This is a genomic window from Rhizobium sp. SJZ105, from assembly GCF_007828365.1.
Lineage (GTDB): Bacteria > Pseudomonadota > Alphaproteobacteria > Rhizobiales > Rhizobiaceae > Agrobacterium > Agrobacterium tumefaciens.
In genome coordinates, this window is sequence record NZ_VIUP01000006.1 from 1 (window position 1) to 115,343 (window position 115,343).

The 115,343-nt window shown below is 58.9% G+C and carries 104 protein-coding genes and 1 tRNA gene (1 of these 105 running past the window's edge); 48 read left to right on the forward strand and 57 right to left on the reverse strand.

Translation table 11 applies throughout. The features are described from left to right. A partial coding sequence (locus tag FB593_RS27715) for a hypothetical protein (RefSeq protein ID WP_210246040.1) occupies positions 1-185 on the forward strand: 185 nt, incomplete at its 5' end. Positions 186-554: 369 nt separating this feature from the next. Further along, complete coding sequence (locus FB593_RS18070) at positions 555-2,501, forward strand: M23 family metallopeptidase (RefSeq protein WP_145166832.1); 1,947 nt, start codon at positions 555-557, stop codon at positions 2,499-2,501. Between the two features lie 68 nt (positions 2,502-2,569). On the opposite strand, the gene clpB is transcribed toward FB593_RS18070, so the two are convergent. The 6 genes from clpB to FB593_RS18105 all read right to left on the reverse strand — a co-directional run bounded on the left by clpB (position 2,570) and on the right by FB593_RS18105 (position 12,466). After that, a complete protein-coding gene (gene clpB, locus FB593_RS18075; protein WP_065702986.1) occupies positions 2,570-5,194 on the reverse strand; it encodes an ATP-dependent chaperone ClpB in 2,625 nt (874 codons plus the stop codon). A 371-nt stretch (positions 5,195-5,565) separates the two neighbouring features. Beyond that, on the reverse strand, positions 5,566-6,372 hold the full coding sequence (locus FB593_RS18085) for a DUF4167 domain-containing protein (protein WP_004432110.1): 807 nt from the start codon (positions 6,370-6,372) through the stop codon (positions 5,566-5,568). Positions 6,373-6,767: 395 nt separating this feature from the next. Continuing rightward, positions 6,768-7,637 (reverse strand): peptide chain release factor N(5)-glutamine methyltransferase, encoded by an 870-nt coding sequence (gene prmC, locus FB593_RS18090; protein ID WP_111802419.1) that lies wholly within the window; start codon positions 7,635-7,637, stop codon positions 6,768-6,770. Next, positions 7,634-8,716 (reverse strand): peptide chain release factor 1, encoded by a 1,083-nt coding sequence (prfA, locus tag FB593_RS18095; protein WP_013762139.1) that lies wholly within the window; start codon positions 8,714-8,716, stop codon positions 7,634-7,636. The genes prmC and prfA overlap by 4 nt, the downstream gene beginning before the upstream one ends. Before the next feature lie 28 nt (positions 8,717-8,744). After that, positions 8,745-11,012: a phosphoenolpyruvate--protein phosphotransferase gene (ptsP, locus tag FB593_RS18100; protein ID WP_004432101.1), complete on the reverse strand. Its 2,268-nt coding sequence runs from the start codon at positions 11,010-11,012 to the stop codon at positions 8,745-8,747. A gap of 176 nt (positions 11,013-11,188) precedes the next feature. Then, on the reverse strand, positions 11,189-12,466 hold the full coding sequence (locus FB593_RS18105; protein ID WP_145166848.1) for an aspartate kinase: 1,278 nt from the start codon (positions 12,464-12,466) through the stop codon (positions 11,189-11,191). Positions 12,467-12,856: 390 nt separating this feature from the next. Between FB593_RS18105 and FB593_RS18115 the strand changes: the two genes are divergently transcribed. Continuing rightward, a complete protein-coding gene (locus FB593_RS18115; protein WP_004432087.1) occupies positions 12,857-14,704 on the forward strand; it encodes a DEAD/DEAH box helicase in 1,848 nt (615 codons plus the stop codon). Between the two features lie 121 nt (positions 14,705-14,825). On the opposite strand, the gene FB593_RS18120 is transcribed toward FB593_RS18115, so the two are convergent. Both FB593_RS18120 and nspC read right to left on the reverse strand, forming a co-directional pair. Next, entirely contained in the window at positions 14,826-16,064 is a 1,239-nt protein-coding gene (locus FB593_RS18120) for a saccharopine dehydrogenase family protein (protein WP_004432085.1), read from the reverse strand. A gap of 59 nt (positions 16,065-16,123) precedes the next feature. Further along, positions 16,124-17,221, reverse strand: coding sequence for a carboxynorspermidine decarboxylase (nspC, locus tag FB593_RS18125; RefSeq protein WP_004432082.1), 1,098 nt, complete (start codon positions 17,219-17,221; stop codon positions 16,124-16,126). Between nspC and FB593_RS18130 the strand changes: the two genes are divergently transcribed. The 4 genes from FB593_RS18130 (at position 17,220) to galE (ending at position 19,494) form a co-directional block, all read left to right on the forward strand. Next, a complete protein-coding gene (locus FB593_RS18130; protein ID WP_004432079.1) occupies positions 17,220-17,453 on the forward strand; it encodes a hypothetical protein in 234 nt (77 codons plus the stop codon). The genes nspC and FB593_RS18130 overlap by 2 nt on opposite strands. Before the next feature lie 67 nt (positions 17,454-17,520). Next, positions 17,521-17,865 carry a DUF883 family protein gene (locus tag FB593_RS18135; protein WP_186447940.1) on the forward strand — a complete coding sequence of 115 codons (345 nt, stop codon included), beginning with the start codon at positions 17,521-17,523 and terminating at the stop codon, positions 17,863-17,865. Positions 17,866-17,874: 9 nt separating this feature from the next. After that, positions 17,875-18,312 carry a hypothetical protein gene (locus FB593_RS18140; protein WP_004432075.1) on the forward strand — a complete coding sequence of 146 codons (438 nt, stop codon included), beginning with the start codon at positions 17,875-17,877 and terminating at the stop codon, positions 18,310-18,312. A gap of 198 nt (positions 18,313-18,510) precedes the next feature. Next, complete coding sequence (gene galE, locus FB593_RS18145) at positions 18,511-19,494, forward strand: UDP-glucose 4-epimerase GalE (protein WP_004432073.1); 984 nt, start codon at positions 18,511-18,513, stop codon at positions 19,492-19,494. Between the two features lie 100 nt (positions 19,495-19,594). On the opposite strand, the gene FB593_RS18150 is transcribed toward galE, so the two are convergent. Then, positions 19,595-20,170 carry a PRC-barrel domain-containing protein gene (locus FB593_RS18150; protein WP_004432071.1) on the reverse strand — a complete coding sequence of 192 codons (576 nt, stop codon included), beginning with the start codon at positions 20,168-20,170 and terminating at the stop codon, positions 19,595-19,597. Between the two features lie 238 nt (positions 20,171-20,408). Between FB593_RS18150 and FB593_RS18155 the strand changes: the two genes are divergently transcribed. After that, positions 20,409-22,133 (forward strand): sensor histidine kinase, encoded by a 1,725-nt coding sequence (locus FB593_RS18155; RefSeq protein WP_004432069.1) that lies wholly within the window; start codon positions 20,409-20,411, stop codon positions 22,131-22,133. A gap of 299 nt (positions 22,134-22,432) precedes the next feature. Here the strand turns inward: FB593_RS18155 and FB593_RS18160 are convergent, their stop codons facing one another. Both FB593_RS18160 and FB593_RS18165 read right to left on the reverse strand, forming a co-directional pair. Beyond that, positions 22,433-23,422, reverse strand: coding sequence for a sensor histidine kinase (locus FB593_RS18160; RefSeq protein ID WP_035252645.1), 990 nt, complete (start codon positions 23,420-23,422; stop codon positions 22,433-22,435). A gap of 95 nt (positions 23,423-23,517) precedes the next feature. Next, positions 23,518-24,312: a response regulator gene (locus FB593_RS18165; protein WP_004432063.1), complete on the reverse strand. Its 795-nt coding sequence runs from the start codon at positions 24,310-24,312 to the stop codon at positions 23,518-23,520. Between the two features lie 137 nt (positions 24,313-24,449). Between FB593_RS18165 and FB593_RS18170 the strand changes: the two genes are divergently transcribed. Together FB593_RS18170 and FB593_RS18175 are read left to right on the forward strand one after the other, a co-directional pair. Next, complete coding sequence (locus tag FB593_RS18170; protein ID WP_004432062.1) at positions 24,450-24,656, forward strand: NepR family anti-sigma factor; 207 nt, start codon at positions 24,450-24,452, stop codon at positions 24,654-24,656. Further along, positions 24,656-25,222: an RNA polymerase sigma factor gene (locus FB593_RS18175; RefSeq protein ID WP_004432061.1), complete on the forward strand. Its 567-nt coding sequence runs from the start codon at positions 24,656-24,658 to the stop codon at positions 25,220-25,222. The genes FB593_RS18170 and FB593_RS18175 overlap by 1 nt, the downstream gene beginning before the upstream one ends. A 66-nt stretch (positions 25,223-25,288) precedes the next feature. On the opposite strand, the gene FB593_RS18180 is transcribed toward FB593_RS18175, so the two are convergent. After that, a complete protein-coding gene (locus FB593_RS18180; protein ID WP_004432060.1) occupies positions 25,289-25,759 on the reverse strand; it encodes an Lrp/AsnC ligand binding domain-containing protein in 471 nt (156 codons plus the stop codon). Between the two features lie 175 nt (positions 25,760-25,934). On the opposite strand from FB593_RS18180, the gene putA reads away from it, so the two are divergent. Further along, complete coding sequence (putA, locus tag FB593_RS18190) at positions 25,935-29,621, forward strand: trifunctional transcriptional regulator/proline dehydrogenase/L-glutamate gamma-semialdehyde dehydrogenase (protein WP_004432057.1); 3,687 nt, start codon at positions 25,935-25,937, stop codon at positions 29,619-29,621. 43 nt (positions 29,622-29,664) lie between these two features. Here the strand turns inward: putA and FB593_RS18195 are convergent, their stop codons facing one another. The 4 genes from FB593_RS18195 to FB593_RS18210 form a co-directional block, all read right to left on the reverse strand. After that, the gene (locus tag FB593_RS18195; RefSeq protein WP_111802421.1) at positions 29,665-30,492 is read right to left on the reverse strand and encodes an ABC transporter ATP-binding protein; all 828 of its coding nucleotides are present in this window, start codon (positions 30,490-30,492) and stop codon (positions 29,665-29,667) included. Positions 30,493-30,500: 8 nt separating this feature from the next. Beyond that, a complete protein-coding gene (locus FB593_RS18200; protein WP_004432039.1) occupies positions 30,501-31,280 on the reverse strand; it encodes an ABC transporter permease subunit in 780 nt (259 codons plus the stop codon). Between the two features lie 23 nt (positions 31,281-31,303). Continuing rightward, on the reverse strand, positions 31,304-32,257 hold the full coding sequence (locus tag FB593_RS18205; RefSeq protein ID WP_004432036.1) for an aliphatic sulfonate ABC transporter substrate-binding protein: 954 nt from the start codon (positions 32,255-32,257) through the stop codon (positions 31,304-31,306). Positions 32,258-32,515: 258 nt separating this feature from the next. Further along, the gene (locus tag FB593_RS18210) at positions 32,516-34,045 is read right to left on the reverse strand and encodes an aldehyde dehydrogenase family protein (protein WP_013762124.1); all 1,530 of its coding nucleotides are present in this window, start codon (positions 34,043-34,045) and stop codon (positions 32,516-32,518) included. A 215-nt stretch (positions 34,046-34,260) separates the two neighbouring features. Between FB593_RS18210 and FB593_RS18215 the strand changes: the two genes are divergently transcribed. After that, positions 34,261-35,163 carry a LysR family transcriptional regulator gene (locus FB593_RS18215; RefSeq protein WP_004432029.1) on the forward strand — a complete coding sequence of 301 codons (903 nt, stop codon included), beginning with the start codon at positions 34,261-34,263 and terminating at the stop codon, positions 35,161-35,163. Between the two features lie 4 nt (positions 35,164-35,167). Here the strand turns inward: FB593_RS18215 and FB593_RS18220 are convergent, their stop codons facing one another. Both FB593_RS18220 and FB593_RS18225 read right to left on the reverse strand, forming a co-directional pair. Then, the gene (locus FB593_RS18220) at positions 35,168-36,148 is read right to left on the reverse strand and encodes a glutathione S-transferase family protein (RefSeq protein WP_111802422.1); all 981 of its coding nucleotides are present in this window, start codon (positions 36,146-36,148) and stop codon (positions 35,168-35,170) included. A 105-nt stretch (positions 36,149-36,253) separates the two neighbouring features. Continuing rightward, a complete protein-coding gene (locus FB593_RS18225) occupies positions 36,254-37,141 on the reverse strand; it encodes a DMT family transporter (RefSeq protein ID WP_004432025.1) in 888 nt (295 codons plus the stop codon). A gap of 376 nt (positions 37,142-37,517) precedes the next feature. Here FB593_RS18225 and FB593_RS18230 point away from each other — a divergent pair, with 376 nt between their 5' ends. Both FB593_RS18230 and FB593_RS18235 read left to right on the forward strand, forming a co-directional pair. Next, a complete protein-coding gene (locus tag FB593_RS18230) occupies positions 37,518-38,849 on the forward strand; it encodes a UDP-glucose dehydrogenase family protein (protein WP_035252640.1) in 1,332 nt (443 codons plus the stop codon). Between the two features lie 86 nt (positions 38,850-38,935). Further along, the gene (locus FB593_RS18235; protein WP_145166834.1) at positions 38,936-39,958 is read left to right on the forward strand and encodes an NAD-dependent epimerase; all 1,023 of its coding nucleotides are present in this window, start codon (positions 38,936-38,938) and stop codon (positions 39,956-39,958) included. Position 39,959: 1 nt separating this feature from the next. On the opposite strand, the gene FB593_RS18240 is transcribed toward FB593_RS18235, so the two are convergent. The 4 genes from FB593_RS18240 to FB593_RS18255 are packed head-to-tail and all read right to left on the reverse strand — an operon-like array spanning position 39,960 to position 43,972. Then, positions 39,960-41,006 carry a glutathione synthase gene (locus tag FB593_RS18240; protein WP_004432010.1) on the reverse strand — a complete coding sequence of 349 codons (1,047 nt, stop codon included), beginning with the start codon at positions 41,004-41,006 and terminating at the stop codon, positions 39,960-39,962. A 17-nt stretch (positions 41,007-41,023) separates the two neighbouring features. After that, positions 41,024-42,901: a flavohemoglobin expression-modulating QEGLA motif protein gene (locus tag FB593_RS18245; protein WP_111802021.1), complete on the reverse strand. Its 1,878-nt coding sequence runs from the start codon at positions 42,899-42,901 to the stop codon at positions 41,024-41,026. Continuing rightward, positions 42,898-43,728 (reverse strand): N-formylglutamate amidohydrolase, encoded by an 831-nt coding sequence (locus tag FB593_RS18250; RefSeq protein ID WP_004432005.1) that lies wholly within the window; start codon positions 43,726-43,728, stop codon positions 42,898-42,900. The genes FB593_RS18245 and FB593_RS18250 overlap by 4 nt, the downstream gene beginning before the upstream one ends. Next, the gene (locus tag FB593_RS18255) at positions 43,709-43,972 is read right to left on the reverse strand and encodes a hypothetical protein (protein ID WP_075807788.1); all 264 of its coding nucleotides are present in this window, start codon (positions 43,970-43,972) and stop codon (positions 43,709-43,711) included. The genes FB593_RS18250 and FB593_RS18255 overlap by 20 nt, the downstream gene beginning before the upstream one ends. Positions 43,973-44,016: 44 nt before the next feature. Between FB593_RS18255 and FB593_RS18260 the strand changes: the two genes are divergently transcribed. From FB593_RS18260 to FB593_RS18275, 4 genes are all read left to right on the forward strand, one after another. After that, positions 44,017-44,244 carry a hypothetical protein gene (locus FB593_RS18260; protein WP_004431991.1) on the forward strand — a complete coding sequence of 76 codons (228 nt, stop codon included), beginning with the start codon at positions 44,017-44,019 and terminating at the stop codon, positions 44,242-44,244. A gap of 17 nt (positions 44,245-44,261) precedes the next feature. After that, positions 44,262-44,822 carry a type 1 glutamine amidotransferase domain-containing protein gene (locus FB593_RS18265; protein ID WP_004431989.1) on the forward strand — a complete coding sequence of 187 codons (561 nt, stop codon included), beginning with the start codon at positions 44,262-44,264 and terminating at the stop codon, positions 44,820-44,822. A 146-nt stretch (positions 44,823-44,968) separates the two neighbouring features. Continuing rightward, a complete protein-coding gene (locus tag FB593_RS18270; RefSeq protein ID WP_004431988.1) occupies positions 44,969-46,195 on the forward strand; it encodes an NAD(P)/FAD-dependent oxidoreductase in 1,227 nt (408 codons plus the stop codon). Between the two features lie 150 nt (positions 46,196-46,345). Next, a complete protein-coding gene (locus tag FB593_RS18275) occupies positions 46,346-46,846 on the forward strand; it encodes a ferritin-like domain-containing protein (RefSeq protein WP_004431986.1) in 501 nt (166 codons plus the stop codon). Between the two features lie 79 nt (positions 46,847-46,925). On the opposite strand, the gene FB593_RS18280 is transcribed toward FB593_RS18275, so the two are convergent. The 13 genes from FB593_RS18280 to FB593_RS18340 all read right to left on the reverse strand — a co-directional run bounded on the left by FB593_RS18280 (position 46,926) and on the right by FB593_RS18340 (position 61,189). Next, on the reverse strand, positions 46,926-49,262 hold the full coding sequence (locus FB593_RS18280) for a glucose/quinate/shikimate family membrane-bound PQQ-dependent dehydrogenase (RefSeq protein WP_111802023.1): 2,337 nt from the start codon (positions 49,260-49,262) through the stop codon (positions 46,926-46,928). Positions 49,263-49,366: 104 nt separating this feature from the next. Then, positions 49,367-49,597 (reverse strand): hypothetical protein, encoded by a 231-nt coding sequence (locus tag FB593_RS18285; RefSeq protein ID WP_004431981.1) that lies wholly within the window; start codon positions 49,595-49,597, stop codon positions 49,367-49,369. Positions 49,598-49,668: 71 nt separating this feature from the next. Beyond that, the gene (locus FB593_RS18290) at positions 49,669-49,956 is read right to left on the reverse strand and encodes a hypothetical protein (RefSeq protein WP_233283685.1); all 288 of its coding nucleotides are present in this window, start codon (positions 49,954-49,956) and stop codon (positions 49,669-49,671) included. A gap of 152 nt (positions 49,957-50,108) precedes the next feature. Then, positions 50,109-51,152, reverse strand: coding sequence for a helix-turn-helix domain-containing protein (locus FB593_RS18295; RefSeq protein ID WP_111802070.1), 1,044 nt, complete (start codon positions 51,150-51,152; stop codon positions 50,109-50,111). A 117-nt stretch (positions 51,153-51,269) separates the two neighbouring features. Then, a complete protein-coding gene (locus FB593_RS18300) occupies positions 51,270-52,055 on the reverse strand; it encodes a 3-hydroxybutyrate dehydrogenase (protein WP_111802071.1) in 786 nt (261 codons plus the stop codon). A 4-nt stretch (positions 52,056-52,059) separates the two neighbouring features. Further along, positions 52,060-54,015 carry an acetoacetate--CoA ligase gene (locus tag FB593_RS18305; RefSeq protein ID WP_111802024.1) on the reverse strand — a complete coding sequence of 652 codons (1,956 nt, stop codon included), beginning with the start codon at positions 54,013-54,015 and terminating at the stop codon, positions 52,060-52,062. Continuing rightward, positions 54,012-54,896, reverse strand: a complete 885-nt coding sequence (gene mmsB / locus FB593_RS18310; RefSeq protein WP_111802025.1) for a 3-hydroxyisobutyrate dehydrogenase — start codon at positions 54,894-54,896, stop codon at positions 54,012-54,014. The genes FB593_RS18305 and mmsB overlap by 4 nt, the downstream gene beginning before the upstream one ends. A gap of 13 nt (positions 54,897-54,909) precedes the next feature. Further along, positions 54,910-56,505, reverse strand: a complete 1,596-nt coding sequence (locus FB593_RS18315; protein WP_004431964.1) for a GMC family oxidoreductase — start codon at positions 56,503-56,505, stop codon at positions 54,910-54,912. 73 nt (positions 56,506-56,578) lie between these two features. Then, complete coding sequence (locus FB593_RS18320; protein WP_004431962.1) at positions 56,579-57,586, reverse strand: branched-chain amino acid ABC transporter permease; 1,008 nt, start codon at positions 57,584-57,586, stop codon at positions 56,579-56,581. A gap of 1 nt (position 57,587) precedes the next feature. Next, the gene (locus FB593_RS18325) at positions 57,588-58,475 is read right to left on the reverse strand and encodes a branched-chain amino acid ABC transporter permease (protein WP_004431959.1); all 888 of its coding nucleotides are present in this window, start codon (positions 58,473-58,475) and stop codon (positions 57,588-57,590) included. Positions 58,476-58,477: 2 nt separating this feature from the next. Beyond that, positions 58,478-59,179 carry an ABC transporter ATP-binding protein gene (locus FB593_RS18330; protein ID WP_004431956.1) on the reverse strand — a complete coding sequence of 234 codons (702 nt, stop codon included), beginning with the start codon at positions 59,177-59,179 and terminating at the stop codon, positions 58,478-58,480. Position 59,180: 1 nt separating this feature from the next. After that, positions 59,181-59,966, reverse strand: a complete 786-nt coding sequence (locus FB593_RS18335) for an ABC transporter ATP-binding protein (protein WP_025595206.1) — start codon at positions 59,964-59,966, stop codon at positions 59,181-59,183. A gap of 14 nt (positions 59,967-59,980) precedes the next feature. Beyond that, positions 59,981-61,189 carry an ABC transporter substrate-binding protein gene (locus tag FB593_RS18340; protein ID WP_004431951.1) on the reverse strand — a complete coding sequence of 403 codons (1,209 nt, stop codon included), beginning with the start codon at positions 61,187-61,189 and terminating at the stop codon, positions 59,981-59,983. A 220-nt stretch (positions 61,190-61,409) separates the two neighbouring features. Here FB593_RS18340 and FB593_RS18345 point away from each other — a divergent pair, with 220 nt between their 5' ends. After that, positions 61,410-62,339, forward strand: coding sequence for a LysR family transcriptional regulator (locus FB593_RS18345; RefSeq protein WP_004431950.1), 930 nt, complete (start codon positions 61,410-61,412; stop codon positions 62,337-62,339). 134 nt (positions 62,340-62,473) lie between these two features. Continuing rightward, positions 62,474-63,496, forward strand: a complete 1,023-nt coding sequence (locus FB593_RS18350) for an LLM class flavin-dependent oxidoreductase (RefSeq protein ID WP_004431948.1) — start codon at positions 62,474-62,476, stop codon at positions 63,494-63,496. Between the two features lie 145 nt (positions 63,497-63,641). Here FB593_RS18350 and FB593_RS18355 read toward each other — a convergent pair whose 3' ends face one another. Continuing rightward, positions 63,642-64,760: a mandelate racemase/muconate lactonizing enzyme family protein gene (locus FB593_RS18355; RefSeq protein ID WP_004431946.1), complete on the reverse strand. Its 1,119-nt coding sequence runs from the start codon at positions 64,758-64,760 to the stop codon at positions 63,642-63,644. 283 nt (positions 64,761-65,043) lie between these two features. Between FB593_RS18355 and FB593_RS18360 the strand changes: the two genes are divergently transcribed. After that, positions 65,044-65,718 (forward strand): GntR family transcriptional regulator, encoded by a 675-nt coding sequence (locus FB593_RS18360; RefSeq protein WP_004431944.1) that lies wholly within the window; start codon positions 65,044-65,046, stop codon positions 65,716-65,718. An 88-nt stretch (positions 65,719-65,806) separates the two neighbouring features. Here FB593_RS18360 and FB593_RS18365 read toward each other — a convergent pair whose 3' ends face one another. From FB593_RS18365 to FB593_RS18405, 8 genes are all read right to left on the reverse strand, one after another. After that, a complete protein-coding gene (locus FB593_RS18365) occupies positions 65,807-66,652 on the reverse strand; it encodes an ATP-binding cassette domain-containing protein (protein WP_004431943.1) in 846 nt (281 codons plus the stop codon). After that, positions 66,649-67,488, reverse strand: a complete 840-nt coding sequence (locus tag FB593_RS18370) for an ABC transporter ATP-binding protein (protein WP_004431942.1) — start codon at positions 67,486-67,488, stop codon at positions 66,649-66,651. Before FB593_RS18370 ends, FB593_RS18365 begins: the two co-directional genes overlap by 4 nt. Positions 67,489-67,491: 3 nt before the next feature. After that, on the reverse strand, positions 67,492-68,406 hold the full coding sequence (locus FB593_RS18375) for an ABC transporter permease subunit (RefSeq protein ID WP_004431940.1): 915 nt from the start codon (positions 68,404-68,406) through the stop codon (positions 67,492-67,494). Continuing rightward, positions 68,403-69,410, reverse strand: a complete 1,008-nt coding sequence (locus tag FB593_RS18380) for an ABC transporter permease subunit (protein WP_004431937.1) — start codon at positions 69,408-69,410, stop codon at positions 68,403-68,405. The genes FB593_RS18375 and FB593_RS18380 overlap by 4 nt, the downstream gene beginning before the upstream one ends. 63 nt (positions 69,411-69,473) lie before the next feature. Then, positions 69,474-71,078: an ABC transporter substrate-binding protein gene (locus tag FB593_RS18385; RefSeq protein WP_004431933.1), complete on the reverse strand. Its 1,605-nt coding sequence runs from the start codon at positions 71,076-71,078 to the stop codon at positions 69,474-69,476. A 120-nt stretch (positions 71,079-71,198) separates the two neighbouring features. Next, positions 71,199-72,386 carry a M24 family metallopeptidase gene (locus FB593_RS18390; protein WP_038494675.1) on the reverse strand — a complete coding sequence of 396 codons (1,188 nt, stop codon included), beginning with the start codon at positions 72,384-72,386 and terminating at the stop codon, positions 71,199-71,201. Between the two features lie 555 nt (positions 72,387-72,941). After that, entirely contained in the window at positions 72,942-73,691 is a 750-nt protein-coding gene (locus FB593_RS18400) for an SDR family oxidoreductase (RefSeq protein ID WP_004431929.1), read from the reverse strand. After that, positions 73,688-74,302, reverse strand: coding sequence for a nucleoside 2-deoxyribosyltransferase (locus tag FB593_RS18405; RefSeq protein WP_025595211.1), 615 nt, complete (start codon positions 74,300-74,302; stop codon positions 73,688-73,690). Before FB593_RS18405 ends, FB593_RS18400 begins: the two co-directional genes overlap by 4 nt. Before the next feature lie 182 nt (positions 74,303-74,484). On the opposite strand from FB593_RS18405, the gene FB593_RS18410 reads away from it, so the two are divergent. The 4 genes from FB593_RS18410 to FB593_RS18425 all read left to right on the forward strand — a co-directional run bounded on the left by FB593_RS18410 (position 74,485) and on the right by FB593_RS18425 (position 78,601). Then, entirely contained in the window at positions 74,485-75,111 is a 627-nt protein-coding gene (locus tag FB593_RS18410; protein WP_004431923.1) for a ribonuclease D, read from the forward strand. A gap of 82 nt (positions 75,112-75,193) precedes the next feature. Beyond that, positions 75,194-76,426, forward strand: a complete 1,233-nt coding sequence (locus tag FB593_RS18415; RefSeq protein ID WP_004431915.1) for a hypothetical protein — start codon at positions 75,194-75,196, stop codon at positions 76,424-76,426. Positions 76,427-76,476: 50 nt separating this feature from the next. Beyond that, positions 76,477-76,785, forward strand: coding sequence for a hypothetical protein (locus FB593_RS18420; RefSeq protein WP_004431913.1), 309 nt, complete (start codon positions 76,477-76,479; stop codon positions 76,783-76,785). Positions 76,786-77,044: 259 nt separating this feature from the next. Then, positions 77,045-78,601 (forward strand): hypothetical protein, encoded by a 1,557-nt coding sequence (locus FB593_RS18425; protein WP_035199937.1) that lies wholly within the window; start codon positions 77,045-77,047, stop codon positions 78,599-78,601. Between the two features lie 100 nt (positions 78,602-78,701). Here the strand turns inward: FB593_RS18425 and rpsA are convergent, their stop codons facing one another. Together rpsA and cmk are read right to left on the reverse strand one after the other, a co-directional pair. Continuing rightward, a complete protein-coding gene (gene rpsA, locus FB593_RS18430) occupies positions 78,702-80,402 on the reverse strand; it encodes a 30S ribosomal protein S1 (protein ID WP_004431908.1) in 1,701 nt (566 codons plus the stop codon). Positions 80,403-80,551: 149 nt separating this feature from the next. After that, complete coding sequence (gene cmk / locus FB593_RS18435) at positions 80,552-81,232, reverse strand: (d)CMP kinase (RefSeq protein WP_004431904.1); 681 nt, start codon at positions 81,230-81,232, stop codon at positions 80,552-80,554. 198 nt (positions 81,233-81,430) lie between these two features. Here cmk and FB593_RS18440 point away from each other — a divergent pair, with 198 nt between their 5' ends. Together FB593_RS18440 and FB593_RS18445 are read left to right on the forward strand one after the other, a co-directional pair. Beyond that, the gene (locus FB593_RS18440; RefSeq protein WP_004431900.1) at positions 81,431-81,820 is read left to right on the forward strand and encodes a TIGR02300 family protein; all 390 of its coding nucleotides are present in this window, start codon (positions 81,431-81,433) and stop codon (positions 81,818-81,820) included. 152 nt (positions 81,821-81,972) lie between these two features. After that, positions 81,973-82,048: transfer RNA gene (locus tag FB593_RS18445), tRNA-Ala, on the forward strand. Between the two features lie 71 nt (positions 82,049-82,119). Here the strand turns inward: FB593_RS18445 and FB593_RS18450 are convergent. The 3 genes from FB593_RS18450 to FB593_RS27860 form a co-directional block, all read right to left on the reverse strand. After that, the gene (locus FB593_RS18450; protein ID WP_025595216.1) at positions 82,120-82,620 is read right to left on the reverse strand and encodes a hypothetical protein; all 501 of its coding nucleotides are present in this window, start codon (positions 82,618-82,620) and stop codon (positions 82,120-82,122) included. A 71-nt stretch (positions 82,621-82,691) separates the two neighbouring features. Continuing rightward, a complete protein-coding gene (locus tag FB593_RS27855) occupies positions 82,692-82,847 on the reverse strand; it encodes a PAS domain-containing protein (protein ID WP_321186290.1) in 156 nt (51 codons plus the stop codon). Beyond that, entirely contained in the window at positions 82,837-83,064 is a 228-nt protein-coding gene (locus tag FB593_RS27860) for a hypothetical protein (protein WP_321186291.1), read from the reverse strand. The genes FB593_RS27855 and FB593_RS27860 overlap by 11 nt, the downstream gene beginning before the upstream one ends. Positions 83,065-83,272: 208 nt before the next feature. Between FB593_RS27860 and FB593_RS18460 the strand changes: the two genes are divergently transcribed. The 7 genes from FB593_RS18460 to FB593_RS18490 all read left to right on the forward strand — a co-directional run bounded on the left by FB593_RS18460 (position 83,273) and on the right by FB593_RS18490 (position 88,667). Next, positions 83,273-84,175, forward strand: a complete 903-nt coding sequence (locus FB593_RS18460; RefSeq protein WP_004431893.1) for an NUDIX hydrolase — start codon at positions 83,273-83,275, stop codon at positions 84,173-84,175. 69 nt (positions 84,176-84,244) lie between these two features. After that, positions 84,245-85,216, forward strand: a complete 972-nt coding sequence (gene nadA / locus FB593_RS18465; protein WP_013762087.1) for a quinolinate synthase NadA — start codon at positions 84,245-84,247, stop codon at positions 85,214-85,216. Continuing rightward, on the forward strand, positions 85,213-86,778 hold the full coding sequence (locus FB593_RS18470; protein ID WP_145166835.1) for an L-aspartate oxidase: 1,566 nt from the start codon (positions 85,213-85,215) through the stop codon (positions 86,776-86,778). The genes nadA and FB593_RS18470 overlap by 4 nt, the downstream gene beginning before the upstream one ends. A gap of 1 nt (position 86,779) precedes the next feature. Beyond that, positions 86,780-87,637: a carboxylating nicotinate-nucleotide diphosphorylase gene (nadC, locus tag FB593_RS18475; protein ID WP_111802027.1), complete on the forward strand. Its 858-nt coding sequence runs from the start codon at positions 86,780-86,782 to the stop codon at positions 87,635-87,637. Between the two features lie 135 nt (positions 87,638-87,772). Then, complete coding sequence (locus tag FB593_RS18480; protein ID WP_004431872.1) at positions 87,773-88,024, forward strand: GlsB/YeaQ/YmgE family stress response membrane protein; 252 nt, start codon at positions 87,773-87,775, stop codon at positions 88,022-88,024. A 12-nt stretch (positions 88,025-88,036) separates the two neighbouring features. Next, the gene (locus FB593_RS18485; protein WP_004431862.1) at positions 88,037-88,456 is read left to right on the forward strand and encodes a DUF3597 domain-containing protein; all 420 of its coding nucleotides are present in this window, start codon (positions 88,037-88,039) and stop codon (positions 88,454-88,456) included. 22 nt (positions 88,457-88,478) lie between these two features. Continuing rightward, a complete protein-coding gene (locus FB593_RS18490; RefSeq protein WP_038494645.1) occupies positions 88,479-88,667 on the forward strand; it encodes a hypothetical protein in 189 nt (62 codons plus the stop codon). A gap of 88 nt (positions 88,668-88,755) precedes the next feature. On the opposite strand, the gene cydX is transcribed toward FB593_RS18490, so the two are convergent. The 7 genes from cydX to FB593_RS18525 form a co-directional block, all read right to left on the reverse strand. Continuing rightward, positions 88,756-88,878 (reverse strand): cytochrome bd-I oxidase subunit CydX, encoded by a 123-nt coding sequence (cydX, locus tag FB593_RS18495; RefSeq protein WP_003498405.1) that lies wholly within the window; start codon positions 88,876-88,878, stop codon positions 88,756-88,758. 27 nt (positions 88,879-88,905) lie between these two features. Further along, positions 88,906-90,063 carry a cytochrome d ubiquinol oxidase subunit II gene (cydB, locus tag FB593_RS18500; RefSeq protein WP_111802028.1) on the reverse strand — a complete coding sequence of 386 codons (1,158 nt, stop codon included), beginning with the start codon at positions 90,061-90,063 and terminating at the stop codon, positions 88,906-88,908. Positions 90,064-90,069: 6 nt separating this feature from the next. Further along, positions 90,070-91,647: a cytochrome ubiquinol oxidase subunit I gene (locus FB593_RS18505; RefSeq protein WP_013762083.1), complete on the reverse strand. Its 1,578-nt coding sequence runs from the start codon at positions 91,645-91,647 to the stop codon at positions 90,070-90,072. 69 nt (positions 91,648-91,716) lie between these two features. Next, a complete protein-coding gene (gene cydC / locus FB593_RS18510; RefSeq protein WP_111802029.1) occupies positions 91,717-93,408 on the reverse strand; it encodes a thiol reductant ABC exporter subunit CydC in 1,692 nt (563 codons plus the stop codon). Continuing rightward, a complete protein-coding gene (cydD, locus tag FB593_RS18515) occupies positions 93,405-95,189 on the reverse strand; it encodes a thiol reductant ABC exporter subunit CydD (RefSeq protein WP_111802030.1) in 1,785 nt (594 codons plus the stop codon). Before cydD ends, cydC begins: the two co-directional genes overlap by 4 nt. Before the next feature lie 17 nt (positions 95,190-95,206). Next, the gene (locus tag FB593_RS18520; protein ID WP_111802072.1) at positions 95,207-95,782 is read right to left on the reverse strand and encodes a GbsR/MarR family transcriptional regulator; all 576 of its coding nucleotides are present in this window, start codon (positions 95,780-95,782) and stop codon (positions 95,207-95,209) included. Between the two features lie 290 nt (positions 95,783-96,072). Continuing rightward, positions 96,073-97,104: an L-idonate 5-dehydrogenase gene (locus tag FB593_RS18525; protein ID WP_004431840.1), complete on the reverse strand. Its 1,032-nt coding sequence runs from the start codon at positions 97,102-97,104 to the stop codon at positions 96,073-96,075. 220 nt (positions 97,105-97,324) lie between these two features. On the opposite strand from FB593_RS18525, the gene FB593_RS18530 reads away from it, so the two are divergent. The 3 genes from FB593_RS18530 to FB593_RS18540 all read left to right on the forward strand — a co-directional run bounded on the left by FB593_RS18530 (position 97,325) and on the right by FB593_RS18540 (position 100,173). Further along, complete coding sequence (locus FB593_RS18530) at positions 97,325-98,080, forward strand: SDR family oxidoreductase (protein ID WP_025595224.1); 756 nt, start codon at positions 97,325-97,327, stop codon at positions 98,078-98,080. 43 nt (positions 98,081-98,123) lie between these two features. Continuing rightward, positions 98,124-99,017 (forward strand): NAD(P)-dependent oxidoreductase, encoded by an 894-nt coding sequence (locus FB593_RS18535; RefSeq protein ID WP_013762078.1) that lies wholly within the window; start codon positions 98,124-98,126, stop codon positions 99,015-99,017. A gap of 172 nt (positions 99,018-99,189) precedes the next feature. Beyond that, positions 99,190-100,173: an aldose 1-epimerase gene (locus FB593_RS18540; protein WP_013762077.1), complete on the forward strand. Its 984-nt coding sequence runs from the start codon at positions 99,190-99,192 to the stop codon at positions 100,171-100,173. A 20-nt stretch (positions 100,174-100,193) separates the two neighbouring features. Here FB593_RS18540 and FB593_RS18545 read toward each other — a convergent pair whose 3' ends face one another. Continuing rightward, positions 100,194-100,655 (reverse strand): Lrp/AsnC family transcriptional regulator, encoded by a 462-nt coding sequence (locus FB593_RS18545; RefSeq protein ID WP_003498392.1) that lies wholly within the window; start codon positions 100,653-100,655, stop codon positions 100,194-100,196. Between the two features lie 168 nt (positions 100,656-100,823). Between FB593_RS18545 and FB593_RS18550 the strand changes: the two genes are divergently transcribed. The 11 genes from FB593_RS18550 to FB593_RS18605 all read left to right on the forward strand — a co-directional run. Beyond that, a complete protein-coding gene (locus tag FB593_RS18550) occupies positions 100,824-101,537 on the forward strand; it encodes an aspartate/glutamate racemase family protein (protein ID WP_065663244.1) in 714 nt (237 codons plus the stop codon). Continuing rightward, a complete protein-coding gene (locus tag FB593_RS18555) occupies positions 101,538-102,308 on the forward strand; it encodes a class II glutamine amidotransferase (RefSeq protein ID WP_111802031.1) in 771 nt (256 codons plus the stop codon). It begins immediately after the preceding gene. Positions 102,309-102,750: 442 nt separating this feature from the next. Continuing rightward, complete coding sequence (locus FB593_RS18565) at positions 102,751-105,213, forward strand: glycogen/starch/alpha-glucan phosphorylase (protein WP_004431815.1); 2,463 nt, start codon at positions 102,751-102,753, stop codon at positions 105,211-105,213. Beyond that, positions 105,213-107,420 carry a 1,4-alpha-glucan branching protein GlgB gene (glgB, locus tag FB593_RS18570; RefSeq protein ID WP_019566535.1) on the forward strand — a complete coding sequence of 736 codons (2,208 nt, stop codon included), beginning with the start codon at positions 105,213-105,215 and terminating at the stop codon, positions 107,418-107,420. The genes FB593_RS18565 and glgB overlap by 1 nt, the downstream gene beginning before the upstream one ends. A 22-nt stretch (positions 107,421-107,442) precedes the next feature. Continuing rightward, a complete protein-coding gene (gene glgC / locus FB593_RS18575; RefSeq protein WP_004431809.1) occupies positions 107,443-108,705 on the forward strand; it encodes a glucose-1-phosphate adenylyltransferase in 1,263 nt (420 codons plus the stop codon). Between the two features lie 5 nt (positions 108,706-108,710). After that, the gene (glgA, locus tag FB593_RS18580; protein WP_065663242.1) at positions 108,711-110,153 is read left to right on the forward strand and encodes a glycogen synthase GlgA; all 1,443 of its coding nucleotides are present in this window, start codon (positions 108,711-108,713) and stop codon (positions 110,151-110,153) included. Positions 110,154-110,157: 4 nt separating this feature from the next. Beyond that, positions 110,158-111,786 (forward strand): alpha-D-glucose phosphate-specific phosphoglucomutase, encoded by a 1,629-nt coding sequence (locus FB593_RS18585; protein ID WP_004431805.1) that lies wholly within the window; start codon positions 110,158-110,160, stop codon positions 111,784-111,786. 133 nt (positions 111,787-111,919) lie between these two features. Continuing rightward, a complete protein-coding gene (gene glgX / locus FB593_RS18590; protein ID WP_065658715.1) occupies positions 111,920-113,875 on the forward strand; it encodes a glycogen debranching protein GlgX in 1,956 nt (651 codons plus the stop codon). 54 nt (positions 113,876-113,929) lie between these two features. Continuing rightward, positions 113,930-114,418, forward strand: a complete 489-nt coding sequence (locus tag FB593_RS18595) for a MaoC family dehydratase (RefSeq protein ID WP_004431798.1) — start codon at positions 113,930-113,932, stop codon at positions 114,416-114,418. Between the two features lie 36 nt (positions 114,419-114,454). Then, a complete protein-coding gene (locus FB593_RS18600) occupies positions 114,455-115,177 on the forward strand; it encodes a transporter substrate-binding domain-containing protein (protein ID WP_081308790.1) in 723 nt (240 codons plus the stop codon). 28 nt (positions 115,178-115,205) lie between these two features. After that, on the forward strand, positions 115,206-115,343 hold the beginning of the coding sequence (locus FB593_RS18605) for a DUF2332 domain-containing protein (RefSeq protein ID WP_111802032.1). Its footprint extends 903 nt past the window's final position; only the first 138 of its 1,041 coding nucleotides appear in the window; its start codon is at positions 115,206-115,208; its stop codon lies beyond the right edge, outside the window.

Consider the following 115,343-nt stretch of genomic DNA (forward strand, 5'->3'; position numbering starts at 1 on the left):
TTCGCCGCCCACGTTTCTCTTTCTTCTCATATTCAATTGTCAAAAAACAGACCGCTCATTGCAGTCACAAAATCAAACCCCAAAAGCAAAAGCCCTTGGAAAACAACAAGCAGTCAGCTCATCAACTTGATTTCTTTAGAACGAAAGACTTCGTCGCCAGCAGCGCCGCCGCCCTCGTTCAGTGAGCGGACTTATAAGAGAACACCCTCAAACAAGTCAACACACCAAAATACAAATTCTAAAAAAAACATTCAAAGCATTGATTTTAAAGGAGAGTTTTGATTTTTCGGGATTCTGCCTCCCATTGGCCTCCACCAACGGACCGATTTTCAGCAAGGGAATGCAGCCTGAACCCATATGAATGGTGCTGCGCCTTGTTTTGGCCCGACTCCTCGCTAATTGCTTTGCCAACAAAACGTTAATGCGGGCACGCGCGCGAGCCTGTTGCCGGCAGATCTATTGAGGGTGCCGATCAATTTGACTCACGGCTTTGAAAGTTGCACACCTTCGCCTGAAGTTTCTGGAGAGCGCATGACCCACGGGGCACAGCTAGTATGACTGCGGATCGCAACGTGATCCGGTCGCTAGGCACGGAACCGCCAATTCTGGCGGAAGGGCGCCGTGCACCCGATCGCCGTGAGATTTCGCTCAGATGGCTTTCCGGCACGTTCCTTACCGGCATTACCTCTTCCATATTGATGGGTGTTGCGCTGTTTGCAGCTCTCGATGGCCGCCAGCAGCTTGCTATTCCGGCCGAGGCCTTCGCCAAGGCGGATATGGGCAACAATACCGCGGAAGCGGCACGCCGCGGCACACGCCTCGTTGCGCCCAATATTGCGGCCCGGCCCTCGGACCGGTCGATCATGGAAGTCTCCACCGTTATCAACGAGGGCGACAAGGAAGTGGTCCGCAAGGTTCCCTTCTCTCACGTCAAAATTCCGCTGGCGTCCAACTACGCCAAACAGGACGATTATCCCGCCTTCGATCCCCTGAACATTTTCGCAAGCGGTGACGACAAGGACGCCCCGGCGCCGGCGCCGAGCCGCACGGGCACAATCTACGGCTCCGAGGTCGAATCCGAAGTCAGCCTGAAAACGGTCGCCTTTCCTATCCAGCACTCCAAGTATCCCTTCGCCGGCTCCCTGAGCTTCGACGAGGTGGAGGAGGCAGTGCGCTCGAACGGCTCGATCCTGACAGATGGTAACGAGCAGCTTGCAGCGCTCTATTACATCGACCCCCGTCGTTTCGATAATGATGAGGGTGATGTCGTTATCACCGCCGGTCTTGCCGCCCGTGTCGTCGAACAGAATATGTCGGTTTCGACCCCTCAATCGCCCTCGGTTCCGGTCAAGGAATATGCCGACGACGTTATCCCTGCCCGCCAGACCGAAACCATCGAAGCCGCTTTATTCGGCGCGGGTTATTCGAAGGCGCAATCCTCCGAAATCGCTGGCCTGTTGTCACCGCAACTCCAGTCGAACAATGTCGAAAGCGGCGATGTGCTCCGCGTCGGCATTATTCAGGAAGACGACAAAAGCGACATCGTACGCGTAAGCCTTTACCGCAAGGGTCGCCACATGGTCACCATGGCCGTAGACGATCGCAAGAATTTCATCAAGGCCAGCGAACCGCCGAAGCTCGACGCGGTGGCGACGGCCTTTGACAGCACCCCGGCACCGGCCGCCGGCCGCGATCTGCCCAGCGTCTACGATGGCGTTTACCGGGCGGCTCTGGCCTATGGCATGAATCAGGGCATGGTCTCCCAGCTCATCAAGCTTTTGGCCAGCAGCGTCGATTTTCAGGCGCAGTTGAAACCGGCAGATACGCTGGAGGCCTTCTTCTCCGTGGAAGATGCGGATGGCAAGGCGACGGACAAGTCCGAACTGCTCTACGTCAACGCCAAGTTCGGCGATAACGAGACGCGGTTTTACCGGTTCCAGAACCCGGACGATAACAGCATCGACTATTTCGACGAGAACGGTAAGAGCATCCGGCAGTTCCTGTTGCGCAACCCGGTTCCGAACGGTCGTATGACATCAGGTTTCGGCATGCGCCGCCATCCGGTTTTGAAATTCAGCCGCATGCATACCGGCACCGACTGGGCGGCAGCCCGCGGCACGCCGATAATCGCGACAGGCAACGGCACTGTCGAAAAGGCCGGCTGGGCCTCCGGTTACGGCAACCAGACCCTGATCCGCCACGCCAATGGCTACGTCTCCTCCTATAACCACCAGAGCGCCATCGCCAAGGGTGTCACCGAGGGTTCAAAGGTCCGGCAGGGCCAGGTAATCGGTTATGTCGGTTCGACCGGCCTTTCGACCGGCGCGCATCTGCATTACGAGCTGATCGTTAACGGCACGAAAGTGGACGCGATGAAAGTGCGTCTGCCTGGCGGCAAATCGCTTTCCGGCGTAGCGCTCGCGCGGTTCTCCGACGAGAGAAAGCGGATCGACAATCTACTCAACATCGAAGAAAAACCCAATCAGGTGGCGAGCCGTTAGTCCGCCGGGCCTCGTGACCAGAGGGACCGCTATACGAAAAAGGGCTCCGTTACCGGAGCCCTTTCGTTTTATGCCGCATCAGCGGTTTCAGTCTCGGCCTCACCCTTTGGGGGCTTGACCTTGAAAAGCAGCCGGTCGGTGCCAGAGGTCACCTTGACCCGCGACCCGTCCGGGATCTCGCCGCCGAGGATCATTTCGGCAAGCCTGTCCTGAACCGTCTTCTGGATCACCCGCTTCAGCGGACGTGCGCCATAGGCCGGATCGTAACCCTTATTGGCAAGCCAGTTGCGGGCATCCTCATCCAGTTCGAGCGTGATCTTGCGATCACCCAGAAGCGAGACGAGGCGCTTGAGCTGGATCTCCACGATCGCACCCATCTCGTCGCGCCGCAGGCGATGGAAGAGAATGATATCGTCGATACGGTTGAGGAATTCCGGCCGGAAATGCGACCGGACCCGTTCCATCACCAGGTCGCGAACCGAATCCACATCGTCATTGTCGCCCATCTGCGTCATGAATTCCGAACCGAGGTTCGAAGTCATGATGATGATGGTGTTCTTGAAATCGACGGTGCGGCCCTGACCATCCGTCAGGCGGCCATCATCCAGCACCTGCAACAGGACGTTGAACACGTCCGGATGCGCTTTCTCGATCTCGTCAAACAGCACGACCTGATAGGGCCGGCGGCGAACCGCTTCCGTTAACGCACCGCCCTCTTCGTAACCGACATAGCCGGGAGGCGCACCGATAAGCCGGGCAACGGAGTGTTTCTCCATGAATTCCGACATGTCGAGGCGAACCATCGCGGTCTCGTCGTCGAACAGGAACCGGGCGAGCGACTTGGTCAGCTCGGTCTTGCCCACGCCCGTCGGGCCGAGGAAGATGAACGAGCCGATCGGCCGGTTCGGATCCTGAAGACCGGCGCGCGAACGGCGAACCGCCTTGGAAACGGCCTGAACGGCCTCGCCCTGCCCGACCACGGACTTGGCAAGATCGTCTTCCATGCGCAGCAGCTTCTCGCGCTGGCCTTCCAGCATCTTGTCGACAGGAATGCCGGTCCAGCGGGAAACGATGTGGGCGATGTTGTCCGCCGTCACCACTTCCTGAACCATCGAGCCAGCACCGGTGCTGTCACGCGCTTCCGCTGCAGCCAGTTCCTTTTCGAGGCCAGGAATGATGCCATAGGTCAATTCACCGGCGCGCTGGAACTGGCCGTTACGCTGGGCACTTGCCAGTTCGTTGCGGGCATCGTCCAGCCGCTTCTTGAGGTCTGCGGCATGGCCCAGCTTCTGCTTTTCCGCCTGCCAGCGGGCCGTCAGGGCATCGGCCTTTTCTTCGGTGTCGGCCAGTTCGTCCTCGAGCTTCTTCAGGCGGTCGACGGATGACTGATCCGTCTCCTGCTTCAAGGCTTCGCGTTCGATCTTGAGCTGAATGATCCGGCGATCCAGTTCGTCCAGTTCTTCCGGCTTGGAATCCACCTGCATGCGAAGGCGCGAAGCGGCTTCGTCCATCAGGTCGATTGCCTTGTCGGGCAGGAACCGGTCGGTAATGTAACGGTTGGAAAGCGTTGCAGCTGCAACCAGGGCCGAATCCGAAATGCGGACCTTGTGGTGCTGTTCGTATTTTTCCTTCAGGCCGCGAAGGATCGAGATCGTGTCCTCAACGGTCGGCTCATCTACGAGAACCGGCTGGAAACGACGGGCAAGGGCAGGATCCTTTTCCACGTGCTTGCGATATTCATCCAGCGTGGTGGCGCCAACGCAGTGCAGTTCACCTCGGGCAAGAGCGGGCTTCAGCAGATTGGACGCATCCATGGCGCCATCGGCCTTGCCGGCACCGACCAGCGTGTGCATCTCGTCGATGAACAGGATAATGCCGCCATTTTCCGCCTGCACTTCGTTCAGTACCGCCTTCAGACGCTCCTCGAACTCGCCGCGATACTTCGCGCCAGCGATCAGCGCACCCATATCCAGCGCCATAAGCTTCTTGTCTTTAAGGCTTTCGGGCACATCGCCATTGACGATGCGCAGCGCAAGACCTTCGGCAATCGCCGTTTTACCGACGCCGGGTTCACCGATCAGCACGGGATTGTTCTTGGTGCGGCGTGAAAGCACCTGAATTGTCCGGCGGATTTCGTCATCACGGCCAATCACCGGGTCGAGCCTGCCTTCGCGGGCTTCCTCCGTCAGGTCGCGCGCGAACTTCTTCAGCGCGTCGAAGCCCTGTTCGGCATTGGCGCTGTCAGCCGTGCGGCCCTTGCGGATTTCATTGATGACCTGATTGAGCGCCTGCGCCGTCACGCCGCCCTTTTTCAGGGACGCCGAGGTGGAAGCAGAGTTTTCGATCGCCAGCGCCTGCAAAAGACGCTCGACGGTGACGAAACTGTCACCAGCCTTCTTCGCGAGTTCTTCCGCAGTCGAGAACACTTTCGCAAGTGGAGCCGTGAGGGAAAGGCCGCCATTGCCGCCGGAAACCTTGGGCAATTTCGCCAGTGCCGCATCGTTGGCCAGACGCACTTCCTTGGAGTCGCCGCCAGCCCGCTCGATCAGCGATGCCGCCATGCCCTGCTCGTCATCAAGCAGAACTTTCAGCACATGTTCGGCAGAAAACTGCTGGTGATTTTCCGCAAGCGCAAACGTCTGCGCCGATTGCAGAAAACCGCGAACGCGCTCGGAGTATTTTTCAATATTCATAGTCGAACCTCCATATACCGGCCCGCCCGCTTTCGGCACGGATCCGGGTGTTTGGGTTGAGGCTCCCTCAAAGGCAAGCCCCGCTACGGCAGTCGCGTTTTACAGATTTCACGATTGCCGCCTCTTGATGGGCGGTTACCGCTGCATGCGGCATCCGTCCTTACCGCACGAATATGGGAGGCATTTTCATCGGTTTAAAGGGGAGGAAAACGACTGCCGGGGAAATTTTAGCCGGACTTGATAAACGTCACGACTGTTTGCCGCGATTGCCCCCTTCGAAAAGCGCCCAAGCTTTTACACCCGACCCCAAAAACAAAAAAACTCCGGCAAGCCGGAGTTTTTTCAATCGCGTGGTATTTTGAAAACCCTGCTTATTCAGCAGCGTTTTCGAGCGTGGCAGGTGTTGCCTCATCACCGGCTGGCGTATCTCCGCCTTCGGCACCCTCAGCACCTTCCGCGGTTGCGGCGCGGCGCGGGCGACGCGGGCGTGGGCCAGTGGCGCGGCGTGCCTTTGGTGCGCGTTCAGTCGCTGGCGCTTCCGTCTGTTGCTGCTGTTCCTCGACGGCCACTTCCATAGGCGTGCCTTCGATGACGGGCTGAGGCGCCTGGCTGGCGTCGTATACCGGCTGCTGCCGTTCGTCCGAAGCCTGCGGCTGGCGCGGCTGGCGCTCCTGCCGTTCACGGCGGTCCGGGCGCTCACGACGTTCCTGACGCGGCTCGGAACGCTCGGTGCGCTCCTGCCGTTCCTGGCGCTCCGGCTGCTGAACCCGTTCCGGCTGTTCGAACTGCTGCTGCGGTGCACCATCGTCACCGTCGTTCATATCCATATCGTCGGCATCCGAAGCATTGTATTCGCCACGGTCGTCGCGCTGGAAACGCTCCTGCATCTGGGCCTGAGCGGTGGCGATGATACGATTGTAGTGTTCAGCGTGCTGCAGATAGTTTTCAGCGATCACACGGTCGCCAGCACTCTGCGCGTCCCGCGCAAGGGTGGCGTATTTTTCCGCTATGTGCTGGGCTGTGCCACGAATTTTAACATCGGGACCGGAGCTGTCATAAGTCCTGGTGAGCGGGTTACCGCCCTTGCGGTTGAAGTTGTTGTTGTTACCGCCACCATTGTTATTGTTGTTGTTGCTTCCACGCCCCCGGCCGCGCTTGTTTTGCTGTCCTGGCCTCATCAATTGCTCACCTGAATTCTGTTTTGCTGACAATCTGGTTATTTTCATGCAATTCCGGGCGGAAAACCGCTGGAAACTTTTCCTGAAATTGCTCCATTACGCGCCCTGCTGGAGATAACCCCAGACAAGACCCCGCGTATGACGACCGGTCGCGCAAAATGCTGCAACGAGCCACCTGCGAACAAAGTTTACTGATTCACATGCCGGAAACGCCCAGCCTTCAGGGTTCTCAAAAGAACCCGCTTCGGGACTGACCCATACCCTGACGAATCTAAATTCGTCCTCAGCCACCCGGCATGTGGCGGCAAACTATCCCGCTTCATGCGGAAATCCAAGCCTTTTCTTTTGCTGTGCAAAATATCCTTGCAAATAATCCGCAGACGTATCGCGAACAACTATCTCCGGAAGGTCAAAACTCTGTCGTTGCCGCCATAATCCTTCACGGCGTCGAGAAGAGAGAAGCCGTGGGAAGCAAATAAAGCGGAAACATCAAGCCTTTGATCGAAACCGATCTCCACACCGACAATCCCGTTTTCCACAAGAAAGCGGCCTGCGTCGGCAGCGATGAGGCGGTACGGTGCAAGGCCGTCCTGACCTCCGTCCAGCGCCGCCATCGGATCGTGATGGCGAACCTCTCGGTCTAGCGTTGTGACGATGTCACTTCTTATATAAGGCGGATTCGACACAATTATGTCAAACCTGCCAGAGATTTTTTTGAACCAGTCGCTACGCACGGTTTCAAAACGCGAGGCGAGACCATTTCGGGCAGCGTTTTTCGCTGCGGTTTCCAGCGCATCGGCGGAGATATCGCTGCCGACGCCAGTTGCTTCCGGACATTCCTTGAGAAGCGCCAGACAGATCGCACCCGTGCCCGTACCCAGATCCAGAATGCGCGCACTGCCCTTGTCGGCAACAATTTTTTTCAACGCAGGCAACAGCGTATCGACGAGAACTTCCGTATCCGGGCGGGGTTCGAGCGTCTCCGTCGATAAAAGAAGATCGAGCCCGTGAAATTCGCGGTGGCCGAGAATACGATGAACTGGCTCTCCGCCTGCGCGCCTTTCGACCATGGCGGCAATGCGGGCGCTTTCTTCCCGGGTGACGGGATGGTCCGGTTTCATCACGAAATCGGTCAGTGAAAAACCGGTAACGTCGGCGACCAGCAGGCGCGCATCAAGCAGCGGATCGGCGATGCCCGCCGCCTGCAGCCGTTTGCGGGCTGCGGCAAGCTCGGTCGAAACGGTCCCGTCAGCGCCGCCACTCAAAGCTGTTGTTCGCCAAGCTGGGCAAGCTGGCCGGCCTGATAATCAGCAATCAGCGCGTCGACAAGCTCGTCGATCTCGCCTTCGATCATCCGGTCGAGCTTGTAGAGGGTCAGGTTGATGCGGTGATCGGTGACCCGCCCCTGCGGAAAATTGTAAGTGCGGATACGCTCGGAACGGTCGCCGGAACCGACCTGGCTCTTGCGGTCGGCTGAACGCTCGCTTTCCACCTTCTGGCGCTCGATGTCGTAAAGACGCGAACGCAGAACCTGCATGGCCTTGGCGCGGTTCTGGTGCTGCGACTTTTCAGAACTGGTAACGATCAAACCCGTCGGAAGATGGGTGATGCGAACGGCGGAGTCAGTGGTATTGACGTGCTGGCCGCCTGCGCCCGAAGCGCGCATCGTGTCGATACGAATGTCTTCCGGGCGAATTTCGACATCGATATCCTCCGCCTCCGGCAGCACGGCAACAGTGGCTGCCGAGGTGTGGATGCGGCCGCTCGCTTCTGTTTCCGGCACGCGCTGCACGCGGTGCACGCCGGATTCGAATTTAAGCTTGGAAAACACCCCACGCCCGCTGATCGTGGCGATGATTTCCTTGTAACCGCCCGCCTCGCCTTCGCTTGCGGAAAGAACTTCAACTTTCCAGCCCTTGGCTGAAGCGAAGCGCTCATACATGCGAAACAGATCGCCGGCGAAAAGTGCCGCTTCGGATCCGCCCGTGCCGGCGCGGATTTCGAGGATGGCGCTTTTTTCGTCCGCCGCATCCTTGGGAAGCAGCAGGACCTGCATTTCCTTCTCAAGCTCGCCGATTCGGGCCTCGACCTCCGGCAGCTCCATTTCCGCCAGATCGCGCATGTCCTTGTCGGTCGTCTTGTCGGCAAGCAGCGCCTGCAGATCGGCGGCCTCGGAGACCGCCTTTTCGTATTCGCGGACTTTTTTCACCACCGGCTCAAGTTCGGAATATTCCGAAGCCAGCTTCACATAGACATCCGCTGCCGGACCAGCCGACATCCGCGCTTCGATCTCTCCGAAACGCCTTTCCAACTCGCGCATTTTTTCGACGGGAAGCTTCGCCACCAGTCACTCCGATTATGAAACAGGTCTTTTAAATGGGAATGGAATGCGTCGCGGCAAAGCGTAACAACACCTCGCGCGCGCTTTCCAGCGAATTATGATCGTCGAGCGCAGCGTTCAGCTCATCGGCAAGGCTCGCGGCATCAAGCCCGAGAAGCATGGCCTTGACGGGACCAATCGCCGTCGGCGACATGGAAACCGAACGGAAACCAAGGCCGATCAAAGCCATGGCCGAAAGTGGCTTGCTTGCCATTTCGCCGCAAAGCGTGACCGAGGTGTGGTGCTTTTCGCCAGCGCGCACGATATCGCGCAGAATGCGCAGGAACGGCTTGCCAAGATTGTCGAAACGATCCGAAACCCTTGCATTGCCGCGATCGACCGCCATCGAAAACTGGAACAGGTCGTTCGAACCGACGGAGACGAAATCCACTTCCTGCATCAGCTCATCGAGCTGCCACATCAGCGAAGGTACTTCCAGCATCGCACCAAATTGCAGCTTTTTCGGAAGCGCATGGCTGAATTTCGAAAGATGCTGCACTTCCTTCTGAAGCAGATCGCGCGCCGCGCGGATTTCGGAAACCTCCGTCACCATCGGCAACATCATGCGTAGTTCAGCACCTGAGGCAGCACGCAGAAGCGCGCGCATCTGCGTGCGCATCAGACCCGGGCGGTCGAGCGACAGGCGGATCGCCCGCCAGCCGAGCGCCGGGTTTTCCTCTTCCTGGCCGCGCATATAGGAAACGACCTTGTCGCCGCCAATATCCAGCGTGCGGAAGGTAACGCTCTTGCCCTTGGCCTGCCGCAAGACGGACCTATAGAACGCTTCCTGCTCCTCGCCCTTGGGCATGTTGGAGGCGATCATGAACTGCAGCTCGGTGCGGAACAGGCCGATGCCATCGGCGCCGGATTCCTCGAGCTGCGGCAGATCTACGAGAAGGCCCGCATTCATCTTGAGGTTGACCTTCTGGCCATCCTTGGTGATCGGCTCGACATTGCGAAGCGCGCGGAACTGCTCCTGGCGCTTGGCACGCAGGCGCACCTTTTCCTCATAGGCGCGCTGCAAATCCGACATCGGGCGCAAATGCACCTGGCCGTCATCGCCGTCGATGATGATGGGATCGTTATTTTCAGCGAGGGCGACGATGCCCGTCGCCTGCCCGATGATCGGAATGCCCATGGCGCGCGCCACGATGACGACGTGGCTCGTCACCGCACCGTCTTCGAGCACCAGGCCGCGCAATTTCTCACGCGGGTAATCCAGCAATTCGGCGGCACCCATGGCGCGCGCCAGAACGATGGCGTCCAGTGGAAAATCATGCTCGGGGCTTCGACCGCCGAAACCGATCAGCTGGCGCAGCAGCCGGTTGGCGAGATCGTCGAAATCATGCATGCGCTCGCGAAGATAGGGATCAGTCAGGCGCATCATGCGCGCCTTTGTGTCGCTCTGCACTTTCTCGACCGCAGCTTCCGCCGTCAGGCCGTTGCGGATAGCTTCTTCCATGCGCCGCACCCAGCCCTGATCGTGGGCGAACATGCGGTAGGTCTCAAGAACCTCGCGATGCTCGCCTTCGGTCGGGACGTCGCGGCGCTGCAACATGTCGTCGATCGACAGGCGCAGCGAACCGATCGCGTCGGCAAGACGCAGGATTTCGGTATCGGCATCCTCATTCAGCAGATTGGTGACAACGATTCGGGGGTCATGCAGCACGACATGACCAAGACCGATGCCTTCGCCATAAGCATCGCCATCAATGGAAACGGCACGCGTCAGGTCCAGCTCCACACCGGGGCGGGTGATCTTTTTCAATTCACCGCTCGCCACTATTTCAGCGATGAGCATCGCGGTTGTCTCGAGCGCTTCAACTTCATCCTCCCGGTATGTTCGGCTGACCTTGTTCTGGACCACAAGAACGCCAAGAGTGCGACCGGAGCGCAAAATCGGCACGCCGAGGAAGGAATGATAAATTTCCTCACCGGTTTCAGGAAGATAGCGGAAAGCCGGATGCGCCTGCGCATCGGAAAGATTGAGAGGTTGGGCGGAAGCGGCAATGGTACCGACAAGACCCTGCCCCATTTTCAGCTGGGCAAGATGCACGGCATCCTTGTTGAGACCTTCGGTAGCGTAAAGCTCCAGCACGCTGTCGGAACGCAGCACGTAGACCGAGCAAACCTCCGCCACCATGTTGCTGGCTATCTGACGGACGATCTGGTCCAGACGGTCCTGCGGCTCAAGGTGCTCCGCCATCATTTCGCGCAGCCGCTTTAGCAGGACGCGCGGACCTGCAGAAAGGTCTCTCATCGCGTTTGCTCCCCGACGCTTCCGATCCGAATGTCATAATATTCGAGAATCAAAACGTCATTTAAAAAATTTATAGCGCGAGAAGCGCGTCCCGCAAGGGACACGCTTTCATGAAACGCCACATCGGAAAAACGCAACCCCGAAGAATCGGAGCATCGGGAACCGATGTCTCGAACTTAGTTCTTATCGAGACCGTAAGCAGAATGCAAAGTGCGAACGGCCAGTTCGGCATAGGCACCGTCGATCAGGATCGAAATCTTGATCTCGGAGGTGGTGATGGCCTTGATGTTGATGTTCTTCTCGGCAAGCGCCTTGAAGGCGCTGGCAGCAACGCCGGCATGGCTGCGCATGCCGATACCGATGACCGAAACCTTGGCAAGGCCGGTCTCGTTCTGCGCAACGTCGAAGCCGATCTGGGCCTTGTTCTCGTCCAGAACGCGCAGAGCCTTGGCAACGTCGCCAGAAGGAACGGTGAAGGTCATGTCGGTGCGCGACCCATCTTCGGAGATGTTCTGCACGATCATGTCGACATTGATATGCGCTCCGGCCAGTGGCCCGAAGATCGCGGCGGAGACGCCCGGACGGTCGGCCACGCGGCGCAGCGAGATCTGTGCTTCATCCTTGGCATAGGCGATGCCGGTTACGACTTCCTGTTCCACGATTTCTTCCTCGTCACAAATCAAAGTACCGGGCGGGTTGATGAGGTCGCCCATGCCCGGCGCATCGGGATCCTCGAAACTGGAGCGAACGAAGGTGCGCACCTTGTGTACCATGGCAAGCTCGACGGAGCGAACCTGCAGAACCTTCGCACCGAGAGACGCCATTTCGAGCATTTCCTCGAAAGCGATCTTCTTCATGCGGCGAGCCTTGGGCTCGATGCGCGGATCGGTGGTATAGACGCCATCGACATCGGTATAGATATCGCAACGGTCCGCCTTGACGGCGGCGGCGATGGCAACGGCTGATGTGTCCGAACCGCCGCGACCGAGCGTCGCAATGCGGTTATCCGGGCCGATGCCCTGGAAACCGGCAACAACGGCAACCTGGCCCTCGCCCATGCGGTGAACGATATCCGAACCGTCAATCTCGAGAATGCGGGCGGCACCATGTGCATTGTCTGTGCGGATCGGAATCTGCCAGCCCTGCCATGAGCGCGCATTGATGCCCATGGATTGCAGCGTGATCGCCAGAAGACCCGATGTCACCTGCTCGCCGGATGCAACGACCGCGTCATATTCGCGCGCATCGTAAAAGGAGGCGGCGTTGGCGCCAGCTACCTTTGCAGCATTCTGCACCCAGTCCACCAACTCGTTGGTTTTACCGGACATGGCGGAAACGACCACGGCCACTTCATGGCCGGCATCCACTTCGCGTTTCACATGCCGTGCGACATTGTGAATGCGTTCGAGGTTCGCGACGGACGTGCCGCCGAATTTCATGACAATGCGAGCCATAGCCTTGACCAGTACCATCCCTTTTTTCCGCCAGCCGTTTTTCAGGTGCGGACAAGAACAAACCCAGTCGGCTCTTTTTTTGATAAAGAGCCTAAAGTTGCGGGTCTCTTAGCGAAAAGGCGGGGGGCACGCAATGCCGTTTATGAACCATGCGGTACGCCTTTTTTTATAGCCCCGGCGAAAGAAGATGTCGGGATGGAATGGGCGACCGCATGCGGCGTTGTGAAAGAGCGTACCGCAGTGCACTGTACAAACGGGCCTATTCGCAGTATGGAGCGCGGCAATGCAACCGGCCAGATGGCCGTAATGGCCTGCATCGGCTGCCCCGGAGACTTTAGGACCTATTGGTTTCGGGCGGATGCAGGCAGCTTCATATCCGAAAGACGGTAGATGACAGACACCCAGGGTATCGCCCCGGCGATCGCGCAGGCGTTGGAAAAACGCGGCTACAAAGATTTGACCCCCGTGCAGAAGGCCATGCTTTCGCCGGAACTCGCCGACAAGGACGCGCTGGTTTCCGCGCAGACCGGCTCCGGCAAGACAGTTGCCTTCGGCATTGCGCTCGCGACCACGCTACTGTCGGAAAACACCCGTTTCGGCCAGGCTTCCGCGCCGCTGGCACTCGCCATTGCGCCAACCCGCGAACTGGCCATGCAGGTCAAGCGCGAGCTGGAATGGCTTTATGAATTCGCTGGCGTATCGATCGCGTCCTGTGTTGGCGGCATGGATATCCGCAGCGAACGACGCGCACTGGAGCGAGGCGCGCATATTATCGTCGGCACCCCCGGCCGCCTCTGCGACCACATCAAGCGCGGCGCGCTCGATCTGTCGTCGCTACGCGCCGTGGTACTGGACGAGGCCGACGAGATGCTCGATCTCGGCTTCCGCGAAGATCTGGAATTCATTCTGGAAGAATCGCCGGATAACCGCCGCACGCTGATGTTCTCGGCCACCGTTCCGCGCAGCATCGCCAAGCTTGCCGAAAGCTACCAGAAGAACGCCGTTCGCATCGCCACCGCTTCAGAACAGAAGCAGCATGTGGACATCGAATACCGCGCCTTGCTGGTGACTGGCTCCGACCGCGAAAACGCCATCATCAATGCGCTGCGCTTTTACGAAGCCCGCAACGCCATCGTTTTCTGCTCCACACGTGCGGCCGTAAACCATCTGACGGCCCGTCTGAACAATCGCGGCTTTTCCGTCGTGGCGCTTTCAGGCGAACTGACCCAGAACGAACGCACGCATGCGCTTCAGGCAATGCGTGACGGTCGCGCCCGGGTTTGCGTGGCGACTGACGTTGCTGCACGCGGCATCGACCTGCCTGGTCTCGAACTGGTTATCCACGCCGACCTGCCGACCAATTCGGAAACGCTTCTCCACCGTTCCGGCCGTACCGGCCGCGCCGGGCAAAAGGGCGTCAGCGCCATCGTGGTGCCTGTCAACCAGCGCCGCAAGGCCGAACGCCTTCTGGAAGGTGCCAAGGTCAGCGCAGCATGGGTTCGCCCGCCTTCGGTCGAAGAGATCGTTGAACGCGACGGCGCCCGTCTCCTGGCCGACCCGGCTCTCACCGAGGCCGTGGCCGATGACGAGCGTGATTTCGTCAAGCAGCTGCTCGAGCAGCATGGCGCGGAAAAAGTAGCAGCCGCCTTCGTGCGCCTTTACCACGCCGGACGTTCCGCCCCGGAAGACATCACCGAAGTCGCGCTGGACAATACTCGCAAACCGCGCCGCGACAGCTTCGAAACCCCTGAAAACGACGCGCCGCGCCGCGAACGTTCCGACTTTTCCGACAGCGCTTGGTTTTCGCTTTCGGTGGGCCGCAAGCAGAGCGCCGAACCCCGCTGGCTCATCCCCATGCTCTGCCGCTTCGGAAAGATCACCCGTCAGGATATCGGCGCCATTCGCATGCAGCAGACGGAGACCTTTGTGGAACTGGCGGCCGATGCCGTCGATCGTTTCACCTCCGCCATCGGCAAGGACATGATGCTCGAAAAGGGCATTCGTCTGAAGGCGCTGGAAGGCAAGCCGGAAATGACTGGCAGTGTTCGCGAGGACACCCGCCCGGCCACGGCCCAGCGGAAGTTCAACAAACCCAATAATGCTGGCGGCGCAGCCGACGACCGCAAGGGCGACGACAAGCCCTGGAAAAAGAAAAAGACTTTCGGCGACAAGCCCAAATTCGAAGGCAAGAAGGACCGGCCTTTCGAAAAGCGCGGACCGAAGCCGGCAAAGGGCTGATGCGCGGGTCATTACCGTGCGGTAAATCCTCGGCTTAAGGCCGAGGATGATGCCAAGTAACCGGCAAACTTCATCACAAAAAAAGCCCCGCTTTTGCGGGGCTTTTTATTGTCTTGATGGATCAGAACGTCAGGACGCGGTCGCCGTTTTCGTCCTTGATACGGCTTGGAAGGCCGATCTTGTTCAGAAGGTTCAGGAAAGGCTGCGGTGGCAGTTCTTCCACATTGGCCATCTGCTTCACATCCCACTCGCCGGTGGCAATCAGCATGGCGGCAGCGACCGGAGGAACGCCGGCGGTGTAGGAAATGCCCTGCGATCCAACTTCCTCGTAGGCTTCCTTGTGGTCGGCCACGTTGTAGATGAAGACTTCGCGTTCCTTGCCATCCTTGATGCCCTTGACGACATCGCCGATGCAGGTCTTGCCGACATAGTCGGGTGCAAGCGAAGACGGATCCGGCAATACGGCCTTGACCACCTTCAACGGCACGACTTCCAGACCTTCGGCAGTCTTGACCGGCTTTTCGGAGAGAAGACCGAGGTTCTTCAGCACGGTGAAAACGTTGATGTAGTGATCGCCGAAGCCCATCCAGAAGCGCACATCGGCGCCATCCATGTTTTTGGATAGCGAATGCACTTCGTCATGGCCGGTCATATAGGCCTTCTGCTTGCCGACAACCGGCAGATCGAATTCCTGGCCGACCTCGAACATCTGGTTCGTCTGCCACTGGCCATTCTGCCAGGAATAGACGACACCGGTGAATTCGCGGAAGTTGATTTCCGGATCGAAGTTGGTGGAGAACCAGCGGCCATGGCTGCCGGCATTGATATCGACGATATCGACCGAGGTGACCTTGTCGAAATATTCATCCTTGGCAAGGCGGGCATAGGCATTGACCACGCCGGGATCGAAACCGACGCCGAGCAGTGCCGTTACGCCCTTTTCCTTGCATTCGGCAGCGCGCTTCCACTCGTAGTTTCCGTACCACGGCGGCGCCTCGCAAATCTTGGTGGGATCCTCGTGGATCGCCGTATCCATATAAGCAACACCCGTGTCCATGCAGGCACGAAGAACGGACATGTTGACGAAAGCCGAACCGACGTTGATGACGATCTCTACGCCGGTTTTCGTAATCAAGGCTTTCGTCGCCTCGATATCCATCGCGTCAAGCGCATGGGCCTCAAGTTTCACATCTGTCTTGAGGCTCTTCTTTTCGCGTACGGACTCGACAATCTTGCGGCACTTTTCCAAAGTCCGTGACGCAATATGAATGTCTCCCAATACATCGCTGTTCTGGGCGCATTTATGCGCCACGACCTGTGCTACGCCACCGGCGCCGATGATCAGAACGTTCTTCTTCATTTCAGGTGATGCCTCCTTTTCCCCGCAGGGATCAGCTTCGTTTCATGTTAAAACAGGGTTTAAGACAGGCTTTGCTCGAAATCGGCAAAGTCGAATTCGCGAACGGCACGCACGCTGCCGTCGAGTTCCTTGATGGCAATCGCCGGCATCTTCACGCCATTGAACCAGTTCTTCTTGACCATGGTGTAGCCGGCCGCATCCTCAAAGGAGATACGATCACCGACCTTCAGCTCCTTGTCGAACCGGAAGTCGCCGAAAATATCGCCCGCAAGGCAGGATTTGCCGCAGACCATGTAGGGATGTTCGCCCTCGTTCGGCAAAACCTTGGCGGTTTCGCGATAGATCAGGAGGTCGAGCATATGCGCTTCGATGGAGCTGTCGACGACGGCGAGGTTCTTGCCATTGAACAGCGTGTCGAGAACCGTCACTTCAAGCGTCGTGCTCTTGGTGATCGACGCTTCGCCGGGCTCAAGATAGACCTGAACGCCGTATTTTTCCGAAAAGGCCGCCAGGCGATCACAGAACTGGTCGAGCGGATAGTTGTCGCCGGTAAAATGGATGCCGCCGCCGAGGCTGACCCATTCCGCACGCGACAGGAGCGATCCGAATTTCTCTTCAATCTGCGTCAACATGCGGTCGAACAACGAAAAATCGCCGTTTTCGCAATTGTTGTGGATCATGAAGCCGGAGATCCGGTCCATGACCTTGTCGACCTTGGCGACATCCCATTCGCCGAGACGGCTGAAGGGACGTGCGGGATCGGCAAGATCGAAGCTCGAAGAGCTGACCTGCGGATTGAGGCGCAGACCCCGGGTGATACCGGAGGCCTTTTCTGCAAAGCGCTCAAGCTGGCTGATGGAATTGAAGATGATCTTGTCCGCGTTCGAAATCACCTCGTCGATTTCGTAGTCGGCATAAGCGACGGAATAGGCGTGGGTTTCGCCACTGAATTTCTCGCGGCCCAGACGCACTTCATAAAGCGACGACGAGGTGGTGCCGTCCATATATTGCGACATGAAATCGAAAACCGACCATGTTGCAAAGCACTTCAGCGCCAGAAGCGCCTTGGCGCCGGATTTTTCCCGCACATAGGCAATCTTCTCCATGTTGCGAAGAAGTTTTGTCTTGTCGATGAGGTAATAGGGCGTCTGAAGCATGGCTTTTCACATATTGATTGAAGTCAAGGTCCGTCTGGATGATGGGCCTTATATGATGCTTGTTACAGGAAAACAAATGTCCGGCACCGAATTCCCGGAAAATTGCCCCCGCCGCAAAATCCGCGGGAGAAAACTCGCCAAGCCGCGGAACCAAGCGGGCATCGGCGCGTTTGAATGGCGGACAATCGGGTTTACGGCTGCCGCAACGAAAGTTCGTAAGCGTCGGCATTGATCCGCGGCGGCAGTCTTTTTGACCTGACGCCATTTCCATCAACGATGTTCCAGGAAGGACTTCACCCATGGCAAGCGTGCGTAGCAGCGTCAACGACAAGATCCAGCAATCCCTCGAAAACGGCGATGCAGCCGATGTGGCAGCACAGCTTGCCCAACTTCGCGAAGATCTGGCAAATCTTGCCAAGAGCGTTAAGACGCTGGGCGTTGGAGCCTCGCATGAACTGAAGGCGCAGGCCGCCCGCGTGGCCGACGACGCACTGACCGCTTCCGGCGAGATGGCCGACAGCGTTCGCAACGAAATTTCCTCGCTGAACGACAATCTGACGGATCAGGTCCAGAAGAACCCGCTGCAGTCCCTCGGCATCGCCGTTGGTGTCGGTTTCGTGCTCGCCCTCCTCACACGTCGATAAGGCTGCATCATGCTTGAGGCATTGCTGGTCTATCTGGGAGACACCCAGCGTGAAGGACGCGTCGTGACACGGCGCCTGCGCGCCACGATAATCCTTTGGGTGCTGACCGGGATATTCTTCCTGATCGCCTTCGTAGCTGCTGTCGTGGCGGGGTCCATCTATCTGGCCCGGCATGTCGGCGCAGGGCCGGCCGCGCTTGTCGTAGCCGGTACGGCGTTTCTGCTTGGTGTCATCATGTTGGTGGCGCTTGCGATCGTCAAACGTCCGAGAGCCTATGCCGCAAGACGACCCGTCGCATCCTTGACGGCGGCTCCCTTGACCGCAGCACCTCTGGCGCTGCAATCGCTCCTGACGCTGGCGATCCAGGCGCGCCCCTACGCGACGCTCGCCGTTGCCATGGCTGCCGGCTTTCTGGCAACCAGAGCCAACACCAGGAAAAAGAAATAGGCACGCCTTCAGGCGCGTTTAAGGCTCTTCGTCAAACTCTCATTCGCTGCTGCGCATCCGGACCATGGATGCGCAGTTTTTTTTATGTTACCCGCGATGGATAGACTGGTTGATGGTGCTCAGTGCCACGCCGCCCTTATTTGAACAAAGTGAAATACAGTCTCCCGCACGTCCCGTTTTTTTTCTGAAAGGCGATTGATGAAGAAGAAAGTCCTTGTCGTCGGCGGTGCCGGCTATATCGGTTCGCATACCTGCCTTCTCCTGTCTGAGCGGGGATATGAACCGGTCGTTTTCGACAATCTGTCCAATGGACATGAGGAATTCGTCCGCTGGGGACCCTTCGAGCAGGGCGATATTCGCGACCGCGCGCGGCTGGACGAGGTTTTCGCCAAGCACCAGCCGGAGGCCGTACTCCACTTTGCGGCGCTGATTGAAGTCGGCGAATCGGTAAAGCAACCCGTGGCCTTCTACGACAACAACGTCATCGGTTCGCTCAACCTGCTGTCTGCCGCCATCGATGCCGGGGTCACGGCATTTGTTTTCTCCTCCACCTGCGCCACCTACGGTTTGCCGGAACAGGTGCCGATTGACGAGACGCACCGTCAGGCGCCGATCAACCCCTACGGCCGCACCAAATGGGTAGTCGAGCAGGCGCTGAAGGATTACAGCACCTATAAGGGGCTGCGCTCGGTGATGCTGCGCTATTTCAACGCCGCAGGTGCAGATTTCGAAGGCCGCATCGGCGAATGGCACAAGCCGGAAACCCACGCAATCCCGCTCGCCATCGAGGCGGCACTCGGTCGGCGTCAAGGCTTCAAGGTGTTCGGCACGGATTATGACACCCGCGACGGCACCTGCGTGCGTGACTACATCCATATTCTCGATCTTGCCGACGCCCATGTGCGGGCAGTGGACTATCTGCTGGCGGGCGGTGAAACGGTTGAACTCAACCTTGGCACCGGCACCGGCACGACTGTGAAGGAGTTGCTGGCTGCGATTTCGGACGTATCCGGCCGCCCCTTCCCGGTGGAATATACCGACCGCCGCGATGGCGATTCCACCACCCTTGTCGCCAATAACGACAAGGCAAAGGCGGTGTTGGGCTGGGAGCCGCGTTATTCCCTGTCTGATATCATCAAATCCGCCTGGGCTTGGCATTCCTCGCGCAACGCCGGGGACTGAGCGAACGCAATTTAAAACAAAAAGACACCGGCCAATGGCCGGTGTCTCTCGCGGGACGCCTGTTGAGGTCGATCCCGCTCCTGCCTCCCAGGTAAGGGGATCAGGGCTTGGTGGCGGACGTGGTGGTGCTGTCCGGAGCTGCAGGCGTTGCCGCGCTCTTTTCGCTGGCCTGCTGTTCCAGCGTCTTGAATTCCGGAGCAGCCTTCAGCGTTTCCGCCGTTTCGGTCGTCGTCAGGCGAATGGTGCCGTCCTGCGTGTTGCGGGTCATCGTTACCTTGTCCATAGGCACCGCGACATCCTTGGCACCTATACCGAGGAAACCGCCGACACCAATCACGGCTGCGACGAGACCGCCGTCTTTTTCCATGATGAGGTTGGTGACGTTACCGATGCTCTCGTCGGCTGCGGTATAAACCGACTTGCCGATGTAATCATTGGCACTGATCTGCGTTTCGCCCTGCTGGGTGATGTAAGCACCGCCCGTCGTCGCGGCCGCGCTATCATTGGCCAGAGGAGCCGCCGGCGCCATCGGGGTGGCGGGAGGCGTTGCCGGTTCGGTCTGAGCACTCGGATTTGCCGGTGCTGGCTGGGTTGTACCCTGAGCGATGGCAAGCGGCGCGAAAGCCGTCGTGCCCATCAGGGCGGCGGTGACGAGTATCGTAAGTTTCTTTGCCATTTTCGTACCTTCCTTTCATCGTTTTCGACTGGCCGGGCGGTGACGAGTTTCGCTTTCCACTCCATGACCGGTTCGCTTTGCAAACGGGCTGACCATTGAAATGGTTCCGATTTTTTCAGTCGCATAGACGCGATTGCGACATTTTGCGGCTCCCGAACGAAAAAATCAGGCATTGCTAAAGGAAGATGGCGCGGTATTATCCGTGACGTAACAATGCCGTAACTGCCGGAGTTTTTGCATGCCACAACCCGGCAAAAAACTGAAAAACACGTTCTCGGCTTTACGTCGACGCAGTGCGAATTTTTTTCCGACGGCCTCCATCGGCACCTATCTGGTGGTGATGGCAACCGTCATCACCCTGCCGCTTATCCTTTTCGGCGGCTACTTGATGCTGCGCCTTGAAAGCGAAAAGCGCGACGACCTGCAACGGGAGACGATCGAGGATGTCAGGGTCGTCAGCCGCAACATCGATCGGCGCCTGCAGGAAATCGCCACCTCCCTCAATCTGCTGTCGCAATTCCCGGAACTCGAGAATGGCAATCTTGCCGCTTTTCAGGGACGTGTTGCCGAAAGCCTGAAACGGGAGGGCCTGTACGCCATTCTGGCTACCATGGAAGGCGAACAGTATCTCAATACCCGGGTGTCATTTGGCCAGCCTCTCAGCAAGGTGCCGGCCGAGGCCAATCTGGCCAAGGCAATCGAATCCCGTCGGATCACCGTTTCGGACATGTTTTTCGGCGCGACGAGCAAGGAATGGGTGTTCAACGTTACCTTGCCGCTCGACCCCAATCTGGGTTCCGCCGGAGATGCCCTGATCCTGACGCAGAATACAAGTGACCTGAGCCGGCTCATTCCCACGGAAAACCTGCCGCGCAACTGGGCGGTCGCCATTATCGACGGTAACAATCGTGTTGTCGTTTCCAGTGCGCAGAATGGGGTGGAAGTGGGCAAGCCATTTGCCAGCCCCGCCATTCTTTCAGAAATGCAGGCCTTCAGCGGCAATTTCTTCGACGACAAGGGCAACCTCTATGCCTATGCCCAATTGCCGGGCTGGCAATGGCGAACTGTGATGTGGGGGCCACTTGCCGCAAGTCAGGCAGCATTGGTCGACACGTGGCGGCAAATGATGATCGGCAGCACGATGCTCGTGCTCATCGCCATCGGCGGCGCCTATCTGGTCGGCCGGCAGTTGCGCAGTTCCATTCGCGATCTCACGCTCATGGCTGAACGCATCGGTGAAGGCGAGATCGTGGCGCCCGTCGATACCAAGATCAAGGAAGCCAACCAGGTCGCCGTCGCGCTCTCCAATGCTTCCTTCGACAGAAGCCAGTCGGAAGAACGGCTGCAACTTCTGCTGCACGAACTGGTTCACCGCTCCAAGAATATTCTTACGCTGGTTCAGGCGATGATCCGGCAATTGGGGCGGGAAAACAAAAGCATCCCGGAATTCCAGAAAGAGGTGGACCACCGCCTGCGCGGTCTCGGAATGTCGATCCGGGCATTGGCGGAGGTTCAATGGCAAGGCTTGCCGATCCGTAAGCTGATCGAGACCCACCTCGACGTTTTCGGCACCGTTTCGGAACGCTTCGAGCTGTCTGGGGACGATTTCATGCTTTCTCCGGAAGCGGCGCAAAATTTCGGGCTCGTGGTGCATGAGCTGACGACGAACTCCATCAAATACGGCGCCCTGTCGGTTGCGCTCGGAAAAATCACGGTGAGCTGGAAGCCGCTCGAAAAAGATGGACGTCAGATGATTTATATCGTCTGGACCGAAACGGGCGGGCCACCGGCGACGGAACCAAGCCGCAAGGGCTTTGGTACCACGGTCATCAAAAGGCATGCGGAAGGCGCATTCGGCGGACAGGTGGTGACGGAGTATCGCGAAACCGGGTTCGAATGGTCGCTTGAAGCGCCGATGCGCTATTTTATACCCAAGCGACCCGATCAGGCAGGCCCGCTTTGAAAAATGGCGTGCTGGATCCCCGTACCAGCAGACGAAAAGCAGCTAATTTCGCCCTCCACAAAAAAAATACGTTTTAGTGGAACCGAATTAGGGCGGATGCATTTTTACTGCAGGCCAAGCAATTCCCCCGTCCCCGCCTGACGCTTGGCTGACAATAAACAGGTTTCACCCCTGAAAACCTGTCATAATAAAAAAGCACGGCTCTTTCATGGGCCGTGCTTTTTTTTGCGTTCTCGCAAAAACGGCCGAAGTGCTGCCTATGAGGCAGGTCTCCAACCGAGGGCCATTATTTCGAAATTTCAAATGTCGGTGACGTCCCCGGAAGGAAATTTAAGCCGGTAGACGATCCGCTCCGGCGTGAGGTGATATTCGGCACTCCCGCCCAATGCGGATGGAACGACCTTTTCCAGCACGACGCTGCCGAAACTGCCGCGCCTCGCCTGCGCCGGCTCTTTCGATGGCATGATCGGCTCGATCCACTCAACGATACAAAAATCGCCTTCCTGTCGGCATTGCAGCGAGATTGGCGGATGATAGGCGAGATTGCCGCTATGGCTGACCGTATTGACGACCAGCTCATGGAAAGCCAGACCGATATAAAGCGCGCCATTCGGATTGAGCAGCAGGTTTTCACCTTCCATGTGAATGAGATTAGGATATTCCGGCACATAGAGATCGAATTGCTGGCGAAGAAGCTCGAATATGCGAGCACCTCTCCAGTCGGAATCCGTGATGAGATCCTGACTTTGGGCAAGAGCGTGTAACCGGCCCCGAAACTTGCGCAGAAAATCATCCTTGGTGAGGCTGAAACGGGCCGTCTGGCCCGCAAGGCTCTGGATGATCGCCAGGAGGTTCTTGGAACGGTGGCTGACCTCGCGCAGCAGCGAGCGCAAAAGCTGCTCGCGCCGCCGTTCCGCCGTCACCTCGCGAATAGTGGTTTTCATCACCGCCTGCTTCGCCTGGTTGAAGGTGGAATGGATCTGGAACTGGAAAACCCGGTCATTGCCGGCATTAACTTCCAGCATGCCCCGACTGCCCACCACATTCATATCTTTTTTGAGTTCGGCAAGCCGCTCTGAAAGATCGGTGCCAAACACATTTTCATCCGTGGGATGGCTATCGGTCGGCAGACGCCACACATCCGGCAGATTGGCCACGAATATATACTCCCGGTTCCAGTCTTGTAACATGACTGTCTCGCCCGAATCGAGCAAAGCGAGGACGAGCGAATCGTGTAGCTCGCTCTCGTTCCTCTCCGCGTTATGCCATGCCAGCCGATGCAAATTCATCTCCCTGCAAAAAGCCGTGAGATCACCTCACGACCGTAACCGCGAACGTCCGGGTACCGTAGTTGTTCCCGGACAGTCTACGGTTTCGGCAAATTTCACGCCGCGACGCGAGAGCTTTCGTTGAAAAACAGGGCCTGGCTGATAAGCGCTTTCACCATGTCCGGGTTGAACGGCTTCGTAACGAGGAATGTCGGCTCGGGCCGCTCACCCGTCAAAAGACGCTCAGGGAAGGCTGTAATGAAGATCACCGGCAGAGACGTCATCTGAAGGATCTCCTTCATGGCATCGAGCCCGGAGCTGCCGTCTGCAAGCTGGATGTCGGCAAGGATCATCTTCGGCTGCGTGCGGTTGAAGAGATCGATCGCCTCCGCATGCGTGCGGGCAATACCCGTAACGCGATGGCCGAGATCGGTGACCATCTGCTCGATATCCATGGCGATGAGAGGTTCGTCCTCGATAATCATGATATCGGTGGCAACCTGGCGGGCGATTTCAGAGGCCGCCTCATCGATCAGCTGGCCGATCTGGGCTTCAGTTACCCTCAGAACCTCTGCTGCTTCCGAAGCTGTGAACTCTTCGACCGTGGTCAGAAGGAAAGCCTGGCGGGCGAGCGCTGGTACCGCAGAGAGGTTGGCGGAAGCGCGCTTTTCCCAACCTGACAGGTTTTCATCGGCCTTTATATTGATCGTGACGGAACTAAAAATCGATACGAACAATTGATAAAGCGAAACCCGATCGTTGCTTGTCGGCGGGAAGATGCTGATATCGGCGATCAGAGCTTCAAGTGTTGCTGCAACATAGGCATCGCCAGTGGATTGAGAGCCGCAAACGGCACGCGCGAACCTGCGCAGATATGGCAGGTGCGGTGCGATGCGTGTAGAAACTGACATGGAATTCTCCCCTTTCATGCGGTCTGCAACGCAAACCCACGATAGCAACGTGCGCATCATAAAAAAAGTTCCGGATCGCCGGAACTATTTTTTTCATCGCGCATTCTTGCCACGACACAAAAGGAATACCGGACGTTATGAACATATTTCAATCGGACCAAGATTCTCCGGACAATCCGGCCAACCCTCAGGTCCCGCACTCTGGACGTGCGGTGATTTCCCGCAAGCTCAGGGAACTCTACGATGCTGTTCAGGAAGAAGGCATCCCTGACAAATTCCTCGATCTTCTCGAGAAACTCGATGAAGCCGAAAACAGAGCCAAAGACAAGGCTTCGGGGGAATGATGGCGAAAGAGCCGGAGCAGACAGAATACAATTTCAAACGGGAAATGCTGGCGGCACTGCCAAACCTGCGCGCATTCGCGATCTCACTCATCCGTTCGAGGGATCGCGCTGACGACCTCGTGCAGGATACGATCATGAAGGCCTGGGCGAAACAGGAGAGTTTCCAGCCTGGCACCAACATGCGCGCATGGCTGGTGACGATCCTGCGTAACGAATTCTACAGCCAGATTCGCAAGTCCGGCCGCGAAGTACAGGATACCGACGGGGTTTACACCTCGCGCCTGTCGGTGCCGCCAGAACAGCATGGTTCGGTCGATCTTCAGGATTTTCGTACGGCACTTGCAAAGTTGCCCGACGATCAGCGCGAAGCGATCTTGTTGATCGGCGCCTCGGGCTTTGCTTACGAAGAAGCAGCCGAGATTTGCGGGTGCCCGGTTGGCACGATCAAGAGCCGTGTCAGCCGCGCGCGATTGCGCCTGCAGGAACTTCTCGGCATCGAAAACGAAAACGAGTTTGGTCCTGACGCGCAGATGAGCGCCGTTACCGCCGCAGCCACCGCGCGCTGAGCTGGCAGAATTCGCAAAGCATTAGACGGGTAGGCTCATGCCTGCCCGTTTTTCTTCGCCGCGTCGTCAGATACCGGTCTCCTTGACCGACTGCATCACGACGAATGTCGAAGTGTTGGAAACCGATGGAAGGCTGGAGATTTTTTCGCCGAGCACCCTTCGGTATTTGCGGATATCGCTGGTGCGCACCTTCAGTAGATAATCGAAGGCGCCGGCGATCATGTGGCATTCCTCCACCTCCTTGATCTTGCGCACCGCCGTGTTGAATTCCTCAAGCGCCTTTTCGCGTGTGTCGGAAAGCTTGACCTCGGCGAAGGCGATATGGTCGACGCCCAGTTTCTGCGGATTGAGCACCGCACGGAAGCCCAGAATATAACCTTCATCCACCAACCGCTTGAGCCGCGTCTGGCACGGCGTCTTGGAGAGGCCGACCCTTTTCGACAGTTGCAGCACCGACATGCGCCCGTCTTCGCTGAGGGCCTCGAGAATCTTGAGATCGAAGTGGTCCAGATCGTCTGTTTTATGACTATTAGCCATGTGATTTCACGCCAATTTTGAATAATAAAAGTTCATATGGCCTGTTCTATCCTCAAAATAGGACCATAGCAATTTTTACGGCAATGATATTGTACACAGCAGAATGACAAGCGGCGAGCGGAGGACACGCTGCCGCTGACAGTCTGTCTTCAACAGCTTTTTCAGGATTTTCAGAATGGCCGATGGTGCAAGCAAAGCCGATGTAAACCCGCAGCAGACGGTGAACGGTATTTTCCAGAATTTTGCACCGCCCGTGCGCGAGCAGAGCCCGTTGCGCAAAGCAATTACCGCCGCTTACCGCCGCCCAGAGGAAGAGTGCCTGGCGCCTCTGATCGATGCTGCGACCGTCACGCCCGAGCAGGCCGCAGCCATTCGCACCACGGCAACCAAGCTGATCGAGGCGTTGCGCGCCAAGACGAAAGGCACCGGCGTCGAGGGGCTGGTGCAGGAATATTCGCTCTCCAGCCATGAGGGCGTGGCCCTGATGTGCCTTGCCGAAGCACTGCTGCGCATTCCCGACACCGCCACCCGCGACGCGCTGATCCGCGACAAGATCGCCCGCGGCGACTGGAAGTCCCACATCGGCGGCGGGCGCTCGCTGTTCGTCAACGCCGCAACCTGGGGTCTTGTCATCACCGGCAAGCTGACCTCGACGGTCAATGACAGCGGCCTTTCGGCGGCGCTGACCAAGCTGATCGCCAGGGCTGGCGAACCCGTCATTCGCCGCGGCGTCGATATGGCGATGCGCATGATGGGCGAGCAATTCGTGACCGGCGAAACGATTGGGGAAGCGATCAAGCGCTCGAAACCGCTGGAGGAACAGGGTTTCCAATATTCCTACGACATGCTCGGCGAAGCGGCGACCACCGCCAAGGATGCGGAGCGTTATTACAAGGACTACGAAAACGCGATCCACGCCATTGGCAAGGCCTCCGCCGGGCGTGGCATCTATGGTGGCCCCGGAATTTCCATCAAGCTTTCGGCCCTGCATCCGCGTTATGCCCGTGTGCAGGCAGAGCGGGTAATGGCGGAGCTTCTGCCGCGTGTGAAATCCCTGATGCTGCTCAGCAAGAAATACGATATCGGCCTCAACATTGACGCCGAGGAAGCCGACCGGCTGGAACTGTCGCTCGATCTTCTGGAGGAACTGGCGCTCGACAAGGATCTTGCCGGTTGGAACGGCCTAGGCTTCGTTGTGCAGGCCTATGGCCGCCGCTGCCCCTTTGTTCTCGACTACATCATCGATCTCGCCCAACGTGCCGGTCGCCGCATCATGGTGCGTCTTGTCAAGGGCGCCTACTGGGATGCGGAGATCAAGCGCGCACAGGTGGACGGGCTGGAAGACTTCCCGGTCTTCACCCGCAAAGTGCACACGGATGTCTCCTATATCGCCTGCGCCCGCAAGCTGCTTGCCGCGCGTGACGTCGTGTTCCCGCAATTTGCGACCCACAACGCCCAGTCCATGGCTACCATCTACCATCTCGCTGGTCCGGACTTCAAACTCGGTGATTACGAGTTCCAGTGCCTGCACGGCATGGGCGAACCGCTTTACAGCGAAGTCGTCGGCAAGAAAAAGCTCGATCGTCCCTGCCGCTTTTATGCGCCTGTTGGCACCCACGAGACGCTGCTTGCCTATCTCGTCCGCCGTCTGCTGGAAAACGGCGCGAACTCCTCCTTCGTCAACCGCATAGCAGATCCCGCCGTGCCGGTGGCTTCCCTGCTGGAAGATCCGGTCACCGTGGTCAAGGCTTACCCCGTTCCCGGCGCACGGCACGACCGCATTGCTGCACCCGCTGGTCTCTTCGGCCCCGAACGGGCAAATTCCGCCGGCCTCGATCTTTCGAATGAAACGGCACTTGCCGCGCTGGACAACGTCCTTAAGGCAGGTGCGACGACGGAATGGAAAGCCGCAGCACCGCATGCAGGCGGAAAGACACGCCCGGTCCTCAATCCCGGCGACCACAATGATGTCGTCGGTTATGTAACCGAACCGACAGAGGCCGATGTCGAAGCGGCAATGCAACGGGCCGCAGCCTCCAACTGGTCTTCCACGCCGGTCGAGGAGCGCGCCGCCTGCCTGGAGCGCGCTGCCGACCGGATGCAGGCCGAAATGCCGGCCCTGCTTGGCCTCATCATGCGCGAGGCCGGAAAATCCATGCCGAACGCCATTGCCGAGGTGCGCGAAGCGATTGACTTCCTGCGTTATTACGCAGCGGAAGCCCGGAAGACCTTCAAGGCCAACGAGACACCGCTCGGCCCGGTCGTCTGCATCAGCCCGTGGAACTTCCCGCTTGCCATCTTCATCGGCCAGGTAACGGCAGCACTGGTTGCCGGTAATCCGGTACTGGCAAAGCCCGCCGAAGAAACCCCGTTGATCGCCGCGCAGGGGGTACGCCTGCTGCATGAGGCAGGCGTTCCGCAGGACGCCGTGCAGCTTCTGCCAGGTGACGGCAAGACCGGTGCGGCACTAGTCGGCTCAGCGCTCACGGCGGGTGTGATGTTCACCGGATCCACTGAAGTGGCGCGGCTCATCCAGGGTCAACTCGCAGGCCGGGTTCTCGCAAACGGCCAGCCCGTTCCCCTGATTGCCGAGACCGGCGGCCAGAACGCCATGATCGTCGATTCCTCAGCGCTTGCCGAGCAGGTCGTCGCCGACGTCATCGCCTCTGCCTTCGACAGTGCCGGCCAGCGTTGCTCGGCGCTTCGCATTCTCTGCCTGCAGGAAGATGTGGCCGACCGCACCCTGACGATGCTGAAGGGCGCGCTGCACGAATTGCGCATCGGGCGCACCGATAGCCTTTCCGTCGATGTCGGCCCCGTGATCACCGCTGAAGCTAAAGGCATCATCGAAAAACACGTTGACAGCATGCGCGCACTCGGCCACCGGATCGAGCAGATTTCGCTTGCCGGCGAAACCGGCAAGGGCACCTTCGTGCCACCGACAATCATCGAGATGAAATCGCTCGCCGATCTTAAGAAAGAGGTCTTCGGGCCGGTGCTGCACGTCATCCGGTTCAAGCGCGACAATCTCGACCGGCTGATCGACGAGATCAACGCCACCGGCTATGGCCTGACCTTCGGCCTGCATACGCGTCTTGACGATACCATCCAGCATGTCCTGTCGCGCGTCGCGGCCGGTAATCTCTATGTGAACCGCAACATCATCGGCGCCGTGGTCGGCGTCCAGCCCTTTGGCGGGCGAGGCCTCTCCGGCACCGGCCCCAAGGCGGGCGGTCCGCTCTATCTCGGCCGCGTCACACAAACCGCGCCGAAGATCGACCGCGTTGCCAGCCAGCAGGACCAGGCGGCTGTCGATCTCGCCCGCTGGCTGGATGAAAACGGCCAGAGCGTTGCAGCCGAAGCCGCAAGACAGGCCGCAGCCCTATCCGGCCTCGGTTTCGAAACCGAACTGGCAGGCCCAGTCGGCGAACGCAACGTCTATGCGCTGCATCCGCGCGGCAAGGTGCTGCTTATTCCGGCCACGGAGCAAGGGCTCTATCGCCAGCTTGCGGCAGCGCTTGCCACCGGCAACTCGGTCGTTATCGATAATGCGTCGGGGCTGGAAAAGTCGATCTACGGATTGCCGGCAACCGTCACCTCGCGCATCACATGGGCTGACAGCTGGGAAAAATCCGCACCGTTCGCCGGCGCGCTGATCGAGGGCGATGCGGAACGTGTCGTTGCGATCAACAAGAAAATCGCCGCCCTGCCCGGTCCTCTGGTTCTGGTTCAGGCCGCCACGACGGAAGCGCTTGACCGTGAAACCCAGCCCTACAATCTCGACTGGCTGGTGGAAGAAGTCTCCGTCAGCGTCAACACAACGGCTGCCGGCGGCAATGCCAGCCTGATGAGCATCGGCTGATTATCTGGTTCCGGCAGGGTCTCGACCCTGCCGGTCCATCACATCACCCACCGATTTCACCACGACCGAAAAGCTGGTTCAGAACCTGCTCTTCAAGCCGCGCGAATTCCGGGGTGCCGTGTCGGCGCGGACGCGGCAGTTTCACATCGAGATCAAGGGCGATGCGCCCCTCATCAATCACGACGATGCGGTCTGCAAGTGCGACGGCTTCCGAAACATCGTGCGTAACGAGAACGGCGGTGAATTTCTGCTTGCGCCAGATGCGCTCCAGCAGAAGCTGCATTTCGATGCGGGTGAGCGCATCTAGCGCCCCGAGGGGTTCATCCAGCGCCAGAATTTGCGGATGCGCCACCAGCGCGCGTGCCAGCGCCACGCGCTGCTTCTGGCCTCCAGACAGGACATAGGGCCACTCGCCCGCCCGGTCCTTTAGCCCAACCTCTTCGAGAATGGCAAGCGCCTGCTCGTTCGCCGCCTCACCTTTGGCGATGCCGGTCAGGCCCACGGATACATTGTTTGCGATGCGCTCCCATGGCAGAAGGCGCGGCTCCTGAAACATCATGCGAGTGCGGCTCGATGCGTCTTTCGAAACGGTGCCGCTTGTGGGCGCATCAAGACCGGCCAAGATACGCAGAAGCGTGCTCTTGCCGCATCCACTCTTGCCGATAATAGCCAGAAACTCGCCTTCCCGCACATCGAGATAGATGCCGCGCAGAACCGGTTTATCGCCAAAGGTCTTTGTCACATTGCGGAAGCTGAAAGCGACCTTGCTGTCGTTCTGCTTGCCGCGCTGTTCAACCTTGGTCTCTGCCCCGGAAGGGGAGGATGATGGGGCATCGGGGCGTCTCAACGTCGTAACATTGCTGGTCGACATGGGTTACCTCAGACTTTCTTGAAGGCTGGATGCCACTGCAGGAAGATGCTTTCGAGGAAGCGGGCGAAACTGTCCGCCAGCTTGCCAAGAAGCGCGTAAATAAGGATCGACAGCACGACGACATCGATCAGCAGGAACTCGCGCGCCTGCATGGCCATGTAGCCGAGGCCGGAAGAGGAGGAAATTGTTTCCGCCACGATAAGCGTCAGCCACATGATGCCGAGCGCATAACGCAGGCCGGTGAAAATGGACGGCAGCGCGCCGGGCAGGATCACTCGCCGGAACAGGGTGAAGGGCGACATGCCATAGGTACGCCCCATCTCCACCAGTTGCGGATCGACCCCCTGAATGCCGAGCAGCGTGTTGATGTAGATGGGGAAAAACACTCCGAGTGCCACGAGGAAAAGCTTTGCCTCCTCGTCGATGCCGAACCAGAGGATGACGAGCGGAATGAGCGCCAGATGCGGGATGTTGCGGATCATCTGCAGCGTCGTGTCGGTAAAGCTGCGGGAAAACCGCGACAGTCCGTTGGCCAGCCCGAAGATGAAACCAATCGCGCCGCCAACGGCGAAACCGGCCAGAGCGCGAGCGGAGCTGACACCGATATTGGCGATGAGTTCCCCTGAAAGCAAAAGCCGCCAGAAGGCTTCCGCGACGGCAGAGGGAGCCGGCAGGACGTTTGCCGAAATGAGACCGACGCGGGCAGCAAGCTCCCAGCCGGCAAGAATGATGGCAGGAAGCAACCAGCCCGTGATGCTTCCAGCCTCGATACGCCTTCTGATGCTCATCGCGAAGCCCTCCGTATCCGGGATCAGTTGGTGGCGCCTGACCAGACGGCATCCTTGATGCTGATCTGCTTAGGGATCAGGCCCAGGCGATAAAAGCGGTCGGCAGTTTCCTGCTGGCTGGCAATGATCTTGTCATCGATTTTCGAAATACCGAATTCCGAACGGTTCGCAGCCAGCGTCTGCGCTTCCAGCGGTACACCTGTCACCTCATGCAGGGCTGCCGCAACCTTGTCGCGGTTGGCGGCGGACCATTTGGCCGCCTCGCCCAGGGCATCAAGCGTTATATTGATGGTGTCGGCATGGGATTTGGCATAGTCGCGGTTGGCGAGGAAATAGGTACTCACATTGAGAACCTCGCTGGTGCGGGCCAGAGTGACGGGCTTATAGCGCGTCTCGGCAATTGCATAGAACGGATCCCAGACGGCCCAGGCGTCGATCTTGTCGCTGGCAAAGGCTGCCGCCGCGTCAGCCGGGCTGAGATAGACCACGTCGATATCGCTAAATTTCAGGCCGTTCTTCTCAATTGCCGCCACCAGCAGATTGTGGGCGCTTGTGCCCTTGCCGACGCCGACCTTCTTGCCCTTCAGATCGGCAACCGACTTTATACCGCTCTCGGGCTTGGTGAAGATCGCCTCACCCTTACCGTTTGAGGGAAGAGCCGCAACGTAAACGATGGCCGAACCGGCCGCCTGACCGAAGATTGGCGGCGCATCGCCCGTCCAGCCGACATTGATGGAGCCAACATTCAAGGCCTCCACCAGCGGCGGGCCTGCGGTGAATTCGACCCACGAAACCTTGACGCCCTTGGCCTCAAGCGCCTTTTCGATAACGCCCTGTTGCCTCGCGATCACCGGCAGGCCGGTTTTCTGATAACCGATCTTCAGCTCTTCCGCCGCCTGCGCCTGCAAGGGCAGCACGGATAACGCAGCGGCAACAAGAAAACTGGCGGAGAGGGCACGACGGGTAATGGCTGGCATCTTAGCTCCTTGTCGCCGACCCCCTGGGGCCGGTTTGCGATATGGAGCAATGCTAGGGTTTTCGATGAAAACGATAGAGAGAGGATAATTCAATATGAGCGATATTGCGGGAATAAAATTCCGCAGAGACGCCTCTTTCCCGCAAATCGTCGCAGGAAGCATTACCAAGCCTGCTTAACAGACGAATGCCGGTGCGGACTGGCCGCACCGGCATGATGGATCAATATCGCTATCGAACGCGCAAACTTGCGAAGCGATTTACTCGATATCGAAGGAAACGCCCTGCGCCAAAGGCAGCGCCTTGGAGTAGTTGATGGTGTTGGTGGCGCGGCGCATATAGGCCTTCCATGCATCCGAACCGGATTCGCGGCCACCGCCGGTTTCCTTTTCACCACCGAATGCGCCGCCGATTTCCGCGCCCGAGGTTCCGATATTGACGTTGGCGATGCCGCAATCCGAGCCTTCCGAAGACAGGAAACGTTCCGATTCCTGAATGTCGCGGGTGAAGATCGACGACGACAGACCAGCGGCAACGGCGTTATGCGCGTCAATCGCCTGATCGAGATCGCTGTACTTCATCACATAAAGGATCGGCGCGAAGGTCTCTTCCAACACCGGCCCCGCCTGTTCAGGCATTTCGACAAGTGCCGGCTTTACATAATAGGCATCCGGCGCACCCGTATCCACTCGCCCGCCGCCATTCACCACGCCGTCATGCGCCTTGGCCGCTTCGAGCGCCTTCTGCATGCCGTCGAAAGCCGCCTTGTCCACCAGCGGTCCGACAAGCGCCGATGTTTCGAGCGGATTGCCGACGGATACGGAGGCGTAGGCCTTTTTCAGACGCGGCACGAGCTGGTCGTAAACACTGTCATGCACGAAGAGACGGCGAAGCGTGGTGCAGCGCTGGCCGGCCGTGCCCATGGCGCCGAAGGCAATGGCGCGCAGCGCCATGTCGAGATCGGCAGACGGGCAGACGATGCCGGCATTGTTGCCGCCCAGTTCCAGAATGGCGCGGGCGAAGCGCTTCGCCAGACGCGGGCCGACATCGCGGCCCATGCGGGTGGAACCGGTTGCAGAAACCAGGGGAACCTTGGGGTTGTCCACCAATGCTTCACCAACGGCGCGGTCGCCGATCAGAAGCTGCGACAGCCCTTCCGGCGCATCGCCAAAACGGGCTACGGCACGTTCGAAGATGCCCTGAACCGCAAGTGCCGTCAGCGGGGTCTTTTCAGATGGCTTCCAGACCACCGAATTGCCGCAGACTAGCGCGAGTGCCGCGTTCCACGACCAGACCGCGACCGGAAAATTGAAAGCGGAGATAACGCCGACAACGCCGAGCGGATGCCAGGTTTCCATCATACGGTGGCCGGGGCGTTCGGTGGCGATGGTGAGGCCGTAAAGCTGGCGGGACAAGCCGACCGCGAAATCGCAGATATCGATCATCTCCTGCACTTCGCCGAGACCTTCGGACGGGACCTTGCCCGCTTCCAGCGAGACGAGCCGACCGAGATCTGCCTTGAAGGAGCGCAGTTCTTCGCCCAGAAGCCGGATCAGTTCGCCACGGCGCGGAGCAGGCACGTTGCGCCAAATCTTGAAGGCGGCATCGGCCTTGTCGACCACGGCTGCGACACCCTCGACCGAAATGGTCTTGAGGCTTGCGATCTGTTCACCCGTTACCGGGCTGAACGACGCCATATCGCCGCCGGTATAAAGATCGCGGGCGACGCCCATTCTGTCGAGCAGGGCCGCGGCTTCCTGTTTCACGTCAAGCTTCGTGGTCGCATCCATGTCAAATTATCCTTTTTGGCTCAAAGGGGAGGAAAGGCCGTTTTTGATACGGCGCTTTCAACTCCCGTCGCTGTTCTTTCCCCGAATTTATCATTTTGTGAAACGGCGCCTCCGTCGAAGCCGGCAAAACACCATTCCATTCTTTCCCGTAATCATATATGGCCATAATGACCCTTTTCCAATGAGGAAAGCGGGTAAGTTGATGCGAGAATGGTATGGATCCGCGCAGAAGACTGGTCCCTGATATCGTAACCCTGCAAGCATTCGAGTGTGCCGCAAGGCATGGGAATTTTACCCGTGCGGCGGAAGAACTCAACCTCACGCAAAGTGCGGTCAGCCGGCAGATCGGCGAACTCGAGGCGCAGACCGGAATGCAGCTTTTCGAACGCATCCGCCGGCGCGTCGTCCTGTCGGAAGCGGGTCGCAAATTCCTGCCAGACGTGCGGCGCCTGTTGCAGCAATCCGAACAGCTGATGGTGCGCGCGGTCTCGGCCGGAACATCTCATGCATCACTTTCCGTCGCCACCCTGCCAACCTTCGGCAGCCGCTGGCTGATGCCGCGTCTGCACCGCTTCATCGACGCCAACCCGGAAATGACCATCACCATCGGCTCGCGCTCGCACCCTTTCGATTTCGATGAGGAAGGTTTCGACCTCGCCATCCATTACGGCCAGCCGGTCTGGGCGCACGGCACCTGCACCTTTTTATGCAACGAAGTGATCGTGCCGGTCGCCAGCCCCGCTCTGCTTCAGCGCGCGGGAATGAGAGAGCCGGAGGATTTTAACCGACAACCGTTGCTGCACGTGACCACACGGCCGAAACTATGGACTGAGTGGCTGGAGATGAATGGGGTAACGGCGGAGAATGCCTATAGAGGCAGCCGTTTCGACCAGTTTTCGATGATCATTGAAGCAGCCATAAGCGGCATTGGCTTTGCCCTTCTGCCGAAATATCTGATCGAGGCGGAACTCGTCTCCGGCCGTCTCGAAATCGTCTTCGACATTCCACTGCAAACCGACAAGAGCTATTATGTTGCCCTGCCGGAAGGGCGGCAGGACAATGTCCTTGCCCGCGCCTTCCAGGCATGGCTTCTCGATCAGGTCGGCAAGCCGGCCTAGATATTCACACAGTGCCGCCGATGGAAACCTCGTCAAGCCCCGGCAGATCGGGGCCGACCGGCACGATCCGGGTCGGATTGAGCGCCTTGATCGAATAATAACCGCGCTTGATGTGGTCGATATTGACCGTGTCACGCACGCCCGGAATGTTTAGCACCCGCATCATATAGGCCTGCAGGGCCCGATAGTCGGCAATGCGGCGAAGGTTGCACTTGAAGAGGCCGTAATAGGCGGCATCGAAACGCACCAGCGTCACGAAAAGCCTGACATCCGTTTCCGTCAGGCGATCGCCGAAGAGGAAGGGACCGCCTGATGCCAGGCGAGTTTCAAGTTCCTGAAGTGTCGCGAAGACGTCGGCAAAGGCTTCCTCATAGGCAAGCTGGGTGGTGGCAAAACCGGTTCTGTAGACACCGTTGCTGAGGCGGGGATAGATATGGTCGTTGAGCGCATCAATCGCGTCCCGCAGATCTTCCGGATAAAGATCGATGCCGTTATCGGCCAGATCGCCGAAACCGGAATTCAGCATGCGGAGAATGTCGGCGGATTCGTTGTTGACGATGGTTTTCGTCTTCTTGTCCCAAAGAACCGGAACGGTGGCACGGCCGGTATAATGCGGATCGGCGCTGGTATAGGCTTCGTGCATATAAGCGAAGCCGTTCAGCCCGTCGCGATCCGAACCTGGATAATCGCCGAATTTCCAACCCTCGTCGGAGAGCGCCGGCTCCACAATTGAGACCGAAATGACATCCTCGAGCTTCTTGAGCTTGCGGCCGATCAGCGTGCGTGAGGCCCATGGACAAATCAGCGCGACATAGAGATGATAGCGCCCAGCCTCGGCCTTGAAACCGCCCTCTCCCGTCGGGCCTGCTGAACCATCAGACGTTACCCAGTTGCGGAAGCCGGATGTCTGGCGAACGAAACCACCCTTCTTGTCGGTCGCCTGCACCGGGTGCCATTCGGCGGTCCACTTTCCATCCACGAGCATTTTGGGCTCTCCATTCATCTATCGATGAAAAGCTTATGGGGCCGTCTGCACCCACCCCACAAGCCGCGCTTCGGTTGACGCACTGTTTCCGATCGATGGATGACTTCAAAGCCGATTGCGGAAAAACGGATTCCAGCGAACTGTGCCGAGCCTGACCCTTTCGCGGATCATCGTCAGAAGTCCCGATGCGGCGATGACACCCAGCCCAAGCACCGCGATCGCATCCGGATATTCGTGGAAGAAAGTCATGCCGATCGCCACGGCCCAGAGGATCTGAGAATAATGCGAGGGTGCAATCTGGCTGGCCGGCGCGATACGTGTTGCGACGAGCAGCGTTATCTGTCCCGTCGCCGTGCAGAGGCCGATGAAGGCAAAGGCGGCGAACTGGTGCAGATTGGGCATGACGAACTCGGGAATCGAGGCAATGCCGTTGAAGGTGAGGCCGTAGACCAAAAGCACGCCCATTATCGAGGTGCGCTTCTCCTTGCCCGCAAGCGAGCGGAGCAGCACGATGGTCATCGCCGCCAGGAATGCGACACCGATGGCTGCGACGTGCCCGAGTTCCAGCGCCTTGAAGCCGGGCCGCACGACGAGCAGAACACCGACGATGCCGGCCAGAACGGCCGCCCAGCGCCATGGCCCTATATCTTCCTTCAATACGACAGCCGACAGCACTGTCACAAACAACGGTGAGAGAAAGATCAGCGCATAGGCTTCGGCCAGCGGAATGGTGGTGAAGGCATAGATACCGAGAATACCGGCGAACAGGCCGGAAATCGCCCGCCCGTGCACCGCAAACGGACGGCTCATGCGCCAGAATTCACGCCACCTTTCCTCACGCGGCTTGCTGAAGAAGATGAAGATGCCGGAAAACAGGATGCTGAAAAAGCCGATCTCGAAAACGCTGATCTGTGATCCAAGCGACTTGATCGTGGCATCGCCCAGGGAAAAGGTCGCATAAGCGAACAGACCGAGCAGAAAACCCTTTTGCATTTGAACTTCCCCGAACAGCGACCGCAACGCAAAGCGCACCCCGGCCGCTTAAAGCAACCCGGACGCCCCTTAAGGGACAGACAGTCTGGCAGATTTGATCCTCACCCTATGGCTAGACCCGGCTACCTATGAGTGCAAGCCGCAAAAGCCGCAAAAACACCCGATCCGACCGCATCGATGCAGATGGCCGCAAGGTGCGGCAAATTTGTCCCGTCGACGCCATCATATCACCGTCACGGAAAGAGGTTAGCCCGTGTTGATCGTGGCGCTTGGCGGCAAGCGTGAAGGCGGCTAAACAATGTGGTGTGATTGCACCCGGTGATTTCGCCTGAAGCTTGCTGCGCGAACATCGCCTCACGAACCGAAAGGAAGAAGAATGCGGATAGTGATGATCGGTGCCGGTTATGTCGGCCTTGTTTCCGGTGCGTGTTTTGCCGATTTCGGCCATGACGTGATCTGCGTGGACAAGATGCCGGAGAAGATCGAAGCGCTGAAAAGCGGCCATATCCCGATCTTCGAACCGGGTCTGGAGGTCATCGTTGCCAACAACGCCAAGGCGGGCCGATTGAGCTTCACCACCGACCTCTCCTCCGCGGTTGCCAATGCCGACGTCGTCTTCATCGCGGTCGGCACGCCCTCGCGGCGCGGCGACGGCCACGCCGATCTCGGTTATGTCTATGCGGCGGCGAAAGAAATCGCCCATTCGCTTGACGGCTTCACCGTCATCGTCACCAAGTCCACCGTTCCCGTCGGCACGGGGGACGAGGTGGAACGCATCATCCGCGAAGAAAACCCTTCGGCCGATTTTGCCGTGGTTTCCAACCCGGAATTTCTGCGGGAAGGCGCGGCCATCGAGGATTTCAAGCGACCGGACCGCATCGTCGTCGGTCTTTCCGACGAGCGCGCCCGCCCGGTGATGACGGAGGTTTACCGTCCGCTCTATCTCAACCAGTCGCCTTTGCTCTTCACCACCAGGCGCACTTCGGAACTGATCAAATATGCCGCCAACGCCTTTCTGGCGATGAAGATCACCTTCATCAACGAAATGGCGGATCTGTGCGAAAAGGTCGGCGCCAATGTTCAGGATATTTCGCGCGGCATCGGCCTCGATGGCCGCATCGGCGCGAAGTTCCTGCATGCCGGTCCGGGTTATGGCGGCTCCTGTTTCCCCAAGGATACGCTGGCGCTTGCCAAGACCGCACAGGACTATGACGCCCCTGTGCGGCTGATCGAGACCACCATTGCCATCAACGACAACCGCAAGCGCGCCATGGGCCGCAAGGTCATCAACGCGGTGGGCGGCGACGTGCGCGGCAAGAAGATCGCGGTCCTTGGCCTGACCTTCAAGCCCAATACCGACGATATGCGCGACAGCCCGGCGATTGCCATCATCCAGACCCTCCAGGACGGCGGCGCCAAGGTGGTCGGCTACGATCCGGAGGGAATGGTGAATGCCCGCCATGTGATCGAGGATATCGACTATGCAAGCGGCCCCTACGAGGCTGCCGAAGGCGCCGATGCCGTCGTGATCGTGACGGAATGGAACCAGTTCCGCGCACTCGATCTGCCGCGCCTGAAGGCCATCATGAAAAACCCCGTTCTGGTGGATCTACGCAATATCTACCGCACGGACGAGGTCACCGGGCACGGCTTCGTTTATGCCGGCATTGGCCGCCCACACGACAGCAGTTCCGACAAGGGCCAATAGCGGTTTCGCCTTCGAAGTTTCATTAAAACGGTTTTTGCGCTTCGGTTCGGCCGCAAACGCACCAACGGATTTGGGATATAGTCATCATGCGTTATCTGGTTACCGGCACCGCGGGCTTCATCGGTTTTTACGTTGCCAAACGGCTGCTCGATGCCGGCCATTTCGTAACCGGTTTCGACGGCATGACGAAATATTACGATGTCAGCCTGAAAGAAAAACGCCATGCGATCCTTTCCCGCTCCAACGGTTTCAGGGCGGAAATCGGCATGCTGGAAGACACGGATGCGCTGAAGCGCGCGGCAGAGGCTGCCGAACCGGAAATCATAATTCACCTCGCCGCGCAGGCGGGTGTTCGCTACAGCCTCGAAAATCCACGCGCCTATATCGATTCCAATCTCATCGGATCGTGGAACATGCTGGAGCTTGCCAAGAACCTGCGTGTCAAACACCTGATGCTGGCTTCAACTTCCTCCATCTACGGCGCCAATGAAAAAATTCCCTTTGCGGAAAGCGACAAGGCCGACGAGCCGATGACGCTTTATGCGGCCACCAAAAAATCGATGGAATTGATGGCGCACAGCTACGCCCATCTTCACAAATTGCCCACCACAGCCTTCCGTTTCTTCACGGTTTACGGACCGTGGGGACGGCCGGACATGGCGCCAATCAAATTCGTCGACGCCATCTCGAACGGCGAGCCGATCGATATTTACGGCCAAGGCAATATGAGCCGCGACTTCACCTATATCGATGACCTCGTTGAAGGTATCGTCCGGCTGAGCCAGGTCATTCCGTCCGAGGAAAACCGGGTAACTGAGGAAGGCGTCACCGACACGCTGTCGCACCACGCACCCTTCCGCATCGTCAATATTGGCGGCGGCCAGCCGGTAGAGCTGATGCACTTTGTCGAAACGGTCGAAAAGACGGTCTGCAGGCCGGCAATCCGCAACATGTTGCCGATGCAGCAGGGCGACGTCCCCCGCACCTTCGCTTCACCCGATCTTCTGAGGGCCTTGACGGGCTATGTGCCGCAAACCCCGGTCGAGGAGGGCATCAAGGCCCTCGTCGCCTGGTATCGTGACATGCAGTCGACAGAGCTGCGCGAATAAATCAAAGCGTCGCTAGAAGACGATTTGAAAGCATACCGCCGGAGGCGCTCTGCATGGCGATCTTGGTTTCCACGGCTTCGATGATCGTATCGCTGAAATCGACATCGGTGAGGTCGCGAATGTTGGAGAGACCGCCGGGCGAAAACACGTTTACCTCCAGTATCTTGTCGCCGACAATATCAAGCCCGACCAGGAACATACCGTCTTCCACCAGCTTCGGCCGCATCATTTCGGCAAGCGCCACAATCTCGTCCGTCACCTTCACGGCCTCGGCAGTGCCCTTGGCGTGAATGTTGGAGCGCAGATCGCCTTTTGCCGGAACGCGGCGCAAAGCCGCATATTGTCCGTCGCGCATCAGAGGCTTGCCATTCATCATGAAGAACCGAATATCGCCATCCTTGGCGGCCGGCAGATAGGCCTGTGCAATCAAGTAACCTTCGAGACTGACCGCCTCGAAAATCTGGTTGAGATTGGCCTCCTTGCTGGAGCCGATCTTGAAGACGTTCTTGCCGCCTGAACCCTGCAGCGGCTTGACGATGACACCCTTAGGGTGGGTATCCGCAAATGCGCGTATTTCATCGACATTGCGCGAGATGATCGTGGTCGGGCGTACGATTTCCGGAAAGCTCTGGAAATAGAGCTTGTTCTGCGCCAGCGCCAATCCTTCCGGGTCGTTCAAAACCACAACGCCGCGCTGTTCTGCCAGCCGCCCGAACAGAATGCCGGCATGCACCGCCCATGGCCGCGTCGTCTGATCCAGCGAGGGATCGTTGCGCAGCATCAGCGCGTCGATTTCCTCTACATCCATGGTACGCCGTTCCAGTGCTTTGTCCTGAAGTGCCGCGTGAAAAGCATCGGCTTTCTTGTATTTGGCCTTCGGTAGAACGGTGGCGTGTACGGTCAGGCTATCATCCGAGCGCAAGGTAAAATCGCCAGGCGTCAGATACACCACCTCGTGACCGCGATTGAGCGCCGCCATGGCCAGCAGGCCGGTTGCGAAAGTAGGCCCCTCAGTTTCGATGGAATTGACGAAAAATGCGATACGCATAAGCCCCTCCTGTAATATTACAATGTCGCCAGTTCGGCGATGGATAATCCGGCCCGTATCTTTTCCAGCCGCTCATTGGCCTTGGCCGGCAGCAGAAAAGCGGGACGTACGCCCGGCGGACGCAAGAGGCCGCGCAAGGCAAGCTCCTGCATCACCGGGAAATGGGCAGCGGCAATCTTGCCCATCCAGAACGGATCGAGCGCGCCACCCTTGCGCAGATGCTCCAGCACCTCCGCAAGCCCACGCAGATAGATCGCGTCCTTGGAAAGACCGCCGCCACGATAGATGCGCAAAACCATGTTGAAGGCGCCAGCCTCGTCGAAACCATGATCGCGGGTCATAGTCCGGAACGTCTCAACAAAAGTCGCGCCGTCCAGCATGGCGGCGCAGCCGACGACACGGCCGGCGATCAGCCGCAGGCGCTCGCGCGTCATGCCGCCGGCCAGATGTTCCGCCAGCACTGCCAGCCCTTCCTGCACGCCCTCGTAACCGGAAAGGCCGGTGCGGAAGAGCCGGAGGCCCTGAAACGAACCGTTGAAATAGGTGAGGAGATGCACGCCGATCTCATGCGACAGCAGCGCCTCGACCCGGCGCTGTTCCATGACGGTGTGGCGAGAAATCAGGAGCTTCTCGCCCGTCACCATCAGGCCAGGCGGCAGGTCATCCCTGATCTCGACACGCGCCTTGAATTCCGGCTCCTCCGCCAGATAGGTCTCGATCATCTCGCGCGATTTTTTGGCGACCGCATAACAATCGACCATGGCGATTTCGCCGCTCTCATCCTTGCGTGGGCAATCGGCAAGCACCTTGAGCGCCAGCGTCAGAAGCGTGGGTTCGACGGCACCGTAAAGGGCGCGGGAGAAATCGGTGAAAGTACGGCGATGCAGATTGGCGAGCATGGTCAGTTGCAGATCGATCTCCTGCTGTTTCTCCCGGTAGAGATGATAAAGCACCGGGTCTTCCAGATGATCGAAAACGACGGAATAGAGCTTGCGTTTCTGCTCCTCGACGTCAACGCCGAGCGGCCGGTAAAGCAGGCGCGGCGCATATTGGAAGCTGCCATCGCGAAATTCCTCGAAGGCCCGGCGGGCATTGATCGGCGTCACGGACAGAAGAAAATCAAAGGACGAGACGATGTCGTCTATTGAACGATCGGCACGTCTGACGGCATCAACGAAGGCCTTGCGGCCGAGCGCGCGATGGCTGGTAACCTTGAGTGCATCTTTACCGGCAGCGAATGACGAGAAGGCCTGAAGGCCGGCATCGAAAATATCCGCAATCATCGTCTCGCGCAGGCCGGGATAATCGGCGCCGGATTCAGGCTGTCGGTAGATCGGCGCGAAACGCACGCTGATGCAGGGAAAATCAAGCCCGGCATTTTGAAATCTGAGGATCGGATCGGCATCCGGTTCGGGCCGGGTTATGCGGGGCGTGCGGAAACGCACTTCGGCATCACAAACCGCCTTAATGAAAACACGGCGTGCACTTTGCGTTTCCGGCTCAGATGTTGCCGAGACGGAAACCTCATAATGCGGCAGGAAAGGTGAATCGTCAGCGAGCAGAATGTCGTGTTCCAGTTCGCCGATATCGAGAACCATGAAGGCGCCGAAACGTTCGCGCATGGCCGTGCCGACGGCTGCAATCAGGGGTGCAGCCTCCTGAATGCTCGATGCGATCAGATAAGATGCATGCGCAGAGGCGATATCGCGGGCCGCAAGGTCCTTCGTGCCACCAGTCAGATGCAGGCAAAGAAACGGCAGCGGCCGGTCGATATGCAGCCGGCCGTTCTTTCCGACATCACGACGGACGGCTTTGCCGGCCTCAAGGCAGGCGACGACATCGTCTACCAGCTCGATAACCTGTAACGGTTCACCACGCGCCGAGGAGACGTTCATCGCCGCGCCCTCAGGCATTCTTCGAGAACCGGCTGAAGTGCGGTGATAGCGTCGCGAATATCGGAAACGACGCGCTTATCCGGCTTACCGGTCCACTCGTCCATGAAGAATTTCTTGAACTCCACTGCGATGGCGCAGCCGTTCTGCGCAAAACGCTCGTGAATAAACCGGGTCTGCTCACCCTTGCCCTGAAAGGCGACGTTCTCGCGTACATCAAGGCGGCGTCCGCCGATGGTGGCCGTCGCAAAATGATGGCCCACCGCACTGACGACGTCACTCCAGCGGCTGCGATCCATGGAAAATGTGCCGATATTGATATCAGGCGCTTCCGCCTGGGGCGTTTGCGGCGCTGTAGCGCCCTGCCGGCGATGATTGTAGCTGTGTATGTCCAGCACGACAAAAGCACCATGCCGCCGCTCGACGGTTGAAAGAACTGCTTCGAGCATTGCGTAATAGTCGGCATGAAAATCGAGCGATTGCCGGGTGGCCTCTTCCGGCGGCTCCTGTTTCCAGACCTCCAGCCCCCAGGATTGTTCCGGCTTCAGATAAACTGCCTGATCGGCGAACCGGTTGAGATCGATTTCGAAACGCGAATGGTGAACGACAATGCGGTTTGTCATTCCCGCGATCATCTCGCCGGTAAAAGGGTCTTCCTCTCTCAGCCGCTGGTCGGCGGAAAGAGCCATCAGCGAGGCTATGTCCGGGCGAATGAGATGACCATCATGAATGGCCGTGCCGATGATCGGTGAATTGCCGAAGTCGATCGACCAGAAACCCTTGTTTTCGTCGTTGCCGCGGCACTCGCCGTCACTGTGTCTGGCTGTCATGCTGCCTCCCCTGCATCTGGGCTAAAACAGCACGACTTGCCGGTTTGTTCCGATAAAAATTGCGCGCGATACATTTGTCCTTGGCAAGAATCCGCCTGAAAAAATGCGGAACCATACCGGAAAGCTCACGTTGTTCTGGCAGGAGGGCCGCCGTGTCAAACGGACACGATGGCGCTGAAGAACATCGGGATTTTTCCGTTTTCTCCCGGTGGCCAACGAAATGGCAGCCGAGCTTCTTACCCATCCGGCGCCCTCCGTCCCCGCTTTCCACGCACAAGGAACCGCGACATGGAAAAGACCGAAACGCGTAAACTTGCAGAAGAATATCTGCGGCTCGGCGGCACCCGTCAGGTCATGATCGACGACAACAAGACCTTCGTGCGCCAATGGGAAGACGAACCGGCAGAAGCCGAGACCTTCTGGCAAACGAATATCGAAAAGCTCGATCCGGAGCGCCGTGAGGATGTGGAGTTTTTTCTGCCCTCCGTGAATTCGGACAAAGACGAAAACAGATAAACAGGAAGGAAACAGACATGACTGCCATCAACACTGCAAAAATCGTCATTCTCGCAACGGACGGCTATGAGCGTTCGGAACTGCGCGTGCCATATGATCAGCTGAAGGCCAAGGGCGCGGACGTCAAGATCGCCTCGATCAAGGATGGTGAGATCAAGAGCTGGGACGAAAAGAACTGGGGCGACAGCATCGCCGTCGATATGTCCGCGAAGAACGTCAGCGCCAATGATTTCAATGCACTCGTCCTGCCCGGCGGCCAGATCAATCCGGACGTATTGCGTCATGACGAGGATGCAATGCGCGTGGTGCGAGATTTCGTCAAATCCGGCAAGGTCGTGGCTGCCATCTGCCATGCCCCTTGGCTTCTGGTTGAAGCAGATGCCCTGCGCGGTCGTGACGCGACCTCCTATTGGTCGATCAAAACCGACCTGAAAAATGCCGGCGCCAACTGGAAGGACGAAAAGGTTGTGACCGATAAGGGCATCATCACGTCTCGCAGCCCCGATGATCTGGACGCCTTCGTCGCCAAAATCATCGAGGAGGTCGAAGAAGGCAACCACGAGCGCCGCGCTGCCTAAGGGCCGTAAAGCGGAAAAAAACCAGAGCGCATCCGGCCTATCCAAAATGGCCGGATGCGCTCTCTGTCTTTGTTTGTTCGCATTTTCCAGACGTAACCCGCCAGGCGTTTCCACCGTAAATGCCCTGCACCTTTCAGGAAAACTCCATGCCCACATCGGAACTGACGAAGGAACGCGACCTCAGGGAATCGAAACCCCTTTGGGCCGACACGCCACGCATAGGCCTCCGCACCAGAAACACCCCGAGTTCCGACCATTACGATACGATCGTCGTCGGCGCCGGCATCAGCGGCGCGCTTGCCGCCCATGCGTTGCAGAGACCGGGGCAATCCATGCTGATCGTCGACCGGCGTGATCCGGTGATGGGCAGCAGTGTCGCCAGCACTGCGATGATACAGCACGAGATCGACACACCCCTGATCGAGCTCAGAAAGATGATCGGCAAGGATGCTGCTGATCGGGCGTGGCAGCGCTCCGCGCGCGCCGTGCTGCGGCTGGAGGAAATCGTTTCTTCGCTTGGCATTTCCTGCAGCATGGCGCGCAAACAGGCGCTTTATCTTGCCGGAGACGAGATGGGTTTGCGTGCATTGAAGGCCGAAGCGGCAGCGCGCGAAGAGGCCGGGATCGAGGCCCGCTTTCTCGACACCGCAGAACTTAAAAACGACTATGCGATTGAGCGGACAGGGGCGATCCTCAGCGATATCTCCGCTTCCGCCAATCCGGCGCAGCTGACGGCAGGCCTGTTGCGCCACACAGCGGGCGCCGGCGCTGAGATCGTTTCACAACTTGAAATCACCGATCTTCGAAATCTCGGTGACGAGGTGGTCGTCGCCACAGCACAGGGCGAAATCATTTCCGCGCGCAATATCGTTTTCTGCACCGGATACGAATTCCTGAAATCGCTCGAAAGCCCGAAACACCAGATCATCTCCACCTGGGCGCTGGCGAGTGCGAAGGGTATCGATCTGCCGGACTGGCTGAATAGCCACATCCTCTGGGAGGCTTCAGATCCCTATCTCTACCTGCGCACCGACCGGGACGGGCGCCTTATTGCCGGTGGTGAGGATGAAGAGAACTCCACATCCTACCTGTCTGAGAGCAAGCTTGCCTCCAAGGCGGATGCAATCAAACGCAAGATCGAAAAGCTTCTTGGCGTCGACATCGGCGAACCCGAATATCGCTGGGCGGCCGGCTTCGGCACGACCACCACGGGCCTGCCGCTGATCGGCGCGGTTCCCGGCATGAAGAACGTTTATGCCGTCATGGGCTTTGGCGGCAACGGCATCACCTTCAGCCAGATCGCCGCCGAAATAGTCGCCGCCGCCGTTAATGGTGGCAAGGACCCCGACGCCGATCTCTTCCGTTTCGACTGATGCCCCCTCGTCATCCCGTATGCGGCGGAGCGTCTGCTGGAATATAAAACGTTGCGCGCAACAGAGCCGGAACCATAGGGGCTCCGAAAGGTTTGTCTCCAGTGCGCAATGGCGTACATCACGCACTTTCACACCATGGGAGAAGAACCAATGGCCGAGAAAAAACTCGACGACCTGTTTTACGATACGCTGAAGGATATCTATTACGCCGAAAGGCAGATCCTGAAAGCTCTGCCGAAAATGGCGCGGGCAGCGACAGACCCGAAGCTGAAACAGGCCTTCGAAAAGCACAAGGAAGAAACGCAGGGCCAGATCGAACGCCTGCAGGAAGTGTTCGAGATCATCGGAAAGCGGGCGCAGGGTAAGACCTGCGAGGCCATCCAGGGCATCATTGCCGAGGGTGAAGAGATCATGGACGATTTCAAGGGCACAGCAGCTCTCGATGCCGGTCTCATTTCCTCGGCTCAGGCGGTCGAACATTACGAAATCGCCCGTTATGGCACCCTGAAGGCATGGGCCGAAAAGCTTGGTCACGCCAATGCCGTTACCCTGCTGGATGCGACGCTGAAGGAAGAGTCCAAAACGGACGATGCGCTGAGCGCGCTTGCCAAGACATCGATCAATGCCGCAGCACAAAAAAAGGCGGCCTGATCGCCTTTTCCAACTGCACAAGCAAAAACCGGAATGGTCACCCATTCCGGTTTTTTTGTTTGATTGAATCCGCCTCGTTTTACGGCAGGGTATAGGCGATCACATAGTCGCCCGGCTTGGTTCCAACCGAGCCGTGACCACCCGCAACCATCACAACATATTGCTTGCCGCCATCCAGCGCATAGGTCATGGGCGTTGCCTGCCCGCCAGCCGGCAGACGTGCTTCCCAGAGCTGTTTGCCGGTGGTGAGGTTGTAGGCGCGCAGATAGTTGTCGACGGCAGCACCTAGGAAGGCCACACCACCCTTGGTGATCATCGGCCCGCCAATGCCCGGTACGCCCACCTTGAAGGGCAACGGCAGCGGCGTCATGTCATGGACCGTGCCGTTCTTGTGCTTGTAGGCGATATCGCCGGTGCGCAGGTCGGCACCCGCGACATAACCCCACGGCGGTGCCTGGCAGGGGATTTTCAGCGGACCGAGGAACGGTCCCATGAAGACGCCATAGGGCGCACCGTCATTGCGGTTCAGCCCCTGCTCACTGCCCTTCTCGTCCTGGCCCTTCGGCGGGATGTCGGCGCGCGGCACGAGCTGCGAGGTAAAGGCAAGGTATGTCGGCATGCCGAACATGACCTGACGTTCGGGATCGACCGCGACGCTGCCCCAGTTGAACGTGCCAAAATTGCCGGGATAGATGATGGAGCCGTTCAGCGAGGGCGGCGTATAGCGGCCCTGATAGTTCAGCTGATGGAAGCGGATGCGGCAGGCGAGCTGATCGAACATGGAGACGCCCCACATGTCCTTTTCCTTCAGCGGCTCCGGCTTGAACGACAGCGCGGTGGTTGGCTGAGTCGGGGAGCTGAAGTCCTCAGGGATTGTACCGCCCGGTGCCGGTTCTTCCGTAATCGGCAGAAGCGGCTCACCGGTGCGCCGGTCCAGAACGTAGATATCGCCCTGCTTTGTAGGGCCGACGAGTGCAGGAACGCTTTGACCGTTCTTGGTGATGTCGAGCAGCACCGGCTGGGCCGGCACATCCATATCCCAGAGGTCGTGATGAACCGTCTGGCGCACCCAGCGATCCTTGCCGGTATTGATATCGAGCGCCACGATGGAGGAGGAATATTTCTCCACATTCTCGCTGCGACCCATACCGAGCTGGTCCGGCACCTGATTGCCGAGGGGTACGTAAACGAGGCCAAGCCCCTCGTCGTAGCTCAACACGGACCAGCTGTTCGGCGAGTTGGTAGTGTAGGTTTCGCCTGCGGCAATCGGCTCGGTCTTTTCCGGATTGCCGGAATCCCAGTTCCAGATGAGTGCGCCGCTGTTCACATCGAACGCACGGATGACGCCGGACTGTTCCTGCGTGGAGTAGTTATCGTTCACCGCACCGCCGATGATGATCTTGCCCGCCGCGATCACGGGCGGCGAGGTCGAATAATAATAACCGGCAGGATTGTATTTCATGCCCTGTTCCAGATGCAGCACGCCCTGATCCGCAAAGGATGTGCAGATCTGACCGGTCGCTGCATCAAGCGCAATCAGCCGCGCATCCGAGGTCGGCAGGTAAACGCGCTGGGCGCAGGCGGTGCCCTGTGCGGCATTGGGTTCGGCATAATAGGAAACACCGCGGCACGTCTGATGCTGGCGGTCCGGGTTAAGACCGACATTGGGGTCGTATTTCCATTTTTCCTTGCCGGTGGCGGCATCGATGGCGATCGCCCAATTGTGCGGCGTGCAGATATAAAGCGTATTGCCGATCTTGAGAGGCGTTACCTGATAGGTGGTTTCACCCACATCATCCGGTAGCTTCACGTCGCCGGTCTGGTACCGCCACGCTTCCTTCAGCTGCGAAACATTATCGACATTGACCTGCGTCAGCGGCGAATAGCGCTGGCCATAAGGCGTGCGGCCGTATTGATGCCAATCGCCATCCGGCACGTCGCCGCCATAGATCGGAGCTGACGCCACCTTCTCCTCAGGCAAGGAACCTGCCTGGTCATGCGGATCCTGCGCCATCGAATATCCCGCCACCACAATGGAGGCGAGAACCGAGAGCGCGAGTGGCCAGGCATTCGGGCCGTAATTCAGCCCTGTCGGGCTTGAAAAACCGAGAGGCTTCCTGACCCAGGGCACCAGTAACCACAGGCCGATAAGAATGACGATGCCACCCCGCGGCCCAAGCTGCCACCAGTCGAAACCTACTTCCCAGAGTGCCCAGGCGAGTGTCGCGACAATGAAGACGGCATAGACGTGGAGGGCTGCCCGGTTACGCTTGAACAGCAGAATGGCTGTCAACAGGAAAGCCATACCGGAAAGGACGTAATAGAAGCTCCCGCCCAACATGACGAGCTGAGAGCCGAAACCGAACAGCGCAAGGCCGATCAGCGATAGAATAACCGCAGTAACGGTGACTGCCATGAATGAAACCCCCGATTCCTGTCACTTTGCGTGAAATGGAATTGGGGGCAATCTGGTTCCATACAAACTCAACATTCACCGTGAAAAATTTCACGGCATGATGGTTATGGGTTTTGTGGCGCCGGCGCAGTCTCCGTCTGAGCGTTTTGCGGCCGGTTCTCGTCGGGTTCGAAAACCGCATATTCGACGACCGTCCAGACCACCAGTGCGAGGAGCAGACTGACAACCAGAATGACAAGAACTGGACGTCCTTTTACCCCTTGCCGCGCCCGCGTTGCCGTTTCATTTTTCGGATCATGCCGACCGCCAAGATAGCTGGTATTTTCTCTGGCCATGTCTCTCACTCCCTGTAACCCTGATGATTTAATTCACAGGGACACAGTTTGTTCCAGACAGCAAAATCAGCTTAGCCGTACTCTGCGACCGCAAGTCTATCGCAACCGGCACCGTCGAACTCATCGACCGCACTGAAACTTTGCCCAATCCCAAGCCACGAGAATGGTGGCCGGCGATTGACGTCTTCGGTTTCGCACTGGATTTCCGGCGGGTTTTCAGAAATCGACAGCCACAGCGGTGGTCCCGCCGTTTCAAAGTCGCATTGGTCGCCGGCGGCTTCGAGATATCTTGTCGTGTCGCGGCGACGCACCCGCCATACGGGCAGCATCTCCAGAAAATTGAGAATTCGTATCATCATGTTTGTCAGGCGAAATATCTATTAAAAACAACGTCCGCACTGTGGCACGCCCGCCGCGCAAGCGCATCCCTGCGGAGGTACAAGCGGAACGAATGGTCGGATTGTGCCAACATTCCGTCATACAGTGTCAGATCGGCTTCGAAACAATCGCGTCAGCGACCGAGCTGCACGATCCAGCGTGTCCACTCTGCGCTATCCGGTTTGATAATATCCGGTATGGTATCGCGGTTTTCGGATGCGAAATGCCGCATCTGACGCGGCGACAGGCCGAAGGCCTTCTTGAAAACGCGGCTGAAATTTTCCGGGTTGGTGAAGCCATAGGACGCCGCCACCTCGGCTATCGTCATATGGGCCGACTGCGGCGCCCGCAGGAAATCCATTGCCCGTTCGAGGCGCCTATGGGTGATACAGGCCGAAAACCCGCCCAGCGGTTCGAAAAGCCGGTAGACGGTGCGTCGCGATACGCCGAACTCGCCCATGACCTTTTCCACCGACAAGGCCGGATCGAGCAGGTGATTGTCGATATAGCGCCTGATGGATGCTCGCAGCGCCCGCTGAACACCCTGCGCATTGTCTTCCCGGACATGATTATTGATGGCAGCCGCGGCAAGCTCCAGCAATGGCGAGACCGTGGCCGCGCCGTCATTGGCGTTCATGACGTCAAAGTGGCGGTAAACGCTGGTCATCGTTTCCCGCAGCAGAGATACCAGGGGCAAACCGGCCGGCAGCACGCGCTCGTGATTATTGCCGGAACCGATGAGCCTGCCTTCCAGCAGCCGGCGCGGCACGACAAGGCTCAGATGATCGTGATCGGTTGTGGCTGTGGCCAGCGGCTGCGCCATGTCAATGATGTAGAGATCGCCCGGGCCGGCAGTCTCGCCCGCTCCGCGCCGCGACATGCTTTGACCGCTGGCGTAAAATTGCAGGAGAAAGCCGTCCATCCCGTCCCGGGCAATCTTGTGGCGCGAGCGGTCGAAATCCTGCGCCGAGGACTGGGTGCGGCCAAGCGCGACATTGCCGATGAAGGCGGCATCGACACTGGCAAAAAACCCGTCATCCTGCGATCTGCGCAGGCGGGTATCAAAAAGCACGTTGATCGAATCCCGCCACAGCGCCATGGCGTCGCGCTTCGGCACATGGCGTGTATCGAAACGCGAACGCGCTAACGGAGCTTCCGAAAACCCTGTGTGCATAATACCGCTGTTCCGTGAACACGGCGCTGACCCCGCCGCACGCAAAACTATACAGTATTGAAATCGCCTCACAATACCGGAAGGATGGCAGATCGTTCGCTTGAACCGGATGCGCGAAAATTATTTAGCGGTCCAGCCGCCATCGATGGAAATGGTGGTGCCGGTGATGGAGCGCGCCATATCGCCGGTGAGGTAAAGCGCCATCTCCGCCACTTCCTCCGGCTGCACGAAACGTCGAGTCGGCTGCGGCGCAAGCATCACCTTCTTCACCACCTCATCCTCGCCCATGCCATGCAGGCGCGCCTGATCGGCAACCTGCGCCGCGACGAGTGGCGTCCAGACGTAACCGGGGCAGATGGCGTTGCAGGTAATGCCAAGTTCGGCCACTTCCAGCGCCACGCTTTTCGTCAGGCCCACCACGGCGTGTTTCGTCGCCACATAGGGACCCTTGAAGGGTGAGGCGCGCAACCCGTGCGCGGAAGCAATATTGACGATGCGCCCCCAACCCCTTTCCTTCATGCCCGGCAGGGCTGCACGGATCGTATGAAAAGCACTGTCGAGGGAGATCGCGACAATATGGGAGAAATCGGCGAAATCGAATTCGTCGATCGGCGCGACCTTCTGGATACCCGCATTGTTGACGAGCACGTCGATGTGACCGAATTCGGCAATGACGGTTTCCGGCAGATGTGCACTCTCGTCATAATTGGCGAGGTTGGCAGAAAAATAGACCGGCCGGTGCCGCGCTACCTTCGTAACCGCCTCCAGTGCCTGCGTCGCCGCCTCCACGGTTTCTATGCCGTGGACGGCGACGAGAAATCCCGCCTCGGCAAAACGTTTGGCGATGGCAAGGCCAATGCCGCTGGTGGAGCCGGTGACCAGAACGGTTTTCGGTTGATCCTCCATCATCCTAATCCTTCAGTTGCGGCAGGTTGCGGAAAAGCTCGAGCGCTTCGGGATTGGCGAGCGCGTCGGTGTTTTTCACTGGCCTGCCATGAATGGTGTCGCGAACTGCGATTTCGGAAATCTTGCCCGAGCGGGTACGGGGAATGGCCGTGACGGCAATGATCCTTGCCGGAACATGCCGTGGCGTAGCACCCGAGCGGATGCGCGTACGGATGGTCTTTTCGAGTTCCTCCGTCAGCGCTGCACCCTCTTTAAGGCGCACGAAGAGGATAACCCGCTGGTCACCGTCAATGTCCTGACCCACGGCAATCGCTTCCTCGACCTCCGGCACTGCTTCCACCTGACGGTAGATTTCCGCCGTACCGATGCGAACCCCACCGGGATTGAGCGTCGTATCCGAGCGCCCGTGGATGACATATCCGCCGGTGGCACGCATTTCGGCAAAATCGCCATGCGCCCAGATGCCTGGGAAGCGATCGAAATAGGCAGCCTGATAACGAGAACCGTCCTCATCGCCCCAGAATTTGACCGGCATGGAAAGATGGGCATTGCGGCAGACGAGCTCACCAGCCACGCCGCGAACGGGATGGCCTTCATCGTCCAGGGTATCGACATCCATACCGAGCATCGCGCCCTGCAGCTCCCCACGGTGAACAGGTTGCAGCGGATTGCCGCCAAGGAAACAGGCGCATATATCCGTGCCGCCGGAAATGGAGGCGAGATGCAGATCGGCCTTCCAGTCGCGATAGATATAATCGAAGGATTGCGGGATGAGCGGCGAGCCGGTGGAAAGGATTGTCCGAAGGGATGAAAGGTCATGGGTTTCGCGCGGTTTCAACCCTGCCTTCAGGCATGCGTCGATAAATTTGGCCGATGTTCCGAAGGTCGCGATCCGTTCGGCGTCAATGAGATCGATCAGCCGCGCGGGCGACGGATAACCGGGGTTGCCGTCATAGGTGACGAGGGTGGCGCCAAGCGCCAGGCCGGACACCTGCCAGTTCCACATCATCCAGCCGCAGGTGGTGAAATAGAAGAAACGTTCGCCTTGCCTGATATCGCATTGCAGCTTCTGCTCCTTCATATGCTGAAGAAGCAGGCCACCGCCGGAATGGGTGATGCATTTCGGCTTGCCGGTGGTGCCGGAGGAATAAAGGATCGCCAGCGGCGCCTTGACCGGCAGCCGGTTGAACGCGATTTCACCCGGCTCAAAGGGCGAAACGAAATCATTCAACGTCACGCAGCCGAGATCGGAAAGGCTGACGGGAACAACGTCACCAATCAGCACGATCTTTTGAGGGGCAGCGCTTTCCACCACCGCGCGGATGGTCGGTCCGACATCGATCCGCTTGCCGGCATAACCGTATTCCGGCACGGCGATGAGGATTTTCGGATCGATCTGCGAGAGCCGGTCGGACGCTCCCGCCGGGCCGAAATCCGGTGAACAGGACGACCAGATGGCTCCGATGGCGCTCGTTGCCAGATAACCGACGACCGCCTCGATATCGTGGGTGACGATAGCGCCGATACGATCGCCTTCCTTCACGCCTGCGTGGACAAGCGCCTGCACCATGCGGGAGACATCCGCATAAAGCTGCCTGCGGCTGATTTTACGCCGCGTGCCATCATCGCGATGGGCGATGATCGCCAACCGTTCATCGGCATCGCGCAGCAGGTTTTCGGCATAATTGAGCCTCGCGCCGGGATAAAACTCGGCTTCCCGCATGGTCGCGCCAGGCTTGAAGGCCCTTTCGCCGCGCGTGCCGATGATCCCCAGCTCGTCCCACAGGGCATTGTAAAAGGCATCCGGTGCCTCAATGGACCAGCGCAGCAGGCCGGAATAATCATCAGCCGAAAGCCCATGCAGCGATGCGGTCCTTTTGGCAAAGGCAAAAAGCGCCGAGTGCTCCAGCCTTTCCATTGGCGGTACCCACAGAATATCCGACGGCGTGGCGTCCATCATGCCTCGCCTCCGCGTAGCATTTCGACGATTGCGGAGAAATCACGCGCGCCACCGCCCTCACCCACGAAGTTCTCATAAAGCGTCGATGCTGCGGCGCCGAGTGGAGTGGCAACGCCGGCTCCATTCGCGGCCGCCTGCGAGAGTAGCAAATCCTTCAGCATCAGCGCCGCAGCGAAACCCGGTTGATAATCATTGTTCGCAGGTGATGTCGGCACTGGTCCCGGCACCGGGCAATAGGTGGTGAGCGACCAGCATTGACCCGATGAGGTGGAGGCGACATCGAACAGCGCCTGATGCGAAAGGCCGAGTTTTTCGCCCAGCACGAAGGCCTCGGAAACCGCAATCATGGAAATGCCGAGGATCATGTTGTTACAGATCTTGGCCGCCTGGCCGTTGCCGCCCTTGCCGCAATGGACGATCTTCTTGCCCATGGCTTCCAGCACCGGCTTGGCCGCCGAGAAAGCCTCGGCCTCTCCGCCACACATGAAGGTCAAGGTGCCGGCACTGGCACCGCCCGTACCGCCAGATACAGGCGCGTCGACGGAGGGGCAACGGGCGGAAGCGGCAAGCTCGTGTGCCTTCAGGGCACTGTCCATATCCACCGTCGAGCAATCGATGAGAAGCGTTCCGGCAGCTATTTTCTGCACCAGATCGCCATATACCGAAACAACATGTTCCCCCTTCGGCAGCATGGTTACGATCACTTCTGCCGCATCAATGGCTTCGAGAGAATCAAAAGCGACGGGAATTCCGGCCTCCCTCGCCGCCGCGCGGCATGCCTCGGAAAGGTCGAAACCCCTGACGGCATAACCGGCCTTGACGAGATTGGCGGCCATCGGCAGGCCCATATGGCCAAGTCCGATAAAAGCGACGGTCTTCATGGGAACGCTCCTCTTAGCGATTATCCGCAAGGATCATGTCGGCAGCCTTTTCGGCAATCATGATCGTTGGCGAATTGGTATTTCCGGACGTGATCCTCGGCATGATGGAGGCGTCCGCCACACGCAGCCCTGCAAGCTTGCGGAATTTCAGCCGCGTATCGACAACACTTTCGGCATCGGAGCCCATGCGCAGGGTGCCGACGGGGTGGAATATGGTCGTGCCGATATCGCCCGCAGCGCGGGCCAGATCGTCGTCATTCTCAAAAGTGGGGCCGGGCCGGTATTCCTGCGGTTTGAACCGCGAAAAGGCGGGCTGGTTGACGATGCGGCGCGTCAGCCGCATGGAATCGATGGCTACCCGGCGGTCGCCTTCCGTCGACAGATAATTCGGTCGGATTTCCGGCTGCATGGCGAAATCCGGTCCTTTCACATGCACTGAGCCTCGGCTTTCGGGCCGCAGATTGCAGACACTTGCCGTAATGGCCGGAAAAGTGTGAACCGGATCACCAAACTTGTCGAGTGACACCGGCTGGACATGATATTCCAGATCCGCCGTCTCCTTTTCCGGAGAGGAACGGGTGAAGACACCAAGCTGGCTCGGCGCCATCGACATCGGCCCGGAGCGGGTCAAAGCATATTCGAGGCCGATCCTTGCCTTTCCGAACAGCGTGGAGGCCCTCTCATTCAGCGTCAGGACGCCTGAAACCTTATAGACCATGCGCAATTGCAGATGATCCTGCAGGTTCTCGCCCACACCTTGAACTTCCGTCACTGTGTCGATACCGGCGGCCTGCAACACGTCGCCGCGGCCAACGCCGGAAAGCTCCAGAATGTGTGGTGAACCGACTGCACCTGCCGAAAGCACCGTTTCGCGCCGTGCACGCATCTTTTTCAAGACGCCGTCGTGGTGAAACTCGACGCCTGTGACCAGGCCCTCTTCGACGATGAGACGCTTGACATGGGCCTTGGTCATGACTGTCAAATTCCGGCGGCCAAGCGCCGGTTTCAAAAAGGCCTTGGCCGTGTTCCAGCGCCAGCCCGACCGCTGGTTCACATCGAAATAACCGGCGCCTTCATTGTCGCCCCGGTTGAAATCTTCGGTCGCAGGAATGCCGGCCTCACCCGCCGCCTGCTGAAAGGCATCAAGCACATCCCAGCGCACGCGCGCCTTCTCCACCCGCCATTCGCCGCCGGTGGAATGCATGTCGCCCTTGCCGCGATAAAAATCCTCCGACTTCAGGAAATAGGGCAGGATATCATCCCATCCCCAACCCTCGCAGCCGAGTTGACGCCAGACATCGTAGTCGCGGGCCTGACCGCGCATATAGATCATGCCGTTGATGGAGGAGCAGCCGCCGAGAACCTTGCCGCGAGGATAGATCAACGACCTTCCGTTAAGCCCAGGTTCTTCCGCCGTCTTGAAACACCAGTCGGTGCGCGGATTGTTGATGCAATAGAGATAACCGACCGGAATATGGATCCAATGATAATTATCGTTGCCACCCGCTTCCAGCAGCAGGACGCGATTGTTCGGGTCTTTCGAGAGGCGGTTGGCGAGAACGCATCCCGCACTTCCCGCTCCGATGACGATATAGTCAAATTCCGCCATGCTATTCTCCATGGGGCGCCCTTGCCGCGTCGCCCCGGACGCGGAGGAGCCTTCCCCCTGTTTCAAAAAATTCTTATCCCCGGTGCTGAAAACCCAGTTTTCGCCCGAGCCGCGAAGCGTAAAATTCACCGATCAGACCGCGCCGGAACACCAGAACGCAGGCCATGAAAACGAGGCCGGTGATGATGGTGACCGGGAAATCGGATGTCGCGAGATAGTTCTGCAGCGCGACGACAAGCCCCGCACCGAAGATCGGGCCGATCATGGTGCCAATGCCGCCGAGCAGGGTCATCAGGATAACCTCGCCCGACATCTGCCAGGCCACATCGGTCAAGGTTGCGAACTGGAACACCAGCGCCTTCAGGCCGCCCGCAAGACCGGCAAGCGCCGCCGACATGACGAAAGCACCAAGCTTGTAACGCTGCACGCTGTATCCAAGAGAAATGGCGCGCTGCTCGTTTTCGCGGATGGATTTCAGGATCATGCCGAAGGGCGAGTTGACGAAACGCCAGATGACGAGAAGTGCCAGCACGAAGGCGGCCAGCACCGTGTAGTAAATGTTCAGCGGCGCGTTGAGATCGAGAAGGCCGAAGAGGTGTCCACGCGGTACGCCCTGCAATCCGTCCTCACCATGGGTGAAGGGTGCTTGAAGGCAGAAAAAATAAAACATCTGCGACAAGGCAAGCGTGATCATGGCGAAATAGATGCCCTGCCGGCGAATGGCGAAAAAGCCGATGACGAGGCCAAGAAGGGCGGCACCCGCCATGCCGATGAGGAGGCCGATCTCGGGCGTGACGCCCCATTCCTTCACCGAATAGGCGGTGAAATAGGCAGCGCCGCCGAAAAATGCCGCATGGCCGAAGGAAAGCAGCCCGGTGTAACCGATCAGCAGATTGAAGGCGCAGGCAAACAGCGCGAAGCAAAGCAGCTTCATCAGAAAGATCGGATAAACGAACATCGGTGCAGCGATCAGCACGGCCAATCCTGCCAGTATCATCACGGTCTTGATGGTTCCAGCGGTTGCGGAAACCTCGGCCTGCGGCATCGCGCCGGCTGTCGGGTTGTGAGTGGCTTTGGACATATCAGGCGTCCTTTCCGAAAAGTCCGGCGGGGCGGATGAGCAGCACAAAGGCCATGATGACGAAGATGACGATGTTGGACGCTTCCGGGTAGAACACCTTGGTCAGGCCTTCAGCGATACCCAGCATGTAGCCGGTGACGATGGCGCCCATGATCGACCCCATGCCGCCGACCACGACGACGGCGAAGACGACGATGATGAGGTTGGTGCCCATCAGCGGTGAGACCTGATAGATCGGCGCGGCCAGCACGCCGGTGAAGCCGGCAAGGCCCGCACCCAGCGCGTAGGTCAGCGTCAGGAGCACAGGCACGTTGATACCGAAGGCCTGCACCAGTGTCGGATTTTCCGTCGCCGCCCGCAGATAGGAGCCGAGCCGCGTTTTTTCGATCAACGCCCAGGTGGCGATGCAGGCGACAAGCGAGATGACGACAACGAAAGCGCGGTAGTTCGGCAGGAACATGAAGCCGAGATTGGTGCCGCCGGCAAGCTCGCGCGGAACCGAATAAGGTTGACCCGCCGCACCATACAGCCAGCGGAACGTGCCTTCCACCACCAGCGCCAGGCCGAAGGTGAAGAGCAGCCCATACAGCGGATCGAGATCGTAAAGCCGCGACAGTAGCAGGCGCTCGATGATCGCGCCGAAAAGTGCAACGACAAGCGGCGTCACCACCAGTGCCCACCAGAAGCTGATGCCGAAATATTGCAGGCCGAGAAAGGCGACGAAAGCGCCAAGCATATATTGGGCGCCATGGGCGAAATTGATGACGCGCAGGAGGCCGAAAATGACGGCAAGGCCGAGCGACAGGAGCGCATAAAACGACCCGTTGATGAGGCCGATCAGCAATTGCCCGAGCAGGGCCTGAAGCGGAACGCCGAAGAGCATGGTCATCGTTAAACCCCCAGCACTTTATTGAGTTCGCCCATGCGGCCGGAAAGCTCGCCCACCGGAAAATTGCTGACCATCTGGCCATGATCCATCAGGTAGAAACGATCTGCGATGCGGCTGGCGAAGCGGAAATTCTGCTCGACCAGAACCACTGTCATGCCACGACTTTTCAAGGTCTTCAGCACCTCACCGATGCGCTGCACGATTACAGGCGCAAGCCCTTCGGTCGGCTCATCTAGCAGGAGAACCTTGACCCCTGTGCGCAGGATGCGCGCCATGGCCAGCATCTGCTGTTCGCCGCCGGAAAGCTTGGTGCCGGGGCTCGCCCGGCGTTCGTAAAGATTGGGAAACAGCTCGTAGATTTCATCGAGCGTCATGCCGCCGGATGCGACGACGGGCGGCAGTTTCAGATTTTCCTCGACGCTCAGTGTCGCGAAGATGCCGCGCTCTTCCGGCACGAAACCGAGGCCGTATTTCGCCGTGCGATGCAACGGCACCGGCATCAGATCCTTGCCGCCGAGCTTGATCACGCCCTTGCGGTTGCGGATGATGCCCATGATGGTGCGCAGCGTCGTGGTCTTGCCAACCCCATTGCGCCCGAGAATGGTGATGGTTTCGCCTTCGCCGACGGTCAGATCGACACCGTGCAGCGCCTGGCTTTCGCCGTACCAGGATTTCAGGTTGGAGACTTCGAGCATTGCCGCCATATCACGCCTCCTCCGTGCCCATATAGGCCGTACGCACGCGCGGATCGGCGGATACGGTGGCGTAATCGCCTTCCGCCAGAATTTCGCCCCGCTGCAGCACCGTGACCTGATGGCAGATATCCGCCACGACCTTCAGATTGTGTTCGACCATCAGCACCGCGCGCGTTTTGGCCACTTCGCGGATGAGATCGGCGACATGCGCGACATCCTCGCCCCCCATGCCCGCCATCGGCTCATCGAGAAGCAATACCTTCGGGTCGAGCGCAAGCGTCGTGGCGATTTCAAGAACGCGCTTGCGACCGTAGGAAAGATCGGCCGCAAGTGCATTTTTTTCCCGTGTCAGGCCAACCGTTGCGATCAACTCCTCGGCACGTGCATTGAGCCTGTCGAGTGAAGAGAGCGGCAGCCAGAATTGCGTTGAAAGGTTATTCGGCCGCTGCAACGCCACCCGAACGTTCTCAAGAACCGTCAGATGCGGAAACACCGCCGATATCTGGAAAGACCTGACGAGACCGAGCCGCGCCACCTTGTCCGGCGGCGTCTTTGTTATATCCGTTCCCATGAAGGTGATCGCCCCGCCTGTCGGCTGGAGAAACTTGGTCAACAGGTTGAAGACCGTGGTTTTGCCGGCGCCGTTCGGACCAATAAGTGCATGCACGCGGGCATGATGGACGTCGAGATCGACGTTTTTCACGGCCGCGAATGCGCCGAAGGTCTTGGAGAGACCGCGCGCCGAAAGCACGACGCGGGGTTCCGCCTGACCGGCAGGGGCGGGAGCGATCATCATGAAGTTCCCCCTTTTTACTGCGTTACCAGCGGGCAACCGCTTTTTGCGGGGTCCATGAAGGCTTCCTTGCCGGGGATCGTGGCAAGCACCTTGTAGTAGTCCCACGGCTGCTTGCTCTCATCCGGCTTCTTCACTTCCATCAGATACATGTCGTGGATCATGCGGCCATTGGCGGCCACATGGCCATCCTTCGAGAAGACGTCGTTGACAGGCATTTCCTTCATGGCCTTTGCCACGGCGTCAGCATCGTCGGTGCCGGCCTTATCGATGGCCTTCAGGTAATGCAGCACGGCGGAATAGGTACCAGCGTGGACCATGTTCGGCATGGCGCCGGTGCGTTCCTTGAACCGTTCGCCGAATTTGCGCGATTCATCGTCGCGGTCCCAATAGAACCCTTCCGTCAGCGTCAGGCCCTGAGCCGCTTCGAGACCGAGGCCGTGCACTTCGGCAAGCGTAAAGAGAAGGGCCGCCAGCCGCTGCCCGCCCGCAACGATACCGAATTCAGCGGCCTGCTTGATGGCGTTGGAGGTGTCGAGACCGGCATTGGCAAGGCCGATGACCTTCGCGCCTGATGACTGCGCCTGCAACAGGAAGGAGGAATAATCCGTAGAGGCCAGCGGATGGCGCACGGAACCCAGCACCTTGCCGCCATTGGCCTTGACGAAGTTGGACGTGTTTTCTTCCAGCGAATAACCGAAGGCGTAATCCGCAGTCAGAAAGAACCAGCTGTCGCCGCCCTGTTTCACCAGCGCACCGCCGGTGCCGACTGCCAGCGAATAGGTGTCGTAGGCCCAGTGGAAACCATAGGGGCTGCACTGCTTGCCCGTCAGTTCCGTGGTCGCAGCGCCCGTGTTGATGGTGATCTTCTTTTTGTCCTTCGAGAGAGCCTGCACGGCAAGGCCGACCGAGGAAGAGGTCAGTTCCATGATCGAATCGACCTGTTCGGTGTCGTACCACTGCCGGGCGATGTTGGAGGCGACATCCGCCTTGTTCTGGTGGTCAGCCGTTACCACTTCCACCGGCGCGCCCAGCACCTTGCCGCCAAAATCCTCGACCGCCATCTTCGCGGCCTCATAAGAGTATTTGCCGCCAAAATTGGCGTAGACGCCCGACTGGTCGTTCAAGATGCCGATCTTGACCTTGGCGTCCGAAATCTCGGCAGCGTAAGCGGCGGTGCCTGCCGCCAGTGCCATGGCCGTGGATAAAACGATACTCTTGCGCATGACTTCTCCTCCCAGAGATGATTGCGAGCCTCAGATAGGTCTGTGCAACGGTGAACGAAGGCGCATGGCGATCGTCCCACGGTGTTGCATCACAACGGTCGCGCCACCCTCCTCAAAGCAGCGCCTCCCTATGTAGACTTCTCGAATTCGGCCGTTGACACAAGAGCGGGGCATCATCAAATTGCGAACAGGAACTGTTCATTTTTGAACAGACCTCGCAATGGAGACCGAATTGGCCACGCCTTTTACCTGGGACGACCTGCAATATTTTCTGGCGGTGGCCCGCACCGGACAACTTTCATCGGCAGCGCGTAGCCTGCGCACCAGCCACGCCACCGTCTCCCGCCACATCGACCGGCTGGAATTCTCGCTTAAAACCAAGCTGTTCGAGCGAAATCCACGTGGTTACGAACTGACGACGGTCGGGCGGCGCCTGGTCGATACCGTCGAGCGCATCGAGGCGGAAGCGGAAAGATTGCAATCGGATATTTCCGAAAGCGGCAGCCTGCTGCGCGGCGTGGTCAGGCTCAGTGCGCCTGAAGGTTTTTCCAACTTTTTCTTCGTGGAAAGGCTGAAAGACTTCGCCGTCACCCATCCGCACATCATGGTGGAGATGGTTACGATCCAGCAGATCATGGCATTGTCGAAGAAAGAAGCGGATGTGGCGGTCACACTCGATCCGCCGAAAGCAGGCCCCTACATCAACGAACAGATCGTCGATTACACGCTGCATATCTACGCATCGCGTTCCTATCTTGCCAGCCACCCGAAAATCACGCGGCGCGAAGATTTGCCCGATCATTTCTTTATCGGTTACGTGCAGGATCTGATCTTCTCGCCGGGCCTCGATTACATGCGCGACGTGATGCCCGGCCTCCGACCCAACTTCCAGTCATCAAGCATTTTTGCGCAGTTGACTGCAACGCTGAGCGGACGTGGCCTTTGCATATTGCCCAACTTCATCGCCGCACGCTTTCCGGACCTGCAGATGGTGCTGGCAGGTGAAGTGGAACTGCGGCGGGGTTACTGGCTGACAAGCCATCAGGACCTTGCCAATGTGCCGCGCGTGCGCTCGCTGATGGATTTCATTCTCACGACGGCGCGCGCCCACCAAAATCTCTTCATCCTCGACCGCAAGACGATCGCCTGAAACAACCGTCGTTCACATTTCGGCGACACCGTGTCTACGCGTGGCGGATTGGAGAATCCGCACTGCAGCCTATATGACTGACAACAACGATGCCGGCTCAAGTCAGCTGCATCCTAAACATTTGGAAGGTCATCATGAAAAAGATCGGATTTCTATCCTTCGGACACTGGACGCCCTCGCCCCAGTCGCAGACCCGCTCTGCTGCAGACACCCTGCTGCAATCGATAGACCTGGCCGTTGCTGCGGAAGAACTCGGCGCCGACGGCGCTTATTTCCGTGTCCACCACTTCGCCCGCCAGTTGGGATCACCTTTTCCGCTGCTTGCCGCCGTTGGCGCAAGAACGAAAAGTATCGAGATCGGCACCGGCGTCATCGACATGCGTTATGAGAACCCCTTTTACATGGTGGAGGATGCGAGTTCAGCCGATCTCATCGCCGGCGGACGCCTGCAACTCGGCATCAGTCGCGGTTCTCCCGAACAGGTGATCGACGGCTGGCGCTATTTCGGCTACCGCCCTGCCGAGGGCCAGACCGAGGAGGACATGGCGCGCCAGCACACCGAAGTCTTCCTCGAGCTTCTGAAGGGCGAAGGTTTCGCCGAGCCGAACCCTCGGCCGATGTTTCCCAACCCGCCCGGCCTGCTGCGGCTGGAGCCGCACTCCGAAGGGTTGCGCGAGCGCATCTGGTGGGGTTCCAGCTCCAATGCGACGGCGGTTTGGGCGGCAAAGCTTGGCATGAACCTTCAAAGCTCCACCCTGAAAACGGATGAGACCGGCGAACCCTTCCATGTGCAGCAGGCCGAACAGATCCGTGCTTACCGCGCCGCATGGAAAGAGGCTGGACACGCCCGCGAGCCTCGCGTGTCTGTCAGCCGCAGCATCTTCGCTCTCGTCAGCGATCGCGACCGATCCTATTTCGGTTACGGCAGCGAGGGTGACGACAAGATCGGTTACATCGACGACAAGACGCGCGCGATCTTCGGGCGCAGCTACGCCGCCGAACCGGAAGCATTGATCGAGCAGCTAAAAGCCGACGAAGCTATCGCCGAGGCCGACACACTGTTGCTGACCGTGCCGAACCAGCTGGGCGTCGACTACAACGCCCATGTTATCGAGACGATCCTCAAACAGGTGGCTCCTGCACTCGGCTGGCGCTAAGTCTGGCAAAACCTGCATCAAGCCCACACCGTCACCCCGGATTAGATTCTGGGTGACGGTGCGATCAAGTCTTCGATAGCGCACGATTCCTTTGACGACGCCGAAGCCCCGTGGCCGGATGCAATCCGGGCTGAACGCCTCTGTTTCATTTCACCGCTTTGCCGTAGCGGGCGATGCTTTCGGCCAAAGGCGTGGTGCTGGCGCCGGGATGCTCCGGGCGCTTGTAAACACCATCGCGAACATGGATCGGCTCTTCGAAATGGTCCTTGATCCACGGAATATATTCGAGGATGGTCGATGCCGGATGCCAGTAACTCAGATGCACATGCACCTGACTCATCTCACCGGCATGCGGAACGACAGGCAGGCGATTGGCGAGCGCGAGGTCAGCGACCTGGATATATTCGGTGATGCCGCCAAGCCGGGTTACATCCGGCTGGACATAGGCAACAGCGCCCGCGTCGATGAATGACCGGAACGCATCCACCGTATAAAGCTGCTCTCCGAGAGCGATGGGAATGGATGTGTTGCGTGCCAGCCGCGCGTGGCTGGTCACATCGTCGTACCAGAGCGGTTCTTCGAACCAATAGATATCCAGATCCTTTGCCGCCGCGCAGAAGCGCTGGCATGTCGGCAGATCCCACTTGCCGTTGCCATCGATAGCGATGCGTATCGCGGAGCCGAGACGCTTGCGCACCGCCGCGAGGCGTCCGATATCAATATTCGGATCATCGTGCCCGACCTTGATTTTCAGGCGGGTAAAACCTTCCTCTTCAACTGCCCTGGCGCTGCCCGCCAGCAGATTTTCGAGATTGAAGGAAAGCCAGCCTATATCGGTATTGTAAGCTTCGACCCCTGTGGTGTGCGCGCCGCCGAGGTATTGCCAGAGTGGAACGCCCGCCTTCTTCGCCTTCAGATCCCAGAGCGCCACATCGACCGCAGCCAGCGCCAGATGGGTGATGCCCGCGCGGCCGACCCATTGCAGGGACGGATAACGGGCAAGTTTTGTCCACAGCCGCGAATGTTCGGATGCATCCTCGCCGATCAGCAGAGGCGCATAGCAATCGCTGATGCAGGATGTGATCAACCGGTCGGACGGCAGATGCGCATGGGTGCCGGTGAAGCCGTATCCCTCAAGGCCGTCACTCGTCGTAATTTTTGCGCCGACGACGCCCCAATGGGTGATGCTGTGGGTGGAATCGGAAATGGATTCCGATGTCAGCGGCAGATGCAGGATGAAAGGTTCGACAGCGGTTATTTTCATGATCGGTCAATTCCTCGACGCTTGAGCAGCCTTTGGGGAGGAATAAACGGAAGTTCCGTTCTGATCGAAGCTCTACCGATCAACCAGTGGAATGTCGCCTCGGCCCCGCGATCAATGACCGCAGGAGATGAAGCCTCAGGGGATTGCCCGGCCACCCTCCTCCAGCAGCCAGCTTCCGATGACGGATACAGCTAAAGCAAAATCGACCATTGTAAAATAAAAAATTTTTTATTTTTTATATTCTGTCATTGCCTGTCACTCGCGGTTAGGTGATGGTGTTGCCATGAACACACTGATCAAAGTCACGCTCGCCGACCAAGCGCATCAGGAACTGCGGGCGCGCATCGTCAGCGGCAGATTGCGCGGCGGCGAACGGCTGTTGCCCAACGAACTTGCCGCCGATCTCGGCATCAGCCCCACGCCGGTCAAGGAAGCATGCCTGAAACTCGAGGCAGACGGGCTGGTGGTCAATTCCTCAAGGCGCGGCATGGTGGTGCGCGATTTTACCGTGGAGGATGTGGAAGAACTCTACGCCGCCAGAATGCTGCTGGAAAAAGGCGCTGTGGAAGTGGCCTTCGATGCCGGGCAGCTGGACGAAGCCTTGCATGCGCAGCTTCTGGAAAGCCTTGCGAAACACCGTGAATTTGCCACGAGCGCGACGCTGGACGATCTCTCCAAAGCGCTGTTTCACGATCGCAGCTTCCACACGGCCCTTGTTTCGGCCGCGCGCATTCCGGTCATTTCCGGCACGCATGGGCGCATTCTCGACCAGACCCACACGGTTTTCGTATCGATCCTTGGCGACTACGCCCGCTCTGTCGAGGAACACCAGAACATTGCCGACGCCATAGCCGCCCGCAGCAAGGCCCAGATTATCGACGCCCTATGGCGCCATCTGGAGCGTAGCCGGCAGAATACGCTGCGGCAGGTGCGTCTGCTGAGAGAGGCCGGCGCCTGAGCGTACCCCCGCAATCTTTTGAAGTCCTGAAAAAACAACAGGCCGGAAATCCGGCCTGTTCCACTTATTCATCGGTCAATCGTCGATCTCAAGCAGTCGCAGCCTGCCGTGCCGCCTTGCGGCGCTCCACGCGGGCGCGGATGGCGTCTACATCCGTTACCGGAGTGGCGGCAAAAAGCTGGCGTGTATAGGCGTGCTTCGGATCGGCAAATAGTTCCTCGCGCGTGCCCTGCTCCACGGCTACACCCTTCGAGATAACCATGACGTCATCGGCGATATAGCGAACGACGGAAAGGTCGTGGCTGACGAAGACGTAGGTCAGCTCGAACTCTTCCTGGAGATCTCTCAGCAGGTTTAGCACCTGCGCCTGCACTGAAAGATCGAGTGCCGAGACAGGCTCGTCCAGCACCAGAAGTGCGGGGTTGAGCATCAGCGCCCGCGCAATCGCGATGCGCTGCCGTTGGCCGCCAGAAAACATGTGCGGATATCGGTTGAAGTGTTCGGGACCCAGTCCAACCTTCACGAGCATGGCTTCAGCCCGCTCACGACGCTCGGACGCCGGCATTTTGGTGTTGATGACAAGCGGCTCCATCAACACGTCGCCAACCTTCTGGCGCGGATTGAGGCTACCATAGGGGTTCTGGAACACCATCTGCACCTTGGAGCGCATGTCCGTGCCGGGACGGCGCTTTGCGATATCGACCGGCTGGCCGTCGATCTTCAGCTCGCCACCGGATGCCGGGTCGATCAGCGCGATGATGCGTGCAAGCGTCGATTTGCCGGAACCGGACTCGCCGACGATGGCGAGCGTCTTGCCGCGCTCGACGGCAAAATCGATGCCTTTCAGCGCCTGCACGGTCTTTGCTCCGCCGAACAGGCCGCCCGGAACGTGATAATGGCGGGTAATGCCCTTGCCTTCGACAACGATGCTCATTGAACGCCCTCCTTGCCGAAGAAGTCGGAAACCGTGGGCAGGCGGTCGCCGGTCGCATGTTCCGGCAGCGCGGAAAGCAATGCCTTGGTATAGGGATGTTGCGGGGCCTCAAACAGGCTCAGCACATCCGCTTCCTCCATCTTGCGGCCCTTATATTGCACGACCACGCGGTCTGCTGTTTCGGCCACGACACCCATGTCATGGGTGATGAGGATCAGCGCCATGCCGTATTCTTCCTGCAGATCCATCAACAGATCGAGGATCTGTTTCTGGATCGTCACGTCGAGCGCGGTGGTCGGCTCGTCGGCGATCAAGAGACGCGGTTTGGAAGCGATGGCGATGGCGATCATCACACGCTGGCATTGACCGCCGGACATCTGGTGCGGATAGGCATTGAGCTTGGTTTCCGGATCGGGAATACCGACGGACCGGAACAGCTCCAGTGCGCGTGCACGCGCCGCAGACCGGCCCATGCCGAGATTGAGGCGCAGCACCTCCTCGATCTGGAAACCGACCGTAAAGGACGGGTTGAGCGACGCAACTGGCTCCTGGAAGATCATGGTGATCTCACGGCCGATCAGCTTGCGGCGCTCCTGCGGCGACATGGCCAGCAGGTTTATACCATCGAAGATCATCTCGTCGGCGGTGATCGTCGCCGTATCGGGCAAAAGCCCCATGACGGCGAGCATGGATACCGACTTGCCGGAACCGGACTCGCCGACGATGGCCAGCACCTCATGCTTGTCCACGGAGACGTCGATGCCGTTGACGGCCGTGAACGCGCCGGTGGCGGTGGCGAACTTGACGGTGAGGTTCTTGATTTTCAGCAGGCTCATCGCTTAGCTCCGCTTCAGTTTGGGATCGAGCGCATCGCGCAGCCCGTCACCCATCAGGTTGATGGCGAGCACCGATACGAGAATCGTCAGGCCGGGAAGGGTAACGACCCACCAGGCGCGCAGGATGAACTCGCGGGCTTCGGCCAGCATCGTGCCCCATTCGGATGCGGGCGGCTGCGCGCCCATGCCGAGGAAGCCGAGAGCCGCCGCATCGAGAACGGCAGATGAGAAGGAGAGCGTCGCCTGCACGATCAAAGGTGCAAGGCAGTTCGGCAAAATCGTCTTGAACATCAGCCGGAAATTGCCGGCACCCGCCACACGGGCGGCGGTGACATATTCACGCCGAAGCTCGCTCATGACAGCTGCACGCGTCAGACGCGCGAAATGCGGCTGATAGACGATGGCAATCGCGATCATGGCGTTGGTCAACCCCGGACCCAGGATCGCAACCAGCACCAGTGCCAGAAGCAGCGATGGAAACGCCAGGATGACGTCCATCACGCGCATGATGACAGTGTCCACCCAGCCGCCGAAGAAGCCGGCGACGAGACCGATGACAATGCCGCCGACAAGGGCGATGGAAACAACGACGACGCCGATGAACAGCGAATATTGCGCGCCATAGATCAGTCGGGACAGCATGTCGCGGCCGACAGCGTCGGTGCCGAGCAGGAATGCGGTACGGCCTCCATCCTGCCAGACCGGCGGGACGAGCAACGCGTCTCTATATTGCTGGGTCGGGTCATGCGGGGCAATCACGGCTGCGAAAACCGCGATCAGAACCAGAAGAAGGAAGACGGCAAGGCCGACGACGGCGCCACGGTTCTGGCGGAAGTAGAACCAGAAATCGGCGATCATCCGGCGGCGGATGGCGGCGTCGGAAAGCCTGACGCCGGGAGCTGTGGTCACATCGCTCATTTGTGACGGATCCTTGGATTGATGAGGCCATAGGTGAGATCGACAAGCAGGTTGACGATCATCACCAGACCCGCGATCAGAAGCAGGCCGCTCTGCACGACCGGATAGTCGCGGCGCGAGATGGAATCGATCATCCACTTGCCGATGCCCGGCCAGGAGAAGATGGTTTCGGTCAGGATTGCACCCGCCATCAGCACACCGATCTGCAGGCCGATGGTGGTGATGACCGGGATCATGGCGTTGCGCAATGCGTGAACGCCGACGACACGGGACGGCGACATGCCCTTTGCACGCGCTGTCCGCACATAATCCTCACCGAGGACTTCGAGCATTGCCGACCGTGTCTGGCGGGCAATAACTGCAAGCGGGATGGTGGCAAGCACCACCGAAGGCAGGATGAGATGTGACAGAGCCGAAGCGAAAGCACCCTTCTGCCCTGAAATCAGGCTGTCGATCAGCATGAAACCGGTGACGGAAGGGAAGAAATACATCAACGAGATACGGCCCGACACCGGTGTCCATTGCAGGATGCCGGAGAACATGATGATGAGCAGCAGGCCCCACCAGAAGATAGGCATGGAGAAGCCAACCAGCGCCGTCGTCATGGAGATCTGGTCGAACCACGAGCCACGGCGGATGGCGGCGATGACGCCGACCGGCACACCGATCAGTGTGGCGAGGATGATGGCGACGAGGCCAAGCTCGACTGTCGCGGGAAAGAGCGCCAGGAACTCGGTCAGAACGGGTTTCTTGGTGACCAGCGAATTGCCGAGATCACCCTGAAGCAGCCGCCCCAGAAAATGGAGATATTGCTGCCAGATAGGCTGGCTAAAGCCGAGCTGTTCGGCAAGTTGTGCATGCCGCTCGGGCGAAATGCCGCGCTCACCCGCCATCAACAGCACGGGATCGCCCGGCAGGACGCGAACGAAGGCAAAGGCAACGATGGTAATCCCGAGAAATGTCGGAACGAGATAGAGAAGTTTGCCGAAAATGAACCGGATCATGGTTTTTTCCTGAAAAGACGCGCGAAAGAACCTGAGTTCTTCCGCGCGTCCTGTTGTTTGGGATTACTCAGCGATATCGACGGATTCGAAGGTGAAGTCGCCAAGCGGGCTCATGGTGAAGCCGGAAACCTTGGCGGACATCGGAACGAACTGCGTGGAGTGCGCAAGCGTCGCCCACGGAGCCTGTTCCTTGAAGATCACCTGCGCCTGCTCATAAAGCTTTGTGCGCTCGGCAACGTCAGTGGTCTGCTTTGCCTTGGAAAGCAGTTCGGAGAACTCCTTATTGCACCACTGAGCACGGTTTGCACCGCCTTCGCCGGTTGCAGCGCAGGAAAGCAGAACGCCCATGAAGTTATCAGGGTCACCGTTGTCGCCGGTCCAGCCGAGGATGACGGCACCGTCGCGGTTCACTTCAGTCGACTTCTTGAGGTATTCACCCCATTCGAAGGAGACGATCTCGGCCTTGACGCCAACCTTCGCGAAATCCGACTGGATCAGCTCGGCGGTGCGGCGGGCATTCGGCATGTATGGACGCTGAACCGGCATCGCCCAGATCTTCATCGTCAGATCCTTGACGCCAGCGGCTTCGAGAGCCTTCTTGGCAGCTTCCGGATCGTAAGGATCGTCCTTGATGCTGTCGTTGTAGGACCACATCGTCGGCGGGATCGGGTTCTTGGCAACCGTGCCGGCACCCTGGAATACGGCGTCGATGATGGCCTGCTTGTTCATCGCCATGTTCAGCGCCTTGCGGACTTCCGGCTTGTCGAAAGGTGCAACAGTGGTGTTGTAGGCGAAGTAGGCAACGTTCAGGCCCGGCTGTTCATCGAGCTTGAGGTTGGAATCGGCACGAATGGTGGCGAGGTCGGCCGGGGCCGGATAAGGCATAAGGTGGCATTCGCCAGCCTTCAGCTTCTGCAGACGAACGGCAGCGTCCGGCGTGATCGCGAAGATCAGATCGTCGATCTTCGGAGCTTCGCCCCAGTAGTCGGCGTTCTTCTGGTAGCGGATGACCGCGTCCTTCTGATAGGCGACGAACTTGAACGGGCCGGTGCCGATCGGCAGGTTGTTGAAGTCTTCCTTGGTGCCGGCCTTATCAAGCGTATCAGCATATTCCTTCGAAACGATCGAAGCGAAAGGCATCGCGATATTGGCAAGGAACGGAGCTTCAGGACGGGTCAGCACGAACTTCACGGTGTAATCGTCAACCTTGACGATTTCCTTGATCAGCGACGGCATTTCCATGGAGTTGTAATATTCGTAGGTGATGCCTGCGATATACTGGTTCCACGGGTTCTTTGTGTCACCCTGGCGGTTGTAGCTGAAGATCACATCATCGGCGTTGAAATCGCGGCTTGGCGTGAACTTCTCGTTGGAGTGCCACTTTACGCCCTTGCGCAGGTGGAACGTGTATTCGAGGCCATCGCTCGAAACTTCCCACTTTTCGGCAAGGCCTGGCTCAACTTCGGTCGTGCCCTTCTTGAACTCGGTCAGACGGTTGTAGACCGGATGCGCGGAGGCATCGAAGGTGCCGCCGGCGGTGTAAGGCGAAGGATCGAAGCCTTCCGGAGATGCCTCGGAGCAATAAACGAAGGTCTTCGCCATGGCGGGCACGGCGGAAGCCATCGCAAGCGCAGAGGCTATAAGCAAACTGCGGGTCAGCGTTTTCATCTGGTGGTCCTTTCCCTCTTTTTCTGAGTTTATGCGACCCCGTTTTAAGGGGCCTACCTGTCCTGGTCAGCGACGACGCGGAGCCCCGTGTCGCCGTTCGGTCCTGTGCCTCCCGACCAATTACCCGGCGACCGGCTGGAACAGCCGGTCGAGGTTCTTTTCCGGCGGGCAGAACCAGCGTGGTCCCGCCTCCGTCATATAAGCTATATCCTCGAGACGGACGCCGCATTCCCCATAAACGCACAGCATCGGCTCGATGGAAAAGCACATTCCCGGCTGAAGTGCCGTGGCATTTCCTGCAACGATATAGGGTTCTTCGTGAATATCCAGCCCAAGCCCATGGCCGGTGCGATGCGGTAGACCCGGAACCTGATAATCCGGCCCAAAACCGGCCGCCTTCAGGCTGTCGCGCGCGGCCTTGTCCACGTCCGAGCAGGCAGCACCGACCCGGGCCGCGTCAAAGGCAGCAGCCTGCGCGTCCCGCTCGGCGTTCCAGAGAAAACGCTGCCGTTCCGTCGGCTGGCCGAACACATAGGTGCGGGTGATATCCGAACGATAGCCATGAAGGATGCCGCCGAGATCGACCAGCACCATGTCGCCGTCAACAAGCGTCTGCGCATAGGGCACGCCATGCGGATAAGCCGTCGCCTCGCCGAACTGAACCGCCACGAAAAGCGGCTTCATGCCAAGCGCAACATGTGCGGCGTTAACGAAGTCAGCCACTTCCGTGGTGGATATGCCGGGACGCAGCCCCTCGAACACGGCCTTCTGCACGCCGTAGCTCGCATCCATCGCCGCCTGGATGATGGCAATCTCGGCTGCGGATTTGACCTGCCGCTGTGCGACAATCATCGGCTGGGCGGAAATGATGCGGCCTTCCAGACGCTGCATCAGGGCCGATGCGAAAACGAAAGGAGTGGCAGGATCGATCGCGACAAGGTGGCCGGGACAGCCGAGCGCTTCGATGCGCTTTGCCATCAGGTCAAAAGGACTTTCATCCTCTTCCCAGACGGCAACTTCGCCCTCGATACGGATCATCGTCCGTAGTTTCGGCTCCTCAAATGCCGGACTGACATAGACCGGCTTGCCTTCTGCCGGCACCAGGGCGCCGTGAATGCGCTCCGAAAGACCAAGCGACAGGCCAGTATAATAGGTCAGCGACGATGATGCATCGAGCCAGACCGCCTTGATATTTTGCTGGATTAGCTGCGCTTGCAGGCCGCGCAACCGCAACCCGAGCTCGTCTTCAGCGATCGATGAAACCGCGATCGGCTGAAACCGCTTCAGCGCCTCTTGAAAGTCTGCCATTCTCTCCCCGCCGCTTTCAGGCGCACAGACACAAGCGTGTTGGCAACTCCCAAGCGTTCTTTTGCCAATGCTTAAACACAGGCCGGGGCCTAAGCAATGGGCCAGGACGATGCACCGCCACAAAACTGTGCATATTCATCTAGACATAACGAAATCGTGATCGACACGCGCCCGATTTCGACAATCATCGCCTTGACGGGAAAATCAGAAATCCCCCGAAAACTTAAGGGGAAAAGCGGGGTATCGGTCATCCGGGCGCAGACGGCGCGCAGAAACCTCACCGCAAGATGCATTGGAAAAAGAAGCCCAGAAAAGGAAAAAGCCTGCCGCGGGAGGAGGTGCGGCAGGCTTCAAACTTGATCGGTGATTGGGAGGAGGAGTACCACCGATCCGCATCGAGCGACACTGGGAGGAGGAGTGCGTCGCTTCGATGTTTTGAATATAGCGGTATCCGCGATTTTTAACAGAGCAAGTCTCGCAATGCAGCATTGCATTTTTGCATAGCTCGAAAATTCCTGCTTTGTTTTTTAGCACTCCCGCAGAAGACGTTGGAAATCAACTTTCCCGATGCACTTGAAAACCGGCAAAGGACTGGTTGACCGGCATGAGTTCGAGGCTGTTGATGTTGATATGTTTGGGCTGCGAGGCGACCCAATGGATCGTATTGGCGATATCCTCGGCCGTGATCGGATTGACGCCCTTGTAAAGATTGTCCGAGGCATCCTGATTGCCGCCGGTGCGAACAAGCGTGAATTCCGTTTCGCACATGCCCGGTTCGATCGAGGTGACGCGCACGCCCTTGCCATGCAGGTCGGAGCGCAGACCTAGCGAGAATTGCCGCAGGAAGGCTTTCGTTCCGGCATAGACATTGCCGCCCGCATAGGGCCAGTGCGCAGCTACCGAGGAAAGGTTGATGACAATGCCCTTGCGGTCGATCAACGTGGGCAAAAGATGGTGGGTGATGTTCAAAAGACCGGTGATGTTGGTGTTCACCATGGTCTGCCAGTCTTTCAGCGGCACCTGCGGTGCAGGTGCGGTGCCGAGCGCAAGCCCCGCATTGTTGACGAGAATATCGATGTCCCGGAAACCTTCCGGCAAAGCCGCAAGTGCCTTTTTAGTGGCATCTTCGTCGGTAACATCGAAGGCAGCGCCGTGAAAGGCGGAGCCGAGTTCTTGCGCCAGGGCCTCCAGCCGTTCCGCCCGCCGACCTGTGCCAATGACCTTCCAGCCTTCCTTGACGAAGCGCCGCGCCGTGGCCTGTCCGAAGCCGGACGTGGCGCCGGTGATGAGGATGGTACCGCTCATGATGATGTCTCCAGTAAATTCGTTCTGTCGGGATCAGTCTGTGTCAGTAATTTTTCAGCGGCGGCCGCCAGACAGCGCTTATACGCCTCGAGATCCGTATAAAGGGCCTCTGCCGTCGCGTTGCCAACGATGACGACGCCGCCACGCCGCAAAATTCCGCCGTGCAGCATGAGATTGTCGACCATGTCGAAATTCTCGATCGACAAACCGTCCGGGCCGCGATAGCGCCCTGTTTCATCGATTGCGGCAACACCGTTATATTGCGCCTTGATGCGGGTGAAGTGATTGGCCGCGACATTGGTGTAGGCGAAAACCGGCTTGCCCAGCGCGCACATGAACCCCAGTTCGTAGCTCGTTCCCGTATCGGCGGCGATGCCGCGAAACGGCGTGAGATTGGCGATGACCGCATCCGCTTCCAGCATCATCCGCTCGTCTATGGCATTGATGTTGCAGCCGTGGCCGATTTTCGTGTCCGCGGGCGGAATTTCCAAATCGCCCGGCGAAAGCGGCGTAAACCCGGCCTCGCGTGCAAGCGAGGCCTTGAGGTCGAGCATTTCACGGGCATTCGGGAGGAAGACCTCCGGCCCGGCGAGATAGATTTTCTTTGTCATAGGAAATTTCATACAATTTGGAGAAACAGGATTTCCGCAAACCTAACCCGGAGACTTTCGCAAACGCAAGTACCAAGGGGACATGCGCCAAGGCGCGTCGGAGCGACCTACAAAACGGTATCGTCAAACCTGTCTTTCCGTTATAGCCGGAGCAACGAACTGGACATTCCCGGAGCAAGACAATGGCAGCAACCATCCGTTATCACGAAGGCGATATTTCCGCCGCAGATGCCGCACGCTACCTTGGCGCCATCGCAATCGATACGGAAACACTGGGGCTGGTGCCACGCCGCGACCGTCTCTGTGTCGTTCAGCTTTCTCCTGGAGACGGTACGGCGGATGTCATCCGCATCGCCGCCGGCCAGAAGGAGGCTCCAAACCTCACCCATATGCTTGCAGACCCTGCCCGGCAGAAGATTTTTCACTATGGCCGTTTCGATATCGCCGTTCTGTTCCACACGTTCGGTGTGACGACGACGCCGGTTTTCTGCACCAAGATCGCCTCCCGCCTGACCCGCACCTATACCGACCGGCACGGGCTGAAGGACAATCTGAAGGAAATGCTTGAGGTCGACATCTCCAAGGCGCAGCAATCGTCCGACTGGGCAGCAGAAAAACTGTCACCCGCACAGCTCGAATATGCTGCATCCGATGTGCTGCATTTGCATGCGCTGCGCGACAAGCTGACACACCGCCTCGTGCGTGATGGTCGCCTCGATCATGCCGATGCCTGTTTCGCGTTTCTGCCGACCCGTGCCAAGCTCGATCTTCTGGGCTGGGACGAAACGGATATCTTCGCCCATAGCTGAGCGGTTTCACGCTTCGTTTAAGGACTGATTTACCGAAACTGCCTATTCTCGGCCGCAACTTTGGGTGGCCGGGGACTTCCAGATGATTACACCGTTGCAGCAGACGGCAAGCATTGCAGTCAGCGACCTCATGCGGTCGATGGTGGAAACCATTGAGGAACGCCATCGCGAAGAGCAGGAAAAAGCGAACGGTACCAAAAAAGACGAGACGATAAAGACCCAGCCGCAGCCGGACCAAAGCCATCGCGTTGCCAATGAAAAGATAAGCGCCTATCTGTTCGGCGCCATGAAGCCTGATGGCGATGCCTTCGCCTCGCTTGTCTCCCGTTTCTCGTCTGCGCTTGGCATCACCCAGGAAAACAATGAATCGAACGCCGCTTTCGCACAAAGGCTTCAGGACGCGCTGACCCTGACCGACGGCTTTGAAAAAACCGATGCGGCAGGAAAAGCCACGACGATTTCGCTGAAATCCTTCGGCGTTTCGGAAGCGCAGGTCGTGGAAGTCCTGAATAACGGCGTAACTGCCAAGACCGCGCCCATGGCAGCACTTGCCGCACGCATTGCCCAAAATGCCGGCCTGAGCGGCAAGGAAGAAGATTTCGGCGTGCAGATGTCGAAAGCAATCATGGCAGTGCGCGCCACCGCACCCAAAAATGTCAATGATCTCGAAGAATCGACTGGCCTCAAGGAACTTGGTATTTCCGCGCAGCAGATGATCGCCGCAATCGCAAACCCATTTGGCGATGCGGCACGCGCCGTGAAGAATGCGCTGAACGATCAGGCGCAGGGCACCCAATTCATGACACGGGAAACCATGAAGGTCATCCAGCGCCTGGAAGACGTTGCCGATCCGAAAACCAAGGAAGAATTGCAGGCCGAACGCGGCAAAAACCGCATGGGCGAAATCAACGATGCCGAAGTTGCGGCGGAGCGGGAAGAGGATATCCAGACCCGAGACGCACAGGGCAAGCTGGAGGATGTGCAAAAACTTCAGGACGTCGTGAAGGAACACATAGACGCTGCCGCCGAAGAAAAAGCGCAAGGCACTGACGGGCAAGGCCCGGTCGATATTTCATCGGAAATCGCCCTTATCTCCGTGCTCGCGGCAACGCCATCAAGCGAAACGGCCCAGGCTGAAAATGACAACGAACCCGCAGAGACAGACGCCGCAACCAAGACGGAAGCCGATCAGAAAGACGACGCCGAAAAACTGCTTGATGTTCAGGCAGTCGTCGATAACGCCCGCAGCGCCATTTTGCCGATCTCGATAGACGACAATGGAATTTATGCACTGCTGAAGAAGAAGGCGGCATGATCTCGCCGCTACCGATAGTCACTTGAGCGAAACATGATGTGAGTTCAAACATGTCTCAAATTTCCGGCATATCCGGCAGCGCCGGCCTCGATGCCGAACCAAATGCGGCGCAAGCGCTGCTCTCCATCGCCGCTCCGCCGCTGGCGCCGAATGACGACAATTTCGTTGCCGCAAGCGAGGAAGACAACCTCATCGCCCCCGTGGAAAATCGCCCCGAGAGAGGTTTTCCCAAGGCAAGCTGGCTCGACGCGATGCCACCGGAAGCCTTTGAGGCAGCGGATAGCGAACCGGACCATATTTCATCGGTCAATTCCGACGATAACGGGCTTTACCGCATGTTCATCAGCGTCTCTCCCTGATTGCCATATCGACACGATTTTTATGGTTAGCGAATTCTTAATATCTACGGCCCAGACTCAGGGTTGATGATTCTGTGTGCATCGCGAAGAGCTGGCATTCCTGCCAGCGACGCACACGGCGCTCCCGCATGAGCGGGCGAGATGACACCTGTACATCACCGGCGCGGCAATCTTTCAACATAGGCCAAATGCGGATCAGAGAGCCAGGGACTGGCCCTTTCGCAGCCAGCGGCGGTAATCGATAGGAACGGAGCGCAGCATGTTACCGCCTGTACCGAAAATTCCGGCAGCCGATGCCGCCTATGGAGCCGCAGCCTCGCAGACGCAGCGCGGGGAGCCGAAGGAGGCCGTGCAGCCGCAGGCAAGCAATCTTGCTCCCGACAATGGCAGCAGTCTTTTCGCCAAAGCCGCAGTCACCTCTCTCGCCAGCGAATATCAGCTTTCCCGCAGCACCGCCGTTCTGGCGGAGGCGCTTGGCAAGCTGATGAACCTCCCAAGGCGCGACGGCGAAGCCATTCAAACCTATGTGATGCGTCTGACGGATGCGCTGCGCGCCCTGCCCGCACCGCAGCGCCTGGCGCTGGAACAACAGGTCAGCAAAGTCCTGCAGGGGTTGAGCCTTTCGATGCTCGCAGAAATCCTGAAACAGCCAACCGGGCCGGATGCCGCAAGGCTTGCGCTGCTGATCGAACTTTCCCGCTACAAGGGAACGGATCTTGCGGCGAAGGCGGTGGTGTCCTCTTATCAGCAGAACAATTCGGCCAATCCGGTGACCGCGCAGCCAGTGCAAGCGAGACAGCAGAACGGCCCGAGCCAGAGTGCTGACGGCCGCCCAAACCCGGCAACGACCACCACAACAACAGCACAACCGGCAACCGCCGCCGCGCCCGGCCGGCTGTTGCCTATGCTCATCGGCCCGCTTGCCCAAAGCGCCGCCGCAATAAAAGCCATGGTTGCGGCGCAGGCAGCGCCGCAAGGCCCGCAGGCCAATCTTCCCGCCCCACCTGCCGACATGTCCGACTCTCCGCACGATTCGGCAAAACCGGAAGGGAAAGCCGCCGAAAGCACCGTACGCTCGCCTCAGCCGCAAACGGGCAGCACAACAAAAGAAGCTTCGACAGATGCCCGCCCGGCAAATCCGCCACGGGCTGAGAACGCCGAGATGCGCCCTGCACTTCAGCATCGGGACACGATGAAGCTGGAGCCGAGGGAAATCCGCACTACCTTGAACCCGCCATCCGGCCAGTCCACGGCTGGCGCCAAGGATATGGAAAACCTGCTCCTTGCTGCAGTGGCCGGCAAACTTCCCGCCAAGGCCACCACCGCTGCCCAGCTTTCCGCCACGCCACCGGGCGCCGTACCGCAACCACTCGAAGAGCAGCCTGCCGAAAAAACTGCCCTCGCAGCGCCCATCCACCCGACCGGGGAGGAAACGGAGACGATTACCAACCGGCCAGAAGCCCAGCCCATGCCCCGCGCCGCTCTCGACCCGGAAGCAAGAATGGCGATGCTGGAACAAACGGCCTCGCAATCGCTGATCGCTGCAGCTCTGGCAAAAGACGGCACGCCGTTACCGCTCGTCGCATACCCACCGGCGGAAGAGGACCACGAATCGGAAACGCCGCATCGCGGGCGTGGTCCATTTTCCGAGGATGAAGCGAATGGCGAGGCGGAGGGCGAAAATCCCGACGGTCAAGACGAGATGGAAGAGCGGGTGGCCGCCAATGACGAGATTGGGGATGGGGAAAATCCGCGGACAGCGGCTTTCGACGACAGTGCGGAAAATTATTACCTCAAGATGAGTGGCATGCACTGAATTCCGCGCCGCCCATTGGCCTGTGCCACGAACACTGTAGCCAACAAAAAACCCGCCGGAAAATTCCGGCGGGTTCTTTATATCAAACGATCTCTAGCGATTATTCGCTGCGGTTCTTCAGAGCCGCACCGAGGATGTCGCCGAGCGAAGCGCCAGAGTCGGACGAACCGAACTGTGCGACGGCTTCCTTCTCTTCAGCGATTTCCAGAGCCTTGATCGAAAGCATGACCTTGCGGTCCTTCTTCGAGAAGTTGACGACGCGAGCGTCGAAAACCTGGCCAACTGCGAAACGCTCCGGACGCTGATCGTCACGATCGCGTGCGAGGTCGTTGCGGCGGATGAAGGAGGTGATGTCCTCGTGGTTGACGAGCTTCACTTCCACGCCACCGTCGTTAACGGCGATGACTTCGCACGAAACGACTGCGTTCTTGCGCAGGTCGCCGGACGTTGCGGCTTCACCGACAGCATCCTTGCCGAGCTGCTTGATGCCGAGCGAGATGCGTTCCTTCTCGACGTCAACATCGAGAACGACGGCCTTGACCACGTCACCCTTGTTGAACTCTTCGATGACCTGTTCGCCCGGACGGTTCCAGTCGAGATCCGACAGGTGAACCATGCCGTCGACATCGCCTTCGAGGCCGATGAACAGGCCGAATTCGGTCTTGTTCTTGACTTCGCCTTCGACTTCAGTGCCGGCCGGATGGCTGAAGGCAAATGCCTGCCACGGGTTTTCCAGCGTCTGCTTGAGGCCGAGCGAGATACGGCGCTTGGACGGATCGACTTCGAGAACGACAACGTCAACTTCCTGGCTCGTGGACAGGATCTTGCCGGGATGTACGTTCTTCTTGGTCCAGGACATTTCGGAAATGTGGATCAGGCCTTCGATGCCCGGCTCCAGCTCTACGAATGCACCGTAGTCGGTGATGTTCGTGACCGTACCGGAGATCTTCTTGCCAACCGGGTACTTGGCGGAGATGCCATCCCACGGATCGGACTCGAGCTGCTTCATGCCGAGCGAGATACGGTGGGTTTCCTGGTTGATGCGGATGATCTGAACCTTGACCTGCTGGCCAATGTTGAGGATTTCCGAAGGATGGTTGACGCGGCGCCATGCCATGTCGGTAACGTGCAGCAGGCCGTCGATGCCGCCGAGGTCAACGAACGCACCGTAATCGGTGATGTTCTTGACGACGCCGTCAACAACCTGGCCTTCTTCGAGGTTCTGAACGATTTCAGAACGCTGCTCGGCGCGGGACTCTTCGAGAACCGTGCGGCGCGAGACAACGATGTTGCCGCGACGCTTGTCCATCTTGAGGATTTCGAAGGGCTGCGGGTTGTGCATCAGCGGGGTAACGTCGCGGATCGGACGGATGTCGACCTGCGAACGCGGAAGGAAGGCAACGGCGCCGTCCAGATCGACGGTGAAACCACCCTTGACCTGGTTGAAGATAACGCCTTCGACGCGCTCGCCAGCTTCGAACTTGGCTTCGAGCTTGACCCAGCTTTCTTCGCGGCGAGCCTTCTCGCGCGACAGAACGGCTTCGCCGAGTGCGTTTTCGATGCGCTCGACGTAAACTTCGACTTCGTCGCCGACCTTCAGCGTGCCGTCCTTGGACTTCGCGCCGAATTCCTTCAACGGTACGCGGCCTTCAACCTTGAGGCCAACGTCGACGATGGCAACGTCCTTCTCGATTGCCGTCACGATACCCTTGGCAACATAGCCTTCGGCAAGATCGTTAGAGGCAAAGGATTCTTCGAGAAGCGCTGCGAAATCTTCGCGCGTGGGGGTAGATACTGACATGAAATCTCCTGATTGCATCCGCGCGAGAGCGAATACAAAAGCGCCGGTGGGCTAGCGTTGTTGATACCCGAACCCATGCCCGCCTTTTCAAAAGGCTTCCCGGCGCAAGGACATGTCTTCAGGCAATTCCGGACTAAACGCGGACCGATTCAAGCGGTTCCGCGAAAAACCTGTTTCTTCAGGGCGGCGTCGATAATCATCCGCGCGGCCTGAAACGCCGCCTCTATACTCATTTCCGACGTATCTAGCAAGTGCGCGTCTTCAGCCGGTTTCAACGGGCTGTCGGCTCGGCCCATGTCGCGCTCGTCGCGTTTCTTCACCTCGGCGAAAATGGCGTCGTAGTCTGCAACGCTGCCGTTGGCGACAATTTCATCATAACGCCTGCGCGCCCGCACGTCCGGCGAAGCGGTGACGTAGAGTTTCACCGGCGCATCAGGGCACACCACCGTGCCGATGTCGCGGCCATCCAGAACCGTGCCCGGTTCCTTTGCCGCAAACCGCTGCTGCGCTGTCACGAGCGCGCGCCTCACCGGCGTCATCACCGCAATCCTGGACGCCGCCTCGCCGATATCGTGCCTTGAAAGCACCGCGCGGTCGAGGCCGGCAAGGTCGAGTTGCAGCGCCACCTTTTCAGCGACTTTCTCGTCATCGAGCGACAGGCCGGCGTCAAGAAGTGCCTTGGCCGTGGCTCTGTAGGTCAGCCCGGTGTCGAGATGATGGAAACCATAGGTCTCCGCAATCTTGCGTGACAAGGTCCCTTTGCCCGCCGCAGCTGGCCCATCTATGGCAATCGTAAAGGTCATGAAGCTTTCTGCCTGTGCGTCCATCATTAATACAGTAGAGTGCGTCGGCCTCCAATCTTTATGAGCAGCCTGACATACAAGTCGCATCATGGGAGGGCGGCCTCCAAAGTTTGTCTTTGACACGAAAGACCGCAACGATTAAGGGGACCGGCTAGAAATTTTACCGTCTATGCCGGTTTTACGGCGTACACACCGAAACTCATTCGACAATTTGAGGCTTAGACAGTGGCAAAAGCGGACCTTGGTACCAAGCGCACAGACCCCGATACCGGCAAGAAGTTCTACGATCTGAACCGCGACCCGGTCGTTTCTCCCTATAGCGGCAAGTCCTGGCCGCTCTCTTTCTTTGAAGAAAGCACCGCTCAGGCAAAGCTCGAGCAGGCTGAAGAAGAAGAAGTCGCGGAAGTCGATGCCGAAAACACGGAAGTCGAACTCGTATCGCTGGAAGACGCCGACGGCGACAACAGCGGCGACGATATCCCGGACCTGGGCGACGATGACGACGACGTGGAAATCGGCGACGACGACGACACCTTCCTTGAAGCCGACGAAGACGACGATGACGACGACATGTCCGGCATCATCGGCGTACCGGGCGACGACGAAGAAGCTTGATCTTATTGGATAAACCAGCCCGGCGACAAAAAAATGAAGCCGGGCTGTTTTTTGTGCTTGCACTCTTCGATTAGCCGAAGTAGTAAGCCGCCACCGAACGGAACAACAGCCGCTTCGGTTCCCGGAACCGGACGAAATTCCGGAACCCTTATGGGGCTATAGCTCAGCTGGGAGAGCGCTTGCATGGCATGCAAGAGGTCAGCGGTTCGATCCCGCTTAGCTCCACCAAACCTTCTAAAATACAAATTTCTATCGTCCAGCACGGGCGTTCGTGCGGCATTGTCTGTTCTTCGCGTTGACTATTGCAAGAGCGCCCGCACATCCTGCCCGTTGATCCGACATTCCACCGACGGAACGCCGCCGCCTTCTTCCAGCACCCGGCATTCCAGATATTTGCCGCGCAGGCGGTTCTCCAGCGCCTTGAAGGCGTTCAGGCCGCAGGCATAACGGCGGCCGTCAGGTCCGGCGCAAACCCGGTTGCGGTCGATGTCTTCCACGCCGGCGAGGCGGAACTCCTGTCCTTTGAAGGTGAAGCGATTGTTGGACGCAACGCGCAGGCGCTGATCCGCATATATTTTCAGGGGGTATGGATCGGGCGGGGTCGGAATACGCTCATAATTCTGATGGCGGGGATCGACCCTGACCGGAGAGGTCGTCCACAGCGTTTCCGTGTTTGCGGAGAGGCCAGTCGCTGGATATGCCGCCTCGCCATTCATGAGCGAGGCGATGCGGATGCCGGCTATACCAAGCCCCGTGACCAGCACGATCTGAAACAGCAAAATGAAAACCTGCCGAACCATGTCACCGCACATCAAAACAATCGACAAGAAATAGATCGGCGTTTTTCAAGACAGACCGAACGCGATAAATATTACATCAATAAAATCTTGCGCGAGGTGATGTCTCGCACCGTGCCCATCGCCATGATTGGAATGCGGTCACCATCAAGGATAACCCTGCCCGTTGTCCGCAGCCAGCGAAAATCGCCGGATTTGAGTTCGATGCGGTATTGCTGATCATAGAACACGCCGTTCGTCAGCGAGTTGTAAACCGCCTTGGCCACGCGCGCGCGAGCCGCTTTCGATCTGATCTATGAAATCCTCCACGGGAATGCCGCGGGCGGCTTTCTCTTCGGAAAATTCGCGCAGGCGAGCCGCCACAGCATCCAGATAAACCAGATTCTGTCCCACGTTCCAGGTGTAATAACCCACAAGTGTTTCTTCGAGATATATATCCTCTAACATCGGCCTTCTACATTATGGATGCTTTTGACGCGGGTCTTAACATAAAGGACGATACGCGACTAACCACAAGCACTTATTCTTTTGTCTGATCGCTACGTAAAGTTTTACATGCGCGGCGGCATCCGCGTTTCCCCGCCCGCTTGTTGGCGAACAGGCATTCCTGTGCCAAAGAAGGTCGATACCGACGCCATCTACCAGAGGAGCCGCCGTGACCATAGGGCTTGCCCACGCCGAACTCATCGCCGTCGTCACCGCCATCACCACGGACGAGCCGCGGGTAATGACCGTGCGGGCGGGCGCGGCACTTCCATCAGGGCCGTTTGAATTCGGACACAGGACGCTTCAGAGCGGGTTGAGAGAGTGGATACACGAACAGACACATCATCCCGTCGGCTATCTCGAACAACTCTACACCTTCGCCGACCGGGACCGCAACAATGACATTCTTGGCGGAAGAACCATATCGATCGGTTATCTCGGGCTGGTTCGCGAACAGGAGCCGCCCGGCAATGGCCGCCCTATCTGGCATGGCTGGTACGAGTATTTTCCTTGGGAAGACCATCGGCAGGGCCGGCCGGCGGTTCTGGACACAATCATCGAGAAGCTGCGCTGCTGGGCGGATTCCGACCCTGCCTGCAAAGGCCAGCGCCATTTACGCGCCGACTTCACCTTCGGCCTTGATGGCGGCGGCTGGAACGAGGAACTGACACTTCAGCGCTACGAATTGCTCTATGAGGCCGGACTGGTCGAAGAAGCCCAGAGTGAGCCTCGGATCAATTTCGGCAGACCGATGTTTGCCGATCACCGTCGCATTCTTGCCACCGGCATCGCGCGCCTCCGGGCTAAGATTAAATACCGGCCTGTAGTTTTCGAACTGATGGCCGACGCTTTCACCCTGCTGCAATTGCAGCGCGCGGTGGAGGCGCTCGCCGGTCTGACGCTGCACAAGCAGAACTTCCGCCGGCTGATAGAACAGCAACAGCTGGTGGAAGAAACTGGCGACATGGCGACCGAAACCGGCGGACGCCCTGCAAAGCTCTTCCGATTCCGCCAGACCGTTGTGGATGAACGCGCCCTTTCCGGAACCAAACTGCCACTCTCCCGCAATTGACATATGCTCACAATGAGAATATCTCTTTGCCGTAGATATACTCAAATAGAGTATAAATGGGAGAGTGCCGTGAACGAACAGATATCTGCCGCAAGCCTTTACGACCGGGTCAGCCGCGTCATTCCCAAGGCGGAATGGATGGGTTTTCAGGATGATGTGGAGGCGATCCTCGATCTGAAGCGCAGGCGCAACGCCGTCATCCTCGCCCATAATTACCAGACGCCGGAAATCTTCCACGGCGTTGCCGATATCGTTGGCGATAGCCTCGCCCTTGCGCGCAAGGCAATGGAAGTAGAAGCGGATGTGATCGTTCTCGCCGGCGTGCATTTCATGGCTGAGACGGCAAAGCTGCTCAATCCGGGAAAAACCGTGCTTATTCCGGATATGGCCGCCGGCTGCTCGCTCGCCGATTCTATCACGCCCGAAGACATCGCACTTCTGCGCAAGGCCTATCCCGGCGTTCCTGTCGTCACCTACGTGAATACCTCGGCGGCGGTGAAGGCGGCTTCCGACATATGCTGCACCTCCGGCAATGCCCGCCAGGTGGTGGAATCGCTCGGCGTGCCGCGCGTGCTGATGCTGCCGGACGAATATCTGGCGAAGAATGTAGCGCGGGAGACCAATGTCGAACTCATCGCATGGCGCGGCCATTGCGAGGTGCATGAGCTTTTCACCGCCGACGACATCAGGGAATTGCGCGAAAGCCATCCCGGCATCACCGTTCTCGCGCATCCCGAATGTCCGCCCGATGTCGTTGAGGCCGCAGATTTTTCCGGCTCGACCGCTGTCATGTCGGATTATGTCGGCCGGGAAAGACCGGCCCGCGTGGTGCTTTTGACGGAATGCTCGATGAGCGACAATGTCGCCGTGCATCATCCCGATGTCGAATTCATCCGCCCCTGCAACCTCTGCCCGCACATGAAGCGCATCACGCTCGGCAATATCCGCACAGCGCTTGAAGAAAACCGCCACGAGGTGACAATCGATCCGGCTGTTGCGGTCGCCGCCCGCCGCGCGGTGGAGAGGATGCTGGCGGTATGAGTGACGCTCTGTCGCAATATGCGGGCAGGACGGTCATCGTCGGCAGCGGTATTGCCGGCCTGATGGCAGCATTGACGCTCGCACCGCAACCGGTCCTGCTTCTGACCCGCGGCGCGCTCGGTGGCGAAACGTCCAGCGCCTGGGCGCAGGGCGGCATTGCTGCAAGCCTTGGCGCTGACGACAGCACTGCACTGCATCTTGCCGATACGCTCGCCGCAGGCGACGGCATCTGTGACGCGGCTATGGCAGCAGATATCGTCTCCACCGCCCCCGCAGTCATCGATGCCCTGGAACGAGCCGGAGTTCGTTTCGATCGCGATGCACAAGGCAGGCTCGTTTTCGGGCTGGAAGCCGCCCATGGCCGCCGGCGCATCCTGCATGCCGAAGGTGACGGCTCGGGTGCGGCCATTGTGAGGGCTCTTGCAGCCGCCGTTCTCAACACGCCGTCCATCGCAGTCCTGGAAGGTGCGGAGGTGCGCCGGCTGCTGACAGAAGGCGGGGCCATAGCCGGTCTCATCTGCGCCGGGCAAAAGGGCAGCTTTGTTCTGCCGGCCACAAACGTCATTCTTGCGACCGGTGGCCTCGGCGGGCTGTATGAGGCCACCACCAATCCCACCGGCAATTTCGGACAGGGGATCATGCTCGCCGCGCGCGCCGGAGCCATCCTCACTGATATGGAATTCGTCCAGTTCCACCCAACGGCGCTTTCCTCTCCCCGGCGGCCGCTGGCTCTGGTCAGCGAGGCAGTGCGGGGCGAAGGTGCCGTTCTTCTCAATGAAAGCGGCGAACGTTTCATGGCGACCGTTCCGGGTGCAGAACTTGCCTCCCGCGATATTGTCGCCCGCGCCATCGACCGGGAAATCCTGCGCGGCGGCAAAGTCTTTCTCGATGCCCGCAAGGCGATCGGCAGCGGTTTTTCGGCGCGTTTCCCGTCAATCGACCTGCTATGCCGCGAGGCTGGTATAGACCCCGCCCGCGAACTCGTGCCCGTCCGTCCCGCCGTTCACTACCACATGGGCGGCGTCGCCACGGATGGTAATGGCCGTAGTTCCGTGCCGGGCCTATGGGTTGCGGGCGAAACCGCCTGCACCGGTCTTCACGGGGCTAACCGGCTGGCCAGCAACTCCCTGCTGGAGGCGGCTGCCATGGGCATGCGTGCGGCAAAAGATATTGCCGCCCGACCGGCGTCAAAACGGGTGACAGCTGTCACGCCATTCGCAACGCCTGTTCTTTCGGCAGCAGACCCGTCAGTCGTCCGGCCCATCGTCTCCCGCCATCTCGGCATCGCCAGACATGAAGCGGGGTTGATCAGCGCGATCAGCGAACTTCTCCCACTGGCCGAACAGAGCGGCCCGGCATCCGATCCCGCCATCGTCGGGCTCGCAATCGCCGTCTTCGCCGCCTTGCGAAGAGAATCGCGCGGGGCCCATTTCCGTAACGACTTCCCGGAAAAGGACGCGACCGCCACAAGGCGCAGGCTTTGCCTGTCCGATGTCATCGCCATTGCCCATGACCTCTTATCGTCCAATCTTTTTTCTTCCAGCATTGCGCGGAGCGCCTGACATGACCCTCACCCCTCTGCCACGCATTATCGTGGAGCCGCTTGTCCGCAACGCCCTGCTGGAAGACCTGGGTCTGGCGGGCGACATCACGTCTGCCGCAGTCATCCCCGCTGATCATCGCTCAGTCGTCGTCATGGCGGCGCGTGAACCGGGTGTCATCGCAGGTCTTGATGCCGCAGAACTGGCTTTCCAGTTGGTGGACCCGACAATCGTGATGAGGCGGCAGGTGCAGGATGGCGCGGCGGTCGCTCCGGGCGATATTATCGCGACGATCGAGGGTCCCTCGCGCGGTCTTTTGACGGCGGAGCGCACCGCCCTTAATTTTCTCGGCCATCTCTCAGGCATCGCGTCCGTCACCGCCACAATTGCTGCCGCCATCTCCGGCACCAGAGCCTCGGTTGCCTGCACCCGCAAAACGACGCCGGGCCTCAGGGCGCTGGAAAAATATGCCGTGCGCGCCGGTGGCGGCATGAACCACCGTTTTGCCCTTTATGATGCTGTACTCATCAAGGACAACCACATCGCCGTAGCCGGCGGCGTGCGTGACGCTATCCGCAGCGCCAAGGCGGGTGTCGGACATCTGGTCAAGATCGAGGTCGAGGTGGATACGCTCTTGCAATTGCGCGAAGCGATGGAGGAAGGGGTCGATGCGGTTCTACTCGACAACATGCCGCCGGAACAGCTGCGCGACGCGGTGCAGATCGTCGCCGGACGCGCCATCACCGAGGCCTCCGGACGCATCACGCCTCAAACCGCAGCAGCCATTGCAGCAACCGGCATCGATCTCATCTCCGTCGGCTGGCTGACCCACAGCGCGCCGGTTCTGGATATCGGGCTGGACTTTCAAAGCCAAAGCTGACGAAAGCAAGGAGACCGGAACAAAATCCTCGATTGGCCGTTAATTCCCTGCCTGGGGTCAAGAGGCGGGGGGATCAGTGCGCGCAAAAGCCTGTCCATATGCCTGCGGACCTCTCTCACAAAGGAAAGGCCTGTTATGGAAGACGCACAAATCGGCTGGATTGCAGCAATCATCATCGGCGGCGTAGCCGGTTGGCTTGCCGAACAGTTCATGAAAAGCAACATGGGTCTTTTCATGAACATAATTCTCGGCATCGTTGGCGCCATCGTCGCCAATTTCCTGCTTGGGCTTGTGGGCATTTCGCTCGGAGGCTGGATTGGATACCTTATCGCCGGTTTCATCGGCGCATGCATTCTCATTGCCATCGGGCGCGCATTTCGCCGATAGAGGGAGGACACAATGAGCTTTTTCGACAAGATCAAGAACGCGATTTTTGGCAAGGCAGAGGCTGCACCGCAGACTTCGGCGCCAGCTGGCGCGCCTACGACAGGCGCAAGTCCGGCCGCTCCGGCTCAGCCAGCAGCACCCGCACCGACAGCCGCTGCTCCGGCATCCACCGGCAGCGTCGATGTCGCATCCATTCTGGACGCGGCGGTCAAGCAGAACGGGCAGAAACTCGACTGGAAACATTCGATCGTCGATCTTCTGAAAGCGCTCGATCTGGACAGCAGCCTAACCGCTCGCAAGGAACTGGCAAGCGAACTCGGCTATACCGGTGATACCTCGGACTCAGCCACAATGAACATCTGGCTGCACAAGGCTGTCATCAAGAAGCTGTCTGAAAACGGCGGCAAGGTTCCGGCAGAACTTCTGCATTGAACCAGTGACCGGGAGAACCGCGATGGACGACTATTCAGACTTGCGAGAGCAGATCGGCCAGGACCTCGACACCCTGCACAGGACCGAGAATCCGAAATCGATTTTCGAGATTGCCGACGACTATCTTCTGGGAAACCCAAATCTCAAGAGAGCGCTGGTCGAAGACATCATCAAGGAAGAAGCGGACAAGCGCGGCATCGCGATCCACTGAAACCGCGCGTGTCAATCGCGGCGATTTCTACAAGAAGGGCGGCATCCAGATTGGACGCCGCCCTTTTTTTGCCCCGTGCCCCGAAGCGTTATTTTTCCGGCTTGGCCTCGGCCTTTCTGGCGTTTTCTTCCATCAGCTCATACCACATGGCGTTCATGACGGCGAAAATGGCGGCGAGAGGCAGGCCGAGCAGCCAGGCGAAATACCACATGTTCGATCTCCTTGTATTTGTTCGATATTAATAAGCGTGGCCGCTGTCTTCACGGATCGCCTTTTCATCCACCTTGCCCCACAGCACGCGATAGACCCATGAGGTGTAAGCGACGATGATAGGGATGAAGATGAGGGCGACGACCAGCATGATGAATAGCGTCATATGGCTCGACGATGCGTCCCAGACCGTCAGGCTCGATTTCGGATCGATCGAAGAGGGCAGGATGAAGGGAAACATCGTCAGACCGACCGTCGAGATGATGCCGAATATCGCAAGCGAACTGGAAAGCAGCGCCAGCACCTCACGCCCGCCCCTTAACAACAGGAAGGCGACGAGCGGGAAGGCAAGACCGAGCGCCGGTGCCAGCATCATCCATGGATGGGCCGCGTAATTCGCAAACCAGACGCCGCTTGCGACCTCGACCGTCTTTGACAACGGATTGGACGGACCGTCGGTCACAACTTCCGAGGTGAAGCGATACCCGTCGATACCGAGCCACAACAATACGCCACCAAGCGCAAAGAGACCTGTGGTGGCAAGTGCTGCAACACTGCCGAAACTGCGGGCACGCGCAGCGACCGGCCCTTCGGTCTTCAGCACCAGCCAGGCCGCACCATGCATCACCAGCATGCAAACGGAAACGAGGCCGCAAAGGATTGCGTAAGGGTTGAGAAGCTCGAACAAAGTCGTGCCGTCGTAAAAAATCCTGAGGTCATCGTTGAAGCGGAAGGGTACGCCCTGCAGCACATTGCCGATCGCCACACCGAAAATCAGGGCGGGAACAAAGCCACCGACAAACAGCGCCCAATCCCAGGTACTGCGCCATGTCGTACTCTCGCGCTTGGAGCGGTATTTGAACCCCACCGGCCGCAGGATCAGTGCAAACAGGGTGGCGAACATCGCCAGGTAAAAACCTGAAAAAGACACCGCATAAAGCGGCGGCCACGCGGCGAAGATGGCGCCGCCGCCAAGGATGAGCCAGACCTGATTGCCTTCCCATACCGGGCCGATGGAATTGATGACGACACGCCGCTCGAGATCCGTTTTCGCAACGAAAGGCAGCAGCGCGCCCGTGCCAAGATCGAAACCGCCGGTCACGGCAAAACCGATCAGCACCACGCCAAGCAGCAGCCACCAGATGACGCGGAGGACTTCGTAGTCGATGAGTTGATGCAATATCATGATCGTTTACTCCGCAGCGACGAGTTTTTCAGGAACGAGCGGCGCTTCCGGCTCGTGATCCGGATCCGGCCCTTTGCGGATCGCCTTCAGCATCAGCCCCATTTCGACGATGAACAGCACCGTATAGATGGCGATGAAGCAGAGAAGCGTAATCAGAACCGTTGAAGCGCTGAGGCTGGAGACGGCGGCGGCCGTCGGCAGCACGCCTTCGATGATCCATGGCTGACGGCCGAATTCCGCGACCACCCAGCCCATTTCCGCAGCAATCCACGGCAGCGGAATGGCGAAGACGGCCACCTTCAGCAAGAACGGATAGTGATCCAGCCGGCGCCGTGCCGAGAGATAAAAGAAGGTCGCCGTCAACAGGATGAAGAACATGCCAAGACCGACCATGATGCGGAACGCCCAGAACAGCGTCGGCACATGCGGGATGGTATCGGCGGCGGCCTTGGCAATCTGCTCCTCCGTCGCCTGGCGCGGATCGTCGACATAACGCTTCAGCAACAGGGCGTAACCAAGCTCGTGGCCGAGTTCCGCAAAGGTGCCACGCACCTCTTCGGGCAGTTCCGCGCCCTTGCCGGTGGCACGTATCTGCATCAGCGCATCATAGGCCTTGATGCCATCGCGGATGCGGGTCTTTGCGAGTTCCACCAGATCGTTGATACCGGGGATTTCCGTGTCCAGCGAGCGCGTGCCGATAAGGCCCATCACCCACGGAATTTTCACGGCGAAATGCGTCTCCCGGGCTTCCTGATCAGGAAACCCGATGGCGGTAAAGGGGGCGGGTGCCGGTTCCGTTTCCCACATGGCTTCGATCGAGGCGAGCTTCATCTTCTGGTGCTCGGTCGAAAGATAACCGCTTTCATCACCCAGCACGACGACCGACAGTGCAGCAGCCAGGCCGAAAGAAGCTGCAACCGTCATAGACCGCTTGGCGAGATCGACATGGCGGCCTTTCAGCACGTACCAGGCGGAAACGCCGAGCACGAAGATGGAGGCAGTGACATAACCCGCAGAAACCGTGTGCACGAACTTCGCCTGGGCGACCGGGTTCATCAGCACCGCGAAGAAATCCGTCACCTCCATGCGCATGGTCTGGGGGTTGAAGGCCGATCCCGTCGGGTTCTGCATCCAGCCATTGGCGATCAATATCCACAACGCCGAGAAGTTCGAGCCGATCGCCACGCACCATGTTGCGATGAGATGGCCGAGCTTGGACAGCTTGTCCCAGCCGAAAAAGAACAGACCGACAAAGGTGGCTTCCAGAAAGAAAGCCATCATCCCTTCGATCGCTAGCGGCGCACCGAAGATATCGCCGACATAGTGGCTGTAATAACTCCAGTTCATGCCGAACTGGAATTCCATGACGATGCCGGTGGAAACACCAAGCACGAAGTTGATGCCGAACAATGTACCCCAGAATTTCGTCATCTGCCGCCAGATGGTGCGGCCGGTCATGACATAGACCGTTTCCATGATGGCGATCACCACGGACAGTCCGATCGTCAGGGGAACGAATAGAAAGTGATATAAAGCGGTAACAGCGAATTGCAGGCGCGATAGCGCCACGATGTCGAGTTCCATGTTTTTACCCCACCTTTCAGGAAAGGCCGGCCTTCTGTTACGAAACGGCGCCGGCCCTGAAAAAATCACTCAGTCCGGACGCAATGTTTGCAGCATTACGTCGTATTCCGGGGTGCCGCTTTGACATTGATCAAGTTGGCGCCCCTCTCTCAGCACGATGATGCGATCGGCAAATTCCGCCTCACGGCGATTGTGGGTTATCATCACGACAGTCTTGCCTTCCGCCCTTGCAAACAACCGGCCGAGCACGTCACGGGCGGTTTCGCCGTCCAGCCCTTCCGTCACCTCGTCTAGAAGCCAGAGTGGTTTGTCGCGTAGAAGGAAACGGGCAAGGGCGAGCCGTCGTGACTGACCGCCGGAGAGACCCTGCCCCGCCTCGCCAAGTCTCGTATCCAGCCCTGCGGCGAGGGTTTTGACATGCTCGCCAAGGCCTGCCGATTGCAGTGCATCCCACAGTTCACGCTCGGTCGCGGCAGGTTTTGCCAGCCTCAGATTATCAGCGATGCTGTCTCGGAAAAGCTGACTTCTCTGCGTCATGAGCGAGCAAGGCAAAGCGCTGACCCTGCCCGCCGCCGGTTGCACTTCACCAGCCAGAAACTGGATGAGGCTGGTCTTGCCCGCACCGCTCGGGCCGATAATCGCAATCGTCTCTCCGGCGGCGATTGCAAGGTTGATATTCGTCAGGACAGGATTTTCGTTCCCATCCCGCTCCAGCCGCACACCATCAAGCTCAGCCACCAGGCCCATGGCAGGCACGCGTGGACAGTTGGCGGCTGCTTCAGCGGAAAGACGCGGCGCAATGCGTCTTGCCGAAAAAAGCGTGCGCCCGAGTTCCATTGCACCACGGCGCAGCGCCGTGAAGGGCTCCAGCGCGGCGAAACAGACAAGCAGGCCGAGGGCGGCAGTCGGCGCGGTCACAACGTCCTGCTCCGCAAGCCAGGCCATGCCGAGGAGAGCCGCACTCAAAAGAACCGCCGCTGAGATGCCGAATGAAAAACCGGCATTGGTTTCGATCCGGTTCAAGCGGTCATCGCAAGCGAGCAGATAATTGTCGGCCCGTTCGATCGCCGCAACCTGCGCGGAGAGACGGGCAGTCGTGAGCAATTCCACCTGCCCGTTGACCAAGTCCGCCGTGCGGGCACGAAGCGCTTCAAGCCCGATTGCCCGGCGACGCGCAAATTTTTCCGCCGTCAACGCCGAGCGCACTGAAATGCCAAGACCCGCCGCAATGAGGAAGAGGGCCGCCAGAACGCCCGCAAGCGGATTGAGGAGGGCAAGACCGATGCCTGTTGCGATTGCGGCGAGGATTGCGACGGCGGCGGGTACCAGCACGCGCAGATAAAGCGAATCCAGCGCGTCGATATCCGCAGTCAGCCGGTTCAGCAGGCGGGCGGGCCTCGCCTCCAGATGTTTCGCCGCCTGCGGTGCGGCAAAGCCACGAAACAGCTTTTCGCGAAGCGCTGCAAGCACGGACAGCGTCGCCTCATGGGTGGTCATGCGTTCGCCATAACGGGCAGCGGTGCGTGACAACGCCAGCAGACGGATGGCCGCCGATGGCGCAAAGACGTCGAAAGCATAGGCCGTCGCAGGGACCAGACCGGCAATCGCGGTCGCAGTAATGAACCAGCCGGAAACGCCGAGAAGGCCTATACCCGCCAGCACCGTGGTTGCTGCCAGAACCGCGCCAACGAGCAGCATGCCGCGACGTGCCGACCAGAACAGGGAAATGACAGGTTTCAATATGGCAAAACGCGCGATCATGACTGCCCCCTCGAATGGATCGTCGTCATATTCACGACCCTGTCCATGCGCGCGGCGAGCACAGGATCATGGGTTGCGACGATCAATGTCCTGCCTTTTGCGAGTTGCAGCAGGTTTTCGGTGACAAGCGCAGCCGTCTCCCGGTCAAGATGCGCTGTCGGTTCATCGACCAGCACAAGCTGCGTCGCCGGATCGGCGAAAGCACGCGCAATGGCGAGGCGCACCGCCTCCCCGCCCGAAATACCGTAGCCGCCGTCTCCTATAGGCAGATGCCGGCGTGCTTTCGACAATGCATCCAGCCCGGTGCAGCGCAGCGTCTCATCGACCATGCCTTCGCTGACACCGGCGCGGCCAAAGCGAATATTCGCCTTCAGGGAACCGGCAAAAAAGAACGGCTTCTGGCTGACCCAGCCGATTGTCTTGCGCAGTCCATCGGCCGTCGCATGACCAAGCGTTACGCCCCCGATCCCTATTGTACCGCCGTCAGCCTCGGCCAAGCCGGCAATCAAGGAGAGTACAGTGGATTTACCACAGCCGGAAGGCCCAAGAATCGCAACTGTCTCGCCTGACTGGACCGTAAGATTTAGATTCCGAATGACAGGCGGAGCATTCGGATAGGCGAAGGAGAGATTAGCCAACTCCACCAGACCGGGCGTTGGAAAAGGGGCCATTGCGACCTCCTTACCCTCACCCACGATGGCTTTGCCAGCCCGCGTCAATGTGTCGAGCGCGCCCAGCGCCGCCTCGCCGGCTGCGCGGTCGTGCCAGACGGCGGACAACTCCCGCAGCGGTTCGAAAAAGGCAGGCGCCAGAAGCAGGATGAACAGCCCCTCGGCAAGTGTCAGCTTCTCGCCCCACGCGCCGAAATCGAGAAAACCGAGCAGATGGAAACCGATATAAACGGCTGTCATGGCAACGCCGAGGGCAGCGAAAAGCTCCAGCACCGCCGAGGACAGAAAGGCGATCCGCAGGACAGCCATCGTCCGCTTCTTGAGGTTCTCTGCGTCCGTCCGCAGGCGTCCAGCGGTCAGATCAACGGCTTCCAGTGCGCGGATCGTTTCCAGGCCGCGCAGGCGATCGAGCAGGAAAGCATTCATGTTGCCGGTCTCGGCCAGCTGCTTTTCACTGGCAGCCTTCGCCTGCCAGCCGATCAGCGCCATGAAAAGCGGGATAGTGGGCATGGAAAGCAGCAGAACAAGCGCCGCAATCCAGGTAAATGGCAGGATTGCCAGCACGAAAACCAAGGGGACAATGGTAGCTTTCATCCGCGCAGGCTGGAACCTGGAGAGATAAGGTACCAGCGCTTCGGCTGCCTCCGCGATGACGCTTGCCGCCTCGCCGGAGGCCGTGCGCGCCAGATCAAGCGGCGACACCTCCGCAACGGCATGAAGCGCTTGCAGCCGCCGCCGCGAAAGGGCGGCACGCGCGGCGCGAAACGACAGTCTCGCGGCAACTTTTTCCAGCCATGCCTTGATGAGACCGAGAACGAGAACAGCCACGGCCGCCGGCAGGATTGCCGTCATCGGCGCACCGTCGGCAATGTTTCCGACCGAAAATGCAAGCAAACCCGCCTGGGGCAACCAGAGCAGAGCCGGCAGGACATGCAGCAGGGCGACCGATCTTCCTACCGCGGGTGCCTTCGCGAGTTCCGCCGTACCGACACCCTTGTCATTGGCGGATTTACCGAAGAAGCGCCGCCGTGCCTTGTCGGGAGAGACCGCCGCTGGAACTGGACAGTCTGCATCATCGCCATTGGCGGATTGCCGGATTTCTGCGGACATGCTCACGGACGATCTCCTCACCTGTCCTTCTTGGTACGGGGTCTGGCAAGAGAGACGATCTTGTCCTTGGCCTCCAGAAGCTTCGTGACCTTCGAGCCGAGTGCCAGAAGCGAAGCCAACCGCTCCGTCTCCAGCTTCTTCACATCGTCATACCAGCCGGTGAGCTGCTCGATCAGCGTTTTCATCTCATCGATGCGCTTCTGCGCATGCCGCTCCTCTTCGTTTTCCGGCTTCTCCATCAGGATTTCACGAAGCACGCTGAGTGTCGGGTCGATCTCGCGCTTCTTGCGCTCTTCGGCAAGGGTGCGCAGAATTTGCCACACATCCTCCGGCGTCGTGAAAAAATCGCGCCGGTCGCCGGGGAAATGCTTGAGAATTGCAAGGTTCCACGCCTGAAGCTCCTTCAGGCTCATCGACACATTGGAACGGGAAATGCCAAGCGCCTCGACAATGTCGTCGGCGCAGAGCGGCTGCGGTGAAATGTAAAGCAATGCATAGACTTGGCCGACCGTGCGGTTGATGCCCCAGCGGCTGCCCATCTCGCCGAAATGCAGCACGAAGGACTGAACGAGCGGAGAAAGATTGGTGGGCATTTCTTTGCTTCCTGTATTTTCAGTAATTTCTGAAATTTCGATAAAGCAAAAAATGGCAAGCGGCAAATCACCTTTTTGACCTGCGTCAATATGTGCAAATCAGAAGAGGCCGCGTCTGCCGGGGATCAGGGCTGCGCCCTTTGGCACACTTTCCCGGCCCGCGACGCACGAAATGATATCGATAACATCAAAGACGTCATGTTGTAGATGGAAGCGCGCGCGTGAAAAATCGGCGGGGATTAATCCACCGCCGATCAAGACGTCGACAAACCGGCGTGCGCAACAGGCGCTTACGAAAAAGCGATCTGCACCTTCATGGCGCGGCTGCGGTCGGAGGCAAATTCGAAGGCCGAGATGGCGTCATCGAGGTCCACCGTCTGGGTGATGAACGGCTTGACGTCGATCAGGCCTTTGCGCATCAGTTCGACGCCCGTCGCGAATTCCTCGTGGAACCGGAAAGAGCCGCGCAGATCGAGTTCCTTGGCAGTAATCGCCATCATCGGCAGGCTCATATCGCCACCAAGGCCAAGCTGGACGATGATGCCGCGCGGACGCAACGCCGTAATCCCGCCCGCCAGTGCAACGGCGGCACCGGAGCATTCATAGAGAACGTCGAAGGTTCCCTTGTTCGCGCCGTACGCCGCCAGCGCATCAGGCTCATCCTTGCTGTTTATGACGCGGTCCGCGCCCGCTTCCCGCGCCTTGGCAAGCGTGAAGTCCGAAAGATCGGTCGCGACGATTTCAGCGGCACCGGCACGGCGGGCAGACAGGATGGAGAGAATGCCGATGGGGCCGCAGCCGGTGACGAGCACGCGTTTTCCGAGCAAATCGCCGGCGCGGCGGGTGGCATGCAGCGTTACCGCCAGCGGTTCCGCCATAGCTGCCTCACCGGCACTCAAACCGTCGGCCGGAACGCATTGCAGGGCATCCGCGATGAGAACCTCGCGGAAAGCGCCCTGAATATGCGGAAACGGCATGGCGCTGCCATAAAAGCGCATGTTGAGGCACTGATTGTGCAGGCCTTCCTGGCAAAAGCGGCAGGTCCTGCACGGACGGGACGGCGAAACCGCGACCAGACCGCCAACCTTCAGCCCCTCGACGCCCTCGCCCAGCTCCTCAACAATGGCGGAGACCTCATGTCCCAGCACCATTGGTTCGCGAAGCCGTACCGCGCCGAAACCGCCGTGATTGTAATAGTGAAGATCGCTGCCGCAAATCCCGCCCCGAGCCAGACGAAGACGCACTTCTCCTGCCCCCGGCGCCTCCTCCGGCCGCTCCTCGATGCGCACATCCTTTGCCCCGTGGGCGACAATCGCTCTCATAAATATCTCCCGTTCGATATCGCGCCTTAAACGGCGCAACAAAATAATCCCTATCCCAATCATTGCCGCCGGCCGCGTCTCCGCCGCCCTGCAGCCTCCCCGCGCGCATGTTGCGTACCGGAAACAGGCGTTTAAGCCTTGACATCCACGTCTGAAAGGGATGAATGTTATCGATAACATAAACCGGCATGAAAGCAATGTCGAGAGACTGGAGGAAACAGTGGGCCTTAATTTGTTCGATCTTTCCGGCCGCCGCGCCCTGATCACCGGCTCGTCGCAGGGCATCGGTTTTGCGCTGGCGCAGGGCCTGGTGGAGGCGGGAGCCGAAGTGGTGCTGAACGGCCGCGACGAGGCAAAGCTGAAAGCAGCCGCCGCAGGAATCAAGGGTGCCAAGACGCTCGCCTTCGATGCCACCGATCATGATGCGGTGCGCAAGGCCATCGACGGTTTCGAGGCGGAAGTCGGCCCCATCGATATTCTGGTCAACAATGCCGGCATGCAGCACCGCACACCGCTGGAGGATTTTCCGGCGGACGCCTTCGAGCGCCTGTTGCAGACAAACATCGCCTCGGTGTTCCACGCAGGGCAAGCCGTCGCGCGTCATATGATCAGCCGTGGACGTGGCAAGATCATCAACATCGCCAGCGTCCAGACCGCTCTTGCCCGCCCCGGTATCGCGCCGTACACCGCCACCAAGGGCGCCGTCGGCAATCTGACGAAGGGCATGGCGACGGACTGGGCGAAATATGGCCTGCAGTGCAACGCCATTGCGCCGGGCTATTTCGACACGCCGCTCAACGCGGCCCTGGTGGCAGACGAGACGTTTTCAGCATGGCTTGAAAAACGCACGCCCGCCGGCCGCTGGGGCAAGGTCGAAGAGCTTGTCGGCGCCTGCATTTTCCTGTCGTCCGATGCCTCGTCTTTCGTGAACGGACATATTCTTTACGTCGACGGCGGCATTACCGCCTCGCTTTGAAGAAGCCGTAACCACGACGCTTTGGGAGGAGACCGTGAGCACTATGACCGAGAAGAACAAAATCGCCCTCATTGGCGCTGGCGCGATGGGCGGCGCGATCGGTACGCGGCTGATCGAGACCGGCAATCACCTGACGGTTTTCGATCTGGACGCGGAAAAGGTGGCGGCTTTGACCAGCCTTGGTGCGCATAGCGCCGAGACGGCGGCGCAAGCGGCTTCGCTCTCCGATGTCGTGATCCTCAGCCTCAATTCGCCGAAAATCGTCCGCGCCGCCGTTTTCGGCAAAGATGGCGTGGCGGCGGGGGCCAGGCCCGGCACGCTGATCATCGACATGTCCTCCATCGATCCGGAAGCGACAAAAGAACTGGCGGCGGATGCGGCTGAAAAGGGGCTGCGCTGGGTGGACAGCCCGCTTTCCGGCGGCGCGCCGAAGGCACTCGTCGGGCAACTGACCCTGATGGCCGGCGGCACCGAAAAGGATGTGGCCGATGCCCATCGCGTGCTGCGGCACGTGGCCAGCAACTACACCCATATGGGTCCAAGCGGCGCAGGCCAGACGACGAAGCTCATCAATCAGGTTCTTTGCGGGCTGAACTTCCTTGCCGTAGCGGAAGCAACGCAGCTTGCGCTGGATGCCGGCGTCGATGCCGCCAAAATTCCGCAGGCGCTGAAAGGCGGCCGCGCCGACAGCGCAATCCTTCAGGAATATATGCCACGTTACGTGGCGAAGGATTACCGCCGCACTGGCCGCATCGACAATATGGTCAAGGACCTGAACGGCGCGCAGGATCTGGCTCGACGCACCAACACGGCCATGCCGCTGACGGCGGTTTGCGCCGAGGTGCACCGCATGCTGACAGCGGCGGGACTTGGCGGCGAGGATCAGGCCGCCCTAATGGAATTTTTCACCGGCGCGAAACGCACCTTCACGGAATGATTTGCGCCATGGCCAGGGCAATAAAACCTTAGAGGCCGAGCTGACGCGAGGTCATTAAGGTGTGCCACCGTCATGGCCATTGCGAAATGTCTCCGCAGCGAAGATGATCGGGCGAATCGGCGGCGCAATCGGCCCGACGGCCGCAGACGCTTGCATGAAGGACAATTTCCCGATGACCACTTCCGCAACAGGCACGGGGATTGCCAGCCTGACCGTTTCCGGAAACGGCTTCAGCGCCGAGATCGCTTATGAGGGCGCGACCCTTCTGAGCTGGCGGCCACGACTTGCCGATGGCAATGCAAAAAACCTTGTCGACGGCTATTCGTCGCTTCAGGAATTGCAGTCGCAGAACGGCGTGAGAAACGGCATTCTCGCCCCCTTCACCAATCGCATTCCTCAGGGCCAATTTAAATTTGGCGGGGAGATGCACCGTATCGAGCCGGTGCTTGCCCACGAGGACCTCGTCTTCCACGGATTTGCCCGTGCCCTGCCCTTCGCCCTCGACCGATCTTTCGAGGAAAACGACGCGCACATTATCGTCTTTCGTGCCGAGATATTGCCGGCCGAATTCAAGGGCTATCCCTACCATCTCGCCATCGAGGTGGAATACCGGTTTGCCGGCCATGCGGTTACCATCGATATACGCGGCATCAATGGCGACGACCGGCCTTTGCCCTTTGCGGCCGGCTGGCATCCCTATTTCCGTCTGCCCGGCATATCCTCCATCGACGATCTCCTTCTCACCCTACCGTCGCGAACAGCGATCGAAACGGACGAGAATTTGATACCACTCACCGACAGTGAGACGGGCATTCTCAAACGGGACGATGCAGCGTTTCTTTCTGCCGCGCCGCTCGCAGGCCATGTGCTGGATGTCTGCTTTACCGATCTGATCCCATCCGCAAACGGGCTTTACGAGACTAGGATCGAAAACCGGAACGATGGTTCGAGCCTGACCGTTTGGCAGGAGCGCGGCCACATGCATGTCTTTACCGGCGATACGCTTGCCCGCGACAGGCGAAAATCCATCGCGCTCGAACCTGTGGAAACACCGACAAACGCTTTCAACCAGCCGCAACTTGAAGCGGACATCACCCTTCAACCGGGCGAGACCCGAAGTTTCCGCTTTGGTTTCCGTTTTGAAGCCGAGCGCTGAAAAAAGACCAAATATTGCGATCAGATATGCGTCGTCGGGAGTGAAGACGACAGCTTCACCGTCTCCATGGAGATATAGGCGGACATGTCGTAAAGCTCGACCCGCCGGAGGATCTGTTTGTAGATGGTGTCGTAATATTCGACATTTGGAAGCACGAGTTTCAGAATATAATCGAAATTGCCGGTCAGCCGGTGCACCTCGACGATCTCCGGTATGGTGCTGACGGCGGCATGGAACCGGTCCAGCCAGTCCTCCGCATGCAGGCCGGTTCTCACGAGCAGGAAAACCGTGGTCGGCAGGTTGATTTTCCGCCGGTCGAGCAGCGCCATCGTGCCGGTCACATATCCTTCCGCACGCAGACGCGTGATACGGCGGGAACAGGCGGAAAGCGATAACGACACCTCATCCGCGATATCGGCGAGAGGTGTTTCTGCATTCTCCTGGAGAATCGCAAGGATTCGGCGGTCACGGTCGTCAATCATTGTTTCAGAATGCACCGGTTAACGTAGTGACGCAAGAAATTTGCGAGCTGAGCATAATGCACGCCCAGAATTTGCAATCTGCCTTCTAAATCCCTGAAAAAACGCATGCCGTTTTCATCGCGGCAATGGCATTCTTGTCATCAATCAAACTTTTATAAGGGAACGCCTATGAAACGGATCGGTCTGATCGGCGGCATGAGCTGGGAATCCACCGCAACCTATTATCGCATGATCAACGAGGCCGTTCGTGACAGCCGCGGTGGGCTCGTATCGGCCGATATCGTCATGCATTCGCTCGATTTTTCCGAGGTTGTCGCCCTTCAGAAGGCTGACCGCTGGGATGAGGCCGGCGCGCTTTTGGGCGCTGCGGGTGCGCGTCTTGCCAATGCGGGTGCCGATTGTGTGCTGATCTGCACCAACACCATGCACCTCGTTGCGGAAACCGTTGAAAAAATGTCGGGCGTCACTCTCATCGACATCATTGATGAAACTGCCACCGCATTGAAGGCGGATGGACGCCGCAAGCCGCTTCTGCTCGCCACGCGCTACACGATGGAACATGGCTTCTACACCGACCGCATGCGCCGCCACGGCGTCGATGTGGTCGTGCCCGATGCGGATGACAGGGCCGCCATCCACGACATCATTTTTGGCGAATTGTGCCAGGGCGAGATCAAGTCGTGCTCGCGCGAGCGCTACATGTCGGTCATCGAGAAAGCGCGTGCGCTCGGCGTCGATTCCGTCATTCTCGGCTGCACCGAAATTTCCCTGCTGATCGATCCCGATGCCCTGCCTTTGCCGGGCTACGATTCGACCGCCATTCACGCCCAGGCCGCTGTCGGCTTCGCGCTCGGAAACAAGGCCCTGAACAGAGCTGCATGAATGTGCCGCCTTTTTGCCTATTCCGGTAAACCGGTCTGGCTCGACAGTCTTCTGATCGAGCCGGAAGCGTCGCTGGTCAGCCAGTCCATGGCCGCAAGGGAAGCTAAAACCGTCGTCAATGGCGACGGTTGCGGTCTTGGCTGGTATGGCGAGCGCGGAACGCCCGGCGTTTTTCGCGACACCAGACCCGCCTGGTCCGACGCCAATCTGGCCGCCCTTTGCCACCAGCTTCGCTCGGGCATGTTCATGGCCCACGTCCGCTCCGCCACATCAGGCGAAGTATCCCGTGCCAATTGCCACCCCTTTGCGCATGGTCAATATCTCTTCATGCATAACGGCCAGATCGGCGGCTACGAGCAGATCAGGCGCGACATTGATTCCCTCATACCCGATGATATTTATTCCGCCCGGCGCGGCACCGGCGACAGCGAAGCCATCTTCCTGATTGCCGCCGGCCACGACCTTGATGCGGACCCAGTTCGGGCCATTTCCACCGCGCTGCGCCTCTGCCTGGAAAAGATGATCGCGGCGGGTGTTTCTTCCGCGTTGCGGTTCAGCGCCGTGCTGATGGATGGCGATTGCCTGCACGCCTTCCGCTGGTCAAGCGACGACAAGCCGCCAACGCTTTACTGGCGCGGGCTTGAAGAGGGCATCGCGCTAAGCTCGGAACCCTTTTCCTTCGATTGCACCCCGTGGTGTGCGGTGCCGCCAAATACCCGGGTGACGATCCGCGCCGGCGGTATGACCACTGAACCTTTTTCCCTGCCGTAAACGTCGCATTTCATGACGACCGAGGCCATTTTTTTCAGTTTGGCCGCCACCGGTGGGCGCGGCTGCGGCAGCGTCGTGTTTATTTTCATTGAATTATCTCCGCCGCGAAGGCTAGTGTGTGATCCGATAGACCGAAACAGATTTCAGGACCGGTGAACCATTTCAGAAGTGTTGCAGCCCCTCTCCCTTTCTTGAACGATGCCCTGCATCGCAACGACCATGCAAACCCGTTCATGAATGACGGACAATGGGCAGGCAATGCCTTTGGCGATCCTCGGGACGCTGAAGAAAAAGTGTTATTTTTCATTACCCTAAGCTGTTCAAATTTCCACAAAAAATGCTGTTGCCACGCCTCCATATCGATGCATAAACTGGCATCAGTAAAGGCAAACCGGATCGACCTCATCAGACCCTCTCCTCCCACCAAGGTGCTGACCGACCAATGATCAATAATCTAAACGCCGCCGATCTTCCCCGTCCCGCCCCGCGCAGTTCCAACCCGGAAATCATGGCAGCGGAAATCATCGAGCGCCTCACCTACCGTATCGGCAAGGACGTAAAAGTTGCCAAGCCGCATGACTGGCTGACCGCGACCATTCTCGTCGTCCGTGACCGCATCATCGACAAGTGGATGGCCTCCACCCGCAAGGCCTATGCCAACAATTCCAAGCGCGTTTATTACCTGTCGCTCGAGTTTCTGATCGGTCGCCTGATGCGCGATGCGATCTCCAATATCGGGCTGATGCACGAAATCAGGGACGCGCTTTCTTCGCTCGGCGTCGATCTCGATGTCATTGCGGGACTTGAACCGGATGCGGCACTTGGCAATGGCGGCCTTGGCCGTCTCGCTGCCTGTTTCATGGAATCGATGGCAACCGTCGATATTCCCGCCTATGGCTACGGCATCCGTTATGTGCACGGCCTTTTCCGCCAGCAGATGGCGGACGGATGGCAGGTGGAATTGCCGGAGACCTGGCTGGCGCACGGCAATCCCTGGGAATTCGAACGCCGCGAAAGCTCGTATGAAATCGGCTTTGGCGGATCGGTGGAAACCATCGGTGGATATGAGGAGCCGCAGCGCTTCGTCTGGAAACCTGCCGAACGCGTCATTGCCATGGCTTACGACACGCCTGTCGTCGGCTGGCGCGGCACCCGCGTCAACACCTTGCGCCTATGGTCGGCGCAGCCTATCGATCCCATTCTGCTTGCCGCCTTCAATGCCGGCGACCACATTGGCGCGCTGCGGGAAAGCAACAAGGCCGAAAGCCTGACGCGCGTTCTCTACCCTGCCGATGCGACCCCGGCCGGCCAGGAATTGCGTTTGCGGCAGGAGTTCTTCTTCTCCTCCGCCTCCCTGCAGGACATTCTGCGCCGTCACCTGCAGCAATATCCGGATTTCACCTCGCTGCCCGACAAGGTTTCGATCCAGCTCAACGACACGCATCCGGCCATTTCCATCTGCGAAATGATGCGCCTGCTATGCGATGTCCACGGCCTTGAATTCGACGAAGCCTGGAAGATCACGCAGGGCACCTTCTCCTACACCAACCACACGCTTTTGCCCGAAGCGCTGGAAAGCTGGCCCGTCCCGCTGCTCGAGCGGCTTTTGCCGAGGCACATGCAGATCGTCTATGCGATCAATGCCAATACGCTGGTCTACGCCCGCAAGGAAAAGAAGATGCCGGATCAGCAGATCCGGTCCATCTCGCTGATCGACGAAAACGGTGAGCGGCGCGTGCGCATGGGCAATCTCGCCTTCATCGGCTCGCATTCCATCAACGGTGTCTCGGCACTTCATACCGAACTGATGAAGGAAACGGTCTTTGCCGACCTGCACAGCCTTTATCCCGAGCGCATCAACAACAAGACCAACGGCATCACCCCGCGCCGCTGGCTGATGCAGTGCAACCCCGGCCTGACCGGATTGATCCGGGAAGCGATCGGCGACGATTTCCTCGACGATGCGGAAAAGCTGACAGCGCTCGACCGCTTCGCCGACGATGCAGGTTTCCGCGAAAAATTTGCCGAAGTGAAGCGTCTGAACAAGGTGCGGCTTGCCAATACGGTGGCGCAACGCATGGGCATCCGTGTCGATCCCTCGGCCATGTTCGACATCCAGATCAAGCGCATCCATGAATATAAGCGCCAGCTTCTGAACCTTATCGAAACGGTGGCGCTTTACGACCAGATCCGTTCTCACCCGGAACTGGATTGGGTACCGCGCGTTAAGTTCTTCGCAGGCAAGGCAGCGCCGAGTTATCACAACGCGAAGCTGATCATAAAACTTGCCAACGATATTGCCCGGGTCATCAACAACGATCCGGCCGTGCGCGGGCTTCTGAAAGTGGTGTTTATTCCGAACTACAACGTCTCGCTTGCGGAAATCATGGTTCCGGCCGCCGATCTGTCCGAACAGATCTCGACGGCTGGCATGGAAGCCTCGGGCACCGGCAACATGAAGTTTGCGCTGAACGGCGCGCTCACCATCGGTACGCTGGATGGTGCGAACGTCGAAATGCTCGAACATGTCGGCGAGGATAACATCGTCATCTTCGGCATGACGGCGGAAGAGGTGTCGAAAGCGCGCGCCGAGGGCCACAACCCCCGCGCGATTATTGAACAGTCGGTGGAACTGTCGCAGGCGCTGTCATCTATCGCCTCTGGCGTATTCTCACCCGACGACCGCTCCCGCTTCGCCGGGCTGATCGACGGCATTTACAACAGCGACTGGTTCATGGTCGCGGCCGACTTCGACGCCTACGCCGAAGCGCAGCGCAAGGTGGATGCGATCTGGAGCGATCCGGAAAGCTGGTATGCGAAAACAGTCCGTAACACGGCGCGTATGGGCTGGTTCTCGTCCGACAGGACGATCCGGCAGTACGCCGCCGATATCTGGAGAGCCTGATGAAAAAACCGCTCAATTCGGCCGAAGAGAAAAAGACTGGCGAAATCACGAAGGCTGAAATCGAGGCGATCAAGAGCGGTTTGCATTCCAACCCCTTTGCACTTCTCGGCGTTCACGAAACGCCGGGAGGTTTTTCTGCACGGTGTTTCATTCCGGGGGCTGAAGAAGTATCTGTCCTCACACTGGACGGATCTTTCGTCGGCGAACTGAAGCAGCTCGATCCGGAGGGTTTCTTCGAAGGCCCGGTCGATCTCACCTCGCGTCAGCCGGTGCGTTATCGCGCCTGTCGCGACGATGCGGAATGGGCAGTGACCGACCCCTACAGCTTTGGTCCGGTTCTTGGACCGATGGACGATTATTTCGTCCGCGAGGGATCGCATCTGCGACTGTTCGACAAGATGGGCGCTCATCCGCTCAAGCTTGAAGGGGTCGAAGGTTTCCACTTCGCCGTCTGGGCTCCCAATGCGCGGCGCGTCTCCGTCGTCGGCGATTTCAACAATTGGGATGGTCGACGGCATGTGATGCGCTTCCGCAAGGATACCGGCATCTGGGAAATTTTCGCACCTGACGTCTATGCCGGCTGCGCCTATAAATTCGAGATTCTCGGCGCAAACGGCGAGCTTCTGCCGCTGAAGGCCGACCCCTATGCACGGCGTGGTGAACTGCGGCCGAAGAACGCCTCCGTCACCGCACCAGAACTGGCGCAGAAATGGGAAGATCAGGCCCACCGGGAACATTGGGCGCAAGTGGACCAGCGCCGGCAGCCGATCAGCATTTACGAGGTGCACGCCGGTTCCTGGCGGCGTCGCGAGGACGGCACCTTCCTCAGCTGGGATGAAATGGCCACCCAGCTCATTCCCTATTGCACGGATATGGGCTTCACCCATATCGAGTTTCTGCCGATCACCGAACATCCCTACGATCCGTCCTGGGGTTACCAGACGACCGGGCTTTATGCCCCGACCGCCCGTTTCGGCGATCCGGAAGGTTTCGCCCGCTTCGTCAACGGCGCCCACAAGGTCGGCATCGGCGTGATCCTCGACTGGGTTCCTGCGCATTTTCCAACCGACGAGCACGGCCTGGGCCTGTTTGACGGGACAGCGCTTTACGAACATGCCGACCCGCGTCAGGGTTTTCATCCCGACTGGAACACGGCCATCTACAATTTCGGGCGTATCGAGGTATTGTCCTACCTCGTCAACAACGCTCTTTATTGGGCCGAAAAATTCCATCTCGATGGATTGCGCGTCGATGCCGTCGCCTCGATGCTCTATCTCGATTATTCCCGCAAGGAAGGCGAGTGGATCCCCAACGAATATGGCGGGCGCGAGAACCTGGAATCCGTCCGCTTCCTGCAGAAGATGAACTCGCTCGTCTACGGCACCCATCCGGGCGTCATGACCATTGCTGAAGAATCCACCTCCTGGCCGAAAGTGTCGCAGCCGGTTCACGAGGGCGGCCTCGGTTTCGGCTTCAAATGGAATATGGGTTTCATGCACGACACGCTGAGCTATTTCTCGCGTGAGCCGGTGCACCGCAAGTTCCACCATCAGGAACTGACATTCGGGCTGCTTTATGCCTTCACCGAAAATTTCGTGCTGCCGCTTTCCCATGACGAAGTAGTGCACGGCAAGGGATCGTTGATCGCCAAGATGTCGGGCGACGACTGGCAGAAATTTGCCAATCTCCGGTCCTATTACGGCTTCATGTGGGGTTATCCCGGCAAGAAGCTGCTGTTCATGGGGCAGGAGTTCGCCCAGTGGAGCGAATGGAGCGAAAAGGGATCGCTCGACTGGAACCTTCGCCAATATCCGATGCATGAGGGTATGCGCCGCCTCGTGCGCGATCTCAACCTCACCTACCGTTCGAAAGCCGCTCTGCACGCCCGTGACTGCGAACCCGAAGGTTTCCAGTGGCTGGTGGTCGATGATCACGAAAACTCGGTCTTCGCCTGGCTGCGCTCGGCGCCCGGCGAAAAACCGGTTGCGGTTATCTGCAATCTGACCCCGGTCTACCGGGAAAACTATTATGTGCCGCTTCCTGTTGCGGGGCGGTGGCGGGAGATTCTCAACACCGATGCCGAAATTTATGGCGGCAGCGGCAAGGGAAATGGCGGACGCGTTCAGGCGGTCAATGCCGGTGGGGAAATCGGGGCGATGCTCGTCCTGCCGCCCTTGGCAACGATCATGCTCGAACCGGAAAACTGACAGACAGAACGGGAGGACAACCATGTCGGAAAAAAGAGTTCAGCCCCTGGCGCGTGATGCAATGGCCTATGTTCTCGCGGGCGGTAGAGGAAGCCGTTTGAAGGAATTGACAGACCGCCGGGCAAAACCAGCGGTTTATTTTGGCGGTAAGGCCCGCATTATCGATTTTGCACTTTCGAACGCGCTGAATTCCGGCATTCGCCGCATTGGCGTAGCCACGCAATACAAGGCTCACTCCCTCATCCGCCACCTGCAACGCGGCTGGGACTTCTTCCGTCCAGAGCGTAACGAAAGCTTCGACATTCTGCCGGCCTCGCAGCGCGTGTCCGAAACGCAATGGTACGAAGGCACCGCCGACGCCGTTTACCAGAACATCGACATTATCGAGCCCTATGCGCCCGAATATATGGTCATTCTGGCCGGCGACCATATTTACAAGATGGACTACGAATACATGCTGCAACAGCATGTCGATTCCGGCGCGGATGTAACGATCGGTTGCCTTGAAGTGCCACGCAAGGAAGCGTCGGGCTTCGGCGTGATGCATGTGAACGAAAAAGACGAGATCATCGACTTCATCGAAAAGCCGGCCGATCCGCCCGGCATTCCCGGCAACGAGAATTTCGCGCTTGCCTCGATGGGGATCTACGTCTTCCACACGAAATTCCTGATGGAAGCGCTGCGTCGCGATGCCGCCGACCCCACCTCCAGCCGCGACTTCGGCAAGGACATCATTCCCTACATTGTCCAGCACGGCAAAGCCGTCGCGCACCGTTTTGCGGACTCCTGCGTGCGTTCGGATTTCGAGCACGGACCGTACTGGCGCGATGTCGGAACCATCGATGCCTATTGGCAGGCCAATATCGACCTGACGGATGTGGTGCCTGACCTCGATATCTATGACAAGTCCTGGCCGATCTGGACCTATGCGGAAATCACTCCGCCGGCGAAATTCGTGCATGACGATGAGGACCGCCGCGGTTCTGCCGTGTCGTCGGTCGTGTCAGGCGATTGCATCATTTCCGGCGCCGCCCTCAACCGTAGCCTTCTGTTCACAGGCGTGCGCGCCAATTCATACTCCCGCCTTGAGAATGCCGTAGTACTGCCGAGTGTAAAGATCGGGCGCCACGCCCAGCTCAGCAACGTCGTCATCGACCATGGAGTGGTCATTCCGGAAGGACTGATTGTAGGAGAAGACCCTGAACTGGATGCCAAACGTTTCCGGCGCACGGAAAACGGCATTTGCCTTATCACCCAATCGATGATCGACAAGCTGGACCTGTAGAGCCCATGAATGTCCTTTCGGTTTCATCCGAAATTTATCCCCTGATCAAGACCGGAGGGCTCGCCGACGTTACCGGTGCCCTCCCCATCGCGCTCGAAGCCTATGGTGTGAGAACGCGCACATTGATACCCGGATATCCGGCGGTGAAAGCCGCCGTGACGGACCCCGTCAAATGTTTTGAGTTCACCGATCTGCTTGGCGAAAAGGCTGATCTGCTCGAAGTCCAACATGAGGGGCTAGACCTTCTGATCCTTGACGCGCCCGCCTATTACGAGCGTTCCGGCGGCCCCTATCTCGGCCAGACCGGCAAGGATTATCCTGATAACTGGAAGCGCTTTGCGGCGCTCTCGCTGGCAGCGGCACGAATCGGCGCCGGTGTGCTTCCCGGCTGGCGGCCGGATATGGTGCACGCCCATGACTGGCAGGCAGCAATGACCCCGGTCTATATGCGTTATGCCGAAACGCCAGAGATTCCGAGCCTTCTCACCATCCATAACATTGCTTTTCAGGGTCAGTTCGGGGCCAATATCTTCAGCAAGCTCGAATTGCCCGCCCACGCCTTCGGCATGGAAGGCATCGAATATTATAACGATGTCAGCTTCCTCAAGGGCGGCTTGCAGACGGCAACCGCGCTCAGCACGGTCAGCCCATCCTATGCGGAAGAAATCCTGACCGCGGAATTCGGCATGGGGCTGCAAGGGGTGATCGGCAGCCGCGCCCATGTGCTGCACGGTATCGTCAACGGCATTGACGCCGATGTCTGGAACCCGGCCACCGACCATCTGATCCACGACAACTATTCCGTCACCAATCTCAAGAACCGCGCGCTGAACAAGAAGGCCGTCGCAGAACATTTCCGCATCGACCAGGATGACAGCCCGCTTTTCTGCGTCATCTCCCGGCTGACCTGGCAGAAGGGCATTGATCTCATGGCGGAAGCCGTGGACGAGATCGTTTCCCTCGGCGGCCGTCTGGTCGTGCTGGGCGCCGGCGATGTGGCATTGGAAGGCGCGCTACTGGCGGCGGCATCCCGCCACCATGGCCGCGTCGGTGTCGCCATCGGTTATAATGAGCCGCTGTCGCATCTGATGCAGGCGGGTTGCGATGCGATCATCATCCCCTCGCGCTTCGAGCCCTGCGGCCTTACCCAGCTTTACGCGCTGCGTTATGGCTGCGTTCCCGTGGTTGCCCGAACCGGCGGCCTTGCCGATACGGTGATCGACGCCAACCATGCCGCCATCGCCAATAAATCGGCGACCGGTGTACAATTCTCACCCGTCACGCTCGACGGTCTGAAACAGGCGATCCGCCGGACCGTGCGTTATTATCACGACCCGAAACTTTGGACACAAATGCAGAAACTCGGAATGAAATCCGATGTTTCCTGGGAAAAAAGCGCTGCGCTCTATGCCGCGCTTTACAGCCAGCTTATTTCGAGAGGCCATTGAAACAATGATCAAGACCGTTCAGACGACACCCTTTCAGGATCAGAAGCCGGGCACATCCGGCCTGCGCAAGAAGGTGCCCGTCTTCGCCCAGGAAAATTATGCCGAAAACTTCATCCAGTCGATCTTCGACTCGCTTGAGGGCTTTCAGGGCCAGACGCTGGTGATTGGCGGCGATGGCCGTTATTACAACCGCGAAGTCATCCAGAAGGCGATCAAGATGGCGGCCGCCGCCGGTTTCGGCAAGGTGCTGGTCGGTCAGGGCGGCATTCTCTCAACCCCCGCCGCCTCCAATATCATCCGCAAATACAAAGCCTTCGGCGGCATCGTGCTTTCCGCCAGCCATAATCCTGGTGGCCCGACCGAAGATTTCGGCATCAAATACAATATCGGCAATGGCGGCCCTGCGCCTGAAAAGATCACCGACGCGATCTATGCCCGCTCGAAGGTCATCGACAGCTACAAGATTTCCGACGCTGCAGACGTCGATCTCGACAAGGTGGGCAGCTTCAAGGTGGATGAACTGACGGTCGACGTCATCGATCCGGTCGCCGATTATGCCGCTTTGATGGAAGAACTGTTCGATTTTGCCGCCATTCGCGCCCTGATTGCCGGCGGCTTCAAGGTTGTCGTCGATTCCATGAGTGCCGTCACCGGCCCCTATGCGGTGGAAATCATCGAAAAGCGTCTCGGCGCGCCGAAGGGCTCGGTCCGCAACGCAACGCCGCTGCCCGATTTCGGCGGCCACCATCCCGACCCCAACCTGGTGCACGCCAAGGAGCTTTATGACGATGTCATGAGCCCGGAAGGTCCCGATTTCGGCGCGGCGTCGGATGGCGACGGCGACCGCAACATGGTGGTCGGCAAGGGCATGTTTGTCACCCCGTCCGACAGCCTGGCGATCATCGCCGCCAATGCGCGGCTCGCGCCCGGTTATGCCGCCGGCATTTCCGGCATCGCCCGTTCCATGCCGACAAGTGCCGCAGCCGACCGCGTCGCAGAAAAACTTGGGCTTGGCATGTACGAGACGCCAACCGGCTGGAAATTTTTCGGCAATCTCATGGATGCCGGCAAGGTTACAATCTGCGGTGAGGAAAGCTTCGGCACCGGCTCCAACCACGTGCGCGAAAAGGATGGCCTGTGGGCCGTGCTCTACTGGCTGAACATTGTCGCCGCCCGCAAGGAAAGCGTGAAGGACATCGTTACCAAGCACTGGGCCGAATATGGGCGCAACTATTATTCCCGCCACGATTATGAGGAAGTGGATTCGGACGCCGCAAACACTCTGGTGGCCATCCTGCGCGAAAAACTCGCAACACTTCCTGGCACCAGCTACGGCAATCTTAAGGTCGCAGCTGCTGATGATTTCGCCTATCTCGACCCGGTCGACCAGTCCGTCAGCAAGAACCAGGGTATCCGCATCCTGTTCGAAGGTGGTTCGCGCATCGTGCTGCGCCTTTCCGGCACGGGCACTGCGGGCGCAACGCTCAGACTTTACGTCGAGCGCTATGAGCCGGATGCGGCCCGTCACGGCATCGAAACGCAGGCGGCGCTTGCCGACCTTATTTCCGTTGCCGATACGATCGCCGGCATCAAGGCCCATACCGGCCGCAACGAACCGACCGTCATCACGTAAGGTTTTGCATTGCACGCACCGTTTCCGGCAACGGGCATAGCGAAAAACTTGGCAGGCGGCCATGAGGCCGCCTGAGGTTACTGACTAACCTCCCCGCCAGACTCGATATCATCATCTTCCGGAGAGAGAGACCATGCAGAAACCAGCCGTTTTCCCCAAAGGCGTAACCCAGACGGAAAACGGAACGGAATTTGCGGTCTATTCCCGGCACGCCTCACAAATCGACCTTTGCCTTTTTGATGCGACGGGCGAAAAAGAGACGGCGCGTTTGCCAATGAGGCGCGATGAGAATGACATTCACCGGCTGACAGTTGCCGAGACCGGCCCCGGTGCGCGATATGGCTACCGCGCCGACGGCATTTATGCCCCCGAACATGGCCTGTGGTTCGACCCCGCAAAACTGCTGCTCGACCCCTATGCCACGGAGATAGACCGGCCATTCCGGCATGATGCCGCGCTTTTGGCCTATGGCGAAGACACGGGCGCGATCATGCCGAAGGCGATCCTGTCGCAATATGAGCAGGTCAGGCGCCAGCCGCCACGCTTTGCCGAAGGCGGGCTGATTTACGAACTCGCGGTTAAATCCTTCACCAAATTGCATCCTGCCGTGCCGGAAGAGCTGAGAGGCACGGTGGCAGCGCTGGCTCATCCTGCCATTATTGCGCATTTGAAAAAAATCGGTGTCGATGCGGTGGAGCTGATGCCGATCACCGCCTGGATCGACGAGCGCCACCTGCCGCCGCTTGGCCTTTCCAATGCATGGGGATACAATCCCGTCGGCTTCATGGCGCTCGATCCGCGCCTCTGCCCCGGCGGAGTGCGGGAGCTGCGCGACACGGTTGCAGCCCTGCACGCGCAAGGCATCGGCGTCATTCTCGATCTGGTTTTCAACCATACGGGTGAAAGCGACAGCGAAGGCTCCATCCTGTCTTTGCGCGGACTGGACAATCTCACCGCTTTCCGTCACCCGGAAGGAAAGCCAGGCGTGCTGGTCAATGACACCGGCACCGGCAACACTGTGGCCTGCGATCATCCCTATGTGCGCCAGCTCATTATCGATTCCCTGAGGCATTTCGTTCTCAATGCCGGTATCGATGGCTTCCGTTTCGATCTCGCGCCCATATTGGGACGAACGGCTAGTGGCTTCGACATGGCCAGCGAAACGCTTGCCGCCATGCACTCTGACCCGGTACTATACGACCGCGTGCTGATCGCCGAACCATGGGATATCGGCCCCGGCGGCTATCAGCTCGGCAATTTTCCGGAGAGCTTTCTGGAATGGAACGACCGCGCCCGCGACGACATGCGCCGGTTCTGGCGCGGCGATGCGGGAACGACCGGGGCGCTGGCCAATGCGCTTTCCGGCTCTTCGCCGATCTTTTCCCGCCGTGGACGTTCGAAAAGCCGCAGCGTCAATTTCCTTGCCGCCCATGACGGTTTTACCCTGTTTGATCTCGTCAGCCACGAACACAAGCACAATGAGAAAAACGGCGAGAACAATCGCGACGGGCATAATGAAAATCATTCCTGGAACAATGGTTTGGAGGGATTGACGGACGATCCTGCCGTCGTGGCCGCGCGCCACGCGGATGTAAAAGCGCTGCTTTCCACGCTCTTCGTCAGTCGCGGCACGTTGATGCTGACCGCCGGCGATGAGGGTGGCCGCAGCCAACATGGCAATAACAATGCCTATTGCCAGGACAACGAGATAACGTGGGTCGACTGGTCGTCGCTCTCCCAGGAGCTGACTGACCACACGGCATTTCTTGCAGCACTTCGCAAACGCTTCGGCGTGTTTTCGCAAACCGAGTTTTTCTCCGGCAACGGCGATGTGACATGGCTTGCCCCCGGCGGAGAACCGATGACGGTCGCGGAATGGGAAAGGCCGGACATGCCGGCTTTCGCCATGGTGCTTGCCACGCCGGACCACGAGACCGAAAACGACGCGGAGCTTGCCGTGCTCATCAACCGCAGCCATGAGATCGTGCCCTTCACCCTGCCGGGCGACGACTGGCAAGCGATCGGCACGGATTTCGGCAATCCGGCCTTCCTCCCTGCCCGCTCGGTAGTGTTTTATCTGCGCGGTTGATCGCTTGGCCCCGGCACCTTTATAAGTTCCGAAAGGCAATCGAGAAGAGGTAACATGGCAAAGGAAATAGCGCTGGCGGAAATGAAAAATTTCGTCGGCACGGAGCTGGGCGTTTCCGACTGGATCACCGTCGACCAGACAATGATCGACGCCTTCGCAAAAGCGACGCTGGACGAACAGTTCATCCACACCGACCCGGAACGCGCCAAGGCGGAAAGCCCCTTTGGCGGCACTATCGCGCATGGGTTCCTGACGCTCTCGCTGCTTTCGGCTCTGAATTACGATGCCCTGCCCCGCATTCGCGAAACGACCATGGGCATCAACTACGGCTTTGACGCCGTCCGCTTCGTCACGCCGGTCAAAAGCGGAGCACGGGTGCGTGGCCGTTTCACTTTGGCCGAGGCGCGGTTTCGCGGCGCCGCCATGCTGGTGACGACCTATGATGTGACGGTGGAGATAGAAAACGAGAAAAAACCGGCGCTCACTGCCCGCTGGACAACCATCACCCAGTTCAACCCCGAGGACAGGCCGCAAGACGCCTGATGGCGAAGTAAATCCCAATTTGAGATCGGAGTGTCTGTGAGATTCGCATATTTGATAGAACCTCCGTTCAACTACAGGAACGAATGCGGCGATGTGACCGGGTGCGATGTGGAGTTGGCGCGAGTCATTCTAGCCATGATCGGTATTCATGACATTGAATTCATCGAAACCGAATTCTCGCAATTGTTGCCTGGGCTGAACGAAAACCTTTGGGATATGACTACTGGCCTCTTCGATACCGCTGAACGCAGAAAGATCGTGACGTTCAGCCATCCCATCTGGGCGTTGCCTGATGGACTGTTGGTGAGGAAGGGCAACCTCAGAGATCTGGACGGATACGCATCGGCAGCAAAAAATCCGGAATGTACGCTGGTCGCGATCCGTGATCAGATCCAACATCGCGCAATTATGGAAGCGGGCGTGCCCGATGACCGCATTCTCATTTGCGAGACCTACGACGAGGCCGCTCAGGCCGTATTGGATGGGCGTGCCGACGCCTATGCCAGCGTGGCCATGGCCCATCTCGGTTTTATGCAGCAAAATCCAGAGCTCGATTTGGAAGTTGTCTCTGTTTTACCGAAAGAGAGACCAGCAGCCTCAGGCGCATTTGCTTTCCGCCAATCCGACCGGGAACTCCAGAGCGCGGTCGATGCGGCGCTTCTTTGTTATATCGGATCAGACGAGCACCGTGTGCTGATGCGCAATTTTGGTTTTGATGATCAAGCCCTCGTCAACGGCGAGGCCAGTCTGGCAAAGTAACGCCGGACTGCGCAAAGGAGACGGCCCAATGCATGATGAAGCCGTAAGAGACGCGTTTCTCGCACAGGCAAGAGCCTGCGACAGCCTCGGTTCGCCCTTTACCGCACGGCTTTGCCGCGCGGTGGCGGCGCGGCTGGATCGCCAGACGGACGTTGGCGAGATGATT

Coding starts and splice junctions, on each gene's coding strand:
- FB593_RS18070 (WP_145166832.1), top strand. CDS start 555: ATGACTGCGGATCGCAACGTGATCCGGTCGCTAGGCACGGAACCGCCA.
- clpB (WP_065702986.1), bottom strand. CDS start 5,194: ATGAATATTGAAAAATACTCCGAGCGCGTTCGCGGTTTTCTGCAATCG.
- FB593_RS18085 (WP_004432110.1), bottom strand. CDS start 6,372: ATGAGGCCAGGACAGCAAAACAAGCGCGGCCGGGGGCGTGGAAGCAAC.
- ptsP (WP_004432101.1), bottom strand. CDS start 11,012: ATGAGAGACCTTTCTGCAGGTCCGCGCGTCCTGCTAAAGCGGCTGCGC.
- FB593_RS18105 (WP_145166848.1), bottom strand. CDS start 12,466: ATGGCTCGCATTGTCATGAAATTCGGCGGCACGTCCGTCGCGAACCTC.
- FB593_RS18115 (WP_004432087.1), top strand. CDS start 12,857: ATGACAGACACCCAGGGTATCGCCCCGGCGATCGCGCAGGCGTTGGAA.
- FB593_RS18120 (WP_004432085.1), bottom strand. CDS start 16,064: ATGAAGAAGAACGTTCTGATCATCGGCGCCGGTGGCGTAGCACAGGTC.
- FB593_RS18130 (WP_004432079.1), top strand. CDS start 17,220: ATGGCTTTTCACATATTGATTGAAGTCAAGGTCCGTCTGGATGATGGG.
- nspC (WP_004432082.1), bottom strand. CDS start 17,221: ATGCTTCAGACGCCCTATTACCTCATCGACAAGACAAAACTTCTTCGC.
- FB593_RS18135 (WP_186447940.1), top strand. CDS start 17,521: ATGGCAAGCGTGCGTAGCAGCGTCAACGACAAGATCCAGCAATCCCTC.
- FB593_RS18140 (WP_004432075.1), top strand. CDS start 17,875: ATGCTTGAGGCATTGCTGGTCTATCTGGGAGACACCCAGCGTGAAGGA.
- galE (WP_004432073.1), top strand. CDS start 18,511: ATGAAGAAGAAAGTCCTTGTCGTCGGCGGTGCCGGCTATATCGGTTCG.
- FB593_RS18150 (WP_004432071.1), bottom strand. CDS start 20,170: ATGGCAAAGAAACTTACGATACTCGTCACCGCCGCCCTGATGGGCACG.
- FB593_RS18155 (WP_004432069.1), top strand. CDS start 20,409: ATGCCACAACCCGGCAAAAAACTGAAAAACACGTTCTCGGCTTTACGT.
- FB593_RS18160 (WP_035252645.1), bottom strand. CDS start 23,422: ATGAATTTGCATCGGCTGGCATGGCATAACGCGGAGAGGAACGAGAGC.
- FB593_RS18165 (WP_004432063.1), bottom strand. CDS start 24,312: ATGTCAGTTTCTACACGCATCGCACCGCACCTGCCATATCTGCGCAGG.
- FB593_RS18170 (WP_004432062.1), top strand. CDS start 24,450: ATGAACATATTTCAATCGGACCAAGATTCTCCGGACAATCCGGCCAAC.
- FB593_RS18175 (WP_004432061.1), top strand. CDS start 24,656: ATGGCGAAAGAGCCGGAGCAGACAGAATACAATTTCAAACGGGAAATG.
- FB593_RS18180 (WP_004432060.1), bottom strand. CDS start 25,759: ATGGCTAATAGTCATAAAACAGACGATCTGGACCACTTCGATCTCAAG.
- putA (WP_004432057.1), top strand. CDS start 25,935: ATGGCCGATGGTGCAAGCAAAGCCGATGTAAACCCGCAGCAGACGGTG.
- FB593_RS18195 (WP_111802421.1), bottom strand. CDS start 30,492: ATGTCGACCAGCAATGTTACGACGTTGAGACGCCCCGATGCCCCATCA.
- FB593_RS18200 (WP_004432039.1), bottom strand. CDS start 31,280: ATGAGCATCAGAAGGCGTATCGAGGCTGGAAGCATCACGGGCTGGTTG.
- FB593_RS18205 (WP_004432036.1), bottom strand. CDS start 32,257: ATGCCAGCCATTACCCGTCGTGCCCTCTCCGCCAGTTTTCTTGTTGCC.
- FB593_RS18210 (WP_013762124.1), bottom strand. CDS start 34,045: ATGGATGCGACCACGAAGCTTGACGTGAAACAGGAAGCCGCGGCCCTG.
- FB593_RS18215 (WP_004432029.1), top strand. CDS start 34,261: ATGGATCCGCGCAGAAGACTGGTCCCTGATATCGTAACCCTGCAAGCA.
- FB593_RS18220 (WP_111802422.1), bottom strand. CDS start 36,148: ATGCTCGTGGATGGAAAGTGGACCGCCGAATGGCACCCGGTGCAGGCG.
- FB593_RS18225 (WP_004432025.1), bottom strand. CDS start 37,141: ATGCAAAAGGGTTTTCTGCTCGGTCTGTTCGCTTATGCGACCTTTTCC.
- FB593_RS18230 (WP_035252640.1), top strand. CDS start 37,518: ATGCGGATAGTGATGATCGGTGCCGGTTATGTCGGCCTTGTTTCCGGT.
- FB593_RS18235 (WP_145166834.1), top strand. CDS start 38,936: ATGCGTTATCTGGTTACCGGCACCGCGGGCTTCATCGGTTTTTACGTT.
- FB593_RS18240 (WP_004432010.1), bottom strand. CDS start 41,006: ATGCGTATCGCATTTTTCGTCAATTCCATCGAAACTGAGGGGCCTACT.
- FB593_RS18245 (WP_111802021.1), bottom strand. CDS start 42,901: ATGAACGTCTCCTCGGCGCGTGGTGAACCGTTACAGGTTATCGAGCTG.
- FB593_RS18250 (WP_004432005.1), bottom strand. CDS start 43,728: ATGACAGCCAGACACAGTGACGGCGAGTGCCGCGGCAACGACGAAAAC.
- FB593_RS18255 (WP_075807788.1), bottom strand. CDS start 43,972: ATGGGTAAGAAGCTCGGCTGCCATTTCGTTGGCCACCGGGAGAAAACG.
- FB593_RS18260 (WP_004431991.1), top strand. CDS start 44,017: ATGGAAAAGACCGAAACGCGTAAACTTGCAGAAGAATATCTGCGGCTC.
- FB593_RS18265 (WP_004431989.1), top strand. CDS start 44,262: ATGACTGCCATCAACACTGCAAAAATCGTCATTCTCGCAACGGACGGC.
- FB593_RS18270 (WP_004431988.1), top strand. CDS start 44,969: ATGCCCACATCGGAACTGACGAAGGAACGCGACCTCAGGGAATCGAAA.
- FB593_RS18275 (WP_004431986.1), top strand. CDS start 46,346: ATGGCCGAGAAAAAACTCGACGACCTGTTTTACGATACGCTGAAGGAT.
- FB593_RS18280 (WP_111802023.1), bottom strand. CDS start 49,262: ATGGCAGTCACCGTTACTGCGGTTATTCTATCGCTGATCGGCCTTGCG.
- FB593_RS18285 (WP_004431981.1), bottom strand. CDS start 49,597: ATGGCCAGAGAAAATACCAGCTATCTTGGCGGTCGGCATGATCCGAAA.
- FB593_RS18290 (WP_233283685.1), bottom strand. CDS start 49,956: ATGATGATACGAATTCTCAATTTTCTGGAGATGCTGCCCGTATGGCGG.
- FB593_RS18300 (WP_111802071.1), bottom strand. CDS start 52,055: ATGGAGGATCAACCGAAAACCGTTCTGGTCACCGGCTCCACCAGCGGC.
- FB593_RS18305 (WP_111802024.1), bottom strand. CDS start 54,015: ATGATGGACGCCACGCCGTCGGATATTCTGTGGGTACCGCCAATGGAA.
- mmsB (WP_111802025.1), bottom strand. CDS start 54,896: ATGAAGACCGTCGCTTTTATCGGACTTGGCCATATGGGCCTGCCGATG.
- FB593_RS18315 (WP_004431964.1), bottom strand. CDS start 56,505: ATGGCGGAATTTGACTATATCGTCATCGGAGCGGGAAGTGCGGGATGC.
- FB593_RS18320 (WP_004431962.1), bottom strand. CDS start 57,586: ATGTCCAAAGCCACTCACAACCCGACAGCCGGCGCGATGCCGCAGGCC.
- FB593_RS18325 (WP_004431959.1), bottom strand. CDS start 58,475: ATGACCATGCTCTTCGGCGTTCCGCTTCAGGCCCTGCTCGGGCAATTG.
- FB593_RS18330 (WP_004431956.1), bottom strand. CDS start 59,179: ATGGCGGCAATGCTCGAAGTCTCCAACCTGAAATCCTGGTACGGCGAA.
- FB593_RS18335 (WP_025595206.1), bottom strand. CDS start 59,966: ATGATGATCGCTCCCGCCCCTGCCGGTCAGGCGGAACCCCGCGTCGTG.
- FB593_RS18340 (WP_004431951.1), bottom strand. CDS start 61,189: ATGCGCAAGAGTATCGTTTTATCCACGGCCATGGCACTGGCGGCAGGC.
- FB593_RS18345 (WP_004431950.1), top strand. CDS start 61,410: ATGGAGACCGAATTGGCCACGCCTTTTACCTGGGACGACCTGCAATAT.
- FB593_RS18350 (WP_004431948.1), top strand. CDS start 62,474: ATGAAAAAGATCGGATTTCTATCCTTCGGACACTGGACGCCCTCGCCC.
- FB593_RS18355 (WP_004431946.1), bottom strand. CDS start 64,760: ATGAAAATAACCGCTGTCGAACCTTTCATCCTGCATCTGCCGCTGACA.
- FB593_RS18360 (WP_004431944.1), top strand. CDS start 65,044: ATGAACACACTGATCAAAGTCACGCTCGCCGACCAAGCGCATCAGGAA.
- FB593_RS18365 (WP_004431943.1), bottom strand. CDS start 66,652: ATGAGCATCGTTGTCGAAGGCAAGGGCATTACCCGCCATTATCACGTT.
- FB593_RS18370 (WP_004431942.1), bottom strand. CDS start 67,488: ATGAGCCTGCTGAAAATCAAGAACCTCACCGTCAAGTTCGCCACCGCC.
- FB593_RS18375 (WP_004431940.1), bottom strand. CDS start 68,406: ATGAGCGATGTGACCACAGCTCCCGGCGTCAGGCTTTCCGACGCCGCC.
- FB593_RS18380 (WP_004431937.1), bottom strand. CDS start 69,410: ATGATCCGGTTCATTTTCGGCAAACTTCTCTATCTCGTTCCGACATTT.
- FB593_RS18385 (WP_004431933.1), bottom strand. CDS start 71,078: ATGAAAACGCTGACCCGCAGTTTGCTTATAGCCTCTGCGCTTGCGATG.
- FB593_RS18390 (WP_038494675.1), bottom strand. CDS start 72,386: ATGGCAGACTTTCAAGAGGCGCTGAAGCGGTTTCAGCCGATCGCGGTT.
- FB593_RS18400 (WP_004431929.1), bottom strand. CDS start 73,691: ATGAGCGGTACCATCCTCATCACCGGCGCCACGTCCGGCTTCGGACAG.
- FB593_RS18405 (WP_025595211.1), bottom strand. CDS start 74,302: ATGACAAAGAAAATCTATCTCGCCGGGCCGGAGGTCTTCCTCCCGAAT.
- FB593_RS18410 (WP_004431923.1), top strand. CDS start 74,485: ATGGCAGCAACCATCCGTTATCACGAAGGCGATATTTCCGCCGCAGAT.
- FB593_RS18415 (WP_004431915.1), top strand. CDS start 75,194: ATGATTACACCGTTGCAGCAGACGGCAAGCATTGCAGTCAGCGACCTC.
- FB593_RS18420 (WP_004431913.1), top strand. CDS start 76,477: ATGTCTCAAATTTCCGGCATATCCGGCAGCGCCGGCCTCGATGCCGAA.
- FB593_RS18425 (WP_035199937.1), top strand. CDS start 77,045: ATGTTACCGCCTGTACCGAAAATTCCGGCAGCCGATGCCGCCTATGGA.
- rpsA (WP_004431908.1), bottom strand. CDS start 80,402: ATGTCAGTATCTACCCCCACGCGCGAAGATTTCGCAGCGCTTCTCGAA.
- cmk (WP_004431904.1), bottom strand. CDS start 81,232: ATGATGGACGCACAGGCAGAAAGCTTCATGACCTTTACGATTGCCATA.
- FB593_RS18450 (WP_025595216.1), bottom strand. CDS start 82,620: ATGGTTCGGCAGGTTTTCATTTTGCTGTTTCAGATCGTGCTGGTCACG.
- FB593_RS27860 (WP_321186291.1), bottom strand. CDS start 83,064: ATGTTAGAGGATATATATCTCGAAGAAACACTTGTGGGTTATTACACC.
- FB593_RS18470 (WP_145166835.1), top strand. CDS start 85,213: ATGAGTGACGCTCTGTCGCAATATGCGGGCAGGACGGTCATCGTCGGC.
- nadC (WP_111802027.1), top strand. CDS start 86,780: ATGACCCTCACCCCTCTGCCACGCATTATCGTGGAGCCGCTTGTCCGC.
- FB593_RS18480 (WP_004431872.1), top strand. CDS start 87,773: ATGGAAGACGCACAAATCGGCTGGATTGCAGCAATCATCATCGGCGGC.
- FB593_RS18485 (WP_004431862.1), top strand. CDS start 88,037: ATGAGCTTTTTCGACAAGATCAAGAACGCGATTTTTGGCAAGGCAGAG.
- FB593_RS18490 (WP_038494645.1), top strand. CDS start 88,479: ATGGACGACTATTCAGACTTGCGAGAGCAGATCGGCCAGGACCTCGAC.
- cydX (WP_003498405.1), bottom strand. CDS start 88,878: ATGTGGTATTTCGCCTGGCTGCTCGGCCTGCCTCTCGCCGCCATTTTC.
- cydB (WP_111802028.1), bottom strand. CDS start 90,063: ATGATATTGCATCAACTCATCGACTACGAAGTCCTCCGCGTCATCTGG.
- FB593_RS18505 (WP_013762083.1), bottom strand. CDS start 91,647: ATGGAACTCGACATCGTGGCGCTATCGCGCCTGCAATTCGCTGTTACC.
- cydC (WP_111802029.1), bottom strand. CDS start 93,408: ATGATCGCGCGTTTTGCCATATTGAAACCTGTCATTTCCCTGTTCTGG.
- cydD (WP_111802030.1), bottom strand. CDS start 95,189: ATGTCCGCAGAAATCCGGCAATCCGCCAATGGCGATGATGCAGACTGT.
- FB593_RS18520 (WP_111802072.1), bottom strand. CDS start 95,782: ATGCCCACCAATCTTTCTCCGCTCGTTCAGTCCTTCGTGCTGCATTTC.
- FB593_RS18525 (WP_004431840.1), bottom strand. CDS start 97,104: ATGAGAGCGATTGTCGCCCACGGGGCAAAGGATGTGCGCATCGAGGAG.
- FB593_RS18535 (WP_013762078.1), top strand. CDS start 98,124: ATGACCGAGAAGAACAAAATCGCCCTCATTGGCGCTGGCGCGATGGGC.
- FB593_RS18540 (WP_013762077.1), top strand. CDS start 99,190: ATGACCACTTCCGCAACAGGCACGGGGATTGCCAGCCTGACCGTTTCC.
- FB593_RS18545 (WP_003498392.1), bottom strand. CDS start 100,655: ATGATTGACGACCGTGACCGCCGAATCCTTGCGATTCTCCAGGAGAAT.
- FB593_RS18550 (WP_065663244.1), top strand. CDS start 100,824: ATGAAACGGATCGGTCTGATCGGCGGCATGAGCTGGGAATCCACCGCA.
- FB593_RS18555 (WP_111802031.1), top strand. CDS start 101,538: ATGTGCCGCCTTTTTGCCTATTCCGGTAAACCGGTCTGGCTCGACAGT.
- FB593_RS18565 (WP_004431815.1), top strand. CDS start 102,751: ATGATCAATAATCTAAACGCCGCCGATCTTCCCCGTCCCGCCCCGCGC.
- glgB (WP_019566535.1), top strand. CDS start 105,213: ATGAAAAAACCGCTCAATTCGGCCGAAGAGAAAAAGACTGGCGAAATC.
- glgC (WP_004431809.1), top strand. CDS start 107,443: ATGTCGGAAAAAAGAGTTCAGCCCCTGGCGCGTGATGCAATGGCCTAT.
- glgA (WP_065663242.1), top strand. CDS start 108,711: ATGAATGTCCTTTCGGTTTCATCCGAAATTTATCCCCTGATCAAGACC.
- FB593_RS18585 (WP_004431805.1), top strand. CDS start 110,158: ATGATCAAGACCGTTCAGACGACACCCTTTCAGGATCAGAAGCCGGGC.
- glgX (WP_065658715.1), top strand. CDS start 111,920: ATGCAGAAACCAGCCGTTTTCCCCAAAGGCGTAACCCAGACGGAAAAC.
- FB593_RS18595 (WP_004431798.1), top strand. CDS start 113,930: ATGGCAAAGGAAATAGCGCTGGCGGAAATGAAAAATTTCGTCGGCACG.